This window comes from Acidobacteriota bacterium, from assembly GCA_016716905.1.
Classification (GTDB): domain Bacteria; phylum Acidobacteriota; class Vicinamibacteria; order Vicinamibacterales; family SCN-69-37; genus SYFT01.
Map to the genome: position 1 here is coordinate 403,701 of JADJUS010000003.1, position 115,343 is coordinate 519,043.

General features: G+C 64.9%; 99 protein-coding genes and 1 pseudogene (2 of these 100 cut by a window edge). 63 read left to right on the forward strand and 37 right to left on the reverse strand.

All coding sequences use genetic code 11. The features are described from left to right. The 3 genes from IPL75_02050 to IPL75_02060 all read left to right on the forward strand — a co-directional run. Positions 1–125, forward strand: partial view of a 2-oxo acid dehydrogenase subunit E2 gene (locus IPL75_02050; protein ID MBK9239050.1) — the final stretch only. It extends 1,207 nt beyond the left edge of the window; the window shows 125 of its 1,332 coding nt (coding positions 1,208–1,332); the start codon falls outside the window, past its left edge; the stop codon is at positions 123–125. A gap of 113 nt (positions 126–238) precedes the next feature. Then, a complete protein-coding gene (lpdA, locus tag IPL75_02055; GenBank protein MBK9239051.1) occupies positions 239–1,669 on the forward strand; it encodes a dihydrolipoyl dehydrogenase in 1,431 nt (476 codons plus the stop codon). 340 nt (positions 1,670–2,009) lie between these two features. Then, positions 2,010–5,186, forward strand: coding sequence for a hypothetical protein (locus IPL75_02060; protein MBK9239052.1), 3,177 nt, complete (start codon positions 2,010–2,012; stop codon positions 5,184–5,186). 48 nt (positions 5,187–5,234) lie between these two features. Here the strand turns inward: IPL75_02060 and IPL75_02065 are convergent, their stop codons facing one another. Continuing rightward, positions 5,235–7,016, reverse strand: a complete 1,782-nt coding sequence (locus tag IPL75_02065) for a carboxypeptidase regulatory-like domain-containing protein (GenBank protein ID MBK9239053.1) — start codon at positions 7,014–7,016, stop codon at positions 5,235–5,237. After that, a complete protein-coding gene (locus IPL75_02070; protein ID MBK9239054.1) occupies positions 7,016–9,046 on the reverse strand; it encodes a carboxypeptidase regulatory-like domain-containing protein in 2,031 nt (676 codons plus the stop codon). The genes IPL75_02065 and IPL75_02070 overlap by 1 nt, the downstream gene beginning before the upstream one ends. A gap of 460 nt (positions 9,047–9,506) precedes the next feature. On the opposite strand from IPL75_02070, the gene IPL75_02075 reads away from it, so the two are divergent. From IPL75_02075 to IPL75_02115, 9 genes are all read left to right on the forward strand, one after another. Then, a complete protein-coding gene (locus IPL75_02075) occupies positions 9,507–11,432 on the forward strand; it encodes a carboxypeptidase regulatory-like domain-containing protein (protein ID MBK9239055.1) in 1,926 nt (641 codons plus the stop codon). Further along, complete coding sequence (locus tag IPL75_02080) at positions 11,429–13,402, forward strand: carboxypeptidase regulatory-like domain-containing protein (GenBank protein MBK9239056.1); 1,974 nt, start codon at positions 11,429–11,431, stop codon at positions 13,400–13,402. The genes IPL75_02075 and IPL75_02080 overlap by 4 nt, the downstream gene beginning before the upstream one ends. An 81-nt stretch (positions 13,403–13,483) precedes the next feature. Next, positions 13,484–14,872: a hypothetical protein gene (locus IPL75_02085; GenBank protein MBK9239057.1), complete on the forward strand. Its 1,389-nt coding sequence runs from the start codon at positions 13,484–13,486 to the stop codon at positions 14,870–14,872. A 12-nt stretch (positions 14,873–14,884) separates the two neighbouring features. Beyond that, positions 14,885–15,877: a MoxR family ATPase gene (locus tag IPL75_02090; protein ID MBK9239058.1), complete on the forward strand. Its 993-nt coding sequence runs from the start codon at positions 14,885–14,887 to the stop codon at positions 15,875–15,877. 21 nt (positions 15,878–15,898) lie between these two features. Beyond that, positions 15,899–16,771, forward strand: a complete 873-nt coding sequence (locus IPL75_02095) for a DUF58 domain-containing protein (protein MBK9239059.1) — start codon at positions 15,899–15,901, stop codon at positions 16,769–16,771. Further along, a complete protein-coding gene (locus tag IPL75_02100) occupies positions 16,768–18,558 on the forward strand; it encodes a BatA and WFA domain-containing protein (GenBank protein ID MBK9239060.1) in 1,791 nt (596 codons plus the stop codon). Before IPL75_02095 ends, IPL75_02100 begins: the two co-directional genes overlap by 4 nt. Positions 18,559–18,580: 22 nt before the next feature. After that, positions 18,581–21,139 carry a VWA domain-containing protein gene (locus IPL75_02105; protein ID MBK9239061.1) on the forward strand — a complete coding sequence of 853 codons (2,559 nt, stop codon included), beginning with the start codon at positions 18,581–18,583 and terminating at the stop codon, positions 21,137–21,139. Between the two features lie 70 nt (positions 21,140–21,209). After that, a complete protein-coding gene (locus tag IPL75_02110) occupies positions 21,210–22,769 on the forward strand; it encodes a glycosyltransferase family 39 protein (protein MBK9239062.1) in 1,560 nt (519 codons plus the stop codon). A gap of 5 nt (positions 22,770–22,774) precedes the next feature. Further along, entirely contained in the window at positions 22,775–23,830 is a 1,056-nt protein-coding gene (locus IPL75_02115) for a PHP domain-containing protein (protein MBK9239063.1), read from the forward strand. Between the two features lie 17 nt (positions 23,831–23,847). Here IPL75_02115 and IPL75_02120 read toward each other — a convergent pair whose 3' ends face one another. The 6 genes from IPL75_02120 to lipA all read right to left on the reverse strand — a co-directional run bounded on the left by IPL75_02120 (position 23,848) and on the right by lipA (position 34,123). Next, positions 23,848–25,500 (reverse strand): M1 family metallopeptidase, encoded by a 1,653-nt coding sequence (locus tag IPL75_02120; protein MBK9239064.1) that lies wholly within the window; start codon positions 25,498–25,500, stop codon positions 23,848–23,850. Positions 25,501–25,624: 124 nt separating this feature from the next. Continuing rightward, on the reverse strand, positions 25,625–26,377 hold the full coding sequence (locus tag IPL75_02125; GenBank protein ID MBK9239065.1) for a hypothetical protein: 753 nt from the start codon (positions 26,375–26,377) through the stop codon (positions 25,625–25,627). A gap of 69 nt (positions 26,378–26,446) precedes the next feature. Further along, a complete protein-coding gene (locus IPL75_02130) occupies positions 26,447–29,779 on the reverse strand; it encodes a hypothetical protein (GenBank protein MBK9239066.1) in 3,333 nt (1,110 codons plus the stop codon). A gap of 71 nt (positions 29,780–29,850) precedes the next feature. Further along, positions 29,851–32,217, reverse strand: coding sequence for a glycyl radical protein (locus IPL75_02135; protein MBK9239067.1), 2,367 nt, complete (start codon positions 32,215–32,217; stop codon positions 29,851–29,853). Next, entirely contained in the window at positions 32,214–33,086 is an 873-nt protein-coding gene (locus IPL75_02140; protein MBK9239068.1) for a glycyl-radical enzyme activating protein, read from the reverse strand. Before IPL75_02140 ends, IPL75_02135 begins: the two co-directional genes overlap by 4 nt. Before the next feature lie 113 nt (positions 33,087–33,199). Beyond that, entirely contained in the window at positions 33,200–34,123 is a 924-nt protein-coding gene (lipA, locus tag IPL75_02145) for a lipoyl synthase (GenBank protein MBK9239069.1), read from the reverse strand. A gap of 122 nt (positions 34,124–34,245) precedes the next feature. Between lipA and IPL75_02150 the strand changes: the two genes are divergently transcribed. Next, positions 34,246–34,950 carry a metal-dependent hydrolase gene (locus tag IPL75_02150; protein ID MBK9239070.1) on the forward strand — a complete coding sequence of 235 codons (705 nt, stop codon included), beginning with the start codon at positions 34,246–34,248 and terminating at the stop codon, positions 34,948–34,950. Between the two features lie 166 nt (positions 34,951–35,116). On the opposite strand, the gene IPL75_02155 is transcribed toward IPL75_02150, so the two are convergent. Further along, complete coding sequence (locus IPL75_02155) at positions 35,117–38,131, reverse strand: hypothetical protein (protein ID MBK9239071.1); 3,015 nt, start codon at positions 38,129–38,131, stop codon at positions 35,117–35,119. Between the two features lie 55 nt (positions 38,132–38,186). After that, positions 38,187–38,969: a helix-turn-helix domain-containing protein gene (locus IPL75_02160; GenBank protein MBK9239072.1), complete on the reverse strand. Its 783-nt coding sequence runs from the start codon at positions 38,967–38,969 to the stop codon at positions 38,187–38,189. A 124-nt stretch (positions 38,970–39,093) separates the two neighbouring features. On the opposite strand from IPL75_02160, the gene IPL75_02165 reads away from it, so the two are divergent. The 4 genes from IPL75_02165 (at position 39,094) to IPL75_02180 (ending at position 44,704) form a co-directional block, all read left to right on the forward strand. Beyond that, positions 39,094–40,761, forward strand: coding sequence for a benzoyl-CoA-dihydrodiol lyase (locus IPL75_02165; GenBank protein MBK9239073.1), 1,668 nt, complete (start codon positions 39,094–39,096; stop codon positions 40,759–40,761). Positions 40,762–40,832: 71 nt separating this feature from the next. After that, positions 40,833–42,251 carry a benzoyl-CoA 2,3-epoxidase subunit BoxB gene (gene boxB, locus IPL75_02170; GenBank protein ID MBK9239074.1) on the forward strand — a complete coding sequence of 473 codons (1,419 nt, stop codon included), beginning with the start codon at positions 40,833–40,835 and terminating at the stop codon, positions 42,249–42,251. A gap of 76 nt (positions 42,252–42,327) precedes the next feature. Continuing rightward, positions 42,328–43,125 (forward strand): enoyl-CoA hydratase/isomerase family protein, encoded by a 798-nt coding sequence (locus tag IPL75_02175; GenBank protein MBK9239075.1) that lies wholly within the window; start codon positions 42,328–42,330, stop codon positions 43,123–43,125. Positions 43,126–43,252: 127 nt separating this feature from the next. Further along, complete coding sequence (locus IPL75_02180; GenBank protein MBK9239076.1) at positions 43,253–44,704, forward strand: aldehyde dehydrogenase family protein; 1,452 nt, start codon at positions 43,253–43,255, stop codon at positions 44,702–44,704. A gap of 246 nt (positions 44,705–44,950) precedes the next feature. Here IPL75_02180 and IPL75_02185 read toward each other — a convergent pair whose 3' ends face one another. Both IPL75_02185 and IPL75_02190 read right to left on the reverse strand, forming a co-directional pair. After that, on the reverse strand, positions 44,951–45,664 hold the full coding sequence (locus tag IPL75_02185; GenBank protein MBK9239077.1) for a hypothetical protein: 714 nt from the start codon (positions 45,662–45,664) through the stop codon (positions 44,951–44,953). A gap of 30 nt (positions 45,665–45,694) precedes the next feature. Continuing rightward, positions 45,695–46,588 (reverse strand): dienelactone hydrolase family protein, encoded by an 894-nt coding sequence (locus tag IPL75_02190; GenBank protein MBK9239078.1) that lies wholly within the window; start codon positions 46,586–46,588, stop codon positions 45,695–45,697. A 72-nt stretch (positions 46,589–46,660) separates the two neighbouring features. Here IPL75_02190 and IPL75_02195 point away from each other — a divergent pair, with 72 nt between their 5' ends. From IPL75_02195 to IPL75_02225, 7 genes and pseudogenes are all read left to right on the forward strand, one after another. After that, complete coding sequence (locus IPL75_02195) at positions 46,661–47,800, forward strand: aminotransferase class V-fold PLP-dependent enzyme (protein ID MBK9239079.1); 1,140 nt, start codon at positions 46,661–46,663, stop codon at positions 47,798–47,800. Next, on the forward strand, positions 47,797–48,645 hold the full coding sequence (locus IPL75_02200; GenBank protein MBK9239080.1) for a 3-hydroxyacyl-CoA dehydrogenase: 849 nt from the start codon (positions 47,797–47,799) through the stop codon (positions 48,643–48,645). The genes IPL75_02195 and IPL75_02200 overlap by 4 nt, the downstream gene beginning before the upstream one ends. Beyond that, complete coding sequence (locus IPL75_02205) at positions 48,629–49,402, forward strand: enoyl-CoA hydratase/isomerase family protein (protein ID MBK9239081.1); 774 nt, start codon at positions 48,629–48,631, stop codon at positions 49,400–49,402. The genes IPL75_02200 and IPL75_02205 overlap by 17 nt, the downstream gene beginning before the upstream one ends. A 19-nt stretch (positions 49,403–49,421) precedes the next feature. Then, positions 49,422–50,768, forward strand: coding sequence for a Gfo/Idh/MocA family oxidoreductase (locus IPL75_02210; protein MBK9239082.1), 1,347 nt, complete (start codon positions 49,422–49,424; stop codon positions 50,766–50,768). A 6-nt stretch (positions 50,769–50,774) separates the two neighbouring features. Further along, positions 50,775–52,538 (forward strand): annotated as a pseudogene (locus IPL75_02215) (Na+:solute symporter). A gap of 32 nt (positions 52,539–52,570) precedes the next feature. Then, positions 52,571–53,365: a nucleotidyltransferase family protein gene (locus IPL75_02220; protein MBK9239083.1), complete on the forward strand. Its 795-nt coding sequence runs from the start codon at positions 52,571–52,573 to the stop codon at positions 53,363–53,365. Continuing rightward, on the forward strand, positions 53,362–54,708 hold the full coding sequence (locus IPL75_02225; GenBank protein ID MBK9239084.1) for a galactokinase: 1,347 nt from the start codon (positions 53,362–53,364) through the stop codon (positions 54,706–54,708). The genes IPL75_02220 and IPL75_02225 overlap by 4 nt, the downstream gene beginning before the upstream one ends. Here the strand turns inward: IPL75_02225 and IPL75_02230 are convergent. Beyond that, on the reverse strand, positions 54,698–55,069 hold the full coding sequence (locus IPL75_02230) for a hypothetical protein (protein ID MBK9239085.1): 372 nt from the start codon (positions 55,067–55,069) through the stop codon (positions 54,698–54,700). The two genes, IPL75_02225 and IPL75_02230, sit on opposite strands and share 11 nt — an antisense overlap. 45 nt (positions 55,070–55,114) lie before the next feature. Here IPL75_02230 and IPL75_02235 point away from each other — a divergent pair, with 45 nt between their 5' ends. Together IPL75_02235 and IPL75_02240 are read left to right on the forward strand one after the other, a co-directional pair. Then, positions 55,115–55,375 carry a ferredoxin family protein gene (locus IPL75_02235; protein ID MBK9239086.1) on the forward strand — a complete coding sequence of 87 codons (261 nt, stop codon included), beginning with the start codon at positions 55,115–55,117 and terminating at the stop codon, positions 55,373–55,375. Next, positions 55,376–56,311, forward strand: a complete 936-nt coding sequence (locus IPL75_02240; GenBank protein MBK9239087.1) for a type I pantothenate kinase — start codon at positions 55,376–55,378, stop codon at positions 56,309–56,311. 263 nt (positions 56,312–56,574) lie between these two features. Here IPL75_02240 and IPL75_02245 read toward each other — a convergent pair whose 3' ends face one another. Further along, a complete protein-coding gene (locus IPL75_02245; protein MBK9239088.1) occupies positions 56,575–57,015 on the reverse strand; it encodes an acyl-CoA thioesterase in 441 nt (146 codons plus the stop codon). Between the two features lie 26 nt (positions 57,016–57,041). Further along, on the reverse strand, positions 57,042–60,134 hold the full coding sequence (locus tag IPL75_02250) for a PD40 domain-containing protein (protein ID MBK9239089.1): 3,093 nt from the start codon (positions 60,132–60,134) through the stop codon (positions 57,042–57,044). A gap of 285 nt (positions 60,135–60,419) precedes the next feature. Here IPL75_02250 and IPL75_02255 point away from each other — a divergent pair, with 285 nt between their 5' ends. Then, positions 60,420–60,983: a TlpA family protein disulfide reductase gene (locus IPL75_02255; GenBank protein ID MBK9239090.1), complete on the forward strand. Its 564-nt coding sequence runs from the start codon at positions 60,420–60,422 to the stop codon at positions 60,981–60,983. After that, positions 60,984–61,223 (forward strand): hypothetical protein, encoded by a 240-nt coding sequence (locus tag IPL75_02260; protein ID MBK9239091.1) that lies wholly within the window; start codon positions 60,984–60,986, stop codon positions 61,221–61,223. It abuts the gene before it with no gap. Between the two features lie 26 nt (positions 61,224–61,249). On the opposite strand, the gene IPL75_02265 is transcribed toward IPL75_02260, so the two are convergent. The 3 genes from IPL75_02265 to IPL75_02275 form a co-directional block, all read right to left on the reverse strand. Continuing rightward, on the reverse strand, positions 61,250–61,426 hold the full coding sequence (locus tag IPL75_02265) for a hypothetical protein (GenBank protein MBK9239092.1): 177 nt from the start codon (positions 61,424–61,426) through the stop codon (positions 61,250–61,252). Positions 61,427–61,439: 13 nt separating this feature from the next. Next, entirely contained in the window at positions 61,440–62,306 is an 867-nt protein-coding gene (locus IPL75_02270) for an SPFH domain-containing protein (GenBank protein MBK9239093.1), read from the reverse strand. A gap of 332 nt (positions 62,307–62,638) precedes the next feature. Next, positions 62,639–63,349, reverse strand: coding sequence for an endonuclease/exonuclease/phosphatase family protein (locus IPL75_02275; GenBank protein ID MBK9239094.1), 711 nt, complete (start codon positions 63,347–63,349; stop codon positions 62,639–62,641). Between the two features lie 17 nt (positions 63,350–63,366). On the opposite strand from IPL75_02275, the gene IPL75_02280 reads away from it, so the two are divergent. The 3 genes from IPL75_02280 to IPL75_02290 all read left to right on the forward strand — a co-directional run bounded on the left by IPL75_02280 (position 63,367) and on the right by IPL75_02290 (position 65,445). After that, positions 63,367–63,669, forward strand: coding sequence for a hypothetical protein (locus IPL75_02280; GenBank protein MBK9239095.1), 303 nt, complete (start codon positions 63,367–63,369; stop codon positions 63,667–63,669). Between the two features lie 16 nt (positions 63,670–63,685). Further along, positions 63,686–64,771: an ATP-dependent 6-phosphofructokinase gene (locus IPL75_02285; GenBank protein MBK9239096.1), complete on the forward strand. Its 1,086-nt coding sequence runs from the start codon at positions 63,686–63,688 to the stop codon at positions 64,769–64,771. Positions 64,772–64,920: 149 nt separating this feature from the next. Further along, a complete protein-coding gene (locus tag IPL75_02290) occupies positions 64,921–65,445 on the forward strand; it encodes a PepSY domain-containing protein (GenBank protein ID MBK9239097.1) in 525 nt (174 codons plus the stop codon). 218 nt (positions 65,446–65,663) lie between these two features. Here IPL75_02290 and IPL75_02295 read toward each other — a convergent pair whose 3' ends face one another. The 8 genes from IPL75_02295 to rplM form a co-directional block, all read right to left on the reverse strand. Continuing rightward, the gene (locus tag IPL75_02295; GenBank protein MBK9239098.1) at positions 65,664–66,668 is read right to left on the reverse strand and encodes an asparaginase; all 1,005 of its coding nucleotides are present in this window, start codon (positions 66,666–66,668) and stop codon (positions 65,664–65,666) included. Next, positions 66,668–67,846, reverse strand: a complete 1,179-nt coding sequence (locus IPL75_02300) for a threonine synthase (protein MBK9239099.1) — start codon at positions 67,844–67,846, stop codon at positions 66,668–66,670. The genes IPL75_02295 and IPL75_02300 overlap by 1 nt, the downstream gene beginning before the upstream one ends. Positions 67,847–67,848: 2 nt before the next feature. Continuing rightward, complete coding sequence (gene frr / locus IPL75_02305; GenBank protein MBK9239100.1) at positions 67,849–68,418, reverse strand: ribosome recycling factor; 570 nt, start codon at positions 68,416–68,418, stop codon at positions 67,849–67,851. Between the two features lie 33 nt (positions 68,419–68,451). After that, the gene (locus tag IPL75_02310) at positions 68,452–69,168 is read right to left on the reverse strand and encodes a UMP kinase (GenBank protein ID MBK9239101.1); all 717 of its coding nucleotides are present in this window, start codon (positions 69,166–69,168) and stop codon (positions 68,452–68,454) included. 265 nt (positions 69,169–69,433) lie between these two features. Further along, positions 69,434–70,039 (reverse strand): translation elongation factor Ts, encoded by a 606-nt coding sequence (tsf, locus tag IPL75_02315; protein ID MBK9239102.1) that lies wholly within the window; start codon positions 70,037–70,039, stop codon positions 69,434–69,436. Between the two features lie 89 nt (positions 70,040–70,128). Next, positions 70,129–70,902 (reverse strand): 30S ribosomal protein S2, encoded by a 774-nt coding sequence (gene rpsB, locus IPL75_02320; GenBank protein MBK9239103.1) that lies wholly within the window; start codon positions 70,900–70,902, stop codon positions 70,129–70,131. A 48-nt stretch (positions 70,903–70,950) separates the two neighbouring features. Further along, the gene (gene rpsI / locus IPL75_02325; GenBank protein ID MBK9239104.1) at positions 70,951–71,346 is read right to left on the reverse strand and encodes a 30S ribosomal protein S9; all 396 of its coding nucleotides are present in this window, start codon (positions 71,344–71,346) and stop codon (positions 70,951–70,953) included. Between the two features lie 2 nt (positions 71,347–71,348). After that, complete coding sequence (rplM, locus tag IPL75_02330; protein MBK9239105.1) at positions 71,349–71,780, reverse strand: 50S ribosomal protein L13; 432 nt, start codon at positions 71,778–71,780, stop codon at positions 71,349–71,351. 267 nt (positions 71,781–72,047) lie between these two features. On the opposite strand from rplM, the gene pilM reads away from it, so the two are divergent. Genes pilM through IPL75_02395 form a run of 13 tightly spaced genes read left to right on the forward strand, consistent with a single transcriptional unit; the run spans position 72,048 to position 84,904 of the window. Further along, on the forward strand, positions 72,048–73,088 hold the full coding sequence (gene pilM, locus IPL75_02335; GenBank protein MBK9239106.1) for a type IV pilus assembly protein PilM: 1,041 nt from the start codon (positions 72,048–72,050) through the stop codon (positions 73,086–73,088). Beyond that, positions 73,085–73,678 (forward strand): PilN domain-containing protein, encoded by a 594-nt coding sequence (locus tag IPL75_02340; protein MBK9239107.1) that lies wholly within the window; start codon positions 73,085–73,087, stop codon positions 73,676–73,678. The genes pilM and IPL75_02340 overlap by 4 nt, the downstream gene beginning before the upstream one ends. 2 nt (positions 73,679–73,680) lie before the next feature. Next, positions 73,681–74,268: a type 4a pilus biogenesis protein PilO gene (gene pilO / locus IPL75_02345; protein ID MBK9239108.1), complete on the forward strand. Its 588-nt coding sequence runs from the start codon at positions 73,681–73,683 to the stop codon at positions 74,266–74,268. Then, positions 74,265–74,726 (forward strand): hypothetical protein, encoded by a 462-nt coding sequence (locus IPL75_02350; GenBank protein MBK9239109.1) that lies wholly within the window; start codon positions 74,265–74,267, stop codon positions 74,724–74,726. Before pilO ends, IPL75_02350 begins: the two co-directional genes overlap by 4 nt. Continuing rightward, the gene (gene pilQ, locus IPL75_02355) at positions 74,723–76,045 is read left to right on the forward strand and encodes a type IV pilus secretin PilQ (protein ID MBK9239110.1); all 1,323 of its coding nucleotides are present in this window, start codon (positions 74,723–74,725) and stop codon (positions 76,043–76,045) included. Before IPL75_02350 ends, pilQ begins: the two co-directional genes overlap by 4 nt. After that, on the forward strand, positions 76,042–76,647 hold the full coding sequence (locus tag IPL75_02360) for a hypothetical protein (GenBank protein MBK9239111.1): 606 nt from the start codon (positions 76,042–76,044) through the stop codon (positions 76,645–76,647). The genes pilQ and IPL75_02360 overlap by 4 nt, the downstream gene beginning before the upstream one ends. Next, positions 76,644–78,584, forward strand: a complete 1,941-nt coding sequence (locus IPL75_02365; GenBank protein ID MBK9239112.1) for a PKD domain-containing protein — start codon at positions 76,644–76,646, stop codon at positions 78,582–78,584. The genes IPL75_02360 and IPL75_02365 overlap by 4 nt, the downstream gene beginning before the upstream one ends. 16 nt (positions 78,585–78,600) lie before the next feature. Next, a complete protein-coding gene (locus tag IPL75_02370) occupies positions 78,601–79,704 on the forward strand; it encodes an aminopeptidase P family protein (protein MBK9239113.1) in 1,104 nt (367 codons plus the stop codon). A gap of 4 nt (positions 79,705–79,708) precedes the next feature. Further along, positions 79,709–80,182 carry an acetyl-CoA carboxylase biotin carboxyl carrier protein gene (accB, locus tag IPL75_02375; protein MBK9239114.1) on the forward strand — a complete coding sequence of 158 codons (474 nt, stop codon included), beginning with the start codon at positions 79,709–79,711 and terminating at the stop codon, positions 80,180–80,182. Positions 80,183–80,187: 5 nt separating this feature from the next. After that, the gene (accC, locus tag IPL75_02380; protein ID MBK9239115.1) at positions 80,188–81,564 is read left to right on the forward strand and encodes an acetyl-CoA carboxylase biotin carboxylase subunit; all 1,377 of its coding nucleotides are present in this window, start codon (positions 80,188–80,190) and stop codon (positions 81,562–81,564) included. After that, the gene (locus IPL75_02385) at positions 81,561–82,256 is read left to right on the forward strand and encodes a thiamine phosphate synthase (GenBank protein MBK9239116.1); all 696 of its coding nucleotides are present in this window, start codon (positions 81,561–81,563) and stop codon (positions 82,254–82,256) included. The genes accC and IPL75_02385 overlap by 4 nt, the downstream gene beginning before the upstream one ends. Before the next feature lie 36 nt (positions 82,257–82,292). Beyond that, positions 82,293–83,984 carry an amino acid permease gene (locus IPL75_02390; GenBank protein MBK9239117.1) on the forward strand — a complete coding sequence of 564 codons (1,692 nt, stop codon included), beginning with the start codon at positions 82,293–82,295 and terminating at the stop codon, positions 83,982–83,984. Positions 83,985–83,989: 5 nt separating this feature from the next. Beyond that, a complete protein-coding gene (locus tag IPL75_02395; protein MBK9239118.1) occupies positions 83,990–84,904 on the forward strand; it encodes a bifunctional 5,10-methylenetetrahydrofolate dehydrogenase/5,10-methenyltetrahydrofolate cyclohydrolase in 915 nt (304 codons plus the stop codon). Between the two features lie 241 nt (positions 84,905–85,145). On the opposite strand, the gene IPL75_02400 is transcribed toward IPL75_02395, so the two are convergent. The 7 genes from IPL75_02400 to kdsB are packed head-to-tail and all read right to left on the reverse strand — an operon-like array spanning position 85,146 to position 91,815. Beyond that, positions 85,146–85,763, reverse strand: coding sequence for a dephospho-CoA kinase (locus IPL75_02400; protein MBK9239119.1), 618 nt, complete (start codon positions 85,761–85,763; stop codon positions 85,146–85,148). After that, positions 85,760–87,010, reverse strand: a complete 1,251-nt coding sequence (locus IPL75_02405) for a tetratricopeptide repeat protein (protein ID MBK9239120.1) — start codon at positions 87,008–87,010, stop codon at positions 85,760–85,762. The genes IPL75_02400 and IPL75_02405 overlap by 4 nt, the downstream gene beginning before the upstream one ends. Before the next feature lie 8 nt (positions 87,011–87,018). Beyond that, positions 87,019–87,555 (reverse strand): HAD hydrolase family protein, encoded by a 537-nt coding sequence (locus IPL75_02410; GenBank protein ID MBK9239121.1) that lies wholly within the window; start codon positions 87,553–87,555, stop codon positions 87,019–87,021. Beyond that, the gene (locus IPL75_02415; GenBank protein MBK9239122.1) at positions 87,555–88,556 is read right to left on the reverse strand and encodes a KpsF/GutQ family sugar-phosphate isomerase; all 1,002 of its coding nucleotides are present in this window, start codon (positions 88,554–88,556) and stop codon (positions 87,555–87,557) included. The genes IPL75_02410 and IPL75_02415 overlap by 1 nt, the downstream gene beginning before the upstream one ends. Further along, complete coding sequence (gene kdsA, locus IPL75_02420) at positions 88,549–89,373, reverse strand: 3-deoxy-8-phosphooctulonate synthase (GenBank protein MBK9239123.1); 825 nt, start codon at positions 89,371–89,373, stop codon at positions 88,549–88,551. Before kdsA ends, IPL75_02415 begins: the two co-directional genes overlap by 8 nt. After that, a complete protein-coding gene (locus IPL75_02425) occupies positions 89,370–91,040 on the reverse strand; it encodes a CTP synthase (GenBank protein ID MBK9239124.1) in 1,671 nt (556 codons plus the stop codon). Before IPL75_02425 ends, kdsA begins: the two co-directional genes overlap by 4 nt. Before the next feature lie 7 nt (positions 91,041–91,047). Beyond that, positions 91,048–91,815: a 3-deoxy-manno-octulosonate cytidylyltransferase gene (gene kdsB / locus IPL75_02430; protein MBK9239125.1), complete on the reverse strand. Its 768-nt coding sequence runs from the start codon at positions 91,813–91,815 to the stop codon at positions 91,048–91,050. An 86-nt stretch (positions 91,816–91,901) separates the two neighbouring features. On the opposite strand from kdsB, the gene IPL75_02435 reads away from it, so the two are divergent. The 16 genes from IPL75_02435 (at position 91,902) to IPL75_02510 (ending at position 108,510) form a co-directional block, all read left to right on the forward strand. Then, positions 91,902–92,426, forward strand: a complete 525-nt coding sequence (locus tag IPL75_02435) for a hypothetical protein (GenBank protein MBK9239126.1) — start codon at positions 91,902–91,904, stop codon at positions 92,424–92,426. Between the two features lie 288 nt (positions 92,427–92,714). Continuing rightward, entirely contained in the window at positions 92,715–93,932 is a 1,218-nt protein-coding gene (gene icd / locus IPL75_02440) for an NADP-dependent isocitrate dehydrogenase (GenBank protein ID MBK9239127.1), read from the forward strand. A 133-nt stretch (positions 93,933–94,065) separates the two neighbouring features. Then, entirely contained in the window at positions 94,066–95,007 is a 942-nt protein-coding gene (gene mdh, locus IPL75_02445) for a malate dehydrogenase (protein MBK9239128.1), read from the forward strand. A gap of 409 nt (positions 95,008–95,416) precedes the next feature. Then, a complete protein-coding gene (locus tag IPL75_02450; protein ID MBK9239129.1) occupies positions 95,417–97,249 on the forward strand; it encodes a serine/threonine protein kinase in 1,833 nt (610 codons plus the stop codon). A gap of 17 nt (positions 97,250–97,266) precedes the next feature. Beyond that, the gene (locus IPL75_02455; protein ID MBK9239130.1) at positions 97,267–98,799 is read left to right on the forward strand and encodes a tetratricopeptide repeat protein; all 1,533 of its coding nucleotides are present in this window, start codon (positions 97,267–97,269) and stop codon (positions 98,797–98,799) included. Next, complete coding sequence (locus IPL75_02460) at positions 98,796–100,871, forward strand: PEGA domain-containing protein (protein MBK9239131.1); 2,076 nt, start codon at positions 98,796–98,798, stop codon at positions 100,869–100,871. Before IPL75_02455 ends, IPL75_02460 begins: the two co-directional genes overlap by 4 nt. Positions 100,872–101,226: 355 nt before the next feature. Continuing rightward, positions 101,227–101,433 carry a cold shock domain-containing protein gene (locus IPL75_02465; GenBank protein MBK9239132.1) on the forward strand — a complete coding sequence of 69 codons (207 nt, stop codon included), beginning with the start codon at positions 101,227–101,229 and terminating at the stop codon, positions 101,431–101,433. 105 nt (positions 101,434–101,538) lie between these two features. Then, on the forward strand, positions 101,539–101,928 hold the full coding sequence (locus IPL75_02470) for a hypothetical protein (GenBank protein MBK9239133.1): 390 nt from the start codon (positions 101,539–101,541) through the stop codon (positions 101,926–101,928). 1,395 nt (positions 101,929–103,323) lie between these two features. Next, positions 103,324–103,560, forward strand: coding sequence for a spore coat protein U domain-containing protein (locus IPL75_02475; GenBank protein ID MBK9239134.1), 237 nt, complete (start codon positions 103,324–103,326; stop codon positions 103,558–103,560). A 58-nt stretch (positions 103,561–103,618) separates the two neighbouring features. Further along, a complete protein-coding gene (locus IPL75_02480; GenBank protein MBK9239135.1) occupies positions 103,619–104,044 on the forward strand; it encodes a hypothetical protein in 426 nt (141 codons plus the stop codon). A gap of 171 nt (positions 104,045–104,215) precedes the next feature. Beyond that, the gene (locus tag IPL75_02485) at positions 104,216–105,016 is read left to right on the forward strand and encodes a hypothetical protein (protein ID MBK9239136.1); all 801 of its coding nucleotides are present in this window, start codon (positions 104,216–104,218) and stop codon (positions 105,014–105,016) included. Continuing rightward, positions 104,994–105,362, forward strand: coding sequence for a hypothetical protein (locus IPL75_02490; protein MBK9239137.1), 369 nt, complete (start codon positions 104,994–104,996; stop codon positions 105,360–105,362). Before IPL75_02485 ends, IPL75_02490 begins: the two co-directional genes overlap by 23 nt. Beyond that, positions 105,359–105,784 (forward strand): hypothetical protein, encoded by a 426-nt coding sequence (locus IPL75_02495; protein MBK9239138.1) that lies wholly within the window; start codon positions 105,359–105,361, stop codon positions 105,782–105,784. Before IPL75_02490 ends, IPL75_02495 begins: the two co-directional genes overlap by 4 nt. Further along, positions 105,774–107,126: an STM4012 family radical SAM protein gene (locus tag IPL75_02500; protein ID MBK9239139.1), complete on the forward strand. Its 1,353-nt coding sequence runs from the start codon at positions 105,774–105,776 to the stop codon at positions 107,124–107,126. Before IPL75_02495 ends, IPL75_02500 begins: the two co-directional genes overlap by 11 nt. 146 nt (positions 107,127–107,272) lie before the next feature. Further along, a complete protein-coding gene (locus IPL75_02505) occupies positions 107,273–107,533 on the forward strand; it encodes a HigA family addiction module antidote protein (GenBank protein MBK9239140.1) in 261 nt (86 codons plus the stop codon). Between the two features lie 11 nt (positions 107,534–107,544). Further along, positions 107,545–108,510, forward strand: a complete 966-nt coding sequence (locus IPL75_02510) for a methyltransferase domain-containing protein (protein ID MBK9239141.1) — start codon at positions 107,545–107,547, stop codon at positions 108,508–108,510. Here IPL75_02510 and IPL75_02515 read toward each other — a convergent pair. From IPL75_02515 to hisH, 4 genes are read right to left on the reverse strand one after another with little or no spacing between them, the layout of a single operon-like run. Beyond that, positions 108,462–109,451: a GDP-L-fucose synthase gene (locus IPL75_02515; GenBank protein ID MBK9239142.1), complete on the reverse strand. Its 990-nt coding sequence runs from the start codon at positions 109,449–109,451 to the stop codon at positions 108,462–108,464. The genes IPL75_02510 and IPL75_02515 overlap by 49 nt on opposite strands. After that, positions 109,448–110,437, reverse strand: coding sequence for a hypothetical protein (locus IPL75_02520; protein ID MBK9239143.1), 990 nt, complete (start codon positions 110,435–110,437; stop codon positions 109,448–109,450). Before IPL75_02520 ends, IPL75_02515 begins: the two co-directional genes overlap by 4 nt. After that, a complete protein-coding gene (locus IPL75_02525; protein MBK9239144.1) occupies positions 110,437–111,645 on the reverse strand; it encodes an N-acetyl sugar amidotransferase in 1,209 nt (402 codons plus the stop codon). Before IPL75_02525 ends, IPL75_02520 begins: the two co-directional genes overlap by 1 nt. Beyond that, a complete protein-coding gene (gene hisH / locus IPL75_02530) occupies positions 111,642–112,274 on the reverse strand; it encodes an imidazole glycerol phosphate synthase subunit HisH (GenBank protein ID MBK9239145.1) in 633 nt (210 codons plus the stop codon). The genes IPL75_02525 and hisH overlap by 4 nt, the downstream gene beginning before the upstream one ends. Before the next feature lie 181 nt (positions 112,275–112,455). Here hisH and IPL75_02535 point away from each other — a divergent pair, with 181 nt between their 5' ends. The 3 genes in view from IPL75_02535 to IPL75_02545 are tightly spaced (each overlapping or abutting the next) and all read left to right on the forward strand, a layout consistent with a single transcriptional unit that may run on beyond the window. After that, on the forward strand, positions 112,456–113,448 hold the full coding sequence (locus IPL75_02535; GenBank protein ID MBK9239146.1) for an N-acetylneuraminate synthase family protein: 993 nt from the start codon (positions 112,456–112,458) through the stop codon (positions 113,446–113,448). Continuing rightward, positions 113,438–114,628, forward strand: coding sequence for a UDP-N-acetylglucosamine 2-epimerase (hydrolyzing) (neuC, locus tag IPL75_02540; GenBank protein MBK9239147.1), 1,191 nt, complete (start codon positions 113,438–113,440; stop codon positions 114,626–114,628). Before IPL75_02535 ends, neuC begins: the two co-directional genes overlap by 11 nt. Next, a protein-coding gene (locus tag IPL75_02545) for a hypothetical protein (protein MBK9239148.1) crosses the window boundary here: on the forward strand, positions 114,625–115,343 show its 5' portion. The gene runs 703 nt beyond the window's last position; 719 of the gene's 1,422 nt are visible here — the first part of the coding sequence; it begins with the start codon at positions 114,625–114,627; the stop codon falls past the right edge of the window. The genes neuC and IPL75_02545 overlap by 4 nt, the downstream gene beginning before the upstream one ends.

Consider the following 115,343-nt stretch of genomic DNA (forward strand, 5'->3'; position numbering starts at 1 on the left):
TGCCTCGCCCCATGCTGCCGCTCTCGTTGTCCTACGACCATCGTGTTATCGATGGCGCCGACGCCGCGCGCTTCCTCCGCTTCGTCGTCGAAGCGCTCGAACAGCCGCTGACGATGATCCTCTGAACAGCCATGTCACGAAGGATCACAGGAGACACGGAGTTGGGGAGTCAGGCCTTTCTAAAACCAATTCCTCAGCGTCTCGGCGTCTCCTGTAATCCGTCGTTTTGAGAGTTCACATGCCTTCTACACAGCTCGTAGTTATTGGTGGCGGCCCGGGAGGGTACGCGGCGGCGTTTTATGCGGCGGATCTCGGGATGCAGGTGACCCTGGTAGACATGGAGCCGAATCCCGGCGGCGTGTGTCTCTATCGCGGGTGCATCCCCTCAAAGGCGCTGCTCCATGTGGCGAAGGTCGCGAGTGAAGCCAAGCACGCCACCAATTGGGGGCTGACATACCCTGAGCCGATCATCGATCTCGACAAACTCCGCTCGTACAAGGACGGCGTGGTGTCGAAGCTCACGGGCGGCCTGGGCCAACTGTCGAAGCAGCGGAAGATCACGTTCATCCAGGGCAAGGCGTCGTTTGTGGACGCGAAGAATCTCAGTATCGAGTTGGCCGCAGGCGGCACGCAAGACCTCTCCTTTGAACACGCGATCATCGCCACCGGCTCGTATCCGACAGCGATTCCTGGCCTGTCGATCAAGAGCGACCGGCTCATGGACTCGACTGGCGCGCTGAATCTGCCGGAGATTCCGAAGACACTGCTGGTGGTTGGCGGCGGTTACATCGGCCTTGAGCTCGGCTCGGTTTATGCGGCGCTCGGCACCAGGGTCACCGTCGTTGAGATGACCGATGGGCTCCTGCCTGGAGCCGACCGCGACCTCGTGGTGTTCCTCGCGCGGCGACTGGAAGCGACGCTCGACAAGATTCTGCTCAAGACGCGAGTCGTGGGCATGGAAGAGGGCAAGAACTCGATCAAGGTCTCGATGGTGCCCTCGACAAGCTCGGGCGAGGCGGGCGAGACCATCGTCCAGGAGTTTGATCGCGTGTTGGTCTCGATCGGGCGGCGTCCGAATTCCGCGGTGCCTGGACTCGACAAGACGGGCGTCGTAGTGGGCGAGCGCGGGTTCATCACCGTGGATTCGGCGATGAGGACCGCCACGCCGAACATCTTCGCGATTGGTGACGTGGTGGGCGAGCCCATGCTCGCGCACAAGGCGTCGCACGAAGCGAAGGTGGCAGTGGAGGCCATCCTCGGCCATAAGGTGGCCTTTGAACCCCAGGCCATTCCTGCGGTGGTTTTCACCGACCCCGAGGTCGCCTGGTGCGGCCTCACGGAGAACGACGCGAAGAAGCAGGGCCGTAAGGTGGAAATCGCCAAGTTCCCCTGGGCTGCCCTCGGCCGCGCTCTGGCCATCGACCGGCCCGACGGCATGACAAAGCTCGTGATCGACCCTGAGACCGAACGCATCCTCGGCGTCGGCATCGTGGGCGCCGGCGCCGGTGAACTCATCGCCGAAGGCGTACTCGCCGTCGAGATGGCCGCGCTCGCCAGCGACCTGAAGCTCTCGATCCACCCGCATCCGACGATGTCGGAGACGCTGATGGAAGCCGCCGAGGTCTTCTTCGGACACTCGACGCATGTCTATCGACCTAAGAAGAAATAAAGTCCCCGTCACTTAGGAAATTAGGAACTGGGGAACTGGGGAACTGGGGAACTGCGCCCGCACCCGGTACCTCCGGGTTTCCGTTGGGTGGTGAGTCGTCGTGGCAGCTCGACTGCGAGCGACGCGACAGGCAGTTGGTCCGAAAAACACCTCGGAGGGGGGCGACAGCGGGTGGGGATGGGGGCCCCCACCCGAGATCACGGGCGATGCCCCTGCAGAGGTGTTTTTCCCGCGTTGGAAGCCGGAGAGCTGACGCGACGAGTCAGCACCCAGCGGAAACCCGTGCAGCGTGATCTCAGGGTTCACGCCCAACCCCCTATAATTGCGCCCGAGGTATTTCATGTCCGTGCCCTCCGTGCGTCTCCGCCTTTTTATCCTCCTGTTCCTCCTCGCCATCATCCCCGTCTACGTGGTCGCGCAACAGTCCCGCCCGGCTCCGGTCGCCGCGCCCACCCCGGACCTGGTGAACGCCAAGTTTGAGCGCGATCCGAAGCAGCCCATCGACGAGGAGTACACAAAGAAGATCAAGGAATACACGACCGAGTCGTTTTTCCTGTCGCCCTTCGTGGACTACCTGCCGGCGTCGAAGACCGTGCCGACGCCGTCGGCCGTGCTGGGGAATATCGCCGGCGCGCCCGGCAAGTTGCCGTACTCGAAGGAAGTGCACGACTACATGCGCCTGCTCGCGAAATCGACGCCGCGGGTGCGGGTGATGTCGATCGGGACATCCGAAGAGGGCCGCGAGATGATCGCCGTGGCCGTGGCGTCAGAGGCCGTCCTCGCGCGTTACGACGCCAACAAAGCGAATCTCGAGAAACTGGCCGACCCGCGGCTGATCAAGATGAACGATGCCGAGGCCCTGCGGCTGGCTGCGGAGACGACGCCGGTGTACTACATCACCGGGGCGATTCACTCGCCCGAGTCGGGGTCGCCCACCGCGTTGATGGAACTGGCGTACCGGTTGGCGGTGGACGACAGTGCGTACATCAGGAACATCCGGGATCACCTGATCACGTTGATCACGCCGGTGGTTGAGACCGACGGCCGCGATCGCATGGTGGACCTCTACGAATACGGCAAGAAGTATCCGGATCGCACGGTGCCCAATCTGCTGTACTGGGGCAAGTACGTCGCGCACGACAATAATCGCGATGCCATGGGCATGACGCTGAAGTTGACCGAGAACGTCCTCGGCACCTACATCGATCACAAGGCCCAGGTGCTGCACGACCTGCACGAGTCGGTCGCCTACCTCTACGACAACACCATCGGCGACGGCCCGTACAACGCGTGGATCGATCCCATCCTGACCAACGAGTGGCAGATGGTCGGCTGGCACAACGTGAACGAGATGACGCGCCTGGGCATGCCGGGCGTGTTCGCCTTCGGCACGTTTGACACATGGTCGCCGGGCTACCTGATGTTCATTGCCGCCACGCACAACGGCATCAGCCGGCTCTATGAGACGTTCGGCAACGGGGGCAACGCCGATACGCGCGAGCGCACGCTGCCGCCCACGCAGACCTCGCGCACCTGGTATCGGCAGAACCCGCCGCTGCCAAAGGCGAACTGGTCTCTGCGAAACAACAACAACTACCAGCAGACCGGGTTGCTCGTCTCGCTGGGGTACTTCGCCAATAACCGGCGCCAATTCCTGTGGAACTTCTACGAGAAGAGCAAGCGGTCCATCCTGAAGGCCACCACGGAAGGCCCGGCGGCCTACGTGCTGCCCGCCAACGACCCGCGCCTGGGCACACAGGCAGAGCTGCTGCGCATGCTGCAGAAGCAGCGCGTGGAAGTTTCTCGCGCGGTCGGTCCGTTCTCGGTTGAAGTGCCGATCCGCCCTGCGCCTGGCGGAGGCCGTGGCGGTCGCGGCGGTGAAGAAGCGGGCGCTGCCGCGGAAGGCAGGGAAGGCGGTGGCCGTGGCGCCGCTGCGCGCAGGACCGAGAAGCGCGACTTCCCGGCAGGCTCCTACATCGTCCGCATGGATCAACCGTATTCGCGGATCGCGGACGCGTTGTTCGACTACCAGTACTGGTCGCCCAACGACCCGCAGAGCAATCCGTACGACGACACCGGGTGGACGTTTCCCGAGGCGTTTAATGTGCAGGCCATCCGCGTGATGGACACGCAGGTGTTGGAGGTTGGCGTCGAGAAGGTCAGCGGCGCCGTGACCGCCGCCGGCGGCGTGCACCGGGTTGACGGTGGAGCCGCAGCAGCGGGCGCGCCCGCACCGGTGGCCGGGGCCACGACCTTCGCCATAAATCACAATGCCGACAACGCGATCTTCGCGCTGCGGTATCGCATGCCGGCCGCCGACATTGCGGTAGCGGAAGAGCCGTTCGAAAGTGGCGGCATGAAGTTCAACCGCGGGTCGTTCATCCTGCGCAATGTCAGCCAGGCCGATCTGCATCGTGAGACGACCGCGCTTGGCCTCAAGGCGTTCCCGCTCGCCTCTGCGCCCACGGTGAAGGCCCATCCGGCGCGCGCCGCCCGCGTGGCGTTGATGCACACCTGGACCAGCACGCAGACCGAAGGGTGGTGGCGCATCGCCCTCGACAACGTCGGCATTCCGTACGACTACATCTCCACGCAGGAGGTGGCGCGTGATGCCAACCTGCGCGCGAAGTACGACGTGATCCTGTTTGGCCCCGGGGGCGGCAGCAGCCAGTCGATCATCAACGGCATGCCGATGTGGCGCGGTCCCATTCCGTGGAAGAACTCGCCCGACACTCCGAATATCGGCACCTACGCGCAGACCGACGACATGCGCCCCGGGCTTGGACTGCAGGGCCTGATGAACTTGCAGAACTTCGTCAAGCAGGGTGGTGTGTATGTGGGCGCCGTCGGCAGCGCCACATTTGCGCTCGAGAACGGCATGACGCACGGTGTCTCGATGAACACGCCCGGCACGGCCACGCGGGTGGTCGGCAGCCTCCTGCGCACCCAGCTCGTGGATGATGCGAGTCCAATCGTGTATGGAATCCAGGACCGTCTCGCGGTCTATAGCGACAGCGGGCAGAGCTTCAGTGTGAGCGCCACGGGCGGCGGCGGCCGGGGCGGCGGTGGTGGCGGAGCCGGTCGTGGCGGTGGGGCGGGTCCACGGGCCACGGGCCGAGGCTTACCCGATGAAGTGGATTCGGTGCAGGGCCGCCCGGCACTGGACCCTCGTTTTGAAGCGGCCCCCACGCCCCGCGTGGACGCGTGGGCCTATGCGTTGCCGACTGATGAGCAACTGCGTTCGCCGCTCAACATCATTCCGCCACAGTATCGCCCGCGCGTGCCGCTGCGTTTTGCGGATCAGAATCAGCTGCTGGTGTCTGGTCTTCTGCAGGGCGGCGGCGACATCGCGCAGCGCCCGGTGGTCGTGGATGTCCCGATGGACTTGGGGCACGTGGTGCTCTTCGCCAACAACCCGCTGTATCGCGGAACGACGGTGGGCAGCTACGCGATGGTACTCAACGTGATCGTCAACTTCGACAACCTCAACGCGGGGCGCAAGGTCGACGCTAAGTAAACACTGATCTACACGAGGCATGCTCCTTCACGCCTCGTGTGGATACTCCTATCCCCCAGACGCGATTCGAAGGTCCTGGACCTTTTTCTCGCCATCACCCAGAACAAACGCGATCGACGCGGCGGCGAGTTCTTCGAGCAGCGCTGGGTCGCGGAGTTCTTCGGCGCCGATATCGGTGACCGCGGCGATGCGATACGCGCCGGCCGGCAGGTTGGCAAACGCGAACTTGCCATCGGTACCGGGGCGCGTGGAACGAACACGACGGGTTGATCCCCACAGCGCCCGGTCCGCCGGGAAGAGCACCACGGTGTAGTCGGGCGCGGGGCGCTTGGAGGCGTCCTGCAGTGTGCCCGACAGCGCCTGCGTCCGGTTGGTAAACGTGAAGACGGCGTCGGTGATGGTGTCACCGGCTGCGAGTTCAAACGGCGTGTCTAATGCGTCTTTGCCTTTGATGACCGCCGACTTCAGAATCCAGTTGGCCTCCGGCGTATTGAAGTTGGCGCTGACGCGATAGCGGCCTGGCGGGACACCTTTGATGCTGACGCCGCCCGAGGCGGAGACTTGCGTTGTGTTGGCGCCCATGCCGATCATGGCGTTGCCTTCAGCCGGAATGAGGTTCACGCGGGCGCGGGTGAACAACGTCGGTGGGTCCACACCGTCCGCTTCAAACGCCATGTGCCCGACGATGGTCATGCCTTCCTGCAGGGCGAGTGTGACGCCGCTGACTGGCTGGCCGTCGATGTCCACGTCGGCGCTTGCCCACAGGGGCGGAGCGCCCTCCTGATTCACCCGGGCGCTGATCGTGTACGCACCCGGTGTAATGCCCGTGAAGGAGAACTTGCCGTCGGGGCCCACGCGCCTGTTGGCCGACGAGATGTTGACGATCATGGCCGAGCCGCTGGCCGACAGGCGCGGCATCATCAGGAGTTCTACCGCCTCCAGCCGGACCGATCCTGGTCCGACCACCACTCCGTCGATCGACGCGGTGCGTACGAACTGTACGGACACGTCCACGCCCGATCGCTCTTCTCCGGTTTTCAGCGTGATGACGCCGGCCTGCGCGGCTGTGAGCGCGCCCGGGTAGAACACGGCCGTGTAGCCCATCGTGACGGGAGGTTCCACGGGCGCGTCTGCGGCAGCCGGCTGCTTCATGGCCTGCTGCGCCGCGGAGATGTCGGTCTCGGTCATCCGGCGGATATCGCCCCAGGCGGAGTAGCGTGGTGTGGCTGAGATGACGTAGTCGCCCGCCGGCAGGCCGTAGAGGCGATAGACGCCGCGGTCGTCCGTGCTTTCGCCGAAGAGGGCGCCGGCCATGGGCACGTTCGACAACGTGCGTTCGCCGTTGACCGTGCGCACCAGCTGCGCGCGCACGTTGGTGCCTGATGCAGGCTGGCCATATTCATCCACGATGCGGCCCGTGATGACGCCGCCTCTGGCCATCCGCATCTGGAGGTTCTGCGATCGCTGGACATCCGTGAGGTTCACGGGAGTGCCGGGCCGGTCATGTCGCCGCGCCCCAAACGCCGTGCGCACAAACCCTGGCTTCGAGGCTTCGATGGTGTAGGTGCCCAGCGGCAGGTCCGGAAACACGAATCGTCCCTTGGCGTCGGTATACGCGCTGACGGGGTCACCGTTGGATGCAATCGCCCGCACCAACGCCCGCCGCACAGGCTGCGACGTCTCTTCGTCGGTGACGATGAGGCCGGCAATTTCGCCCACGATCCCGGTGGTCACGCGCGTGTCGCGCGAGGGTTGCTGACGTACCGCCTGCGCCCACAGGGCTGCGCTGGCCACGCAGGCGATCACACAGGTCAACACGACGCGACGCATTACGAAGGTCCTTTCACGGAAGTCAATGTCACGGCGCGCGCGTCGGCGTCACCGATGCGGATCTGCGTGGCGCTGCGCGACACCGTGTCGAGGTACGCGGGATCCTGCCAGGTCCGCGGCGCCGACCCTCCAATGGCGACCACGTGATATTCACCCGGCGGGAGCGGACCAATCTTGAAGGTGCCGTCTTTGCCGGTGCGAGACGTCTTGATCCGTCTCGGCTGCGATCCCGTGTCCACCCAACCCGACGGATCCACCGGGAACACGATGACCGATGCCGTCGCATCGGGGTTGCCCGACGCGTCGCGCACGGTGCCGGTCATCTCGGATGGCCGGTCGGTGAACGAGAGCAGAACGCCCCCGGCGCTTTCGTCCTTCAGTTCAACAGCGGTTTCAGTGATGTCGCGTCCGCCAAACGTAGCCGACCGCAGCGTCCATCCTTGCGGCGCATTGCTGACCCTCAGGATGTACTTCCCGGCCGGGACGCCCATCGTCTTGAACGAGCCCGTTTCGTCCACGCGTCCGCGGGCGTTACCGACCATGCCTGCCGTGCGGCCGTCCGCCGGCTCCAGGGTGATGCTGATGCCGCCACGGGCTTCCGCCGTCGGTTGTGCGGTGCCACCTTGGAACACCACATTGCCGCTGACCGAGAGTCCCTCGCGCAGAGACACCGTCATGCCGGCCAACGCCCGCGTCCCGACACCCACCGGCACTTCGGCCCAGAGCGTCGGCTCGGCCGGCAGGGGGGCGGCGCCGGCCGGTCGTGCGGCCACCACCTCCTGCGTGATCATGCGCACTTGCTCGCCGCCGAGCGACGTAAACGAGATCCGTTCACCGGCGCCACCGACAAAACGTGGTGTGCGCTGCGCGCGAAGCACGTATTGTCCGGCCGGTACGCCGGTGAATTCGAACTGACCGTTGGCGTCCGTGGTGGCAGTGGCTGCCTCGATGGGTGACACGAGATCTTCTGCGTCGGCTGGAATCAATTGCAGCTGCGTGTTGGCGGCCGGGCCGTCGGGGCCCACGACCATACCGGTGATGCTCAGTGCGCGCACCGGTGTCAGCGTGAAATCAACCGCGGTCCGTTCCTCGCCGGGCTGCACGGTGATGGCGACGGCCCGCGATGCCGAGAGTGCGCCGGTGTAGAACTCGGTCTGGTAGGTGAGTGGCTGTCCGTCGGCGTCGGTCCCGGCTGGGGGCACACCCCCGTCCGATGTCGTCATGAACGTCATGTTCCCGCCGCCTCCGCCCCCGCTGAGGGGCGCACCTTCGATGCGCACAGCAGCGACGGAGAAAGTGCCGCTTGCGCCGCTGCTCATCGAGCGTTCGGCTTCCCGCATGCCGCGCATCATGGAGTCGAGTGAGGGACGCTGTGTGAACGGCAACACCACGACATATTCGCCGGGCTCGAGCGATCCCATCCGGAACTGTCCGCGGTCATCGGTGGTGTCGAAGCCACTGTCGGTCAGCCGGCGTCGGCCACCGGTGTAGTCGCGGCGCAGCGCCCGCACGGGTGCGCCCACCAGCGGCTCGTTGTTTTCGTCGAGCACCGTGCCGGCGATGGCCGCATGACGCCACACCATGATGTCGGCGGTGCTGGTGCGCAACGTATCGGTGATCTCCACCGCCATGGGAGTACCACCGGGCCGCAGCCGCCCGTGTGCGCCATCCACAAAGCCCGGCCGCGATGCGGTGAGCGAGAAGCTCCCCTTCGGCAAACCGCGATATGCGAAGCGCCCCTGTCCGTCGGTCAGCACACGTTGGGGCGCGAACCCCGGCAGCGACAACGTGACAATCGTGCCGGCCACCGGGCTTGTGCCGTCAGCCTCGACGACCCGGCCCATGACCACGCCTGTGCCGATCTCCATGGGCTTGGTCCCGCCGCTCACGCCGGGCCCGATCATCTCGGTCACGGTCGTCGTCATGCTGGCGCCGGAGCTCGACACGACCACCTGTGCGCCGGCCATTGCGCCGACCGCGGTGCCGTTCATTGCGCCGACCTGAATGGCGCCGACCGATGTGCCGACCACCAGAGCAACAAGGACCGCCGGATGCGCAATGAGCCTGCAGCTGTTTTCATAGGTAGAATCTCATCTCCCAGACTTTAGACGCTCATGGCGGCGGTCGGCTGTAAAGAGAAGGTTAAGGTGTCGGCTGAAAATGGCGAAATGTCACAAATGACCGAAATGGCGAAATGCGGACAAACCAATGCGAACCATTGCAGGGAAGAATGGCCAAATGTCCTTGATGTCCAATGGTTGAATCTGCCTCTCCAAGGTCATTCACCCATTGCAGGCCTTCGACATTCGAACATTCTTCCCTGCAATGGTCCCATTCGGTTTGTCCGACATTTCGCCATTTCGGACATTTGTGACATTTCGCCATTACGGGCGACGCGCCGAGGGGCCGCATTTCCGTGTACATCAATCGTCCGCCGAACCCGCGCGCGTCGCCTCCACGGCCGTATAGTGCCTGTATGAGGAGGCCCTGATGCGGACCAGAGCGCGCGGAATCACGGCGGCACTGATGGTGGTGACCGGCGGCGCCGGGGCGTGGGCGGCTCAACGGGGCGCAGGCCCCGGTCCAGGCGGCGCCACCCAGGTCGCCCAAGTCACGGGGACCATCGTCGGCCGCGTTGTGGATGCCGGCACCGGTCAGCCCGTCGCCGAAGCGCAGGTCCAACTCGCGATTCGTGCAGCGGCCGCCACGGCGCCGGCCGCGCGTCTGCTCACCGGCCCCGACGGCCGATTCGTCGTCCGTGACGTGCCGATCGGGAACGGACAACTGACGGTCCTTGCGCCGGGATACATGAATGGGTCCTATGGCCAGGTCAGGCCGGGGGGGCCGCCGCTGCCCGTGGTCGTCACGGCGGAAAACCGCGTCCAGCAGGTGACGGTGCGCCTGTGGAAATATTCCGCGGTCTCGGGGACGATCACAGACGAAGCCAATGCGCCGGCAGTGAATATTGCCGTCCGGGCATTTCGACGCACGTTTGCGTCGGGACTGCCGCGCTACGCGCCGAGTGGTCTTGGCCGTACCGACGATCGAGGGGCCTATCGAATCTCTGGACTCGCGCCCGGCGACTATGTTGTGGCGGTGCAGCAGACGCAGACGACCATGCCGGTCGCCTCGATGAACGCGTTGGTGGACAGCATGCTCAACGGCTTGGGCGCGTCGGCCGCCGCCCTCGACCTGGCTGCCGCAGCTGTGATGCCTACGGGCGGCGCCGGTCTGCAGGTCGGTGACCAACTGGTCAGCGCCATGTCTGGTGCGCTGCCTGTCGTGAGTGGCGATGGGCGCATGGCCGCGTATCTCACGCAGTATTTTCCCGCGGCCGCGACCCCGGAAGACGCGACCACGGTGACGCTTGCGTCTGGCGACGACCGCAGTGGCGTGGATATCCGCATGCCCCTCGTGACCACAGCCGGGATCAGTGGCACGGTGATTGGGCCGGACGGGCCGCTGTCAGGCGTTCAGGTCCGTGTTGTGCCTGCCGGTGTGGTCAATGGAAATGACCTTCTGAGCGACGTGGCCCGGGGAGTGACCGGGGCCAATGGCGCCTTTCAGTTGTATGGCGTGCCCGCAGGCCCACACGTCATCAAGGTACTGCGCGTGCCCCGCCCGCCACTGCCGCCGGGCATGGCGAACAATCCGCAGATTCAGGCGCTTCTGGGTGGCAGCGGTGGTCCATCGACGCCGAGTGATGCGCTGACGTTGTTCGCAAACGTACCGGTTGCGGTTGAGCGAGATATCACTGGGTTGGTGCTCACGCTCTCCGTGGGTGCGTCGGTGTCGGGTCGTGTGGCGTTCGTCGGCACGGCGCCGGTACCGGCGCTGACAAATCTTCAGGTGATGCTGACGCCCGTCGGCGAGCAGGCGACTCGGCTGAGCCCCGGGCGGGTCGCTGAGGATGGCCGGTTCACTGTCGGCGGCTCCGCCCCTGGTCGGTACCTTCTCAGTGCCCAGGGTGCCCCGGCAGGCTGGTTCGTACGTTCCGCGATGGCCGATGGGCGTGATGCGCTCGAGAACCCGATCGACCTGGCGGCCGAAGACATTGCCGATGTCGTGATGACGTTCGTTGATCGTCAAACCACGTTGTCGGGGACAGTCACGGGGGCCAATGGCGCGCCGGCGGCCGCCACCGTGATCGTCTTCCCTGCGGCCCATCGGGAGTGGATCGCGCGCGGGATGGCGTCGCGGCTCACGCGAAACGTGCGCGCGCAGGCCAAGGGCACGTTCACTGTTACTGGCTTGCCCGCGCGTGACTATCTGGTCGTGGCCCTGGCCGATGAAGATGTGCCCGACGCGCAGGATCCGCGCGTGTACGAAGCGCTGGCCCGAGCGGCGACCTCGATCACCCTCTCGGAAGATGGGCCACGCACCGTGGTGCTCAAGATTGCGCAGGTGGTGCGATGAGCGCCCTCGGCCGGTGGCTCATCATGTTGTTGCTGATCGCGGTGGCTGGTGATGTGGACGTCCGCGTGGCCGGTCAAGCCCAGCGCGATCAACGCGTACCCGCGCGCGATCGCCCAGCGGATACTCCAGCAGGCACAGCGGTGATCGCGGGCGTGGTGGTCACACAGTCTGAACCGCAGCAGCCTGTGCGCCGCGTGAGCGTCATGCTGGCCTCGGGCCCTATCGTGATCCCGCGTACGGCGGTGACCGATGACGAAGGCCGATTTGAATTCACCGGTCTCGCCGCCGGTAACTACACACTGGTCGGCCAAAAACCGGCCTGGGTCACGTCCGTGTATGGCGCTCGAAGCGCGTCGGACACTCAGGGTATTCCCGTGGCGGTGACCGACGGACAACGAGTGGCCGGACTGCGGCTGCCGATGATGCGCGGTGCCGTGGTCGCCGGTGTGGTGCGCCTGGCAAGTGGACAACCGGCTCGTGATCTCGCCGTGCAGCTGCTGCAGGTCAGGACCCTGGACGGGCGCCGACAGACCACCACGGTGGCCGCGCCGGCGCCCACGAACGACCTCGGCGCGTACCGTGTTTTCGGCCTTCCACCCGGCGACTACGTGGTGCAGGCCCGATCGCAACCCAACATGGGCCAGGGGCCCGTGCTGCGTCAGGTCACGGAGGCCGAAGTGCGGTGGGGCGACCAGCAACTCGCCCAAGCCCAGGCGCTTACTGCGGCTGCTGCGGCAGTGGCCGATCCGCCACCGCCCGGGCCCGCTGTGACGTACACCTCGGTGTATTTTCCGGGCACCACCCTCGCGTCAGACGCGGCCGTGATTACACTGCGCCCGGGAGAAGAACGTCTCGGTGTGGACTTCTCCCTGTCGCTCGTACCCACCGCTCTGGTGACGGGCACGGTCAGGGGTCCGGGCGGCGAGCCGGCCGCCGGCGCCAGCGTCATCCTGGAACCGGACGGCGGGAGTGACGATTTGATCGGCATCCTGATGGGGGGCGGCCGGACAGCCACCCGGCCCGACGGCACATTTACGTTGACCGGCGTGACGCCGGGCCGGTACTCGCTGACCGTTCGGGGCACACCCCAGCGCGCAGGCGCGGCGCCGCAGTCGGCCGCCGACGCGCAGATGTCCCAGGCGATCGCCATGGCCACCGCGATGGCCGGCGCCATGGGTGGCGGCCGAGAGAATCCCGCGACGTTGTGGGCCGCCGAAGCCATCGACGTCAATGGCCAGGATCTCGGGCCATTGGAACTGGAACTGCGCGAAGGCCTGACCGTGACGGGCACTGTGATTGCCGAAGGGGGGGCAGTGCCGCCCGATGCGGCGGCGATCCGAATCACCGTCTCGCGGCCCTCCACCGGCGATAGGGCCACGGCGATGGTCTCGAGCGCGATGAGTGCCTCGGCCGGCGCTCCAAAGGAGGACGGCACATTTACCGTCCGGGGTTTAATGCCCGGCAGGTACCAGTTGGCCGTGTCGGGCAAGCCGATGCGCCTCAACGCCATGATCCCTGGCGTGGCTCCGGCGCAGCGCGGGTGGGTGGTGAAGTCGATTCAGTGGCGCGGTCAGGATCTGGCCGATTCCGGGATTGAACTGCAGGCCGACGTGCCGGTCACGGGTGTGGTTGTGACCCTGACAAATCGGCCGGCTGAACTCGGCGGTCGGGTACTCGACGCCGCCGGTCGCCCCACCGGCGCCTTTCCCATCGTCGTCTTTTCCGTGGACCGCGCGCGTTGGGGCGCTGGATCCAGGCGTGTGGCACAGGCGCAGCCGGCCTCCGACGGGAAGTTTCTGGTCGTGGGCCTGCCCGCCGGTGAGTATTTTCTGGCTGCGGTCACCCGATTGGAGCCCGGAGACCTTGCCGATCGGCAGTTTCTGGAGGACCTCACACCTCAGTCCCTCCGGATCACCATTGGTGATGGCGAGAAGAAGACTCAGGACCTGAAGCTGGCTTCAGGCGGTTGACGCCACAGAAAAGGCAGTTCGTCACTGCGTTTACGTAAATAATGGGATCTCGGATATCGTAAGCACCCTGAGAGATCTCGCATGACGCCACCAGGGCCGTCCGGCTCACCCGATCCGTCGCTGCGCGCAGCAGTTGCCACCATTGATCGCCTCAGGCGGTCGCGGGCCGCAGTGTCGGTGGTCTCACGATTTGCGCCGTATGTTGCCGGCATTGGCCTTGTGCTCGCCCTGGCCTCGCGCTGGTTCGGTTGGTCGTGGATGGTACCGGCCGCGTGGTTGGCCGTGGCCCTTGTCGCCCTCATTGCCGCCCTTGGCTGGGGCCGCCGTGATCTGGAAGTCTCCGACGCCGCCGCCACTGATATTGATACCCGCGCCGGGCTGGGCGGTGAACTGCACAGTGCCCATTGGTTTGCGGCGAATGAAGCGCCTCACGCGACCGGCGACGAAGAGCCGGGGCGGTGGGCCACGTTCCACCGCGGGAAGGCCGCCTCGCGCATTGCATCCACCGATTGGGCGAGTCTTTATCCCCCGGTTCGCGCCGCTCGTGAGTGGATGGCCAGTGCCGCCCTTGTGGCCGTGGCCGTCATTGCACTCGTCATCGGGCCACGCTCGAATGCCGCCATTCTGGCTGAGCAGGGCTTGACGTCAGCCGATGCCGCGTTGGCCGCTCGCGAAATGCTCCCGGAAGACATCCAGAAAAAAATCGACGAACTGCTGGCCGCCATCAAGAGTGGGGAGCTCAGTGCCGATGCCGCCCGCCTGAAGGTGGATGAAATTCGCGCGTTGCTCGACAAGCTCAACACGACCACGGCGGAAGAGGCCAAGCGACAGGCCGAGGCGGCCAAGGACGCCCAGCCCGGCGGCGAAAAGCCGAATGACGATGAGGGTGACAAGCTGACGAAGAAGGCCGAAGAACTGGCCGACAGCTCGGCCGGGCTACCCGAGGATGTGCGCTGGTCGATCGATGACCTGGCATCGCGGCTGGCGAATTCCGACGCGAGCAAGCGCGAAACGAATAAAGAGAACGCGGCCGCGTCCGAGAAGACCGGCGAAAAAGGTGCCGGGTCTGATGAGGCCGCCAAGGCCGAGATGGCCCAGGCCGCCGGCATGCAGATGGTGCGCGAGGCCGCAGCGGATGCCGCCGAGGGCCAGATGATGAACGGTGGCGGTGGTGCGATGGGTGGCGACTCGCGCCCGGGTGCCGGCGGCAACCAGGGCGGCAACGGCCTGGCCGAGATGGCCGCACTCAAGCAGGCGCTGCGCCAGGAAATGATTCAGGCGCAGGCGGATCTGCTGGGCCAGACCGTCGACACTGAAATCCGTCGCAAGACCGAACAGAGCCAGGCCAAGGTGGGGTTCACCCGCGTGGCCACGCCCACGTCATTCGACCGCAGCCGCGCGGCCTTGCCGCCTCCAGTTCCGGAGGCGCATCGGTCGCTCCTTCAGCGCTACTTCCTACGTCGTCAGTAACGAATACCGCCAATGCCTACATCTGTTGAACAACATATCGATCACTTTCAGGAACACTTCGTTAAAATCACGAAAGAAGTCGGGCGGCGCATCGTCGGCAACGAGGAACTGGTGGCCAACACGGTCACGAGCCTTCTGGCCGGCGGTCACGTGTTGCTCGAAGGGATTCCTGGCGTCGGCAAGACCAGCCTCGTGCACACGCTGGCCGACGTCCTGCACCTGAAGTTTTCCCGCATCCAGTTCACGCCCGACCTGATGCCGGCCGACATCGTCGGCACGAACATCGTGCAGGAACACGCGCACGGTGGAACGTTCTTCGACTTCCAGCCGGGGCCGATTTTTGCGAACGTGGTGCTGGCCGACGAAATCAACCGCGCCACGCCGAAGACGCAGTCGGCGTTGCTCGAAGCGATGCAGGAGATGAGCGTGTCGGTGGGCAAGACCACCTACAAACTCGACCAGCCGTTCCTGGTGCTCGCCACGCAGAACCCGCTGGAGATGGAGGGCACGTATCCGCTGCCCGAAGCCCAGCTTGACCGGTTCTTCTTCAAGCTCAAGGTGGTCTATCCCACCGAAGCGCACATGCACTTGATCATGGAGCGCACGACCCAGGCGACGACCGAGACCGTGGAGCGCGTGGTCAACGCCGAGCAGATCCTGCAGATGCGCCATGCGGCGCGCCTGGTGCCTGTGGCCCAGCCGGTGCAGGGATATGCCATCCGGTTGACGCTGGGCTCGCATCCGCACTCCCCGTACGCCACGCCGATGGTCAAGAAGTATGTGCGCTACGGCGCGAGCCCGCGGGCAGCGCAGGCCCTGATCCTCGGCGCCAAGATTCACGCGTTGACCCAGGGCAAGGCGTTTGTGTCGCCCGAGGATATTCGCGCCATCGCGCTGCCGGCCCTGCGGCACCGGTTGTTGCTCAATTTTGAAGGCGAGGCGGAACAGATCGACAGCGACGTGATGGTCAAGGAACTGCTGGCCGGCGTGTCCGTCGACGCCTGACCGGCCTTTTAAGCAAGCCCAGTGGCTCTCAGTTTCGATTCCGACTTCCTCAAGAAGCTCGAGTACCTGCACGTCGTCTCCAAGAAGGCGTTTGCAGGCCAGGCTCGGGCCGATCGTCTCGCGCCCAAACGCGGACGTGGGCTGGAGTTTGCCGACACGCGAGGGTATTCGGCCGGTGATGATTTCCGGCACATCGACTGGAAGGCGTACAAACGGCTGGGACGCCTGCTGCTGCGCCTGTTCGACGAAGAACAGGACCTGCCGATCTATCTGTTCATTGACGCCAGCCGGTCCATGGAAGCGACCGAGAAGTTTGATCAGGCGCGGCGCCTGGCGGCGGCGCTCTGTTACATCGGCCTGGCGCACCTCGACCGCGTCACGATCATGCCGTTTGATGAAACCGTGCGTGAGGAACGTACGGCCGGACAAGGCAAGGGCCGCATCTTCCGTGTGTTCGAACAGCTCGAACAGATGCAGACCGGCGGCAAGACCAACATGGCGGAGTCGTTCAAGTTGTTTGCCGCGCGCGGCCGCCGGCAGGGGCTGGCCGTGATCATCTCGGACTTCCTTGACCCTGGTGGTTACGAGAGCGCGCTGAAGGTGCTGCAAGCGCGCGGCCACGACGTGTATGTGGTGCAGATGGCCTCGAAAGCGGATCGGGATCCCGGTGCGTTGGGTGACGTGAAGTTTGTCGATACGGAGACCGAGGTCGTGCGCGACGTCGAAGTCACTCCGGCGTTGGCGGCCGCCTACACGAAGGCGTGGGAAGAGCACACCGAAGAACTGGCGCGGTTCTGCGGCCGGTACAACATCGGGTATGTGCGGGCCGACGCCGAACGGCCGGTGGAAGAAATCATCCTGCAGACCTTCCGGCAGGGACGGTTCGTCGCATGAGTTTTGGTGCAATGGCGGGATGGCAGGCCTGGGGCCTGCTGGCGCTCACGGCGGGCGTCCTGACGTGGCTCTTTTACATGAAGATTCGCGCGCCGCGGGTGCGCGTGCCGTCGCTGCTCCTGTGGGCCAAGGTTCTGGACGCGGAACGCGAAGTCACGCTGTGGGAGCGCATCCGGAAGACCGTGTCGTGGATCGTGATCATGGTCACCGGTGTGCTGCTGATGCTCGCCCTGACGCGACCGGCACCGAGTGTGGTGGCCGCAGGCGGCGGGCGCCGGCTCATCGTCATTGATTCCTCGTGGTCCATGGGCACCGAGATGCCGAGCGGCGGCACACGGTGGGACCGCGCGATTGCGCAGGCGCGCACACTGATTGCGGCGTCGGCAGGCGACGAAGTGGCATTGGCCACCACCGCCGATGGACTGATTGAAGGGCCGACCACCGACAGCGTGTTGCTGGAGGCGTCGCTCGACCGCATCGCGCCGGCAGGCGGTGAGAGCGGCGACTGGCCGCAACTCGCCGACGTGTCGGTCGTGCACTTCATTACGGACGGCACCATTCCGCGATCGACCGCCGATCTCGTGGCGTCTGGCGCCAGGGTTAACGTGGACCCGGTGTATGAAGCAGCCTCGAACGTGGCGATCACGGCGTTTGAGACACACGCGGGCAGTGGTCCCGATCAACAAGCGGAAGCCTACCTTGAGCTGGCGAATTACAGCGCTGCGGCGCAACCGGTGCGGCTGGTTGTAACGCGCGGGACCGCAAGTGTGGCTGACACATCAATCGAACTGGCGCCGGGTGAGGCTGTTCGGCAAATCGTCCCCCTCGGTCTCTCCGGGGATGCGCGAGTGCGCGCGCGTATTTCTGCGCGCGACAACGCGCTGGCGATTGATGACGAAGCGGTGGCATGGATCAGCGGCGCCGAACCACTGGCCGTGACGGTCGTGAGCGACGCGCCTGGCTTTCTGCAGGTGTTGTTTGAGCGCACTCCCGGTGTGAAGGCCACGTTCGTGGCGACGGGCGATTACGCGAAGCCCCGCACGGGCCCCGAACACGTCGTGATCTTTGACCACTGGGTGCCGGCTGAGGCGCCGGCAAAGCCCGCGCTGTTTGTATCGCCCGCCACCGACGGGTGGGTGGGCAAGGCGGTGACCGAGAAGTCGCCGATGTGGAGCACCGCGCTGGCGCATCCGGTGCTGCGCGGCGTCGATCCATCCACCGTGAGTCTTGAGCGCGCGCGCGCCGTGGAGTCGGATGCCTGGACGCCTGTGGCGCGGTCGGCCACTGGCACGCCGCTCGTGAGCGTGGCTGAAACCGCAGAACACCGCCGGGTCATGCTGGGGTTTGGTTTCTCGGAAAGCGAATCGAACATCGCCTTGCAGCCGGCGTTTCCCGTGCTGCTGGTGAACGCCATCGAGTGGCTCGGTCGGCCCTCGATGGGGGAGCAGGTGCGGCCGGGTGTGGTCAGTCTGGACGCCGTGGTGTCGCGCCTGACGTCACCCGACGGCAAGTTGGTGGAAGTCACGAGGTTTGGCGACGCGCATCTCGCGCGAATCACCGCGCCGGGGTTGTATCTGGCCGAAGGTGGCGGCATGCGGAGCGCGCTCGCTGTGAATGTGGGCGACCCGCAAGTGTCGAATGTTGGACGCACGTCGCTGGCGCCGGCGCAACTGGCGGGTGCGGCCGGCGACGCGTCGAATGCGCCGTGGTGGCCCGTGCTGATCGCCATCGCGTTTGTGTTTGGGTTGGTGGAGTGGTGGACGTGGCATCGCAGGATTACGGTGTGATGGCGGCGAAGGAGACCAGGTCATGTCGGTAATCTGGACCTCGCCAGCCGCGTTGTGGCTGCTCGCGCTCGTGCCCCTCGTGTGGGTTGCGGCCAGGTACTCGCGTACGAACTTCAATCCGCGCCAGCACCTGTTGCAGACGATTGTGCGCACGCTCGTGCTCGCCGCGTTGGCCATCGCGCTGGCCCGCCCGGTGTTTGAGGTGGGCTCATCGCGCCTCTCGGTGGTGTACCTCGTCGACGTCTCGTACAGTATTTCGTCGCGGTCGGTCACTGAAGCGGCGGCGAAGATCGCCGAACTCAACACATCACTTCAGCCGGACCATTCGCGGATTGTGGCGTTCGGACGACATGCGCGGGTGGTGACCGACGGCGCCGCGCTCGGCCAGTTGGTGTCGGCGGAACTGGCGAACGGCCAGGCCGAGTCTGCGGTGGATCGCAGTGCCAGCGACCTGGACGCGGCCCTTGCGGCCGCGCGCGCCGAACTGGCACCGGGGCACGTGCCCCGGCTCGTCCTGTTTTCTGATGGCCACGCCACCACAGGCGACGTGGCCAAAGCCGTGGCGCAACTGGCCGCCGCAGGCATTCCCGTGCACGTGTTTCCGATGGCGCCTCGCGAGCTTGGCGACACATGGGTCGAGGCCCTGCGACTCCCACTGCGCCTCGCTCCGGGTGGCCTGATCGCAGCGACTGTGGACGTCGGGTCGCAGCGCAACACCAGCGCGCTCGTGGAGATTCGCAACGGCGCCAAGGTGCTTGGCAGCAAGGCCGTCGCCCTGACGCCGGGCACCACGCCGGTGCCGGTGGAGATTTCGGTGGATGACGCCGGCGCGGTCTCGCTTGAAGCGCGGGTGACGTCTCCCGGCGATCCACTCGAGACGAACAACACTTTGACGCAGGCCGCATTGGTCGCACCCAGGCCCAAGGTGCTCTATGTGGAGGGGACGCTGGCGAGCTCCCGCTACCTGACCGCGGCCCTGGAGCAGTCGGGCTTCGACGTCGAAGTGCGGCCGGCTGCGGGCCTTCCTGCCAGTGTGGACGGGCTCACGCCTTTCGATGTGGTCGTGCTGAGCGACCTCGCGCGCTCGGTGCTGCCGGACTCGAAAGTTGCAGTGCTCTCGACGTGGGTGGAGGAGTTCGGCGGCGGCCTGCTCGTGGCCGGTGGCGAAGCCGTGTTCGGTGAAGACGGCTATCGCGAATCGCCTCTGGAACGACTGCTGCCGGTGACCTTCGAGCGCAAGGACGAGCCGGAAGTGGCGCTGATCATGGTGCTCGACAAGTCGTGGAGCATGGCCGGCACCAACATCGAGATGCTCCGCGTCTCGGCGCAGGCGGCTGTGGACGTCATGAAAGACGAACACACCCTCGGCATCGTCACATTCAACGACAGTCTGGACTGGACGCTGACGGCACGGCAGGTGGGGCCCAATCGCGAGGTCATTCGCAAGGCCATCGCCGGTATTGAACCGAGTGGCCACACGCTGATCTTCCCTGCGGTGGAACAGGGATATCTGGCGCTGCAGAAGCTCAAGGCGCGTGCGAAGCACGTGTTGCTGCTCTCCGACGGCCGGTCATACCCGGACGACTACGAAACGCTCATCAACAAGATGACGGCCGAGAAGATGACCGTCTCATCTGTCGCCATGGGCGCCGCCGCCGACCGGGAACTGCTGGCGAACATCGCCAAGTGGGGCAAGGGCCGAAACTACGCCGCCGACGACCCCAAGGACGTGCCGCAAATCTTCGTGAAAGAAGCGAAGGACGTCACGTCGCCTGGCTTCGACGAGAAGTTGCTCAAGCCGGTGGTGAAACACGTCGGCTTTCTTGACGGCATTGACTTCAGTCGCGCGCCGCAACTGCGCGGCCGCACCGCCACAGTCATCAAGGACACGGCGCTGGAACTCATCCAGACCGAAGAGGAAGACCCGCTGCTGGCCTACTGGCCGATTGGCGCCGGCCGTGCCGCGGTCTTCGCATCTGACGTGAAGGACCGATGGGCCGCCGACTGGCTCAAGTGGCGTGGCTACGGCCCCTTTTTCTCAGCGGTCGTCAGGGAACTGGCGGGGCAGCGCTTTGCGGCCTGGTCGATGGACCTGGACGTGTCGCCCGCGCGCGGCGTCTCCCGCAGTGTCACCGTCACCGTAGAGGCACGCGAACCCGATGGCCGCCCGCGCAACCTCCTGCGGCCCACCGTGCGCGTCGAAGCCGGCGGCCAACCGCGTGACCTCGTGGCGCGCCAGGTGGCTCCGGGTCGCTATGAAGCGCGCCTGACAACGGATGCGTCGGCTGAGGTATCCGCGACGCTCGTTGATGCAAGCGTGCCCGCGACAGAGGGCCTGTCGCGTCGCTTCGTACCCGATGCCGGCGCCGAGTACCGCTTCGGCGCACCAGACAATACGCTGCTCACCTCGCTGGCCTCGTCTACCGGCGGCACGGTGGCGCCAGATGGCGAGAAGCTCCGAAGCGCGGCCACCGACAGCAGTGCCGCCCGCCGCGCGGGCTGGCCCGGCCTGGTGCTCTTCGCCCTCATCGGTTGGGCCATCGACTTGCTGCTGCGCCGCATCCGCCTCTTCGAACGCTGACGCCTGTCGCCGGGTCTGAAGACCCGGCCTCCTTTCGGATGGACGCCGGAACTCCATCCGTGGTGAGGAGATGCTCTTCGGAGGCCGGGTCTTCAGACCCGGCGAATTCGCGCCCGTTCTGGTATCATCGCGCCCGCCGAATGATGGGCTGGGCCGGTTGACCGACAACGCGTGGTGGAAACTCTGGGTGGGCCTCGGTCTGGTCGCTGTTGTCGCGCACTCGACGACGCTGGTGTTGTCGCCGGTGTACTGGCTGGACGAAGCCCAGATCGTTGACTGGGGTCGCAGCCTCTTCTTCGAGCCCCACACGACGTGGTCGGTGAGTTGGTTGCCCGAGGGGCGACCTGCCGCCAACTACGGCTACCTTGGCCCAGCGCTTCAAGAAGCAGTGTTTCGATTGTCTGGGCTCCAGCCGTGGGCCCCAAGGCTCTCGTCGGTACTCGGCGGTGTCGCAGCGGCGACGATGCTGGTGGCATGGCTTCGGGCGCGTGGTTTGGGTGCGCCAGCCAGTGTCCTTGGCGGCGCACTGCTCCTTGTTGACCCAGCGTTTGTCCAGGCCTGTCGTGGTGGCCGCGTGGATGGGTGGGCCATCGCGTTCGCGCTGGGCGCCGCGTGGGCGCTCTGCCGCGTGCGTGGACCTGGGCGGCACTCAACCGCTTGGGCGGGTCTGGCTGGAGCGCTCGCCGCCACTGCGCCCTTTGTGTGGCCCACGGCGGCCGTCGGCCTCGTGGCCGTCGGCCTCGAATGGCTGCAATTGGTCCGCGCGCCACCGTTGGGTCGCGCCAGACGTATCAGGCTGACGGCAGCGGTCGTTGGCGCCGGCGTGGTGACAGCCACCGTCCTCGGCATGGTGTACGCAGGGCTGCACGGCAGCCCACTCGACCATTGGCGGGTTGCGCTCGGCATGCAGTTCACGTCTGGGGAAGGACTCGCACAGACGCCGGTTCAAATGCTGACACCTATCGGCGAATCGATCGTGCGAAGCCCGGGTCTCTGGCTGGCGGCCGGTCTGGCGGCCATGGTGCCGATGGGGCGCCCGTGGGTGGTGGTGGCCATCCTTTCCCTGGTTTTATTGGTCCCGACGCACTTGTACGTATTCCGCCTCGTCTACGTGCTTCCCATGCTCGCGGCGGCCGGAGCCATGTTCTACGACTGTCGCCAGTCCCTGATTGACCAAGGGCATCGTCGGCTGATCCCGATCGCAGTCGCCATTCTTCTCGCCTCGATCGGGTGGAGTGCGTTTGCCGCGATCGGGGGCCGCCAGGCGGTCGCATGGGCGGAACGGCACGATCGGGATCCGCGGGTGGTGTCTGAGATCGCCCAGCGCATCGGTCCCGGAGACCATGCCGTCCTTCTCTGGGCTCCCGCCTTCTACTATCCAGGCCGCCAGCTTGGATGGCGAATGTTCCGGCCTTTCAGACGTTCCGAGGCGCCCCCGGACCTGCTGGCGCAGATGGACTACGCCATCACCGGCCCCATCGTCGACGACACGGCGATGACCGCAGCGGGTCTGGTGCTCGAGCAGGAGTTCAAACCAGCCACTGCCACAGCCCGCTACGGACCGTTTCGGCTCTACAGGCGTGCGTCACGATCGCGTGATGTGCCTCGGATAGAATCCCCGCAGAGGTAATCCAGATGGCTCGGCGCCAATTCGGAGTATTCGACGGTGTGTGGCTCGCAATCGGCGCACTGGGTATTGCGGCCTTGCCGTACGTCGAGCGCGCGGCCGCAGGCGCCGCGCCGGATCCGGCATTTGAGCAGGCTATCCCTGGCAGCGCTCTCCGCTGGTACAAGGGCAACACGCACACCCATACCCTGAACAGTGATGGCGACAGTACGCCTGATGAAGTGGCGCGATGGTATCGGGAGCATGGCTACCATTTCCTGGTGCTGACCGATCACAACTTCCTGACGACCGTGGACGGGCTGAATGCCGTCCATGGCGCGAACGAGAAGTTCCTTGTCGTCAAAGGCGAGGAAGTCACGTCGTCGTTCCAGTCGAAGTCGGTGCACGTGAACGGCCTCAACGTCTCCTCCCAGGTTGAGCCCACCAGGAACGCGGCGTCGATCGTCGCCACCATCCAGGGCAATGTGGATGCGATCAGGAAGGCGGACGGTGTGCCTCACATCAACCATCCGAACTTCCAGTGGTCCATCACGCCCGAGGACCTTCGGCAGGTGAAGAACAATCGGCTGCTGGAGGTCTACAACGGACATCCGACGGTCCACAACGCAGGCGGCGGCGGAGTGCCCGGGCTTGAGCAGGCCTGGGACCAGTTGCTCTCGCAAGGCATCACCCTCTTTGGCATTGCGGTTGATGATGCGCATACGTTCAAGCAGCCGGGGAATCCTGACGTGGCGGGACCCGGTCGCGGTTGGGTGGCGGTGCGAGCGGCGCGATTGGAGCCGCGCACGCTGCTCGACGCCCTTGAGCGGGGCGACTTCTACGCGTCCACCGGCGTCGAACTCGCCGACGTCAAATCAAGCGCCACGGCCCTGACCGTCGAAGTGCGGCCGCGCGGGGACTTCAAATACCGCGTCCGGTTCATCGGGAAGGGCGGGCAGGTGCTGCACGAGTCGATCGAGCCCACCGCCACCTACACGTTCAAGGGCGGCGAAGGATACGTGCGCGCCACTGTGACGGACAGCGGTGGCCGCACCGCCTGGGTGCAGCCGGTGTTCGTGAAGTAACTGCTCCTCGTAGCGCGTCAGCGCTTGTCCACCAGCACGTAGTAGAGATCGGTCGCGACCTGGAAGTCGTCTTTCGCGACCGTTGTGGCCATCGTCTTCCACTCGGTCGTGGGGGAGACCACCTGCCACGCGTCGGCGCGGCCGACCTTCACCGGCATATTGAAGCCGGCTTCGTCGGCCTTCCATCGATAACGTACTGACCCTGGTGTGGTGGCGAAGTCGAGCTCCAGCGTGGGCAGGGCTGTGCGGCGCAGGTATTGATTGAATACCGGTGTCAGGTCTCGCTTCAGGCGCGCGTTGAAAAACGCCACGACATCTTCGGTCATGATGTTCGTGTACTTGTTCGCCTGGTAAAAATCGCGAATCAGCTTCCACCACACGGCGTCATCATTCACGACGCCACGCAGGGTGTGCAGGAACAGGGCACCCTTGAAGTACATGTCCTGGGGCGGCGAGCGGTGCAGGCCCCGCTCGGTGATGATGGGCGTGCGGTTCTGGATCTTGGTCTTGTAGGCGTTGGTGTACTTGAGTCCATCGGCCGCGCCAAACAGGCGCTCCACGTACAGGCACTCGAGATACGTCGTCCAGCCTTCCTGGATCCACATGTCAGAAACGTCCGCGGCCGAGACGGCGTTGCCGAACCACTCGTGTCCGCTCTCGTGGATGATGATGAAGTCAAACTTCGTGCTGATGCCGACGCCCGTCCAGTCGCGTTCGAGGTAGCCGTTGGCGAATCGGTTGCCATAGGTCACCGCGCTCTGGTGCTCCATGCCGGAGTAGGGGACCTCGATGAGCTTGAAGCCGTCTTTCGGAAACGGGTATTCGCCGAAGTAGTGTTCAAATGCCTCGAGCATCGGTTTCGTTTGCACGAACTGCGCGCGTGCCTTCGCCATGTTCTCGGGCAGCACCCAGTAGTCGAGCGTGAGGTCGCCCATCTTCTCGCCGAAGTGTTCGTAGGTGCCGATGTTGAGCGACACGTTGTAGGAGTTGATGGGGTAGTGGATACGCCAGTCCCAGCGCGTGTAACCGTCGCCAAGATCCTTCTTGCCCATGAACCGTCCGTTCGAAACGTCCACCAGCGGATTCGGGACCTCCACGCTGAGGTCCATCCCTTCCACTTCGTCGCGCCACTGGTCTTTGCTCGGCCACCAGATGCTGGACCCTTCACCTTCGCAGGCGGTGTTGATCCAATGGCGGCCCGCAGGGTCCTTGCGAAACGCAATGCCGCCGAACCTGCCGGTCTCGAGCGGCGTGCCTGAGTAGTGAAAGTCGATTTCGTACGTGCGGCCCTTGCGAAGCGTCTCGGGGAAGTTGATGAACACGGCGTTCAGCTCCCGGTCGACCACGAGCGGCGTGTTGCCCAGCAGCACTTTGTCCACGGCCAGATTGGCATAGAGATCCAGCCGAATCCTGGTGTCGTCGGCCAGCATCTTGAAGCGCACCCGGTTGCGGCCGCTGAGGAACTTCTTGTCCGGGTCCACACGCACCGTGAGCGCGTAGTGGAGCAGGTCGTTATTCGAGCGATACCGGTCGTAGCCGCCGCGCAACTCAGCCGTGCGCGCAGCCTGGAGGGCTTGCCCCGGTGTTTGTGGCGGGCGTTGCGCCTGAAACGCCGAGGCCGAAACGGTCAGTGACGAGATGGTGAGTAAGGTGCCGACGAGAGTGCGCATCGCGGGCAGCGTAACACGACGGGAAAAACGACCTCTGAGGTAGTTTCGTTGGGCAATCCTTGACGAAACTACCTCAGAGGTCGTTTTTGCCGGACTCTGGACTCTGGACTCTGGACCCTGGACTTCAGCGCAGCGTGACCGTCCCGCGCTGAACCTGCGCCTTCACGTTTCCTGACACGGACGGTGAGAGCCACACTTGCTCGTGCACCCGGTAGGCGCTGACACTCTGCGAGTCTGCCGCCCACTGGAGCGACCCGGCCTGATAGGCAAAGATGGCCGTGCCGTCAGTGGTTCTGCGCGTAGCGGTGCCACCGGCGGCGGGCCGTACGACCACGTTGTGGTTCTCGACCAAGGCTTCCCACCGGCCGTCGGGAGACGTGCGGGCGGGCGCGACAGGCGCGGGCGCGCCGGTCGCGCCGGCGGTCACCGCGCGCCGGCTCTGGCACTCGTAGTCCGTGGGCGGCACCAGATTCCAGTTCCACTTGATCTGCAGGTCGCACCGCCAGAGCCAGCCGTTGAGAATGAACTCGATGGCCATGGCGCCTTCCTGGATGTAGGCGTTGGCGCCGTCGTACTTCACCACGAACTCCGCGGCCGGGTCGGCCAGCGGCAACCCGTGCGGCGTGTATTCGTTGCCGGTCCGGATTCCCAGTTCGATGGCCAGCCGCTGATGATCGAACAGCGGCTCCTTCACGCCATGCAGCGCGTCCACGTTGAGCCACAAGTGCCCGGCCGGGATGGTCTTGCGAAACCAGAACTGATCGGGCTTGGTCCACACCAGGCCGCTGACAGGCGGAAGCTCCTGGCGAATGGTGGCGCCATTCCCAGGCGCCACCACCAACCACATCAAAACCCCCGCCAGTGCCATTCTCATCATTGATCTCTGGACCCTGGACTCTGGACCCACCTCCGCCAAGGCTACGGCGGGCAAGCCCTGGACCCTGGACTACTTCACTTTGTCGCTGATTGGCGCAATCTTCCCCGCGTGGGTCTTGTTGAACGCCTCCACGGCACGCATCAACTGGTCGAAGTCTGTCCGGGCCGCTGCCATCTCGCGCAGGCGGTCTTCGTAGACGCTCAACTGCGCGTTGGTCGGCCGATATCCGGCGCCGCCCGCCACGTCGCTCGCGCCGCCGCCCACTTCACCCAGCAGCCACACCAGATTGAGATACAGCTTGTACTTCTCCACATACCACTTGTCGTCGCTGTGCATTTCGGTGCGAGACAAGTAGTGCAACTCCGAGTTGTACATCCGCTCGGCGATGCCCGCGAGCGCGGTGTCGAGTGTCTTGTCCGCGGCATGCACCTTCCGAAGGTCTTCCACCTGCGCCCGCATGATCTCGATGCGGTTGATCTTGTCCGTCACCTCGGTCATCGTCGTCACGATGTCGTTCTGAAGCGCGGCGCTGGCAGCAAGGTCTGCGTCGCTTGACGGCAGCAACACGTCCTTGATGACTTCAAAGGGCTGCGTCTGCTGCTGGCCGTTGTAGGTCATCCGCACGGAGTACTTGCCGGGAGCCGCGCGTGGCTGCCAACGCTGCGAACCGATGCCCCAGTGCGTGACGGGCCGCTCACGTGTGGTCCAGCGGCCGGCTTCCCAGATATACGGGTTGTCCGGCGGGATCGAGCGCAGCACCGGCTGGGTGGCAGAAGGGTAGAGGAGATTCCAGGACGTCCGGTTCAGGCCGGCGCGCCCCACCACTTCGTTTTTGCTGATGACCTTGCCGTCCGCACCCAGTACTTCGACAGTGATGGGAGTGGTCGGTGCAGCTGACATCGAGAACACAAAGTCCGCGGAGCCACCGGCGGCCGTGCGCGTCGCTGGTCTGGGCGCCAATAACTTCAGGGCGCCTTGCGCGGGCGTCGGGTCGTCCTGTTCCAGTTGCCAAACGTCACGCAGAATCCAGAAGCCCCGGCCGTAGGTGGCCACCACCACTTCCGCGGCGTTCTTCGGGACTTCAATCCAGTTCACCGGCACCGCGGGGAGCTTGTCCTTGAACTGCGTCCACGTTTTGCCGTCATCGCGCGAATAGAAGAAGCCGTGCCCGGTGCCCGCGAAGATCATGCCCTTGCGATGCGGGTTCTCCGCAATCGACAGCGCATAGTCCAGTGGATGCCCCTTCGGCATGCCTGCGTCCAGGCGCGTCCACGTCTGGCCGAAGTCCGTGGTCTTGAAGAAATACGGATCGCGGTTATCCACCAGGTGGTAGTCCACCGCCATGTAGGCCGTGCCGGGATCGAAGTGCGAGGAGTCGATGCGGCGCACCAGGCCCCATGGCGGCATGTTCACGTTTTTCGTGAGGTCGTTCCACGACTTGCCCGCATCGCGGGAAATCCAGACCTTGCCGTCGTTCGTGCCCACCCACACCACACCCTGTTGGGTGCGTGACGGCGCAATGGCGGCGATGGTCGCGCCGTAGAACTGTCCGAGGTTGTCGCCGACCACGCCGCCTGAGAAACGAATGCGGCTCGGGTCGCCGGTAGACAGATCCTGACTGATCTGTTCCCACGACTGTCCGCGATCACGCGTGCGGAACAACACCTGGCAGCCGAAGTAGACCGAGTTGTCGAACCAGTCGATGGCCAGTGGCGGCGACCACTGGCAGCGGTACTTCAAACCGACCGGATCCGAATCGAGCGTGTGCATCCACGGGCTCACCGACCGGCGCAGGCCCGACACTTCGTCGAACGTGGCCACGTGAGCGGCGTAGCAAGTGCCCCACACGAAGCGGTGATTGCCGGGCTCGGGGTACGTGTAGCCGGATTCACACGACGGCATCGATTCCTGCTCGGGGCCTGCCGGTGCGCCACCACCGCGTCCGCCACCTCCGCCGCCACCACCACGACCCGCACCGCGGCCGCCCGCAGGAGCCGCGCCCGCCGGTGGCGGGGGAGGCGCATACGACGGCACATTCGCCGGCACGATCGGACGGTTGCTCGCCACTCGCATGCTGCCGTCGTCCTGCCGTGACGAATAGATCCAGTAGGGGTAGCGCTGGTCGATGGTCGCGCGATACATCTGGCCGATGGGCAGAGACACGCTCGTGTTGCCCGTCGGATTCACCGGCGATCCGTAGATGCCCATGCCGCCGTCACCCGTCACGATGTAGTGGCCCGGCATCGAAGCCGTGGTGTCCCACCAGATGTCGTGGCAGTCGCCGCACCCGCCACCGCCGCCCACCCAGATCTTGCCGCCGTCGCGCGAACGCCACAGGGTGCTGTTGGCGATGAGCACGTGGTCGGGGTCATCAGGCGACACGCGAATGCGGATGTAATAGCCGGCGCGCCCGATGAGGCGGCGATCCCAGCTGACATTGGCCCACGTGCGGCCCGCGTCTTCCGATCGCCAGAGCGAACCCTGCGCTTCGGACTTGAGGCCCTTCACGCCGTCGGCGCCGGTCTGGATCAGCGCATACATCCGGTTGCCGTTTGAAGGGGCGATCGCCACGTCCGTCTTGCCATACGGCGACTTCGGCAGGCCGGGGTGCGTCACTTTCGCGAACGTCTTGCCGCCATCACGCGATGTGTAGATGCCGCTGCCCATGCCGCCGCTCTCAAGAATGTGCGTCTGCAGGTAAATCTCCCACGTGCCCGCGATGACCACGTTCGGGTCCTGCTGCGAGAGCTGCAGTCCCGAGCAGCCCGTGTCTTCGTTCACGAACAGCGTGTGCTGCCACGTCTTGCCGCCATCTTCCGTCCGGAACACGCCGCGTTCCTTCTGCGGGCCCGTAGCCCGTCCAAGCGCACACACCATCACGATGTTCTCGTTGGTGGGATGCACGATGAGGGTGCCGATGCGGCCGGTGTTGACCAGGCCCATGTTCGTCCAGGTCTCGCCGGCGTCGGTGGACTTGTAGACGCCGTCGCCCATCATGTCCATATCGCGCACGGTCCAACCCTCGCCGGTGCCTGCCCAGACGATGTTGGGGTTGCTTGGTGCGACGGCCAGTGCGCCGATGGCCTGCGAGGTCTGGCCGTCGAAGGTTGGCTTCCAGGTGGCGCCGCCATCCGAGCTCTTCCAAACGCCGCCCGACGCCGCTCCGGCGTAGTAGACGCCCGGCTTGCCCGCAACGGCCGCGGCCGCCGAGATGCGGCCGGCGCTTGACGGGCCGGCGTACTCAAAGCGGGGAGGCCCGACGGGCTGAGTGGGCTGCGGACCCGTGGGGGGAGCCGCGCCTCCACCGCGCTGGGCGACTGCAATACCGGGAATGAGCACAAGAGCAGCGAGCAATAAAGTGCTGGCGCCGCGACGGATGTGGCGAAGAGTGTCTGCTGGCATGGCGAAAACTACCACGTGGTGCGCCGGGTCGCAATACTGACGCAGGGTAAGTGGCCCATTGGCCCACTACCTCATTGGCCCATTGAAGTGTGCTCCGTGCGCCGAATGATCTCGTCCTGCAGCGCGTCCGAGAGATCGCAGAAGTAGTCGCTGTAGCCAGCCACGCGCACAATCAGGTCCCGGTGCGCGGCCGGGTGTGCCCGGGCTTCGCGGAGCGTGTCGGCGGAGACCACGTTGAACTGCACGTGGTGTCCATCCATCTTGAAGTAGGACCGTACCAGGCTGTGCAGGCTGTTGATGCCGGGGTCGCCCGCCAGCAGCTCTGGCGTGAATTTCATATTGAGCAGCGTGCCGCCCGTTTTGATGTGGTCCATCTTCGCAGCCGACCGCAGCACGGCTGTGGGGCCGTTGCGGTCCGCGCCCTGGACAGGGCTGATGCCTTCTGACACCGGCTGTCCGGCGCCGCGGCCGTCGGGCGACGCCAGGCAGACCTCCCCGAAGTACACGTGGCAGGTGGTGGGCAGCATCTCCAGGCGGTAGGCCCCGCCCTTGGTGTTCGGCCGCCCGTCAATGGCCTCAAAGAGCAAATTAAACGCCCGTCGCATCAGCGCGTCCGCATACTCGTCGTCGTTCCCGTACTTGTGGGTCTTGTGGATCAGGCGCTGCTGGAGCGGCGCATGGCCGGTGAAGTTCGCGTCGAGCACTTTCACCAGGCGGGGCAGTGGCCACTCACCGTTGTCGTAGACGAGCTCCTTCATGGCAGACAAGCTGTCTGTGAGGCTGCCGATACCAACGGCCTGGATGAACGTGTTGTTGTAGCGGGCGCCGCCGTCGTTGTAGTCGCGGCCGCGTGTGATGCAGTCGTCGGTGATCACTGACAGGAAGGTGTGCGGCATCCGGGTGGCGAAGAGACGCTCGATGAGTTGGTTGCCGCGGATCTTGATCTCGAGGACGTGACGGACCTGGGCCTCGAACGCGTCGAAGAGATCATCGATCGACATGAAGCCGGCGGGGTCGCCGGTCCGCGCGCCGACAAACGTGCCGGTTCGCGCATCGAAGCCGTCGTGCAGCGCGAACTCAAGCATCTTCATCAGGTTGAAGTAGCCCGTCAGGATGTAGGCTTCCTTGCCGAACGCGCCCACTTCCACGCACCCCGAGCAGCCACCCTCTCGTGCGTCTTCAGGCGTTTTGCCCTGGCGGAGCTGTTCTTCCACCACCGCGTCGGCATTAAACAGCGAGGGGAAGCCGTACCCATGCCGAATGACCTTGAGGGCGTGCTTGACGATGATGTCGGGTGTTTTGCGGGAGACCTGGACGTTGCTGCTGGGCTGCAGGAGGTGCATTTCTTCAATGACCTCAAGCAGCAGGTGGGTCACGTCATTCGAGCCGTCGCTGCCGTCAGGGAGGAGGCCGGCCAGATTGATGTTGGCAAAGTCGGTGTACGTGCCGCTTTCAGCGGCTGTGACGCCCACTTTGGGCGGCGCAGTGTGGTTGTTGAACTTGATGAAGAAGCACTCCAGCAGTTCCTTGGCCAGGTCGCGGGTCAACGTGCCGTCGGCCAGACCCTGCTGGTAAAACGGCCAGAGGTGCTGGTCGAGATGGCCGGGGCTGAATGCGTCCCATCCGTTGAGCTCGGTAATGACGGCGAGATGGTGAAACCAGTAGGCCTGGAGCGCCTCGTGAAACGTGCGGGGCGGGTGAGCCGGCACATGACGGCAGATGGCCGCGATGCTCTCGAGTTCGCGGCGGCGTTGCGGATCGGCGGCACGGCCGGCTTCGGCCTCCGCGAGTTCGGCGTGCCGCTCGGCGAAGCGCATGACCGCATCACACGCCACGCTCATGGCGCGCAGCTGCTCGCGCTTGTCGAAGGCCTCGTTGTCGCGCTCGAAGTCCAGAAGCGCGACGGCGCAATCGATGTCGGCCTTGAAGTCGAGCAACCCCTTCCGGTACAGCTTGCCGTCGCCCACGGTGTGGCCGGGCGCGCGTTGCTCCATGAACTCCGTGAAGCAGCCGGCCGCGTACGCGTCGTGCCACTCGGGTGGGAGTGCCTCGAACATCTGCTCGCGCAGTGAGCGCCCCTGCCAGTACGGGATCACATCGCGTTCGTATTCACTGATGACGGCCGGGTCAACCTTGTAACTCGTTTTGGGCCGCGTATCCAAAATGCGAAGGTCCTCGGCGCTGTGGCAGGTGAGCTCCGGGAACGTGGGCACCGCTTTGGGCGCCGGCCCCCGCTCGCCGACGATCAGTTCGCCGTCACCCATCCAGAGGGTTTTCTGGTCGCAGATGGCGTGGAAGTTCAGGGCGCGCATCACCGGCGTGCTGTGCCGTCCCAGATGCTCGCGGTAAAACGCGGTCGTGATGCGCGCGCGCTCGCTGCTGATGGACGGGACCGCATCAAGGCTGTCACGGCGCAGGCGTTCGGTGCGGGCTGTCATGTGTAACCTCCAATGGTGGTGGCGAGTCCGCGTTCCCGGAAGAACGCCGCAGACAGTTCGAGTTGTTGCGGACTGGGAGCCGTGGTGTCGGGCAGCGGACAGGTCAGCCCCACGCGCGCGAACTTGGCGGCGCCCGTCGCATGGTACGGCAGCAGGTCGACGCGTGTGACGCCGGCCAGGCCGGCCACGAATCGCGCCGTCTCCTCAAGATTGCCGGCATCGTCGTTGACGCCCGGAACGATTGGGATTCGGACCCAGATGTTGGGGTGCACGGCGGCGAGTGACCGCAGATTGTCGAGGATGCGATCGTTTGGCACGCCGGTGGCGGCCTTGTGCCGCGCGCTGTCCATCAACTTCAGGTCGAAGAGCACCAGGCTGGCGAATTCCGCGGCGTCAGCGAGGTCGTGCCAGTGTGTGAATCCGCAGGTGTCGAGCGCCGTGTGCACACCTTCAGCGCGAAGCTGGCTCAGGCACTCGATGACAAAGGCCGCCTGGGCCAGGGGTTCGCCGCCTGAAAACGTGACGCCCCCGCCCGACTCGTCGAAGAACATCCGGTCGTGAAGGAGTTCCTCCACCAGGGCCTCCGGAGTGACGAGACGGCCGACCGCCTGCAGGGCGCCCGTGGGGCACAACGCCACGTCCCGCTCATCCCGCCCGGTGACGATGGGCGAGGCGAGTTCCTCTTCGCTGCACCGCTCGCACCGCATGCACCGCCCGGTCAGGCGGATGAACTCGAGATGGGTCGATTGGCTCTCGGGGTTGTGGCACCACGCGCAATGGAGGGGGCACCCCTTCATGAACACCGTGCTGCGCAGTCCCGGCCCGTCGTGGAGGGAGAAGCGCTGCACGTTGAAGATGAGACCCGGCATGGTCCCTGATACAGGATGCAAGCCTGCGGCCATTCGCGGAGAGCCACGGGAACTGGCCTCGAGCCTCAGTTCGGCCCTCAGAAATGCGGGCTACTGCGGGAAAAGCCGCAGGGTCACTGGCTTAACTCGAAGGCTTTGGTCTGCTCGTGTGCGTGGTACGAGGAGCGCACCAATGGTCCCGACTCCACGTGCCCGAAGCCGAGTTCGAGGGCGATGCGCTTGAAGTCCCGGAACTCGTCGGGCGTGTAGTAGCGATCCATCGGGATGTGGGCGAGTGAGGGGCGCAGGTACTGGCCGATGGTCAGGATCTGACAGTCCACCTCGCGAAGGTCGCGCAGGACCTCGACCACTTCCTCGGGTGTTTCGCCCAGGCCCACCATCAAGCCCGTCTTGGTTGGGATGTCCGGCGCCCAGGCGCGGGCGCGTTGCAGCAGCTCCAGCGCACGTGGGTATTTGCCACCGGGTCGTGCCGTCCGGTAAAGGCGGGGCACGGTCTCGATGTTGTGGTTGAGGATGTTGGGGCGAGCGGCCAGCACTGTACGAAGCGGGGCTTCTTCGCCTTGGAAATCTGGAATCAGGACTTCGACCTGGCAGTCGGGTCGCACCGCGTGAATCGAGCGAATGGTGTCGGCGAAGTGACCCGCGCCGAAGTCAGCAAGGTCGTCGCGGTCCACCGAGGTCACGACCACATAGGCCAGCGACATCGTGTCCACTGCATGCGCGAGTTTGCCGGGCTCGTTGGGGTCCAGCGCCAACGGTGTGCCGTGGTTCACGTTGCAGTACGTGCATGCGCGCGTGCAGGTGTCGCCCATGATCATGAACGTCGCCGTGCCGTGATGCCAGCACTCACCGATGTTGGGGCAGTGCGCTTCTTCGCAGACGGTGTGCAGCCCCAGGTCGCGCATGAGGCCCTTGATACGCACGTAGTTTTCGGAACCTGGCGCGCGTACTTTCAGCCACTCGGGCTTCTGGTCCTTCGACAACGGTGTGGTCCGCACATGACGGCCACGGATGAATTGGAGGGGCGCGATGCTCATTTAACTACTGTGCTTTGTGCTTTGTGCTTTGTGCTGCTGTGCTCTCGTGCTGCTGTGCTACCGAGCACCCAGCACCCAGCACGTAGCACGCCAGCACCAGCACGTATAAGTATACTTTCCCGATGTCTTTGCAGATCACCTGGCTCGGCCACTCGGCATTCCTGATTGTCACACCCTCAGGGACCAGGATTCTGACCGATCCCTGGCTGGAAAATCCCTCATGCCCGGCGCCACTTGGGAGGGCTGAGGCGCTGCTGCCGATTGACCTCATTCTTCTCTCGCATGGGCACGGCGATCACCTCGGGGATACCGTGCATGTCGCGCGCGCTGCGGACGCGCCGGTCGTCTGTCTCTTCGAGGTCGGGCAATACCTCACGGCCAAAGGCCTGAAGCGCGTGCACGACATGGGGAAGGGCGGTACGCAGGAAGTGTCCGGCGTGCGCATCACCATGACGGACGCCGTGCACTCGGGCAGCATGATGGACGAGGGAACGATCGTGTACCTGGGCGGGGCCGCCGGCTTCGTGCTGCGTCAGGCCGGCATGCCGACCATTTACTTCGCTGGCGACACGGCGCTGTTCGGCGACATGAAAACCATCGCGGAAGTCTATCGCCCCGAAATCGCGTTCCTGCCGATCGGCGATCACTACACGATGGGCCCCGACACGGCGGCCATCGCCGCCAAGTGGCTCGGCGTCAGGCAAGTCGTGCCCATGCACTGGGGAACGTTCCCGATTCTCACCGGCACGCCCGCCATGCTGAAGGAGCATCTGGTGGGCTCGGGGATCGAAGTGCTGGAACTCGCAGCCGGACAAACCGCGAGCTGAAAAGGCCGCGGCCTTGAGACCCAGGCCGCGCTACGAGGAAAAAGAAAAAGGGCCGGCTGGTGTTGTGCACACCAACCGGCCCCACATGTCTTTCAGTTCCCCAGGACCCCAGGACCCCAGGACCCCAGGACCCCGAACTCTGGACCCTGGACTCTGGACTCTGGACTTATTTGTTCATCCAGATATCTTCGAGCACGTTGAACGTCTGCGTGCCCACTTCCTTGCCGGCCACGGAGAGCGTGACCCGGTAGACGCCGGGGCCGATGCCGCCACCGCCGCCTCCACCGAAGCCACCACCGCCGCCGCGGCCGCCGCCGCCCGCGGGTGTGGCGCAGGGGCCAGGGCCCGCCGGTGCGGCCGGTGCCGCAGGCGCCGCCGCCTCAGGCGGGCCGCCGCGGCCGCCGCGACCGCCAGGGCCGCCACCCGCTGCGGGATTCCCAGTCAGCGCCCACTGGAATCGGTTGAGGCCCACGTTGCCCGTGCCCACGCACGTGCGGACGTCGGTGCCGGTCGCCGTGTTGGTGATCTTCACCAGCACGTCGGAGGCCGCCGACGGCAGGAAGTACGAGATGGCCGTGCCGCGCGGCATGTTGTCGCCGGTCCAGTACTTCGACCCTGGCACTTCCGTCTGGTTGCGACGGTCGGTCTTCCACTGCACCGCTTCACGGGGCTTGTAGAGCGTGGGCGCCGTGGGAGTGGCCGCCGCCATCTGCTGCAGCGCCGTCACGTCGTCCATGATCCAGATGCTGTAGCCGTGCGTCGCCAGCACGAGATCGTTATCGCGCGGATGCACCACCACCTCGTCCACACGGACGTTGGGGATGTTCGGCATGAACTTCACCCAGTTCGTGCCCTCGTTAAACGAGATGTAGAAGCCGTATTCGGTCGGCGCATACAGCAGGTTCTTCGCCACCGGATCCTGGCGGATCGAGTTGACGTTGCCGCGCGGCAGGTCGCCCGAGATCGACGTCCACGTCTTGCCGTAGTCGGTGGTCTTGAAGATGTACGGCGCGTGGTCGTTGTCGCGGTGACCGTCCACCGCCACATACGCCGTGGCCGCGTCATACTTCGACGCTTCGATGCCGGAGATGTAGGACTCCTTGTTGCGGATGGGCAGGTTCGCGCCCACTTCGGTCCACGACACACCGGCGTCGCGGCTCACCTGCACGTTCCCGTCGTCCGTGCCGACCCAGTAGATTCCGGGCACCAGCGGTGACTCCTCGAGTTCGGTGACCGTGCCGAATTCGTTCTGCACGTAGCCGTCGTGGCGCGACAGGATGCATCGGGTGCCGGGACCCGCACCGCGGCCGCAGGAGGGCAGGCCATACGACTGCTCCAGGATGTTGCGCTGCGAGATGTCGATGCCTTTGCCCATGCGGGGGCTGATGGTCCACGAGTCGCCCCGATTGCGCGAGACGAAGAAGTGGCGGCCGCCGAACAGGATGGTGCTCGGGTTGTGCGGCGAGATCCGCATCGGCGAGTTCCAGTTGTACTGCATGACCTGATCGGCCGGCAGTTCATTGAGGATGTTGGCGCCCTGCGGGCCGCCACCGCCTCCGCCGCCGCCACGACCGGCGCCGCCGATACGGGGCCGGATGTTGGTGGTGGTGCCGGTGGTCATGTCGTAGCGGTTGATGTTGCCGTTCTGCGACTCGGTGTAGAAGATGTTCGGGTCGGTCGGGTCCACCATGGTCTGGAACCCGTCACCGCCGCCGACGCTGATCCAGTTCCACATGTAGATGCTGCCCGACCGTTGGCCGCTGGGGCCGCACCACGAGCCGTTGTCCTGCAGGCCGGTGCACACGTTGTAGGGGCGCCGCATGTCGACGGACACGTGGTAGGGCAGACCGACGGCCCAGAGGCGCACGGAATCCCAGGTGGCGCCCTGGTCGTAGCTCACGTCCAGGCCGCCGTCATTGCCGTACATGACGTGGTTGCCGTTGGAGGGGTTGATCCAGATCGCGTGGTTGTCCACGTGGCCCATGTTCGGGAGGCTGATCCAGGTCTTGCCGCCGTCGAGCGACTTGCGCGGACCGACGCCGCCGACGAAGACATAGTTCTCGTTGCTCGGGTCCACACGAATCTGGCTGTAGTACATCGGGCGCTGGTTCTCATTGGACTGGAACGTCCAGGTCTTGCCCTTGTCGGCCGAACGCCAGACGCCATCGCGCGTCGGATCGGGCGGACCGGCCTGGCCACCACGGCCACCACCTGGGACAGGGGCTTGCCCCGCCGCAGCGGCGGCAGGCGCAGCACCCGCTGCGGCCGCGGGCTCCTTGTCGGACGCCACTTCAATCTGTGCGTAGATGACGTTGGGATTCGACCGCGAGAAGTCCATGCCGATGCGTCCCATCGTGCCGCGCGGCAGACCGCCGCCCGTGACCTTGCGCCATGTCTTGCCGCCGTCGGTGCTCTGGTGAATGCCGCTGCCCGGGCCACCACCGACAAAGCCCCACGCCGTCCGGCGCCGTTCGTAGGTCGCCGCAAACAGCAGGTTCGGGTTCGCCGGATCGATCACCAGTTCGGTCGCGCCCGTGTCCTGGTTCACGTAGAGCGTCTTGGTCCAGCTCTTGCCGCCATCAATGGTCATGAAGACGCCGCGGTCTTCATTAGGGCCGTAGAGGTGCCCAACCGCGGCAACCCACGCGATGTCGGGGTTGCGGGGATGGACCAGCACGCGGCCAATCGACTGCGTCTCACGCAGGCCGATATGTGTCCACGTCTTGCCGGCGTCGATGCTCTTGTACATCCCGTCGCCAAACGACGAACTCTGCCGGTTGTTCGGTTCCCCGGTGCCGACATAGATGATGCTGGGGTTCGACGGCGCCAGCGCGATGTCACCGATCGAGTGGTTGTACTGGCCGAAGATGTTTTCGAACGTGGTGCCGTTGTTGATCGTCTTCCACAGGCCACTGACGGCAAAGCCGACGTAGTACGTGGAAGGGTTCCGTTCATCGGCGGCAATGTCGTCGATGCGGCCGCCCTGACCCGTTGGGCCGATGGACCGCCAGCGGAACCCCTGGAGTTTCGGATCCGTGGGCTGATGAATCATCGGCGCCGGTGCGGCGGCCGGAGGCGGCGCTTGCTGGGCGACGAGGTCGCCCATGAACGGCGCAACCATCGCGGCGAGACCGGCGGCAAACAGCACCCGGCGTCGCGTGTTCTTGCTGACGTGGAACATACAGATTCTCCTTGGGCCGCCCGGGGAAGACGGGAAGCTCTGAGATTTTAATCGACTATCGATACTCGTAGGCCGAAATCTGATGACGGCTCTCGATCCCGTCAGCGACCCGCTTCACCGTTCGGGCGACCGTCTCCCCCGCAGTATCGACGGTCAGATCCGCCTGTCGATAGAGCGGATCTCGACGGGCCACCAGGTCCTTGAGTGCCTCGCGTGCCTGCGGGTGTTCCTTCATCGGTCTCTGGTCGCCCTGCTTCATGACGCGATTCCAGTAGTCCACAGGGCGCGCCCGCAGCCAGACAGTGACGGCATGTCGTCGAAGCAACGCGAAGGTGTCGGGTGAGGTGACAAGCCCGCCGCCAACGGCGATGACGCCAGGTGTGGCGGCGCCGAGCAGGTCAGTCAGCGCCTCACGCTCAAGCCGCCGATAGTACTCCTCGCCGTACAGCGAAAATACCTCCCCCAGTGCCATGCCGGCACGCTCAGCGATGACGGTGTCGAGTTCAAGAAACGGGACCTTCAGCCGCCGCGCCAGCCGCCGCCCCACAGAGGTTTTGCCGGCGCCGCGCAGGCCCAGAAGCGCCACCATCGGGCGCGAATGGTCGCCGACGGCGGGGGCCAGCAGGTCCGTCAACTCCGCGCCAAGGGCGCTGGCAACGGCGGCCAGCTTACGGACGGAGATGTTGCCCCGCCCGGCCTCCACATCCATCAGGAATCTCGATGACAACCCCGCCCGGCGCGACAATTCGCGCAGCGTGAGCGAGTCGCGGAGGCGGCGCTGACGCACCCGGCGTCCCAGCGACTCAAGCAGGTGATCAGGTTCAAGGGGCGGCGCCATGAGAGAGGAAATATAATGCACTACATGCGGCTTAGGCAACGCCGCTCATCCATCGAAGTGAGCAATATAGTTCATCTCCGACCTTGACGGTCGGCCGCGGAGACCGATATCCTGCCTGAGATTCATGGCCACACCAGACTCCGTTGTTTCCACTCCGGCACCGCTTTCGTTTGAACGGCATCCTTCCAGTTATCAGCACTGGAAGCTGACCTTTGATGGCCCCGTGGCCACCCTGGGCATGGACGTGCAGGAAGATGCGGGCCTTGCGCCCGGCTACAAACTCAAACTCAACTCGTATGACCTTGGGGTCGACATCGAACTTGCCGACGCGATCACCCGCATCCGGTTTGAACATCCCGAAGTCCACACTGTGGTGGTCACGAGCCTGCGCGAGCGCATCTTCTGCGCCGGCGCCAACATCTTCATGTTGCGCGGCTCCACGCACTCCTGGAAAGTGAACTTCTGCAAGTTCACCAACGAAACGCGACTGGGCATGGAAGACGCGAGCGAACACTCCGGTCTCAAGTTCCTGGCCGCGCTCAACGGTATCTGTGCCGGTGGCGGATATGAACTGGCCCTGGCCTGCGACGAGATCATCCTCATCGACGACGCGAACTCGGCGGTCAGTCTGCCCGAGACGCCGCTGCTGGCTGTGCTGCCGGGCACCGGCGGCCTGACCCGCGTGGTGGACAAGCGCAAGGTGCGGCGCGACCTGGCCGACTTCTTCGGCACCATCGCCGAGGGCATCAAGGGCAAACGCGCCGTGGAGTGGCGACTGGTGGACGCGGTCGTCCCCACGAGTCGCTTCAAGGAAGCGGTCGCGAAACGCGCGCTCGAACTGGCTGCCACGTCCGACCGCCCGTCGTCGGGCCCGGGCGTCACGCTGAATCCCCTCAACGCTGTGATCACCGATACGGGCTACACGTATTCATCGGTGTCGGTTGCGTTCGACCGCGCGAAACGGTCGGCTACGATGACCGTGCGTGCCCCGGAGACGCCGGTGGAGCAGACGCCCGACGCGATTCTTGCCGCCGGCGACCAGTTCTGGCCCCTGCGGTGCTTCCGTGAAATTGACGACGCCATCTTGCGCTTGCGCGTCAACGAACGGGAAGTGGGCACCATCGTTCTCAAGACCGAAGGCGATCCCGCGCTCGTCCTCGGCGCCGATCAGGTGCTGCTGGACCACGCGGACCACTGGCTGGTGCGCGAAGTGATTCACTTCATCAAGCGCACGCTCAAGCGCGTGGACCTGTCCGCGCGCAGTTTCTTCGCCGTGATTGAACCGGGCAGCGCGTTTGCCGGCACACTCTTCGAGCTTGCCCTGGCTGCTGACCGTTCCTACATGCTCGATGACCCCGACCAGTCCAATGCCGTGCACCTCTCGCCGATGAACGCCGGGGTTCTGCCCATGAGCAATGGCATCTCCCGCCTGCAGGCGCGTTTCTACGGCACGCCCGACCAGGTCGCGACAGTCCTTGCACACACCGGACCGTTCGATCCGGCCGACGCCCTCGAGGCCGGTCTCGTCACGTTCGCCCCCGATGAAATTGACTGGGACGATGAGGTGCGGCTGGCGGTGGAGGGCCGCGCGTCGATGTCGCCCGATGCGCTCACCGGCATGGAAGCGAACCTGCGCTTTGTGGGCCCCGAGACGATGGAGACCAAGATCTTCGGCCGGCTGACCGCCTGGCAGAACTGGATCTTCCAGCGCCCGAACGCCGTCGGCCCGAAGGGCGCACTCACAAGTTACGGCACCTCCGACCGCGCCGAATTTGATTACGGCCGTACGTAAAGGAAGCCCCGGCGCGAAAGCGCCGGCACCACGAACCCTGGACTCTGGACCCTGGACCCCGGACGGCACCGATGATTTCTTCAGACAAAATCCCCAATAACGTCGACCTCCACCTGAACAAGCGGCTGCAGCGCGCCCTCGAGCACTGGCAGCCCGCCTACATCCAGTGGTGGCGCGACATGGGCCCGCAGGGGTTTCAGCACTTCCACGAGATCTACGTCCGTACGGCGATCAGCGTGGACGCGGCCGGCTGGGCGCACTTCGAGTACGTGAAGCTGCCCGAGTACCGCTGGGGCATCTTCCTGGCGGACCCGGTGGTGAATCGCACCATCGGCTTCGGCGATTTTTTCGGTCAGCCCGTCTGGCAGGAAGTGCCCGGCGAGTTCCGGAATCAGCTCCGCCGGCTGATCGTGACACAGGGCGACACCGAACCGGCGTCTGTCGAACAGCAGCGCTGGCTCGGGCATCGGTGCCCAAGCCTGTACGACATGCGCAACCTGTTCCAGGTGAACGTCGAAGAGGGACGCCACCTCTGGGCGATGGTCTACCTGTTGCACTCGTACTTTGGTCGCGACGGCCGTGACGAAGCCGAGGACCTGCTCGCCCGTCAGAGCGGCAATCAGGACAAGCCGCGCATCCTTGAAGCGTTCAACGAGCCCATCGACACATGGCTCGACTTCTTCATGTTCACGATGTTCACCGACCGTGACGGCAAGTCGCAGTTGCTGTCGCTCTCCGAGAGTTCGCTTGACCCGCTGGCGCGCACCACCCGCTTCATGCTCACCGAGGAAGCGCACCACATGTTCGTTGGCGACACCGGCATCCACCGCATCGTCGAACGCACCTGCCAGTTGATGAAAGAGTCGGGCTTCTCGGAGGACGTACGGAGACTCGGCGGCATCGACCTGCCGACCATCCAGAAACACATCAACCTCTGGTTCTCGCTGAGCCTGGACCTGCACGGGAATGAAGTCTCGACCAATGCCGCGTCGTACTTCGCAAACGGCCTGAAAGGCCGCGCTGAGGAAGGCAAGTGGACCGAACACCGCGTGGTGGAAACCACCTACGATCTGGACATCGTGGAAAACGGTGCAGTGAAGCGGCAGGCTGTGCCGATGCGCAACGCCATGAACGAAGTGCTGCGCGACTGGTATGTGGACGACTGCCAGTCCGGCGTGGGCCGCTGGAACAAGACGCTGGAGAAATACGGCTTCTCAGACCGCTTGCGCCTGCCGGACCGCAAGTTCAACCGGGGGATTGGGCAGTTTGCCTCGATCCACACCGATCCCGACGGCCACATCCTGTCTGACGATGAGTGGGCGCGGCGCAAGTATGAGTGGCTGCCCAGCCCCGCCGACAAGAAGTACCTGCTGTCGATCATGAACCAGCCCATCTACGAGACGGGCAAGTTCGCCAACTACATCGCGCCTCCGGCGCGCGGAGTGAATCGGACGCCGATTAACTTCGAATACGTCCGCACGGAAATGTAGGAATGGCGGAATCCACGCCGGTCTCACAGGGAGGCCGGGAGGCGCGGAGGACTTCTTCGAAGGGCTTCAGATCACGATGAATAGAATTCTTCTTGCGGATCACGCTGGGGTTCGAGTGCTCACGTTGTGTGAGCCGCCGGCGAATACGTATTCCTACGAATTGATGCAGGAGCTTGACCGGGCCGTGCTTGAGGCGCGGATGGATCCGGCTGTGCATGTGATTGTGCTCACCGGAGCCGGAGAGAAGTTCTTCTGTGCCGGCGCCACGATTGCGATGCTGAAAGATGCCACGCCCGAGTACAAGTACTACTTCTGCCTGCACGCCAATGAGACGTTGAACCGCCTGGAGCAGACCCCGAAGCTGGTGATTGCCGCGCTCAACGGTCACACGGTGGGTGGCGGGCTCGAAGTGGCGCTGGCGGCTGACCTTCGCATCGCGAAGCAGGATGCCGGAAAGATCGGGTTGCCTGAGGTGGCGCTGGGCGTGTTGCCTGGCACCGGCGGCACCCAGCGTTTGGCGCGTTTGCTCGGCAAGGCGAAGGCGATGGAACTGATGATCAGCGGCCGGCTGATGACCATGACCGAGGCGCAGGCCGCGGGCCTGGTTACCGAGGTGTGGGACGCCGATCGCCTGAACGGGCAGTCGTTCCTGGACGCCGTCATCGAGTACGCGAAGACGTTCACGCCGCCCCACAAGGCGAGCCTGGCTGTGGGGCGCATCAAGCGCGCTGTCCAGTCTGGTGCGGAGGCCGGCTTCGGGGAAGGCCTGGCGATGGAGCGCGAGATGCAGCAGCTGCTGTTCCAGAGCGGCGACGCGAAAGAGGGCATCGCCGCGAGTCTCGAGAAACGCAAGCCGGTGTTTGAAGGCAAGTAAACGCAGGATTACAGGGAGGCACAGAGGCACGGAGGATTCTTTTTTTCAGAACCCGCCGTGACGCAAGGCTCTTTGAGTAATTCCTCTGAGTCTCGGCGTCTCCTTGTATCCTTCGTGGAAGGTGAAAATGGAACTCGGACGGAAACAACTGCTGATTAACGGTGAGTGGCGCGATGCGTCGGATGGCAAGACGCAGCCGGTCATCAACCCCGCCACCGAAGAGGTGATCGCCGAAGTGGCCTCGGCCACCAGCGAAGACGTCGATGCAGCCGTGCGCGCGGCGCGTGCTGCCTTTGAAGGGCCCTGGGGCAAGATGTCGGCGCGTGAGCGCGGCCGGCTGGTCTACAAACTGGGCGAGCAGTTGATGGTGCAGGCCGACGAAGTGGCCCGCCTCGAGACGCTGCACAACGGCAAGCCCATCACCGAATCCCGTCATGTCGAAATTCCTGCGGCTGCGGAGTGCCTGCAGTATTTCGCGGGCTGGGCCGACAAGATTCACGGCGAAACCGTACCGGTCAAGGGCGGGCAGCTCGTCTACACGTTGCGCGAACCCGTGGGGGTTGTCGCCGCGATCGTCCCGTGGAATTTCCCCTTGCTCATCGCCGTGTGGAAAGTGGCGCCGGCGCTGGCGATGGGGAACACCGTGATTTTGAAGCCCGCGAGCCAGACGCCACTGACGGCATTGGCGCTGGGCGAGATGGCCACGGCCCTGGGGTTCCCCCCGGGCGTGCTCAATGTGATCACGGGGTCGGGCAGCACGGCCGGTCAGGCGATTGTGGACCATCCCGGCATCGACAAGATTGCGTTTACCGGCGACACGTCCACCGGCAAGGGCATCATGAAAAGCGCAGCCGATACGCTCAAGCACATCACGCTTGAGCTCGGCGGCAAATCCCCCAACATCGTGTTTGCTGATGCGGATCTCGACGCTGCGGTCCGCGGCGCGACGATGGGGATTTTTTATGGCAAGGGTGAAGTGTGTGCGGCCGGTTCGCGCTTGCTGGTGGAGGCGTCGATCAAGGACGAGTTCCTGGCAAAGATCGCTGACCGCACGAAGAAGATGGTGGCCGGGGACCCGCTGAACCCCAAGACGCGACTCGGCGCCATTTCATCGAAGGCGCAGCTCGAACGCGTGTTGCGGTATGTCGACATCGCGAAGCAGGAAGGCGCAACATTGCTCGCCGGAGGCGAGCGCACCGACATCGGCACGGGCAAGGGCTTCTTCATGCAGCCCACCGTGTTTGGCAATGTCACGGTGGACATGACAATCGCGCGTGAAGAGGTCTTCGGGCCGGTGCTTGCGGCCATTGAGTTTGCCGATGTCGAAGACGCCATCAGCAAGGCCAACTCGTCGATTTACGGTCTGGCGTCAGGTGTGTGGACACGCGATGTGCGCAAGGCGCACTACGTGGCGTCGAAGCTCAAGGCGGGCACCGTCTGGATCAACACCTACAATACCTACGACACCGCCGCGGCGTTCGGTGGGTACAAACAGAGCGGCTTCGGACGCGAGATGTCCGTGCACGCGCTGGAGTACTACACCCAGCTCAAGACCGTCTGGGTGGATATGGCACCCTAGGGACGCCCTGCGGGCGCGCGTAATTGGGAAATGTCACAAATGTCCGAAATGGCGAAGTGTCGGACAAACCTAATGCCGAGAAGAATGTCCGAATGTCGAAGGCCTGCAATGGATGAATGCCCCTGGAGAGGCAGATTCAACCACTGGATACCAAGGACATTCGACCATTCTCCCCTGCAATGTTCGCATTCGGTTTGTCCGGCATTTCGCCATTTCGGGCATTTGTGACATTTCGCCACTACACGGTTACTTAATCAAAGAATAGGCCCTGTCAAGCGCGTGCTCGGTGACGACATTGGTCGGGCTGTACTGGATCGACCGCGCGTTGTTTTGCACGCCATTTCGCCAGCCCCAGAAAATGAAATCGTTGTTGTTGGCCTGCAGGTACGGCACTCGCGCCTGAATGCTGATCCAGTAGCGCACGTTCGCCGCCGCCTGGAAGGGTGTGTCGAGCGTCAGCGAGTAGTCGTAGAACGACCAGCCTGTCGAGATGGCGCCACAGTTCAGCACCCGATCGGTTCCCCGGGTCTCAGCCACGCGGGCCACCGGGTAGACCGTGAGTTGGATCGGCGAATTCCGATTCGGGTTGTTGCCGCTGTCTGGATAGAACCCGACCTCGAAGTCCGTGGCCGTCGCCGCCGGTGCGGCCCGGTTCAGCACTTCGGCGCAATAGATCCCCTGCCACGTGATCTTTGTGATCGTGGCGGCTTCAGTGGACACGAAGTCGTCGAACATGAACGTCCCAGAGTTGGCCGGCGTCTTCATCGACGTCCGCGCATCCAGATTGGCCGTGCTGCCGGTGGGGTTCGCTGTGGTGAACACCGGGGCGGGCGGGGGAGGCGTGGGTGTAGTCGGTGAACTGCTCTTCTTGCACGCGGAGGCCATAAGGCCGGTCGCCGCAATGGAGAGGATCGTGAATGCCAGCGGGCGGACAAAGCTGCCGTACGACGAATTTCGCATGTGAACAAACTCCCGGTTGACGTGACCTGTCTATTTCCGCAAATGGGTGTTGAAGAATTCCACGGTGCGCGTCCAGGCCAGCGTGGCGGCCTTTTCGTCGTAGCGCGGAGTGGTGTCGTTGTTGAAGCCGTGTGAAGCGCCGTCGTACATGTGCATCGTGTACCGCACGTTGGCCGCCTTGAGCGCCGTCTCAAACGCCGGCCACGCGGCGTTGATGCGTGTGTCGGTACCGGCGTAGTGAATGAGGAGGGGCGCCTTGATCTTCGGCACGTCGGCCTCGGCAGCGGCGCTGCCGTAGAACGGTACGGCGGCGCCCAGGTCCGGAATGCGGGTCGCCAGAAGATTCGAGATGCCTCCGCCCCAGCAGAAGCCGACGGCGCCGACGCGCCCGGTGCACTCGGCGTGTTTCTGAAGGAAGCCGGCGGCCGCCACCATGTCTTCGCGGGTCTTCGTCTGGTCGAGTTTGCCGAACAGGGTACGGGCTTCGTCCTCGCCACCCGCCGGGTAGCCGCCGAGCGGGGTCAGCGCGTCGGGCGCGAAGGCAATGAAGTTGTCGAGCGCCAGGCGCCGCGTGATGTCTTCAATGTGCGGATTGAGCCCGCGATTTTCATGCACCACCACCACGCCCGGCAACTTGCCGGCCGCTTTCGCCGGCCGCACGAGGTAGCCCTTCATCGTGCCGCTGCCGGCCGGTGACGCGTATTCCACGCGTTCCGCTTTGATGCGCGGGTCGTCGGTGGGCACCTTCTGCGCTTCGGCAAATTTTGGACTCAGCGAGTCGAGCAGCATGCCGGCGGTGACGCCGCCCACCGCAAACTTGGTGGCACGGTCAAGGAAGCCGCGGCGATCCACGTGCCCATGCACGTAGGCGTCAAACAAAATGAGCAGATCGGGATCGTAGTCGGCGATGGTCTTGCGCTCCATGCAGCCCTCCAATTGGCGTGTGGGGCAAGGATACCGATCCCCGGCCCCCCCGGCAAGGTAAACTGCACGGGCATGGACGCGCTCCTCGGCTGGCGAGCCGAATTTCCCATCCTCGACACCTGCACCTATCTCGTGAGTCATTCGCTCGGCGCCATGCCCAGGCGCACGGAAACCTACCTCTCGCAGTTCGCCCGTGAGTGGGGCACGCGCGGTGTGCGCGCCTGGCACGAAGGGTGGTGGGAGATCGGTCGCGTCACCGGCGACATCCTGGCGCCAACGATTGGCGCAGCGCCCGGTACGATTTCGATGCACCAGAACGCCACTGTGGCCCAGGCCATCGTCGCGTCCTGCTTTTCGTATGGCGGACCGCGCCGGAAAATCGTGGTGCAGGACCTGGACTTCCCCTCGAACCACTACCTCTTCCATGGCTTCGAACGGTACGGCGCCGAGGTGGTGACCGTCCCGTCAGACGATGCGGTGCGGGGAAGGATGGACCGGGTGGTGGACGCGATTGACGAACGCACCACGCTGGTCAATCTCTCGCTCGTGTTGTTCCGGAGCGCCCATCTGCAGGATGTGGCGCCGGCCATCGAGAAAGCGCATCGCGTGGGCGCACGGGTCGTGCTCGATCTGTATCAGGCCGCAGGAGCCGTGCCGGTTGACGTCACCGCACTCGGCGCCGACTTTGCCGTGGGCGGCAGCGTGAAGTGGTTGTGCGGTGGCCCCGGCGCCGGCTACCTCTACGTGCGGCCAGACCTGATGTCCACGCTCCAGCCGGCGGCGGTCGGCTGGGCGGGGCATGCCGAGCCGTTCCAGTTCACGCCCGGCCCGGTGGCGTATGCGGAAGGGCTCGAACGTTTCCAGAGCGGCACGCCAAACGTGCCGGCGTTGTACTCGGCGCGGGCCGGCTACGAAATCGTGGCCGAGATAGGTGTGCCGGCCATCCGAGAGAAATCCTTGCGACTGACGCGCCGGCTCATGGATGCGGCAGAGCAGCGCGGCTGGCGTCTGGCCATGCCGGCCGGCGACCATGAACGCGGTGCGTCGGTGATCATCGACGTGCCGAATGGCGCCGCCGTGACCCAGGCCCTGATCGCGCGAGAGGTCATCGTGGATTATCGGCCCGGCGCTGGTATTCGCATCGCTCCGCACTTCTATAATACGGAAGCCGAGATCGATCACGCGGTGGAGACGCTGGAAGAGGTCAAATGACGGTTCGTTCGATAGCGGTGCTGGGCGCCGGCACCATGGGACACGGCGTGGCACACGCGGCGGCCGCGTCTGGTTTTGACACCCGCCTGTATGACGTCTCTGACGCACAGGCCACGAAGGCGCGCGCTACCATCGACGGCATCCTGCGCAAGGCTGTGGAACTGGGCAAGGCGACCGCGGCCGAGGCGGACGCCGCCATGGCGCGCCTGGTCACCACCTCCGATGTGGCCGCAGCGCTCGAGGGCGCGGACCTCGTCATCGAGACCGCGCCAGAGCGGATGGACATCAAGATGCAGTTGTTCGCGGCGATCGACGCGCACGCGCCGGCAGGCGCGGTGGTGGCGAGCAACACCTCGGCCTTGTCCATCACCGAGATGGCCGGCACCTTGAAGGACCCGTCGCGTGTGGCCGGCATGCATTTCTTCAATCCCGTCCACAAGATGAAGCTCATCGAAATCGTGCGCGCACTCGAGTCGAGCGACCGCGCGCTCGAAACGATTGAAGCCGTTGCGCGGCAGATGGGCAAAGAGACCGTACTCGTCCGCGAGGCGCCCGGCTTCATCACCACCCGTGTCAACGCGAGCATCGGCAATGAAGCGTTTTACATGCTGATGGAAGGTGTGGCATCGGCGCGCGACATCGACAAGGCGCTCAAGCTGGGGCTCAATCACCCGATGGGCCCGTTTGAGCTTGTTGATCTGGTGGGGCTCGATACCCGGCTCAGCATCCTCGAATACCTGCACAAGAGCATGGGCGAAAAGTACCGCCCGTGCCCGCTCCTGTCCCAGTACGTCAAGGCAGGACGGCTCGGCAAGAAAGTGGGCAAAGGTGTCTACGACTACTGACATCACCCGTCACGGACGCGTCGCCGTGCTTCGCGTCAACCGGCCCGAAGTCCGCAACGCGCTCGATCTGGCCACGGTGCGCGAGATGTCGGCCGCGCTCGAAGCCCTGTCCACCGACGACTCGGTCGGCGCCATTGTCATCACAGGCGCCGGGGACACGGTCTTCGTCTCGGGTGCCGACATCAACGCCATCAAGGCGCGTACGCGCGACGATGGGCTGGCGGCGATTAATTCGTCGCTGTTCGCGGCCATCGACAAGTGCCCCAAAGTCACCATTGCCGCGGTGAACGGTCTCGCCCTCGGCGGTGGCTGCGAACTCGCGCTGTCGTGCGACTTGCGCATCGCCGCCGCTCACGCGAAGTTCGGCCAGCCCGAAGTGGGCCTCGGCATCATTCCTGGTGCGGGCGCCACGCAACGGTTGCCGCGAATCGTGGGCCTCGGTCGCGCCAAACACCTCATCCTGACGGGCGATGCGATCGATGCCCAGCGCGCGCTCGACTGGGGGCTGGTGTCGGCCGTGGTACCGGCCGCCGAATTGATGACCCAGGCGCTGGCCTTGGCCGAGAAGGTCCTGACGCGGGGCCCGTTGGCCATCCGCCTGGCCAAGCTTGCGCTCAACGCATCGGCACGAGTGGACCTTGATTCGGGCCTGCTCTTCGAGACGCTCGCGCAGGCGATTTGTTTTGATTCGCGTGACAAGCAGGAAGGCACGAGCGCGTTCCTGGAGAAACGCACACCGAAGTTCACGGGCGATTGAGAAGTGTGGAGGGTGTCAGATGAGTGATGCACAAACGCGATTGGATCGCCGGGACTTTCTGAAGATCGGCGGTGCGGCCGTCGTCGCCGGCGCCGTTGCCGTGCGCGGCAGCGAGACAGCGGCCCAGGGCACCTCGGGACTGCTGGCGGCGCCGCCCATCGACATGGTCCGCATCGGATTTGTCGGCATCGGATTGCAGGGCGGGGGGCACGTCGGGAACCTGCTCAAGATTCCCGGCTGCCGGATCACGGCCGTGTGTGACATCCGCCAGGTGCGCACCGACTGGGCGACCAAGGCCATTGTTGCGGCGGGGCACCCCGCGCCAAAGGCCTACACGAACGGGCCGCGGGACTTCGAGCGGATGTGCGCCGAAGAGGATCTCGATTTGGTCTACACAGCAACGCCCTGGGAATGGCATGTGCCGGTGATGCTGGCCGCGATGAAGAACGGCAAACACGTGGCCACCGAAGTGCCTGCCGCGATGACCCTTGAAGATTGCTGGGCCATGGTGGAGTCGGCCGAGAAGTTCAAGAAACACGCCGTGATGATGGAGAACTGCAACTACGGCCGTTCCGAGATGATGGCCTTCAACATCATCCGCCAGGGCCTGTTGGGGGAAATCGTGCACGCCGAGGGCGGTTACCTGCACGACCTGCGCGGCATCAAGTTCGAGAATCGGGATGAAGGCCTGTGGCGGCGCGCGTGGGCCATGAAAGTGGATGGCAACTTGTATCCCACGCACGGCCTGGGGCCCGTGGCCAACTGCATGGACATCAATCGCGGCGATCGGTTGTCGTACCTGGTCTCAGTGAGCGGCCCGTCGCGCGGGTTGCAGGATTGGGCGCGCGAACATTTTCCGGCCGACGCGCCGCAACGCAAGGAGAAGTACGTCCTGGGCGACGTCAACACGTGCCTGGTCAAAACCGTCAACGGCAAGACCCTCATGGTGCAGCACAACACCAACCTGCCGCGGCCCTATAGCCGCATCCATCAACTCCAGGGGACCAAGGGCATCATCCAGGGCTATCCGGACCGCGTCTACATCGAAGGACGGGGTCGCAATGATCAGTGGGTGGATCAGGCGACGCTCCGCGACGAATTTGACCATCCGCTCTGGAAGGAAATGAACGAACGCGCGGCCGGCGCCGGGCACGGCGGCATGGACTACATGGAGGACTACCGTCTCATCAAGTGCCTGCGTGAAGGCCTGCCGACCGACATGAACGTCTACGACGCCGCGATGCTCAGTTCGTTGGTCGATCTGACCGCGCAGTCCAACGCGCGCAAGAGCCGCGCGGTGGATGTGCCGGATTTCACGAAGGGCGCCTGGCGCACGAACCCGAAGCTCGACATCGTCCACGCCTGAGGGCGCATGCAACTTACCTCGCTCGACTGGGTCATCGTTCTCGTCTCGCTGCTGGTGTCGTTTGCACCGGCGGTGTACCTCGCCCGGCGCGCGGGCCAAAGCACCACCGAGTTCTTCACGTCGGGCCGGGCCGCGCCCTGGTGGCTCATCGGCGTGTCCATGGTGGCGACGACATTCAGTACCGACACACCGAATCTGGTCACGAACCTCGTGCGCGAAGGCGGCGTGGCGGCGAACTGGGTCTGGTGGGCGTTTCTGCTCACGGGCATGACGACCGTGTTTTTTTAAGCCAAGTTGTGGCGTCGGCTCGGCGTGGTCACGGACCTCGAGTTCTACGAACTGAGATATTCGGGTCCGGCGGCGCGTTGGGTGCGTGGCTTTCGCGCGGTCTATCTCGGGGCCTTGTTCAACATCCTGATCATGGCGGCGGTGAATCTGGCCGCCGCAAAAATTGCCAACGTCCTGCTCGGCTGGCCGATCTGGGAGACGCTGCTCGTCTGCAGCGTCATCAACGTAGCGTTTGCCGCCACGTCGGGGCTATGGGGCGTACTCGTGACCGATCTGCTCCAGTTCGGCATCGCCATGACGGGCTCGGTGGCCGCCGCAGTGTACGCGCTGCGCCGGCCGGAAGTGGGCGGCCTCGAAGGGCTCTTCGCGAAAATCCCGATCGAGACGGTGGCGATGTTGCCGGACTTCGGCAACTGGAGTGTGGCGCTCCCGATCTTCATCGTGCCGCTGGCCGTGCAGTGGTGGTCCACCTGGTATCCGGGGTCGGAACCCGGCGGCGGGAGCTACATCGCGCAGCGGATGCTGGCGGCCCGGTCTGAGCGCGACGCCCTCTCGGGCACGCTGCTGTTCAACGTCGCGCACTATGCGCTGCGCCCGTGGCCGTGGATCATCGTGGCGCTGTGTTCGATGCTCGTGTTTCCGGAAGTCGCCGACATTGGTCGTGCGCTTCCTCATGTCGACCAGTCGCTCCTCGGTCACGACATGGCGTACCCGGCCATGCTCACGTTCCTGCCGGCCGGCATCCTGGGGTTGATGGTGGCCGGCCTGCTGGCCGCGTACGTCTCCACCATTTCCACGCACCTGAACTGGGGCACGTCGTATCTCGTGCACGACTTCTATCGCCGCTTCCTCAAGCCCGGTGAGACGGAAGCGCACTACGTCATGACGGGCCGCATCGTCACGGTGCTGCTCATGATCGTGGCTGCGGCCGTCACGCTGGTGCTCGAGTCGGCGCGGGGCAGTTTCAACCTGCTGCTCTCGATTGGCGCCGGCACCGGACTGCTGTACCTCTTGCGCTGGTTCTGGTGGCGAGTGAACGCGTGGAGTGAGATTGCCGCGATGGCCAGCTCGTTTGTGCTCGCGCTGATCGTGTTTATCGCGGAGCGGCAGGGGATGAACTGGCCCAGTCACATCACGCTCATCGCGACCGTGGCGATCACCACCGTAGTCTGGATGACCGTGGCGTTCTGGGCGAAACCCACGGACCCCGAGACCCTGCGCGGGTTCTACCGATTGGCGCGGCCCGCCGGCCCGGGGTGGGCGCAGGTGCGCGCCCAGTGTGGTGACCTCGCGCCTATGGACGGATTGAACAACGCCTTCCTCGGCTGGGCAGCCGGCTGCGTATTTGTCTACAGTGCGCTCTTCGGCACCGGTCACTTCCTGCTGGGCCACACGACGGCGACCACCATCTCGATGGTGCTGTTTGTGGCCAGCGGAGCCACGCTGTGGCGTCTCCTGCCTCGATTGTGGAAGACGTCGTAGCTCTCGTCCTGGCCCGCGGGCTGGGCCGCCGTATGCGTGCCGAGAGCGGCGATGGCACGCCCCTCAACGCGGCTCAGCAGGCCGCAGCTGCTGCCGGCCTCAAGGGCATGATGCCGATGCCGGGCCCTGGCCGGCGGGCCCGCCCGTTCCTCGACTACGTGCTGAGCGATCTGGCGGACGCCGGCTTCACGCGCGTCGCGCTCATCGTCGCGCCCGAAGGCGACGCCGGCGACCCTCTGCGGGAGTATTACCAGGGCGAAGGGCGCCCGGCGCGAATCTCTCTGGCGTTTGTCGTGCAGCCAGAGCCGCTTGGCACGGCAGACGCCGTGTGGGCGGCGTCGGAGTGGGTGGGTGCACATCCATTCGTCGTGTTGAATGCCGACAATTTGTATGGCGTCGCCACGCTTCGCGCGTTGCGGCACGCCGGCGGCCCTGCGCTGCCCGTGTACGAAAAAGACGAACTCGTGGCGTCGAGCGCGATTCCGCCTGAGCGTGTGGCCGCGTTCGCCCTGTTGACGATGGGAGCCGACGGGACGTTGCAGGACATTGTGGAGAAGCCGGGCCAGGCGATGATCGACGCGGCCGGGCCGCGCGCACTCATCAGCATGAATTGCTGGCGCGGCGATCGCCAGTTGATGGAGGCGTGTCGCGACGTGGAGGCGTCGCCGCGTGGTGAGTTCGAACTGCCCATGGCGGTACGTCTCGCGATGCGCCGCGGCGTGGTGTTCCGCGGCCTGCCGGCGAACGGACCCGTACTCGATCTCTCCAGTCGCGCCGACGTCAGCACCGTCGTGAATCGGCTTGCAGCCGTGGAGCCACGGCCGTGACCCTGGATTTTACCGGTCGTCTACACGCCGCCGGCTACGATCGAGTCGCGGCGCAGAGCCGGGCAGTGTGGCTTGAACGCGCGTCGGCTGAGTTTGCACGCGTCACCGGCGCGCCTCCGTTGTGGCATTGGTCAGTGCCCGGTCGCATCGAAATTTTCGGCAAACACACCGACTACGCAGGTGGGCGGTCGCTCCTCTCGGCCGTGCCTCGCGGCTTTGCCGTGGTTGGCCGGCCCCGGGCGGATGCGTGTGTGCGCGTGATTGACGCACGCCACGGTGATGTGGCGATCATCGATATCCACGATACCGAGCGCGGGTGGAAGGGCTGGGCGAACTACGTGGCGGTGACGGTGCGGCGTCTGGCCGACAATTTTCCTGGTGCGTCGCTCGGGATGGACATTGCGATCGCCAGCGATTTGCCTCGCGCGGCAGGACTCAGTAGTTCAAGCGCGCTTGTGGTGGGCATCGCCCTGGCGCTGATTCGCCGCGGTGAGCTCGACCTACGCGATGACTGGCAGCAGGTGATTGGTTCAGTCGAGGACCTGGCCTGGTACCTGGGCTGCGTGGAAAACGGTCTGTCCTACAAGTCGCTTGAAGGGACCCGGGGTGTGGGCACCCACGGCGGCAGCCAGGACCACACGGCCATCCTCGCCTGCCGCCCCGGCGTGGTGAGCCATTACAGCTTCATGCCGGTGGTGGCTCATGGCGTGTCGCCCATGCCCGAGGCCTGGCGTTTTGTGGTGGCCTCGAGCGGTGTCCACGCGGACAAGGCGGGCAGCGTCCGTGACCGGTATAACCGCGCCTCGCTGGCGGTGCGGGCCCTGGTCGCGATCTGGAACGCCGAGCATCCCGCCACACCGGCGATGTCGCTGGCGGCCGCTCTGGACAGCCACGCGGACGCAGAAGGGCAACTGCGCGCCGCCGTCCTGCGGTCGGACCCTGAGGGCTTTACCCGGGAAGACCTCGACCGGCGTTTGACGCAGTTTGTGCACGAAACTGCACGCGTGCCCCTGGCCGCGGCGGCGTTTGCCAACGCAGACTTCGCGGAATTGCACAGATTGGCAGCGGCCTCCCAGGACGGTGCCGAGCGCCTGCTGGGCAACCAGATCCCAGAAACGGTGGCACTGGTGGCGATGGCCTGCGAAGAGGGCGCGTTCGCCGCCTCGGCGTTTGGCGCCGGCTTTGGCGGCAGCGTCTGGGCCGTGGTGCCTGCCTCAGGCGCCGATGCGTTCGGCGCGGCCTGGCTGGCGAAGTACCGCAGCGCATACCGGCATCGGGATACCGCCGACTGGTTTTCGGCGGTCCGGGGACCCGGCGCCGTCGAAGTGGCCGCTACTGAATGACGATGCGGCCCTGGAGCCGGGTGTCGTTCGGCAGGTCATGGTCGTGAAACCTGCAGGTGCGCGGGGTATTGAGATTGCCGGTTTCCCGGCTCTGGCCGGGCGCGAGCAGGCCAATCAGATTCAGCTCCGGGCAGTCGGTGTGTTCCGGGTGCGGGTCGCTCGACATGTTGTGCGCCCGGGAGTCGCTGTTGACGAAGAGGACCCGTGTCCCCACCGCAATCTGAATGTTCTGCGGCGTCGCGCCGGACGCCAGGAGCGTGATTGTATTAGTCACCGACGGTGGTCCGGCGGGTGGCGTGGGTTCGGACGGCGTGGAGGAACCCCCGCCGCAGGACCCGCTGGCCACGACGATCAGTGTCACGAGGGCTGCCAGGGCGCCCGCTGGTACATGTAAAATAGGCCGCATATGGCGTACATCATTACCGAGCCCTGCATCGGCACCAAAGACACGGCGTGTGTCGACGTGTGCCCGGTCGACTGCATTCATCCCCGTAAAGACGAACCGGACTACGAAACGACCAAGATTCTCTATATCCACCCGGATGAGTGCATCGATTGCGGCGCGTGTGTGCCGGCGTGCCCGGTTGAAGCGATCTTCGCGCTCGACGAAACCCCGGACAAGTGGAAGAGCTTCATCGAAGAGAACGCGGCGTACTACCGCAAATAGGTGGGGTCGCCGTACCTCGACTTTGACCGCGGGTCGTGGGCGGCCCTCAGGGTCGCCACGCCGCTGACGCTGGGTGAGGCTGACCTCGCCGAACTGCGGGGCCTCAACGAGCGTGTGTCGCTCGCCGAAGTCGAGACCATCTATCTGGCCTTGTCGCGGCTGCTGAACCTGCACGTCAGTGCCACGCAGCGGCTGCACACGGCCACCGACACGTTTCTTGGCACCACCGGGCACGCGCCGCCACCCTATGTGATTGGAGTGGCCGGCAGCGTGGCGGTGGGCAAGAGTACGTTTGCCCGCATCCTCCGCGCGCTGCTCGCGCGATGGACCAATCACCCGCGCGTCGATCTGGTCACCACCGACGGCTTCCTCCGGTCCAACCGCGACCTCGAGGCGCGGGGGCTCTTGCACCGCAAGGGGTTTCCCGAAAGTTACGACGTCCGGAAACTCGTGCAGTTCATGGCCGACGTCAAGGAGGCGGCCGGTGCCGTCCACGCGCCCGTCTACTCGCACCAGGCGTATGACATCGTGCCCGGCGAATTCCAGGTCGTCGATCGTCCCGACATCGTGATTGTGGAAGGGTTGAACGTGCTGCAGACCGGCGACGGACTGCCCGACCGCCCCGCGCGGGTCTTCGTCTCGGACTTCTTCGATTTTTCGATCTACATCGACGCCGCCGAGGCGGATATCGAAGCCTGGTACGTGGCGCGCTTCCTGGCGTTGCGCGAGACGGTCTTCAAGGATCCGCGTTCGTACTTCCATCGGTATGCCAGCCTCACCAACGACCAGGCCATCGAGACCGCGCAGGATATCTGGCGGACGATCAACGGCGTCAATCTGCGCGAGAACATCCGTCCCACACGCGACCGCGCCCGCCTCGTCTTCGAAAAAGGCCCCGCGCACGCGGTCACGCGTATTCGCCTCCGAAACGTCTGAATCCTTCGTCTCAAAAACGGCTTCACCATGAAGCTCCATGAAGTTCCATGAAGATTTCATGGCGGCTGTCAGAAAGGCGCGGCGTTGGGAGCCCGGCTACGCCGGGGCCGCGCGATCGGAGGGAAGTCAGGAACGAACGCAGGTCGTTTTGCGCTCTGCCTGCGTTCGTTTCTGACTTCCCTCCGATCGTGCGTGCCGCCGAAGGCGGCACCCAACGCCGCGCCCTTCATGGATCTTCATGCCCTTCATGGTGGAACCTGGCGTCAAGGCGTCAGGCGTTGCTTGGCCTTGAGTCTCGCCGCGCGGCGTTCGTCGGCTTCCGCCGCTTTCTGGCGTTCCAGATCACTCGACAGCTCCAGCGGCGGAATCGGCACACGCGTGCCGCCGCGATCGATGGCGACAAACGTGAGGTAGGCGCGGCTGGTCATGCGGCGTGTCCCGGTCAGCGTCTCTTCTGAAAACACCTCGACCTCCACTTCGAGCGAGGTCGTCCACGTCGCGGTGACGCGCGCCTGCAGGATGATCATGTCGCCGACCTTGATGGAATGCAGAAACTGCAGTCCGTCAACGGCTGCCGTCACCAGCAAACTGCGCGTGTGGCGATGGCAGGCAATCGCGCCGGCGATGTCGATCAGGTGCATGACCGTGCCACCCAGGATGAACCCCAGCGGGTTGGCATCGTTGGGCAGGACGACCTGCACCATCTCGGTGTAGGAATCGGATGGCGTTCTCAGAAGTCGTATCCGATCCAGAACGAGAACTTGCGCTTGCGGAACGTCTGGCTGCCGCCTTCGGCCGCGAAGATCAGATCCTCGTAGTCCTTGTTGAACATCGTCTTCCACGACCAGTCGAAGTGCATGGGGAAGCCGAGCAGGAAGCTCTGCAGGCCGATGCCATACGACGCGCGCGCGTCCTTGAGGCGGAAGCCCGAGACCACGTAGGTGTTGGTGTCGAAGACCGGGTTGTAGACGCCGGTGGTGGGGTCAAACTCGAAGCCGAGCAGCGGCGTGACCAGTTCGTCGTTGCTGGTCCAGGGGCTGAATGACTGGCCGTTGATGCCGGCGCCGCCCACATTGAAGAACAATGTCCCGCGGATGCCACCGAGCACACCCAGCGGCGTGAGCATCGCCTCGATCAGGGGAATGCGGAGTTCCACGTTGCCGAAGAACGCCTTGTGACCGAGGAACTCGAGGTATTCGTACCCGCGCATCTCGGAGTTGCCGCCGAAGGGCAGGAACTCGGGGTTGTCGCCCCAGCTCTGCAGGCCGCGTGCGCGGAAGGCGAGCGTGCCGTTGACGCCAAGCCGCTTGTAGTACCGCGCATCCACGTCCACCGTGCGCCGCGAGAGCGACTTGCTGAACTTGGGTGACCAGGACACGCCAATGCTGGCGGTCTTGCCGGCCACAGGACCGTAATCGCGGAACACCGTGGTTTCGTGCACAAACGTCAGGCCCAGCGGAATCATGTGTCCCGACTGGAACAGCTGCGTTCCGAACTGCTGCTCCTGGTACTCCTGAGAGAGCTGCTGCAGGGCGGGGTCCTCGTACCGCTCCTGCAGGTACACGTACCCGCCCGACAGCTCCACGCGTGAGTACCGGTTGAACGGGTAGATGCCGAAGCCCGTCATGCCGCGTTGTGTGCGCACGGCCTGCGCCAGGTCGCGATCGATGAACGGCGTGAGGCCCAGCTGGTAGAGATACCCGTCGAGCTGACCGTAGAAGAACGTGTCCTGCGAAAACGCCTGCAACGCGTACTGCAGCCGGCTCTCGATGTTGATGTAGGACAACGACAACGTGCGGTACTGCGAGACGGAGGCCGCAAAGAAGTTGACCTGCTTGCCGCCCAGCACATCACTGAAGCTGATTTGCGTGCCGCCGAACAGGTCGCCGCCGCTGGTGACGCCAAGGTTCACAGGGGGCCGGCCGTCGAGCGTCATCTTCTCGAACATGCCCTTGCGGTGCATGTTCTGCTTGAGCAGCGTGTGGCTCATCGGCGGCTGGAAGTCCACGATGGGCGCCGGCGCTCCGAAGTCCGACGACGGGACGGTGAGCAGGGGCTTTTCGCGATTGATGATGTGAATGCCGTTCTGGCCCTTGTTGTAGGACACAAACGCCACCTTCATCGCGCTGCCTTCGGGCAGCGCCACGGGCGAGACGTTGCCGGTGGCCGCGTCCGTCCACTGCTTCAGTTCGCCGTTGGTCACATCAAGCGACCACACGTTCGGGATGTTGCCGTTGCGCGCCACTTCGGGCGTCAGCATCACTGCCGGGTCGGTGGCGGTGGACGTGAAGACCACCGTCTTGGGGTCCAGGAACTTCGCGCCTGTGTCGTCATGCGTGCCGAACGTCAGCTGCGTCTTGGCGCCGCCATCGAGTGCCACGCGGAAGAGTTTGTCGTTGCCGCTGATGCGCGCCGAATACACCAGCGAGCGCCCGTCGGGGGCAAACGAAGGCGCGTAATCGGCGAACGCATCGTTGGTGACGTTGGTGACCTGGCCGGTACCAAGGTCCACAACGAAGATGTCGCCGGTGGCGCCCTGGAGGCCCGAGAACGTCACCCGCATTCCGTCGGGACTGAAGGCCGGTGACTCGGGGCCGTCAATGGTGTTGAGCGCCAGCTTCTGCACCGTGCGCCCACTCACCACGTCCTGGATCACGAGCGTCTTGGACTTTTCGGTGCGCGCGAAATATGCCAGGCGATCGCCCTTGGGCGACCACGTGATCCAGGGCACCAGGTTGCCGCGCAGGCCGCCGGCCGTGGCGATGTACTCGAAGCCGCGGTCCTTGTCGAAGCCTTTCGTCAGGTTCTTCACGAACTGGCCGTCCTTGGCCGAGATGAGGATGATGTCCAGTTCCTGGTCCCGCGTGTTGCCCACGACCGCCGCGATGACGTCGCCGATGGGGGAGGGCTCAATCGACAGCACCGACACGTACGGCGTGCGGTCGCGGCGCGGCGCGAGGTCGCGGCCGTAGTCGGCCGGCCGCTCCTTGTCGCGGAACGGCTTGAACCGGTCCTTGATGTACCGATCGAACTGCTCGTCAAATTCCTCGGGCTTGAGCCGCAGCGCTTCTTCAAAGGCGCTTTCACCGCCGCCGATGACGTTCTTGCGCAGCGAAAAGAGGAACTGGCGAAGCCCGTCCTGGCCCCAACGGCTCGAGATGAATTCAAACGCCGCGTGGCCCATCGAGTAGGGCAGCCGGCCCGACAGCGGCTGGCTCTCGAATTCGCTCATGCGCGGCACGTTGTCCGAGAGCGCCGCGTCGCGCACCTGCATCAGGTCCAGCACGTTCCAGTACCCGGCCATGTAGTTGGCCAGGCCTTCATCCACCCAGAGCGGGATGGCCGATCCCAGAAGGCCGCGCGGGATCACGTCGAATTCGAAGATGTGCGTCAGCTCATGAGTGATGAGCCGGTAGAGCTGGTCGGGCGGTTCGTCGATTGGCAGCACCAGGCGATCGCGATACGGCTCGGCAAACGCGAGCACGCCTTCCGGCAGTTCGCTGCCCGAAATGTCCTGCTGCTGGAATTCACTCTGCGTCTTGAACAGCACCACCTTGGCCCGGGCCGCCAGGTCGTGTTTGAGTTCGGAACTGATGCGCACGTAGGCGCTTTCGAGATACCCCGTGATCCGTTCGAGATGGGGCTCGATCTCCGGGTAGTAGTAAATCTCGAAGTGCTCGGTTTCGTAGATGTGCCAGTCGAACTTGTCGTACTTGACGCGGTTTTTGCCGAAGTAGGGCACGTACGGCGTCTGCGCCGATGCGATTGCGGGCGCCAGTCCGATCGTCAGGACGGCCAGGGCCAGGAACAGGACAGTCGTCATGCGCGAGCGGCGCATCACCATAGGGTTACCTCGGGAATCAGGTCGTCGAACACGTTCGATTCTTACACAACTCTCACGTAGCTTACGGCGCCGGTCCCCGGCCGGATGCTTCTGCAGGTTATCTTCCGGAATCGGCCGGTTCATGTGGCTGACCAGAGACGCCAGCAAAGGTCATGCCTTGAAAGATCCCTGCAAAACTCACCTTCCGCGTGACGTTCCGTCGTCATTCGGGGACAGCACGAGGTCACTTGTGGCCACCGCTCCGGACGCGATAAGGTGGAGGTGATGAAACTCAGTACGAAGTGGATCGTCCGATGGGCCGTGGCGCTCGGCCTGGCCGGCGCGCTGGCCTTTGTGCCGCTCCGCTGGGCGATGGAGGACCATGACGAGGGAGCGGTCCCGCCTGAAGGCGTGGAGATGGCCAAGCTCGACTACATCTTGAAGGACATGAACGGGCTGGATGTGCGCCTGTCCGACTTCAAGGGCCGCCCGATGATCATCAACTTCTGGGCCACGTGGTGCGGGCCCTGCAAACACGAGATTCCGGCGTTCAACCAGTTGGTGGAAAAGTACAAAGCGCAGAACTTCATCGTGCTGGGGATCTCGGTGGATGACAAGCCCGAGGACCTGCGCCCGTTTGCCGCCGAGTTCAAGATGAACTACCCCGTGCTCGTGGGCCTGGGGCACGACGAATTGCAGGAGCATTACGGCGCGAACCCGCTGCCGATCTCATGGTTCATCCGGGCCGACGGCTCGGTGGACTATAAATTGACCGGTACCCAGTCACTCGACTGGTTCGAGGGACGCGTGAAGCGATTGTTCGAGCCCCGAACGGCGGAAGGCCAGTAGGTGGCTGTGGCCCCAGAGTCCGTCCCCCTGGCCGCCGCGCGGCTGGCCTGTGGCTGTGTCGCAGGTTTCCGCGATGGTACCGAAGGCAGTCCCATCACGGTGGTGATTACGCACAAGGCCGAAACCTGCCAGGTGCCGATTCACGTCGCCGGCCTGCCGGTGTTTGATCACCGCGAAGCCCTGCGCCCGTCCACCCGCCACACGCCCGTCGTCCAGCCCGACTTCGAAGAAGAAGGCTAGCGCGGCCTCGTAGCGCGCGCTGGGTCTCAAGCGCGCGGCTCTTTGGCTTGGCGCTCCGGAAGGCGCTTGGCCTCCGCCAGCGTCTTCCGGAGCACAAACTCAATCTGTCCGTTCAGGCTGCGCAGGTCGTCATTGGCCCAGCGCTGGAGTGCGTCGAGCAATTGACGATCGATGCGCAGCAGGAACGGCTTGCGGTCGGCCATGGGTCGTCCACCGTTACTGATAGATCGTCCCGGTGTTGACCACGGGCTGGGTGTTGCGATCACCGCAGAGCACGACCAGCAGATTGCTGACCATCGCGGCCTTGCGGTCGTTGTCGAGTTCGACCACGTCGCGCTTGGAGAGCAGGTCCAACGCCATTTCCACCATGCCCACGGCGCCTTCAACGATGCGCGAACGCGCGGCGATAATGGCGCCCGCTTGCTGACGCTGCAGCATCGCTGATGCGATTTCCGGCGCGTACGCCAGATGGTTGATGCGCGCCTCGAGCACTTCCACCCCGGCCTTCGCCAGCCGCTCCTGGACCTCCACCTTCATCTGCTCGGCAATTTCAACGGTATTGCCGCGCAGGGACTTGTGGTGTTCCTCATACGCGTCGTACGGGTAATGCGTCGCCAGGTTGCGCACGGCCGCCTCGGTCTGCACTTTGACGTAGTGTTCGTAGCTGTCCACTTCAAAACACGCTTCTGCGGTCTCAGTCACTTTCCACACCACGACCGCCGCGATTTCGATGGGGTTGCCCTCGAGGTCGTTCACCTTGATCTGCGAACTCTCGAAGTTGCGCACACGAAGCGAGATGTGTCGCTTCGTCAGGAGGGGATTCGCCCAGTGGAAGCCATCGACCTTCACACTGCCCGAGTACTTGCCGAACAGCGTCAGGACCTTGGCCTCGTTCGGATTGACGATGAAGAATCCGAAGGCGAGCACCCCGGTCACCACGAGGGCCGCCGCGCTGAGGACAAGGCCGACCGGATTCTCGACCGTCGCCGCGCTGATGATCCCCCATATAGAACCCGCTGCCGCCGCCAGCAGCACGGGAACCATTAACCAGCCTGCCAGTGTTGAACGAAGCTTCTCTCGTATCATGACCCCTCCGATTGCACAGTGATATCACATAGATACCGCCTCGTCAAGAGACAGGCTGAAAAAACTGAAGACAGGCTTTTCACCATGTAGGGCCATGAAGGTCCATGAGGGGCGCTGGGTTGGGGGCCCGGCTACGCCCGGGCCGCGCGGTCGGAGGGAAGTCAGGAACGAATACCGGTCGTTTTGCACTCCGCCTGCATTCGTTCCTGACTTCCCTCCGACCGCGCGTGCCGCCGAAGGCGGCACCCAACCCAGCGCTTCAGATAGCGTGATCCATCGACATGAAACTTCATGGAGCTTCATGCTCTTCATGGTGAAAAAGTGTGTTGCTACAGCTTGACGCGAAGGTCGGCCACCAGCGGCAGATGGTCCGACGCCATCTTGGCCAGGCGCGTGCGCGGCAGGGAGATCTGGCGCACCTCGATCTCACCCTGGTAGTAGATGTGGTCCAGGTGGAGCAGGGGGAAGAACCCCGGGTAGGTGCGGCGGCGCTTCAGGTACGGAAACAGGTCGATACTTTGCAACCGCTTGGCCAGAATGTCGGTCGCCAGGGGGCGCGACCATTCGTTGAAGTCCCCGAACAGCAACTTGGGGCCCTGCACCTTCTTGTCGTCCACCCAGGCCGCCAGGCGCATCGCCTGATACCGCCGCTCAAGCAAGGCCGTCCCCAGATGGGCGTTGTAGACCTGCAGCGTGCCCTGTCCCACGTCCACCGCCACGCGCTGGGCGCCCCGCGCTTCGCACGTCTTCCACGACAGATCGTGCTGAGAGTGGTCCCACATCGGAAACCGGCTGAGAATCACGTTGCCGAACTGGTGGTTCCTGAGCTCGCGGACGGGCGCCATGATCCAGCCCATCCCCAGAGCCGCCCCGATGATTTCGGCGTGGCCTTGGCCCGTCCCGCTCGGTCCAATGACCTCCTGTAACGCGATGACGTCGGCCTCGAGCGCGGCCAGCACATCCGCTATCCGCTCCGGCCGCGTCCGGCGGTCCATGCCGCGTGACCGATGGATGTTGTACGTGACGACTCTGAGGTCCACGGCCGTATGATAGACCCATGAGTCTGCTCGGCACCGAATTCCACGTGACCTGCCCCTGCTGCCAAAGCACGCTCGTGGTCGATCAGGGGCTGCAGCGCGTGGTGCGCCACGTGGAGGTCGAGCGTGCCGACAAGCCGAAGCTTGACGAGGCGCACGACATCCTGGCGCAGGAGAAGGCCCGTCGCGAGGCCCTGTTCGAGAAGTCGGTGGTGTCCGAGCGGGGCCGAGGCGACGCGCTCGCCAAACGCTTCGAAGACGCGCTCAAGCAGGCGCGCGAAGAACCCATCACCAAACCCACCCGCGATTTCGATCTCGACTGAGTTCCGCACCGTCCCCATGACTTCATCAGTACGCCGTATAGGTATCCTCACGGGCGGCGGCGACGCCCCCGGGCTCAACGCCGTGATTCGGGCGGTCGTCAAGTCTGCCGCCAACGCCGATATCGAGTGCATCGGCCTCGAGGACAGCTTTGACGGATTGATCTTCCCCGAGCGCTCCCGCCCTCTGACCCCACGTGACGTCACGGGCATTTTGCGTCTCGGAGGCACGATTCTCGGCACCACCAACCGGGGCAACCCGTTTGTCTATCCGGTCACGACCGGCGCCGGCTCCGCCGACTATTCCGCGCGCTGCGTCGAGAACTTTCACAAGCTCGGCCTTGATGCGCTGGTGGTCATCGGAGGTGATGGCACGCTCGCCATTGCCTACGAGCTGCAGAAACTCGGGGTGCCGATGGTGGGTGTCCCCAAAACCATCGACAACGACATCGTCGAAACCACGATGACGTTCGGGTTCGATACGGCGGTGGCGTTTGCCACCGATGCCATCGACCGGCTGCACTCAACGGCCGAAGCGCATCACCGCGTGATGGTGGTTGAGGTCATGGGCCGCTACGCCGGCTGGATTGCCTTGCACTCGGGCATCGGCGGTGGCGCCGACGTCGTACTCATTCCGGAACTGCCGTACACCCTCGAGCGGGTCGCCGAACATATCCGCGCCCGTGAACGGTGGGGCGCCAGGTTCAGCATCGTTGTGGCCGCCGAGGGGGCGTTCCCCGCTGGAGGGGCCACGTTCATCAAAGCCGCCGCGACCGCCGATCGTGTGGAACGCCTGGGCGGCGTGGGTGAGCAGGTGGCGCGCGCCCTTGAGCCGCTCACCGATAAAGAGTGCCGCCATGTGGTGCTCGGGCACCTGCAGCGTGGCGGATGGCCCACGAGTTACGATCGGGTGCTGGCCACACGCTTCGGAAGCTTCGCGGTGGAGTTGTTGCAGCAGGGCCGCTTTGGTGTGATGACCGCGCTGCACCCGCCCGATGTGGTGGCCGTGCCGATCGCGGATGTCGTCGGCCGCACACGCAAGGTGCCGTCCGACTCCGACATTGTGCGGACGGCCAAACACGTCGGCATCTGCTTCGGCGACTAGAGCGGATTCGACATCGGTGTAGCCGGACCTGAAGGTCCGGCCTCCGAAGACAGGGCAGTCCTTCCTCGGAGGCCGGGTCTTTAGACCCGGCTCGGCTCTACGGCCGCTGGTAGTAGGTGAGGGCGGCTGCCTAGGATCACGGCACACGCATGCACGGCAATGTACTGAATCGAAAACTGCACTACTGGGGAGCGGCCATCATCGCGATCCCCCTCCTGGCGCTGATCGTCACCGGCCTCCTCCTGCAGATGAAGAAGCACTGGGCCTGGGTGCAGCCTGTCGAACAGCGCGGCTCCACCAAGGCGCCGGTCATCGAGCTGAGCGGCATCCTGAAAGCGATTCGCGAGCACAGCGATCCTCACGTGGCCGTGCAGACCTGGGATGACATCAAGCGCCTCGATGTGCGGCCCGACCGGGGCGTGGCCAAGGCCACCCTGCACAACGACTACGAGGTGCAGGTGGACCTGGGCACCGGCCGCGTCATGCAGGTGGCGTATCGGCGCAGCGACTGGATCGAGACCATCCACGACGGATCGATCTTCGGCGACTGGGTGAAGTTGGGGGTGGTGCTGCCGTCGGCCTGTGTGCTGCTGTTTCTGTGGGGCAGCGGCATGTGGATGTGGATCTATCCGCTGATCAATCGCCGCAAAGTCCGCCGCCGCCGCGCGGCGTAGATCGCGGCCTTGAGACCCAGGCCGCGCTACGAGAACCGACCCAAGCTGTCCTCGTTGCGCAGCGTGGGACTCAGTCCTCGTAGCGCGGCGTGGGACTCTGTCCTCGTAGCGCGGCCTGGGGCTCTGTCCTCGTAGCGCGGCGTGGGGCTCTGTCCTCGTAGCGCGGCCTGGGGCTCTGTCCTCGTAGCGCGGCCTGGGTCTCAAGGCCGCGGCTCTTGCTATCGCGTGAGCGCCTGCACCAACTCCGCGGCGGCCGCGCGCGTCGTGGTGCCGCCGAGCGCCACCATCTGCAGGAGGCGCGCCTTGGCGCCTGAGAGTTCCCCCACGAGCAACGCGCCCGCCCGGGCCAGCCCGAGTCCGCCCCCGTCGTAGCCATAGCGGGCCGAGACCCGTCCCGAGAGGCACCGCGATGACACCGTGACCATCACGCCGCGTGTGATGGCGTCGGCCAGCGGCGGCACCACGGCCGGTGGAATGTTGCCGCGGCCGAACGCGATGATGGCCAGGCCCTGGGTGTCGCCAGTCACGTGCGCGTCCACCACGTCAGCCGCCATGCCCGTGTACACCTGCAGCAGGCCCACTCGCGTTTCCAGTCGCTCAACGCGCAAGCCCTGATCGGCCCTGGTGTCGCGCCAGGCGTGTCGTGCCGGCGGGCTTCGCCGGAAGATGACGGTCCCGGCATCAATCACACCCAGAGGACCGAACTCGGGCGAGGCGAATGCGTTCGAGCTTTCCGTGTGCACCTTCCGCACTTCGCGCGCCGGCAGGATCAAATCGTCCATCACGACGAGTACACCGAGTCCGCGGGCGGCGGGGGAGGCGGCCACACGCGCAGCGCCGAGCAGGTTGGCCGGGCCATCCCAACTCGGGTCCGACACCGTGCGCATCGCGCCTACGAGCACCACGGGTTTGTCGGAGGTGAGCACCAGGTCGAGCAGGAACGCGGTTTCCTCGATGGTGTCGGTGCCGTGGGTGATGACCAGGCCGTCGATGTCGGGCCGTTCAAGCCATGCCGCGGCGCGCCGCGCGAGCCGCCACATCTGTTCGGGCGTCACGTGCGGACCGGGCATGCGCGAAAAGTCTTCGGTCTCGAATTCAGCCACGTCGCGCAGCTGCGGCACCTGCGCCAGAATTTCAGTGGCGCCCAGCGCGGGCACGGCGGCGCCGGTGGCCGGGTCGATGCGCATTGAAATTGTGCCGCCCGTGAACAGCACGCCGATCATCAGTGGCTTTCGAGGACGTCGAGGTATTTCAGCGCGCCGCCGGTATTAAACAGCACCACGCGGTCGTCGGGTTTTACACGTCCCGACGCGATGAGCACGCGCAACGCGTGCAGCGCCGCGCCGCCTTCGGGCGCCGCGCTCACGCCTTCAAGCCGGCCGATGTCGCGCATGCCGGTGACCATATCTTCGTCAGAGACTGCGACGGCGGCGCCACCGCTCTCGCGCACGGCGCGCAGCACAAGAAAGTCGCCGATAGCGCGCGGCACGCGCAAGCCGTCGGCTACGGTATGGGCGTCTTCCCACGGCGCGGCTTTCTCCGTGCCTTCATCAAATGCGCGGATGATGGGGGCGCACCCGGCCGCCTGCACCGTCACCATCTTCGGCCGCTTCACGGGATCGATCCAGCCGAGCGCCGACATTTCGGCAAAGGCCTTCCACATGCCGACCATGCCCGTGCCGCCACCGGTGGGATAGATGATCCAGTCGGGCAGCTCCCAGCCCAACTGTTCCGCCACCTCGTACCCCATCGTCTTTTTGCCTTCGATGCGATACGGCTCTTTCAGGGTGGAGACGTCGTACCACCCCAGCGGTTTCCCGGTTTCGGCGGCGATGCGTCCGGCGTCGGTGATCAGACCGTCCACCAGCGTGACATGCGCGCCGTACAGCTCGCATTCAAGAATGAAGGGCCGCTTCACGTCGCGGGGCATGAAGACCTGCGCTTCGATCCCCGCGCGCGCCGCATACGCCGCCATGGCGTTGCCGGCGTTGCCGGCCGTGGGAATCGACAGCACCTTGGCGCCCAGATAGTGCGCGCGCGTCACCGCAGCCGACAGCCCCCGGGCTTTGAATGAGTTGGTGGGGTTGAGCGACTCGTCCTTGATGAGCAGCCGCGACAGGCCCAACGACTCGCCCAGGCGTGTCGCCTCGATCATCGGCGTCCAGCCCTCACCCAGCGTCACGGGCGTCTCGTCGTCGAGCAGCGGCATGAGCTCGTGGTACCGCCACATGGACGCCTCGCGGCCCGTCAGCGACTCCCGCGACCAGGCCCGTGCACGCGCGAGGTCGTACCGGGCCAGCAGCGGCATGCCGCAGACACAGAGGTGCTGCACCGTGCGTGGGTCGGCGGGTGGCGCCCCGCAGGGCACCGAACACTCAAGATGGGTGAAGTAGGAGGCCACGGCTACTTGCCGAGCAGGTCGATGTCTTTTTTCTTCTGCAGCTCGTCGATCTGGCCAATCTTCTGATCGGTAATGCGCTGCACATCTTCAAGCCCGCGTCGCTCGTCGTCTTCCGAGATGGCGGAGTCCTTGAGGAACTTCTTCAGTTTGTCGTTCGCGTCGCGACGAATCTGGCGCACGGCGTTGCGGCCTTCTTCGGTGTACTTGTGCATGAGCCGCGACATTTCCTTGCGGCGTTCTTCGGTGAGCGACGGAATCGGGATCCGGATCACTTTGCCGTCCGACGCGGGATTGAGCCCGAGGTTGCTTTTCTGCACCGCGCGCTCAATCGCTGCGATGAGCGACGGGTCGAAGGGCTGCGCCACAATCAGCGACGGTTCGGGCACCGAGAGCTGCGCCACCTGGTTGAGGGGCATCAGCGATCCGTACGCCTCCACGTGCACCGGGTCGAGGATGGAGATCGACGCGCGACCGGTGCGCAGGCCCGCCAGTTCCTTGCGCACGTGTTCTATCGCGCCATCCATCCGCGTGGTGACTTCGGCATACAGTCCTTTGAGGTCGGTGACGTCCATACGAGGCTCCAGGAAAAGGAAACGATCAGATCGTCAGGCGCGCACCGTGGTGCCCACGGGTTCTCCCATGATGACCCGGCGCAGGTTGCCCGCGTCGCGCAATCGAAAGACGATGATCGGCAGTTTGTTGTCCATGCAGAGAGAGATGGCGGTGGCGTCCATGACCTTGAGGCCACGTTCAAGCACTTCGAGGTAGGAGAGCGAGTCGTAGCGCGTCGCCGTGGGCGTGGTCATCGGGTCGGCGGTATAAATGCCGTCCACCTTGGTGCCCTTGAGGATGACCTCCGAGCGCATTTCCATGGCGCGCAGCGCCGCGGCCGTGTCGGTGGTGAAGTAGGGGTTGCCCGTGCCGGCCGCAAACACCACGACCCGGCCCTTTTCAAGGTGTCGCAGGGCCCGGCGCCGGATGAACGGTTCGGCGACGGCCCGCATTTCGATGGCCGCGGCCACGCGTGTGGTGACGCCGATCTTCTCAAGCGCGTCCTGCAGCGCCAGGGCGTTGATCACCGTGGCCAGCATGCCCATGTAGTCGGCCGTGGCGCGGTCCATCCCCTTGGCGCTGGCGGCCAGGCCGCGGAAAAGGTTGCCGCCGCCAATGACGACGCCAATCTGCACGCCCATCGCCTGGACTTCACCAATCTCCCGCGCGATTTGTGTGGCGACCGCAGGGTCGATGCCGAACGGCTGTTCGCCCATGAGGGCCTCGCCGGAAAGCTTTAAGAGAACGCGCGTATAGGCAGGTGTGGACACAAACTTGAATTATAAGGCATTCACCATGAAGTGCATGAAGTTCCATGAAGGCGCGGGGTTGGAGGCCCGGCTCCGCCGGGGCCGCGCGATCGAAGGGACGTCACCCACGAACACACCAAGACGTGCAGACGTGCAACGGTGCGTTCGTGAGTGACGTCCCTTCGATCGCGCGTGCCGCCGAAGGCGGCCGCCAACCCCGCGCTTCTGATCACTTGCCCTTGATGAATCTCCATGGAACTTCATGGATCTTCATGGTGAAGAAGATCTAGTTTGTCTCGCCGAGCTTGAAGCGGGCGAAGCGCGGAATGGCGACGTTTTCGCCAAGTTTGGCAATCGCGGCCGTGACCACCTGACCGATCGTGACTTTCGGGTCGCGAATCGACGGCTGGTCGAGCAGCACGAACTGCTCGTAGTAGGCGCCCACCTTGCCTTCGATGATCTTCTCGATCACGTTCGCCGGCTTGCCGGAGTTTTCCATCTGCGCGCGGTAGATCGCGCGCTCGCGCTCAAGCACATCGGCCGGCACGTCCTCGCGGCGCGCGTACAGGGGGCTGGCGGCGGCGATGTGCATCGCCACTTCCTTCACCAGGGCCTGGAAGTCGTCGGTGCGGGCCACGAAGTCGGACTCGCAGTTGACCTCCACGAGCACGCCAATCTTGCCGCCCATGTGAATGTACGAGCTGACGACCCCTTCAGACGTGGACCGGCCCATCTTCTTGGCCGCCTGGGCCAGGCCGCGCTTGCGCAGCACCGTGAGCGCCGCTTCGAGGTCGCCGCCCGACTCCACCAGAGCCGCCTTGCATTCCATCATTCCCGCGCCGGTCTGGTCGCGGAGGGTCTTTACCAACTTTGCGCTGATTTCAACGGACATGATTCATCCTCATCTGGTAGTACACAAAAGAAACGCCGGCCTTGGCAGGCCGGCGCTTCCGGACTTGAAAAAGTTCGAGGCGCGCCGGCTTACGCCGACGGAGTCGGGGCGACGACGGGTGTTTCGACCGCCGCCGGCTTGACCGGCGCGGCGGGCATTTCTTCCGCTGACGCCGACTCCGCAATGCCGCGACCCGCGAGGATCGCATCGGCGATGCCGGCCGCGAACAGTCGAATCGACCGCAGCGCGTCGTCATTGCCCGGAATCACGTAGTCCACCTGATCGGGGTCGCAGTTGGTGTCCACGACGCCAATCACCGGAATCTTGAGCTTGCGCGCTTCGTCGACCGCGATCTGTTCGTTGCGCGTGTCCACGATGAACAGCGCGTCGGGCAGCCGGCTCATGCCGCGAATGCCGTCGAGGTTCTTCGAGAGCTTGCGGCGCTCCTTGTCGAGCCGCGCAATTTCCTTCTTCGAGAGCGTGTCGTAGCGCCCGTCCGTGGTCATCGCTTCCAGCTCCCGCAGCCGTCCCAGCGAACGCTGGATGGTGGAGAAGTTGGTCAGCAGGCCGCCGAGCCACCGCTGGTTGACGAAAAACATCCCGCAGCGCTGCGCCTCTTCCGCAATGGCATCCTGCGCCTGGCGCTTGGTGCCCACGAACAGGAAGGTGCCTCCCTGTGCGGCGGTGTTGGTGGTGAACTGCGCGGCTTCCTTGTAGAGCCGCGCGGTGCGCCCCAAATCGATGATGTAGATGCCGTTACGTTCGCCAAAGATGAAGGGCTTCATCTTCGGATTCCAGCGCTTGGTTTGGTGGCCGAAGTGGACGCCCGCTTCGAGCAAATCCTTCATTGCAATCGAACTCAAGAGTGCTGCCTCGTGTCCTTGATAGTCATCGGAAAACTCAACGGAAAATTAACGCTTGCTGAACTGGAAGCGCTTGCGAGCGCCCTTCTGACCGTACTTCTTGCGTTCCTTGGCGCGCGGGTCGCGCGTCAAGAGACCTTCTTTGCGGAGCGACGAACGCAGCTCCGCGTTGAACTCCAGCAACGCGCGGGCGATGCCCAGGCGCAGTGCGCCGGCCTGGCCGGCCACGCCGCCACCGGCGGTGGTGGCCATGACGTCAAATTTTTCGGTGGTTTCGGTCGCGACGAGCGGGTGCCGAATCACCAGGCGCAACGTTTCGGTGGGGAAGGCCACTTCCACGGGCTTGGCGTTGACCGTGATGGCCCCGGCGCCGGGACGAAGGAAGACACGTGCGGTTGAGGTCTTGCGGCGCCCCGTGCCGTAGAACTGAGTTGCTGCTGCCACGTTTACGCTACCTCAAGCTTGCGCGGCTGCTGTGCCGCATGCGGGTGCTCGCCCTTGGCGTACACCTTCAATTTGCCGTACATCGCCGTGCCCAACTTTGTCTTCGGAAGCATGCCGCGCACCGCTTCCTCCACAATGCGCCGCGAATCCTTCTGGCGCACGATCTTGGCGCGCTCCTCGCGAAGCCCACCCTCGTAGCCGCTGTGGTAGCGGTACAATTTCTGTTCGTCCTTATTGCCGGTCAGCTTGACCTTCGACGCGTTCACCACGATCACGTGATCGCCCCGATCAAGAAACGGCGTCCACTCCGCCTTGTGCTTGCCCTGCAGCAACCGTGCCGCCTGGGTCGCGATGCGCCCCAGAACCAGACCGTCTGCGTCGATAACATGCCACTGCCGAGTTACGACCTTGGCGGATGGCGTAAACGTACCCATGCTTCCCTTTCAGCCGGATCCAAAGGACGGCAAACCAAAAGAATAGCGACGCTGTGCAGAAATGTCAATCAATCCGGCCCCGAACCGAACAAAGCCCCCGAACAAAACCGGGGACCCCGGGCCAATCCCGGCCCACTTACGAAAGTGCAAGTCGCGCACAAGAATGGGCGGGTCACCGGGGGGCCTGATTACGGGACAGGGCCTTGCTCTCTGGGAGAGTGGCATGTCTGGGCACTTGGCATCAGCCTTGCCAGTCCCCAGAGCGTAATGGGACTTGTCTCCGCCTTCCGGCCACCCGTCGTCGGACTCGATCTTGGGTCGCATGCCGTCAAAGCCGTGGCTTTGCGCAAGAGCCGCCGTGGCTGGAGCCTGCTGGCCGCCGGCGAGGCCCCCCTCCCGCCTGGGGACCGGGTGACCCAGGAACAGGTGAGTGAGACCGCCGCTGCGCTCCTTGATACCCTTGGCCTCCGCCGGGCCCACATTGCTGCCGCCGTCTCCGGACAGGCCGTCATCGTCAAGCGGCTGGCCCTGCCGCCCATGGGCCAGAAGGAACTGGCCGAAGCGATTCCCTGGGAAGCCGAACAGTACATTCCGTTTGCCCTGGCCGATGTGCAGCTCGATTACCAGGTGCTCAACGGCCAAGCCACGGCCCTGCCGGCTGACGCCCTCGACATCCTGTTGGTAGCGGCCAGAAAAGACCGGGCTGACGAACGGGTAGCCGTGGTCACGGCCACCGGACGCCGGCCGGCCGTGCTCGACGTCGAGGCGTTCGCCCTGGCCAATGCCTACGAGGTGAACTACCCCCACCGGACCGACGCCGTGTCAGCCCTGGTTCATATCGGGCGGAACGCCACCATCGTGTGTGTGCTCGAGCACGGGCAACTCGTGTTCACTCGCGACCTGGGTCTTGGCGGCGCGGCGTACACCACCGCGCTTGAGCGCGAAATTGGCCTGGACCCGGTGGCCGCGCGCCGCATCCTGCACGGCCAAAAGGGCAACGGAGACATGGCGGTCGCCGGCGTGCTGCGCGATGTCCACCTGCAACTCATCACCGAAATTCGCAAGACGCTGGACTTCTACTGGAGCACGGCCAGTCCGATGGCCCTCAGCCGCATCGTGTTGTCGGGCGGCGCGTGCCGCGTGGAAGGCCTGGGTCCGGCGCTCGACAACGAGTTTCAGACCACCGTGGAGTGGTGCGACCCGTTCCGGCAGATCGCCCGGCCGCCGCGCGCCATCGGCGCCGACCTTGACGGCCCGTCGTTTGCCGTGGCCGTGGGGCTCGCCCTTCGCCGGGAGAACGACCGATGATTCGCGTCAACCTGCTGGCCTCGGGCACCGAACCTGCGCACAAGCCGTGGCACAAGCTGTTTGTGATACCGCAGGAGCAACGCGCGGCGCTGATTGGCCTCACGATGCTTGTGGCCACCGCCATCGGCGTGGGCACCTGGTGGTGGTCCATCGATCGCGAACGCAAACGGGTGGACGCCGAAATTTCCGTCGCCGAAGCGGCCCTGACCCAGTTGAAGGAAGCCTCGCGGCTTGTGGAATTGGCCACGGCGCGCGAGGCCGACCTCAAGCAGCGCCTCGCCCTGATCGATCGCCTGCGCGCCACGCAGCGCGCCCCCGTGGTGCTGCTCGACACGATCAGCAAGTCGCTGTCGGAAGGCCTGTGGCTCCTGGACCTCAAACAAAACGGCGCCATGGTGCAGCTTGAAGGACGCGCCATGTCGTTGTCGGCGCTGACCGATTTCATCGACCGCCTCCAGGTGTCGGGGCGGTTCGCGCACACGATCGACATCGTCACCACCAGCATGGAAACGGTGGCCTCACAGTCGGTGGTGCGTTTCGCGATTCGCGGCGAAGTGACAGCCCTGGCTGGTCCTGAGGGAGACCAGTAGTCATGGCAAAAAGTTTTCATCAGTATTCGCCGAAGGCGCAGGCCGTGATGTGCGGCATCGTGTCGATCTTCGGACTGGCCGCCGCATGGCAGGTGCTCATTTCACCCGACCGCGCCGAACTCGCGGTGCGGCGCACACGGCTGGCCACGGTGCTCGCCGACGTCGACAAGGCGACACTCACCGCGCAGCGCCTGCCGGCGGTCAAAAAACAGGTAGCGGCGCTCGAAGCCAAACTCCACGAAACCACCGCCGTGCTGCCCGACGAAAAGGATGCGCAAGTAGTACTGCGGGGCTTGCACGTGCTCGCGAGCGAAACCAATCTCAGCCTCAGCAACTTCACCCCCAAGCCGGTCGCCGACCGCGAGCAGTATTCGGAATGGCCCATCGAAGTGGGCCTGCAGGGCGGCTATCACGACCTGAGCCGCTTCTTCGATCGCGTGGCGTCGGATTCACGCCTGATTTCAGTCTCCAATCTGCACTTGCGGGTCAACACCACCGCCGACGGCAAAGGCGCCCTGGTGCTCGCGTCGTGTACCGCCACCACATTTGTCTTCAGCACCGCGACATCTGAATCGGGAGGTCGACCGTGACCGCAGCAAGACTCCTCGTGCTTGGTGTGGGGCTGTCGCTCTGCGCCGGCGTGGTCTCCCACGCGCAGGAAATCAAGATCGGCACCCGCGTCGGCGTGCCGGCGTCCGGGTACGACTCGGGCGGGCGTCGCGACCCGTTCGCCAGCCTGATCAAGGAACAACCCACGAACGTCCCCGAGGCCGACGTCACGCGCGCCAAGGGCCTGGCCGGTGTGGCGGTCGTGGATGCGGTCGTCACCGGCATCATCACCAGCGGCCAGAAGTGGATCGCCATTGTGGCGGGCCCCGACGGCAACACCTATCTCGCTCGGACCAACGACAAGTTGCATGACGCTGTGGTGCGTCGCATCGATCGCGACGCGGTGACCTTCCTCGCGCGTGTGCCCGATGGGACCGGCACCATCGTGTCGCGCGAAGTGAAAAAAGGCCTCCGGCCAATAACAGGAGCAGGACGATGATGGGCGCTCGGTTGCTGCGGTGCGCCGTCATTGGCGCGTGGTGCGTCTCGAGCGTCATGCTTGTGGCGCAGGTGCCGTCCACTTTTACGACGCCTCAGGAAACGGTCAAGCGTTACACCGGCGCGGTGGGCGATTTCGATTTCCAGGGCGCGGATTTGCGAGCGGTCCTCCGGTCGTTTGCGGAAGTGAGCGGCCTCAACATCGTCATCGATTCCGCCGTGGACGGCACCGTGGACATCAAGCTGATGCGGGTGCCGTGGGATCAGGCGCTCGACGTCATCCTCAAGAGCAACAAACTCTCCTACATCGTGGAGGGCAACGTGGTGCGCATCGTGCCGCTGACGGTGCTTGACGCTGAAAATCTGGCGCGCCAGAAGCTGGCGGATTCCCAGGCGCCCACGTCGATCGAAACACGCGCCTACACCTTGAACTACGCGCGGGCCGAGGAACTTGAACCACTGCTGAAAGTGGCCGTGCTCTCCAAGTTCGGCAACGTGCAGCATGACAAGCGCACCAACACGTTGATCGTGCGCGACCTGCCCGACCGGCTGGTGGCGACAGCGGATCTGATCGCGACGCTGGACAAGGCCGAACCGCAGGTGGAAATCGAAGCCCGCATCGTGCAGACCAATCGTGATTCCGCGCGCGCGCTCGGTGTGCAGTGGGGCGGGGGCGGCCGGCTCGATCCGCAGATCGGCAACACCACCGGCCTGAACTTCCCCAACAGCGGATCCGTCGTGGCCGGCACGGACCTGTCTGCCGCCTCACCGAGCACGACGGTCGGTCTGGCGATGCGTTCGATCACCGGCGCCCTCAATCTCGACGTCGCGCTCTCGGCGCTTGAGCGCACCGGCAACGGCCGCGTGATCTCGTCGCCCAAGGTGACCACGCAGAACAACAAACAGGCCGAGATGACGCAGGGTGTGCAGATTCCCATCCAGAAGGATCAGAACAACACCGTCACCATCGAATTCAAGGACGCCGCCCTCAAGCTGATGGTCACGCCGCGGATTACCGCCGCTGACACCGTGATCATGGACGTGGAACTCGAAAACGCCACGCCGGACTTCAGCAAGGCGGTGAATGGCATCCCGCCGATCGACACCCAGCGGGCGAAGACATCGGTGCAGGTGACCGACGGTGCGACCACGGTCATCGGCGGCATCAACGTCAGCCGGGAACAGTCCTCACAAGATCGCACACCTGTGCTGCATCGGATTCCGCTGCTCGGGTGGCTGTTCAAGAACGACACCAGTCAGGACGAAAACCGGGAGCTTCTCATTTTCATCACCCCTCGCATTGTGCGGAGTCCGTCATGATGTTCACGTCCACCCCCAGAACTGTCCGGGCACTCGGCCTGCTTGCCGTGCTGACCCTGACCAACGCCTGCGCCGCGAATGGGCGTACGGGAGAGGCCAGCTCGTACCTCATCGTGACCTCGATGACCGCCGCGTCAGGCGCGAAGCCTTCAGAATTTGGCGGCGTGCTTTCGTCCGATGTGGTGACGGTGGTCAACAATTCACCAACCATCCTTGAAGACATGGCCCAGGTGCAGTTCCGGCTGGCCATGAAAGACCCGACCATCACCGAGCCGTCGGCGGTCAACAGCATCACCGTGAAGGGATATCGCGTCACGTTCTCGCGGTCTGACGGCCGCAACACGCCTGGTGTGGATGTGCCGTATCCATTTGACGGCGCCATGACCGCCACGGTCAGCGGCACGGCCACGGCATCGCTCGTGCTCGTCCGGGTGCAGGCCAAACTCGAGCGGCCACTCAGCCTGTTGGCGTTTGGTGGCGGCGCCGTCGTGATCTCCACGTTTGCCGACGTGGTGTTTTATGGAACCGACCAGGCGGGACGGGACGTCACCGTGACCGCAAGAATCAGTGTGAACTTTGCCGATTGGGGTGATCCGGAATGAGCGCGATCCATCGTCGTGCCGTGGTTGTGGCCCTGGCCGTTGTCGCCAGTGTGTCCTGTAGCGTGGAACCGGCATCAGTGCCGGTCCCGAGCGGTCCCTCCGAACTGGCGTTGTCGCTGGGCGTGTCCGCCTCGCCCGACATGATCAGCCAGGACGGCGTGTCCACATCGCGCCTCAACATCACGGCGCGTGATTCAAACGGCCTGCCGAAATCCGGCGTGGCCCTGCGCCTCGACATCCTGGTGCAGGACATCAGCGGCGCCCTGGTGCCGGCCGACTACGGGACGCTGAGCAACCGTTGGCCGTCCACCGGCAGCGATGGCACCGTGGGCGTCACCTACATCGCGCCACCCACACCAAACGGTGGCGTGGTCACGAACCGCGTGGTCACGTTCCGCGTGATTCCGATCGGCACCGATTATTCAGACGCGCTGTCGCGTACGGTGGACCTGCTCCTCGTGCCGCCCGGCACGATTCGGCCCCCGACGCGCATGGTGCCCAAATTCACCTATTCGCCGTCGGGCCCCCGCACGTACGACACGGTCTTTTTTGACGCGTCCAGCACGTCCGATCCCGACGCGGCGATCGTCTCCTACCAGTGGCAGTTTGGCGATGGCAGCACCAGCACGGGCCGCCAGGCCACCCATAGTTACGAGCTGGCGGGGAGTTATGGCGTGGTGCTGACCGTCAGCGACGCATTCGGCACCAGCGTGTCAACCCCGGTCACCCAGATTTCGGTCTCGACCTCGCCCGGCCCGAACGCGCAGTTCACCTACTCGCCGACCGCGCCCGGCCTCGGCACCAACGTCATCTTCAACGCGGCGGCCTCCACGGCGCCTCCCGGACGTCGCATCACGGGCTACAACTGGGATCTTGGCGACGGCACGTTCGTCGAAGGCATCGCCGTGCAGCACAGAATGCACGGTCACGGGCACCTTCACGGTGGTGCTGCAGGTGACCGACGACGCCGGCCGCACCAGCGTGGCCACGCAGACGCTGACGGTGGGCGACCTCAGCTCGCCAAACGCGCAGTTCACCATGTCACCAACGGCGCCGGGTATCGGCACGACGGTGGTGTTCAACGCGACGGCGTCCACCGTGCCGGCAGGGCGGACGATTGTCTCCTACGAGTGGGACTTCGGCGTGCCTGGAGGCACCGGGTCTGGTGTCACATCGACATTCCAGTACGCAAGCGCGGGTACGTTCACCGTGGTGCTGACGGTCACCGACAACACCGGCCGCAAGGGTGTGCGGTCCGCCACCATTACCGTGGTGCCGCCTCCCGAGGAGGAGCAGTGACAGCCGAACAAATTCGTCGAGGTGGGGACCCGGCGGCCGCAATCGATCTCTGTCGCGACGCGCTGGCGCGATTTCCGGGCCATCTCTCAGCCCGGGTGACACTGGGGTGGGCGCTGCTGGACCTGGGGCGGCTCCAGGAAGCTCGTGAAGAGTTCCAGATCGTCCGGCAATCCGCGCCCGACAATTTCGCCGCCATTCGCGGGCTGGCGCAGTTGCACGTCCTTGAAGAGAACGACAACAGCTACACCCCGGACATGGATGCGGCGCAGGAACCGTCTGCGCCGGCAGCCATAACGCCATCGGCGGCGCCGAAACTGGCCGCGGCTCCCGTCGCCCCGGTCGAACCGGTCGCGGCCCTGGTCCCGCCGGCGCCGCAACCGGCGGCGCCCGAGCCGTCGGCACCCGAGCCGTCGGTTCCGGAACCAGCCGCCCCTGAACCGATCGCCGCTGTGCCAGTGGCCCCTGCGCCGCCGCCAGCGCCCGTGGTGGCTCCTGTCGCAGCGGTCCCTCCGATGGCTGCGGTGGCCCCGCCGGCACCGCAACCGGTGGCCGCGGCACACGTCCCGTCCCCATCGCCGCTGGTGATGCGTCTTGAATCGTGGCTGTCGCGGGTCGAGCAACTTCGGGCCGCGGTCTGACACAATCTCTCGTTGAGTGGTTGATTCCCGTCCCGACTGGCCGGCCCGACTGGCCGCGCTTCGACGCCAATGGCAGGCCGACGGCACCGTGTGCGTCGTGTCGTCGCCCACCAACATCGCCTATCTGACCGGATTCCATGGGTCGGCCGGGCTGTTCGTCCAAAGCGGGGGCGGGGACTGGCTGGTCCTTGATGGCCGGTACACCACCGTCGCGACGGAGGCAGGCGCGAGGGGCGACCTGGCGCCGGTCTCGGTGGTCACCACCGAGACTACCTATGAAGCCGCGCTTGCCAGGGTGATTGCCGGCACCGGCGCCACGCGCATCATTTTTGAGGCCGATCACGTTACGGTGTCGCTGCTGAAGCGATGGCAGGTCGCGGTTCCCGGGGAGTTTCAAGATCACGCCGGTCTGGTGGAACCCCTCCGGCTCATCAAGGACGCCCACGAGATTGCGGTGTTCCGGCGAGCGGGCGCCGCGTTGGCCGGAGTGGCCGCGAGGTTGGGGGAGTGGGTCAGGGAGGGCCGGTCCGAGCGGCAGGTGGCGGCCGAGATCGACCTCGGCCTGCACCGGGCCGGTTTCACCAAGCCGGCCTTCGACACGATTGTCGCGTCGGGCCCGAATTCGGCCCATCCGCACGCCCATCCAGGCGATCGCTGCCTGAGTCCCGGCGACCTGGTGGTGCTGGACTTCGGCGGGGTCTTGGACGGATACTGCGTGGACTTGACCCGGATGGCGGCGGTGGGCCGGCCCGGGGACGAAGCTGCCGGCATCTTTCGCGCGGTGCGGAGGGCGCAGCAGGCAGCGTTGGACGTAATGTGCGCTGGTGTCGCCACCGGCGCGGTTGATTGGGCCGCTCGCCAGGTTCTTGACGCAGAAGGACTTGGAGCGGCATTTGTTCATGGGACCGGCCATGGGCTCGGACTTGAGGTACATGAGGCGCCGCGACTATCGCGCCTCTCGCCTCCCGACGAGCTCCTCCGGGCCGGAATGGTCTGCACCGTCGAACCCGGCGCCTATGTGCCCGGAGTTGGTGGGGCACGGCTGGAGGACGATGTGCTCGTGACCGATACGGGCATTGAAGTCCTCACGGCGGGACCACGCGACTTGCTGACTGTTTGATGTTATGAACCTCGACGCCCTCAAAGACATTCTGAACCTGGTTCGCGAGCATGAGCTTGCGGAATTCGAAATGGAGCACGACGGCCTCAAGGTCCGCATTCGCAAGGCGGGCCGTGAGTACGTGGTGACCCAGGCGGCGCCCGCTGCGGCACCCGCACCCCTCGCGCCTGTCGCGCCGATCGCCACGGCCGCGCCGGCGGCCGTCGCTCCACCCCCAGCGGTGGACGCCGGTGTGCCGCTGGCCGTCATCAAGGCGCCCATCGTGGGCACCTTGTACCGGTCGGCCGAGCCCGGCGCCAAGCCGTTTGTCGAAGTCGGGTCGATCGTCAAGAAGGGCCAGGTGCTCTGCATCATCGAAGCGATGAAGCTGATGAACGAAATCGAATGTGAATGTGACGGCGAAATTGCCGCGGCTTACGTGGACAACGGCCAGCCGGTGCAGTTCGGCGACCGGATCTTTGCCGTGAAGGTGAGCTGAACCGCGTGTTCAACAAGATCCTGATCGCGAATCGTGGGGAGATTGCGCTCCGCATCATCTGCGCGTGTCGCGAGATGGGCATCAAGACCGTCGCCGTCTATTCCCAGGCCGACGAACATTCCCTGCACGTGCGGTTTGCCGACGAAGACGTCTGCATCGGGCCGGCCCGCAGCGCCGATTCCTATCTGAGTGTGCCGGCGATCATCAGCGCGGCGGAAATCACCGGCGCTGACGCCATTCATCCCGGCTACGGGTTCCTCTCCGAGAGCGCGTATCTCGCCGAAGTGTGCGAAGCGTGCCACATCAAGTTCATCGGGCCCGACCCGAACGTCATCCGGTTGCTTGGCGACAAGGCGCGCGCCCGGCGTGCGATGAAAAAAGCCGGCGTGCCGATTCTGCCGGGCAGCGACGGCCCGGTGCAGGGCGAGGAAGAAGCGATCAAGATCGCCAAGGACCTCGGCTTTCCACTCATCATCAAGGCCGTGGCCGGCGGGGGCGGTCGAGGCATGCGCATCGTGCGCAACGCCGAGGAACTGCCCAAAAACGTCAAGACCGCCATGCGTGAAGCCGAGGCCGCGTTTGGCCTGGGTGATGTCTACCTCGAACGGTACGTGGAGGCGCCGCGCCACATCGAAATCCAGGTCATGGGCGACCATCACGGCAACGTGGTGCATCTGGGCGAACGTGAGTGTTCGGTGCAGCGCCGGCACCAGAAGCTGATCGAAGAAGCACCCTCGGCCGCGCTCACCGACAAGCAGCGCAAGAAGCTGGGCGCCACGGTTGTGGAGGCCGCCCGCGCGGTGCAGTACAGCAATGCGGGCACGTTTGAGTTCCTGCTCGACGCCACCGGCAACTTCTATTTCCTCGAAGTCAACACCCGCCTGCAGGTGGAACATCCGGTGACCGAGTTCGTGACCGGGATCGACATCGTGAAGGAACAGATTCGGGTGGCGGCAGGGCAGCGCCTCTCGGTGCGGCAGAGCGACATCGAGTTTCGCGGACACGCGATCGAGTGCCGCGTGAACGCCGAAGATCCGGTGACGTTTACGCCCAGCCCCGGACTCATCACGGCCTACAGCGTGCCCGGCGGCCCCGGTGTGCGCGTGGATTCGTTCGTGCACTCCGATTGCACCGTGTCGCCGTACTACGACTCGCTCATCGCAAAAATCATCACGTATGGCCGCGATCGCAATGAGGCCATCGCGCGCATGAAGCGCACGCTTGAGATGACGGTGATCGAGGGCATCAAGACATCGATCCCGCTCCATCTCAAGATCCTCAACGACCCCGACTTCGTGGCCGCGCGGATCAACACGAGCTTCATGGAGCGCTTCATGCCGGACAAAACGGCGGGAAAAGGCAAGCTCGCCGAAAGCGCGTGAGGGGGCTCTACGCCATCCTCGACTGTGACGCAGTTGCCGCTCGCGGCTGGGCGCCGGCCGACGTCTGTCGTGCCTGGCTCACCGCCGGCGTGCGCCTGATTCAGCTGCGCGCCAAGTCTGCGCGGTTCGGCGCGTTCCTTGACGTGGCCGACGATATCGCGCCGCTGTGCCGTGAGGCCGGCGCCACACTCTTCATCAATGACCGCGCTGATGTCGCCGTCCTCTGCGGTGCCGACGGCGTCCACGTCGGGCAGGACGACCTCGCGCCGGCTGATGCCCACCGTGTCTTCGAAAACGGGGCACTGGGACTCCCTTTCTCCGGAAACGTAGCGCGGCCTGTTCCTCAAGGCCGAGGCCTTGTGGGTCTCTCCACCCACACTGATGCCCAGATTGCGGCGGCGGTGAGTCAGCCGATCTCTTACCTGGCGATCGGTCCGGTGTTCGGCACCGGGTCGAAAGACACGGGGTATGGCGCGGTGGGATTGGCTCAGGTTGAGCGCGCCGCCGTGGCCGCGCGAGCCGCCGGCCTGCCACTGGTGGCCATCGGCGGCATCACCCTCGACCGCGCCCCGGCCGTGTGGGCCGCGGGTGCCGATGCGGTGGCTGTCATCGCCGATTTGCTCCCCGCAGAGCGAGCCGGGCTCGAAGCTCGGGCGCGGGATTGGTTGCGCGCCGGGCCGGGTCGCCTATAATGACCGGGCCACGAGCCTGTTTGCGGACCTTACAACATGGATTCAAACCTCCTCAGAACCAAGTCGATTGAACAACTTGTCGGAGACGTCGAGCACGGGTCAAAGGCGCTCAAGCGCAGCCTGAGCGCGTGGGACCTGACGTTGCTGGGTATCGGCGCCATCATCGGCACCGGCATCTTCGTCCTCACCGGCACGGCAGCGGCCAATCAGGCGGGACCCTCCATCATGGTCTCGTATCTGGCCGCGGGTCTCGCCTGCGGCTTCGCCGCCCTGTGTTACGCCGAGTTCGCATCGATGATCCCCATTGCCGGCAGCGCGTATACCTACGCTTATGCCACATTGGGCGAGCTGGTGGCCTGGATGATCGGCTGGGACCTCATCCTCGAATACGCCGTGGGCTCGATGACCGTCGCCATCGGCTGGAGCGGCTACATGCAGAAGCTGCTCTCGGGCGCCGGCATTCACCTGCCGGTCTGGATGAGCGCGGCGCCGGGCACGCTTGACGCCAACGGCGTCTCGATTGGCGCACTCATCAACCTGCCGGCCGTGCTCATCGTGCTGGCGATCACCGCGCTCCTGGTGGTCGGTGTGCAGGCCACGGCCCGCGCCAACGCCATCATGGTGAGCATCAAGCTCGTCGCGATTGTCTTTTTCATCGCGGTCGGCGCCACCTACGTCAAGCCCGAGAACTGGGAGCCGTTTTTCGCCTACGGCTGGCAGGGCACCATGGCGGCCGCGGCGGTCGTGTTTTTCGCCTACATCGGCTTTGACGCCGTTTCGACCACGGCTGAAGAAGCCAAGAACCCCCAGCGTGACCTGCCCATCGGCATCCTGTCGTCACTGGTGGTCTGCACGGTGTTGTACCTGGCAGTGGCGGCCGTGTTGACCGGCATCGTGCCGGTGGTGGAGAGCAAGACCGACGCCGCGTTCCTGAACGCGCCTGTCGCGTTTGCCCTGAGCCTCATCGGCCAGGACTGGGCGGCCTATCTCGTCTCGGCCGGCGCCGTCGCCGGCATCACGTCGGTGCTGCTCGTCATGCTGCTGAGCCAGCCGCGCATCTTCTTCGCGATGAGCCGCGATCGCCTGCTGCCGCCGGGCGTCAGCGTCGTGCATCCGAAGTACGGCACGCCGTACATCACGACGATCATCACCGGTGTCGTCGTGGCTATCGTTGCCGGGTTCACGCAGATTCAGACCGTGGGCGAGATGACCAGCATCGGTACGCTGTTCGCCTTTGTCGTCGTGTGCGCGGCGGTCCTGATCCTGCGTCGCACGCGGCCTGAGGCCAAGCGGCCGTTCCGCGTGCCCGGTGGCGGCGTGTTGCCGGTGCTGGGCATCGTCTCGTGTTTCTATCTGATGTTGAGCCTGCCCGTGGTCACCTGGGTGCGGTTCCTGGTGTGGCTGGACCTCGGCCTGATCATCTATTGGGTGTACGGCCGGACCCACAGCACACTCGCCAATGCGGCCGAGCAGGCGAAGCGCACGGGGATGCAGGCGCTGGCAAACTTCATCACCGCGTTCGGCGCCCTCGCGCTGTTCAACGGTTTTGCCATGGCCATCCTCGGGTTCTTCACCGAGTGGGGCATCACCAATGAGACCACCGCCAAGTGGCATGAGATTGGTGTGACCCACGAACAGGCCGACATCTTCGGCCTCCAGGTCCTCGGTGTGTCGCTCGTGGTCTTCATCATCGGCCGCGTGTTGTCGAAGACCTCCGGCGAGAAGTAACCGCGGTGTTGCTCGACGGTACGCGCGTCGCCGGGGCGATCCGGGCGGAACTCGCGCCGCGCGTCGCTCAGTTCCTGACGGCGCGCGGTCGTCGTCCGGCGTTGCACATCCTGCTCGTCGGCGACGACCCCGCGTCGCAAATTTACGTGCGCAACAAGGAACGGGCCGGCACCGACGCCGGCCTGCTCGTGGCCGTGCACCGGTTGCCCGCCACGGCGCCGGTGGATGAGGTGCTGGCGACCGTCCTCCGGCTGAACGCGGACCCCGAGTGCGACGGCATCCTGGTGCAGGCGCCCTTACCCGAGGCCATCGGCAAACACGGCACCGAGCAGGTGTTTGATGCGATCGACCCGGCCAAGGATGTGGACGGGTTTCATCCGCACAATGTGGGATTGCTCGTGCAGGGCCGCGCGGCACTCAAGCCGTGCACACCGTCCGGGGTGATCGAGTTGCTCGACCGCGAAGGGCAGAGCATTGCCGGAAAACACGCGGTGGTGATCGGCCGATCGGAGATCGTGGGCAAGCCGATGGCGCTGCTGCTGCTGCAGCGCGACGCCACGGTCACCATCTGTCATTCCAAGACACCTGACCTGGCGGCCACCTGCGCGCGTGCCGACATCCTCGTGGCGGCGATCGGCCGCCCCGGCTTCGTCACGCCGGAGTTCGTGAAGCCGGGCGCGGTGGTGATTGATGTGGGGATCAACCGAGTGGACTCGCGTGACCAGGCCGTGGCGCTCTTCGGCGCCAATCACCCCAGGCTCGGCGGCTTCGACGCCCGCGGCTCGATGGTCGTCGGCGACGTGCACCCCGCGGTCGCCGACATCGCGTCGGCCATGACCCCGGTGCCCGGCGGCGTCGGGCCGCTCACGATCGCGATGCTGCTCAAGAACACCCTGACCGCCGCTGAAGGCCGCGGCTGATCGCGGCCTTGAGACCCAGGCCGCGCTACGAGGAGCGTTAGGTGTCTTTGAGCGTGACGGCGGACGCGCATTTCGTAGGGCGCGCTGAACCCCAAGCGCGCCGGACACTCGCGGCCTTGAGACCCAGGCCGCGCTACGAGAACCAGGCGTCTTCGAAAACGTAGCGCTGGCTGCTCCGAAAACGTAGCGCGGCCTGAACCTCAAGGCCGCGGAACGCCGAGCGCGTGGGACCCCGCGCTCGTTACGACTGCAGCTTCGCCCAAACCGCCTCGGTGTTCTCGGCGGTTTGCTCGAGCGTCCCGCTCGTATCGATCACATGGTGCGCCTTTGCGACCTTGTCGGCGAGCGGCCCTTGCGCGGCGATGCGGGCGCGGGCGTTGGCTTCGCTCAGGCCGCCGCGCGCCATGAGGCGGGCGAGCTGTTGTTCAGGTTTGCACGCCGCGACCACGACCACATCGAAGTCGGCCTGGTGGCCGGTCTCGAAGAGCAGCGGAATGTCGGCGACGCCGATGGGCGCCTTGAGCGCCGTGAACCATCGCGCGAGGGCCGCATACACGTGCGGGTGGATGATTTTCTCGATGTCCTTGCGCGCCGTCGGGTCCGCGAAGATGACCGCGCCGAGCGCGGCGCGATTCAGCTGGCCGTTGCGTAGCAGCACGGCTGGGCCGAACCGGCGGACCACGGCGGCGAGTCCGGGTGAGCCAACCGCCACCGCATCGCGCGCCAGCTGATCGGCGTCAATGATGGGGGCTCCGAGCCTGGCAAACGTCGCCAGGCACAACGACTTGCCTGTGGCGATGCCGCCGGTGAGCGCAATGCGACGAGCGTGCGAAGACTTCGAGCGCGTTGGTGTTTTCATGGCAAAGGGGCTGGCACGTTGGGACCTGAGGGCATTTCCGACTCGACGTCGCTTGCCGGCGTGATGCGTTCTTCCACAAACGCATCCCACTCATGGCACTGCGGACACTGCCACAACAACTCCGTGCTGCGGTACCGGCAGCGCGTGCAGACGTGGGGGTCGAGGTAAAACACAGACTGACGGGTGATCTCGATGTAGCGGGCCACGAGCGGGCGGGGCAGGTCCAGCGAGGACAGCAGCGCCCAGATCGATTGATGAATGGCCAGCGCGTGGGGGTTGTGCTCGAGCGCGCCAAACAGCGACTCGAGCGCGCGTGTCGGCTGGCCCTGCGATACCAGGTGGCGCGCGAGCGCCGCGCGCGCGCGCCACTCTCGCGGCGCCGCGTCGGTGAGCCGCTCACACAGCGCGATAAACCGATCGGCGCGCCCCTGGCTCACATAGAGCGCCTCCAGGCGCTCGAGCGGCAGGTACGCGCGATCGGGCGAGACGTTGACCGCCGCTTCCCAGATGGCTGCGGCCGCCGCCGCGTCGCCCTGTTTCAGCCGCGCGTCGCCCAGGCTGAGATAGGCCGGCAGCACGGCCGTGTGCAACTCAATGGCTGCTGTGAATCGCCGGATGGCTTCGGGAATGTCGCTCTTGGCGAGCGCCTGCAGGCCCAACTCGTGTTCCAGGAACGCGAGGATGGTCTTTGAACGCGTCTGCACGGCGGGATTCGCGATCGCCGCCAGTCGCTGGCGTGTCGAGTACGCCTCCTGCCACTGGTGCTGTTCTTCCTGCAGCTTCTCAAGGTTGTTGAGCGCCGATTCATTGTCGGGCGCCAGTTTCAGCACCTCGGTGAACGCTTCGGTGGCGCGATCGACAAACCCGCCGCGCCGATAGTCGAGCCCGAGGCAGAGCAGCACGTTCGCATGCTCCATCTGGCTCAGCCGCGGCCGCTGCAACAGGGCCTGATGTTCCTGAATCGCACGCCCCACCTGTCCGCGTTCCCGGTACAGGTTGCCCAGCATCAGCCGCAACTCAAGCGCGCCCGGGTCCAGCTTCGACGCTTCTTCCAGTTCCTCAATCGCCAGGTCCACGCGCCCGGCCACCAGGTAGTTGAGCCCGACGATGAAGTGGGGCGATTGGCGGACGCGCCGCCGATCCACCCACTGGCCCTCCTGAAGTTTGTAGCGCTCCCACGCCTTGCCCACCGCCAGGCCGACCAGCAGCGCGGTAATCACGAGGATGAGCACAAGTCCACTGTCCATGGCAGCGCTCACGTGAGGTGGGAGCGCACGAGGGCGTCCCAGCGGTCCTGGCCGCGCAAAATCAACTCGATGAACTCGCGCACTGCGCCACGGCCACCCGAGGCCCGCATCACCACGTGCACACGTTCGCGTACTTCCTCGCACGCATCCTGGGGCGCCGCCGACAGACCTGCCAGTTTCAAGACGGGCAGGTCCACGAGGTCGTCACCCATGTACGCGATCTGTTCCGCCTGCAGCCCTTCCGTGGCCGCCAGCTTCAGGAACGCCGTGCGCTTGTCGGTTTCGCCCTGGATGACAATCGGAATCTTCAGTTCCTCCGCGCGTTGTGTCGTCGCGTCCGACCCGCGGCCGCTCAGCAACCCAATCCTGAGCCCGGTTCGCTGCGCCCACACGATGGCCGCGCCATCCCGGATGGAAAAGGACTTGTGTTCGTGGCCGGCTCCGGTCACGCCGATCGTGCCGTCGGTCAACACACCGTCCACATCGAACAACAGGAGGCGCAGTTGTTGCGATCGGGCTTTGAGCTGGTCATCGGTCAGGGGCATCACATCATCTGCGTGCGCCAGAGATCGTGCAGGTGCACAACGCCCTCGACGCGAAGCGAATCATCCACGACTACAAGCGCCGTGATCTTCCGCTGTTCCATCAGCCTGATGGCTTCCACAGCAAGCATACCCTTTGTGATGGTGACGGGTTGCCGGGTCATCACGTCGTGCGCCTGCTGGTCGAGCAGGGCCGACCCGGGCGTCATGTGGCGCCGGAGGTCGCCGTCTGTGACGATCCCGAGCAGGTGGCGCTCGGAATCGACCACACAGGTCATCCCCAGGCGCTTGCTGCTCATTTCATGGATGACGAGCGGCATGGGCGCGTCGCCAGGCACCATCGGCACCGCGTCGGCCACGTGCATCAGTGCGTCGACCCGCATCAGTTTCTTGCCCAGCTTGCCGCCCGGATGCCGGTCCGCGAATTCTTCTGCGCGGAAGCCCTTGCGCTGCGACAGCGCCAGCGCCAGCGCATCGCCCAGCGCCAGCGCGGCGGTCGTGCTCGCGGTGGGCGCCAGATTCATGGGGCACGCCTCAGCCGCCACGTGGCAGCTGAGCGCGATGTCGGCGGCTTGTCCCAGCGTGGACTCGAGGTTGCCTGTCAGCGCAATGAGCCGCGCGCCGATGCGCCGGATGGCTTCCACCAGGCGGATGAGTTCCTCGGTCTCGCCACTGTGCGACAGTGCCACCACCACGTCTTCGGCCCGCACCGCGCCCAGATCGCCATGGATGGCTTCTGCCGGATGCAGGAAAAACGACGACGTGCCGGTGCTGGACAGCGTGGCCGCAATCTTGTGCGAAATGATGCCCGACTTGCCCATGCCGGTGACAATGACCCGGCCGGTGCAGGAGAGGAGCAGCGTCACCGCGCTGGGAAACGTGTCGCTGAGCTGGGGGATGAGACCCAGAATGGCGCGGGCCTCGGTGTCGAGCACCTGCACGGCAATCTCGAGCGCGTCTTTCGCGTCTTTCCCGCCTGGCGCGTCTTTCCCGTCGTCACGCATGGGGTTTCACAATCTCGTTGATCTGCACGAGTTTGCGGAGCAACGGCTCGAGCAGGTCGAGCCTCAACGCATTCTGCGCATCACTCTTCGCGCGCGTCGGATCTTCATGGACCTCGAGGAACACGCCATCCACTCCGGCGCCAACGCCGGCGCACGCCATGGGCTCGATGTATTCGGCAAGGCCCGCCGTGACGCCGTCGCCGCCGCCCGGCAACTGCAGGCTGTGGGTGACGTCAAAGATTACCGGTGCGCCCAGGGCGCGCATCATCGGGAACGCGCGCATATCCACCACGAGGTTGTTGTAGCCAAACGTGTAGCCGCGCTCGGTGAGGCAGACACGGCTGTTGCCCGTGGCCGTGACCTTCGCAATGGCGTGGCGCATGTCCAGCGGCGCCATAAACTGGCCCTTCTTGATATTGACCACGCGCCCGGTGTTGGCCGCGGCCGTGATCAGATCGGTCTGTCGCGCCAGGAACGCGGGAATCTGCAGGACGTCGGCCACTTCGGCCACTGGCGCCGCCTGCGCGGCCTCATGGATGTCTGTGAGAATCGGCACGCCGACGGCGGCCTTGACGGCCCGCAGCGCCTCGAGGCCCGCGGTCATGCCTGGCCCGCGGAAAGACGACGCGGATGTGCGGTTGGCTTTGTCGAACGACGCCTTGAACACGTAGGGCATGCCCACGCGCGCGGCGATCGCGGCCACTTCACGCGCGATGTCGATGACGTGTGACGGACTCTCGATCACACACGGCCCGGCGATTAGCACCAGGGCGCGGTGCCCCAGCACCACGTCGGACGTGACGGGCACCAGGTTCATCGGCGGCGGTCACCGATGGCTGTGACGTTGGTGGCGAGTCCCGCCTGTGCCTGCGCGTACCGATACGCGGCTTCCACAAACCCGGCAAACAGCGGATGCGGGCGCAGGGGCTTCGACTTGAATTCGGGGTGGAACTGCACGGCCACGTACCACGGGTGGTTGGGCAGTTCGACAATTTCCACGAACTTGCCGTCGAGCGACCGGCCCACGATGCGCAGGCCCTTGTCGGTCAGCACCTTTTCGTATGCACAGTTGAACTCGTAGCGATGCCGGTGCCGCTCATGGATGATTTCGTCGCCGTAGAGCTTGAACGAAAGAGAGTCGGGCGCGAGCCGGCACGCGTAACTGCCGAGCCGCATCGTGCCGCCCATGTCGTCCACACCCAGCAGGTCGCGGAGTTTGTAGATGACCTTGTGCGCGGTGTCTTCCACCACTTCGGTGGAATCGGCTTCGGCCAGGCCCGCCACGTGCCGGGCAAATTCCACCACGGCCCACTGGAAGCCGTAACAGATGCCGAAGTAGGGCACCTTGCGCGTGCGCGCGAACTCGGCGGCGGCCATCATGCCGCGGCTGCCGCGGTCGCCAAAGCCCGGCGCGACTAAAATCCCCACCGCATCGTCGAGCAGGCGAGCGCCGTCGGGTTGTTCGAGCGCTTCGGCTTCCACGAACTTGAGGGTGACCTTGAGGCGGTGCCGGAAGCCACCGTGGTACAGCGCCTCGTTGATGCTCTTGTACGAGTCTTCGTAGTCGGTGTATTTGCCGACGAAGTGCAGCGTGACCTCGCCTTGCGGCTCGCGGATGCGGTCCACCAACTCCTGCCAGCGGTCCATGCGCGCTTCGGTCTTGGGCAGGTGCAGCCGCTCCAGCACGATGCGGTCCAGTCCTTCGCCTGCCAGGCTCAGGGGCACTTCGTAGATGCTGGACACGTCGCGCGCCGTGATGACGGCTTCCTCGTCCACGTCGCAGAAGAGCGCGATCTTGCCCTTCATGTCGTCTTCAAGGGGCCGGTCTGTGCGGCAGAGCAACACGTCGGGCTGAATACCAATCGAGCGCAGGTCGCGCACGCTGTGCTGCGTGGGCTTGGTCTTCAGCTCGTGCGCCGACGCGATGTACGGGACGAGTGTCAGGTGCACGAACAATGCGTTTTCGCGTCCCACGTCCTGGCGAAACTGGCGGATGGCTTCAAGAAACGGCAGGCTCTCGATGTCGCCGACTGTGCCGCCGATTTCCACGAGCAGGACATCGACGCCGGCTGCAGCCGAGCGGATGGCGTCCTTGATTTCGTTCGTGATGTGCGGGATGACCTGCACGGTGCGGCCCAGATAGTCGCCGCGCCGTTCCTTCTGGATGACCGATGCGTAGATTTTGCCCGTGGTCCAGTTGTTGTTGCGCGTGGCCACCATGTTGGTGAACCGCTCGTAGTGGCCCAAATCCAGGTCCGTCTCCGCACCGTCGTCGGTCACGTAGACCTCGCCGTGCTGGAACGGGCTCATGGTGCCGGGATCCACATTGATGTAGGGGTCGAACTTCTGGAGGGCGACTTTGTAGCCGTGGCCCTCGAGCAGGCACCCGATGGAGGCGGCCGCGAGTCCTTTGCCAAGCGACGAGACGACGCCGCCGGTGACGAAGATGTACTTGACCGGGCGATCGGGATGAGAGTGAGACATGACAAGTTCACGCATGGGAGGGCTCCATCAACTGCCGTACGCGGGCGAGATCGTCCGGGGTATCGACCGACGGTGACGTAGTAAGGGTTTCAACGGTGCGGATGTGGATGCCGTGTTCGAGGGCACGCAGCTGTTCCAGGCCTTCCGCCATTTCGAGCGGCGTGGGCTGCAACTGCGCGAGCCGTCGCAGCGTCTCGCGCCGGTAGACGTACAGGCCGAGATGACGCCAGGCCTGCGGCGCCGGGTGGCCCGTACGTACGTAGGGGACGCCGGCGCGTGTGAAGTACAACGCGTCGCCGTACAGGTCCACGACCACCTTCACGACGCTGGGGTTTTCGAAGTCGGCGTCGGCCAGGGGGGTGCGCAGTGTGCTCATCTCGACCGACGGGTCGTCGAGGCACGCGGCCACGGCCGCGTCGATGGACGCTGGGGCGAGCATCGGTTCGTCGCCTTGCACGTTCACCACCAGGTCACACGTCAGATGTTCGGCCACTTCAGCGAGGCGATCGGTGCCCGACGGATGATCGGCGCGTGTCATCACGGCGGTGCCGCCAAACGCGTGTACGGCGTCGGCGATGCGCGAATCATCGGTGGCCACGAGCACGTCCGACACGTGTCGTGCCGATGCGGCGCGCCGGTACACGTGCTCGATCATCGGGTGACCGGCAATCAGGGCGAGAGGTTTTCCAGGGAGACGGGTGGCGTGATATCTGGCCGGGATAATGGCAACGACCCGGCCCCGCGCAGCAAGCCCAGCGGGGAAGACTACTGGCACGAGGAATCTTAGCACACGTCTTTTTCAGCCGGTACGTAGCTCGGGCTGGTTCTCAAGCCCGAGTCTCGCGTGTTACGATCATCGGCGTGATGCATCGCCTCACGTCGGCGTTCGTTCTTGGCGGCGCCGTGTTGCTGACGTCGTATATCAACGCGCCGGCTGCGCCCACGCCGGCGCCTGTGCCGGTGTCGTCTGCCGAGATGGCGACGATCGAGGCAATGAAGCCGCTTGTTGAAGAGCTCGAGCAGCAAACCGAGCGACTCAGGTCGCGGCTGACGCCGACGCCGGCCGAACCGGTGGCGCGCCGCAATCCATTTGGTTTTGGGAATCGCCCGCGTCCCGCGTCGACAACACCAAACGCCCCGGCCGATTCCGAGCCTGCGCTGGAGATCGCATCAGCGCCGGCGATCGCCTGGCCCACACTGGTCGCTCTCCTGACCGCTCAAGGTGAAGCCTCGACGCTGTCAGCCGTGTTGGCTCTGGGCGACGCCGTGGAAATCCTCACCACCGGCGCCATCGTCGGCGGCTTCCAGGTCCGCGAAATCACGGCCACTTCCGTCGAACTCGTGCACGTCGCCTCGTCCTCGACCACGCGTCTCACACTGCGCTAAGCAAAACGACCTCTGAGGTAATTACCGTCGGCCACTCATCGGTAATTACCTCAGAGGTCGTTTTGATCCGCAGAGGTCGTTTTGATCGCCCGATCATTTATAATGATGTGTTGTCTGCGCACGTGAGGCGCACCACCGTGGTGCAAATCGCTGCGACGGCAGCAAACACAAAGGGATTCACACATCAGGGGAGACTTTTCCACAAAGTTTTCAACAGATCCTGTGAAGATCCCGTAACGTTTCCTCCACCGTGGGAGGGACGTGACCTAAAACACCGGAAAGGTCCGCATGAGCCCCGCCGCAATTACCCGCACGAACGACACGCTCCACGTTCCCGACAATCCCATCATTCCTTTTATTGAAGGTGACGGCACCGGCCCCGACATCTGGCGCGCCAGTGTGCGCGTATTTGATGCCGCAGTCGCCAAAGCGTACGGCGGCACGCGTGCCATCTCGTGGCAGGAAGTGTTGGCCGGCGAAAAAGCATTTCAGCAAACGGGTAGCTGGTTGCCCGAAGCCACCCTCGCGGCCTTCCGTCAATATCTTGTGGGCATCAAGGGACCGCTCACGACGCCCGTCGGCGGCGGCATCCGTTCGTTGAACGTCGCGCTCCGGCAGGAACTCGATCTTTATGTGTGCCTGCGGCCCGTGCGCTACTTCCGCGGCATGGAAACGCCCGTGAAACGTCCCGACCTGGTGGACATGGTGATCTTCCGCGAAAACACCGAAGACATTTACGCCGGCATCGAGTTTGAACAGGGGAGCGACGACGCGAAGAAGTTCGGGACGATGCTGGCGGATACTTTCCCCAAGCTCGCGAAGAAAGTCAGGTTCCCCGAGAGTTCGGCGTATGGCATCAAGCCCGTGTCGCGCGAAGGCAGCGAGCGGCTCATCCGCGCCGCGCTCAAGTACGCCATCGCCAACAAGCGCAAGAGCCTCACGCTGGTGCACAAGGGCAACATCATGAAGTTCACCGAAGGGGGTTTTCGCGACTGGGGCTACGACCTCGCGAAGCGCGAATTTGGCGGCGTCGAGATCGACGGCGGGCCCTGGTGCAAACTCCCAGATGGCCTGATCGTCAAGGATGTGATTGCGGATGCGTTCCTGCAGCAGATCCTGACGCGGCCGGCCGAGTACGACGTGATTGCCACGCTGAACCTGAACGGCGACTACATTTCCGATGCGCTCGCGGCGCAGGTGGGCGGCATCGGCATCGCGCCGGGCGGCAACATCAACTACATGACCGGGCACGCCGTGTTTGAAGCCACGCACGGCACGGCGCCCAAGTATGCCAACCTCGACAAGGTCAACCCCGGGTCCGTCATCCTCTCGGGCGACTTGATGTTCCGGTACATGGGCTGGACCGAGGCGGCCGACCTGATGGTCAACGCGCTCGAAAAGACCATCGACGACAAACAGGTCACGTACGACCTGGCGCGCATGATTCCGGGGGCGACCGAACTCAAGACGTCGGAATTCGCCACCGCGATGATCGAACGGCTGTAGACGGAAGTTCCGCGGCCTTGAGACCCAGGCCGCGCTACGAGGAGCGTGACGGTATTTCGTAGCGCGGCCTGGGTCTCAAGGCCGCGGGTTTTAGCGCCTCGTGTAAGTTTTCTTTTTTTGTGGAGCAGTAATCATGAATCGCAAAGTCACGGTAGTTGGTGGAGCAGGGAACGTGGGCGCGACGGTGGCGCGGGCTATTGCCGTCAAGGAACTGGCCGATGTGGTCATCGTGGACATTGCGGCCGAAAAGGCGGCGGGCATTGCGCTCGACATCTACGAGGCCTGCCCGATTGACGGGTCAGACACCCGGCTCGTCGGGACGTCGGACTATGCCGCCAGCGCCGGGTCGGACGTGGTGGTGATCACGTCGGGCGTGCCGCGTAAGCCGGGCATGAGCCGCGACGACCTCCTGAACGTGAACTACAAGATCATGCAGTCGGTGGTGGAGCAGGTGGTGAAGTACTCGCCCAACTGCATCATCGTGCCGGTGGCCAACCCGCTGGATGCCATGTGCCAGGCCGTGTACCGGCTGAGCGGTTTCCCGCGCGAACGCGTGGTGGGCATGGCCGGCGTGCTCGACTCGGCGCGGATGCGCACGTTCATCGCCATGGAACTCAACGTGTCGGTGGAAAACATCCACGCGTTTGTGCTGGGTGGCCACGGCGACACCATGGTGCCCCTGCCGAGGTTCTCGACGGTGGCCGGCATTCCGCTGACGGAACTTGTGGCGATGGGCCGCCTCTCGCAGGCCAAACTCGACGAGATCTGCACGCGCACGGCGAACGGCGGCGCAGAAATCACGAAACTCGTGGGCACGAGCGCCTGGTACGCGCCCGGCGCCGCGGCCGCCGAAATGGTGGAGGCGATTCTCAAGGACAAGAAGTCCATCCTCCCGTGTTCGGTCTACCTGCAGGGTGAGTACGGCGTGACGGACCTCTTTGTGGGCGTGCCGGTGAAACTGGGCCGCGGCGGCGCGGAAGAGATCATCGAAATCCGCCTGACGCCCGACGAACAGGCCGCGTTCAACAAGTCCGCCGCGTCGGTCAAAGAACTGACGACTGTAATCGGCGTGTAACGCCTCGGCCCCACAAGGGCAGGGCATTCACCATGAAGCTCCATGAAGATCCATGAAGCTCGGTGAAACACGTCACGCTGTCAGCAGGTGACCGGGGATGGGCGCCGCCTCCGGCGGCGGCGAGAGTGGAGGAAGTCCCAGAACGAAAGGCAGATATAAGGACCTCTGAGGTCGATTCGCGGGCTGGAGTTCGAAACGACCTCAGAGGTCTTTAGGCTGCTTTTCGTTCTGTGACTTCCTCCACTCCCGCTGGCCCGGCGTCAGCCGGGCACCCATCCCCGGTCACCCTTCATGGAACTTCATGCCCTTCATGGTGAATCGCATTAAGATTCCCGCGGAACTTTGTTTCCCTCGGCTCGTATCGGACTCACTTTTTGGCTACAATTAGCCGGTTCGCACGAGCAGCACTGTGACAGCCATACCGGAAAAGATCGGCCGCTACACCATCCTGGGCATGGTCGGCAAAGGCGGCATGGGCGTGCTTTACCGCGCCCATGACGACGTGCTGGAGCGCGATGTTGCGCTCAAGATGATGCTCGTCGACTTCTCGCACGACACCGCCGCCCGCGAGCGGTTCCTGCGCGAGGCCCGCGCCGTCGCGCGTCTGGCCCACCGCAACGTCGTCACCATCCACGAGCTGGGCGAGGTGGACGGCACCCCCTACATCGTCATGGAATTCCTGGGCGGGCGCGACCTCGACGCCTTGATGAAGGCCGACGTGCAGCTGAGCCTGGTGCAGAAGCTCGAGATCGCCTCGCAGGTGTGCGAAGGCCTGGCGTATGCGCACGAGCAGGGCATCGTGCATCGCGACATCAAGCCCGGCAACGTGCGCGTGCTCGATGACGGCACCGTCAAGATCCTGGACTTCGGCATCGCGAAATTTGCCATGTCGTCGGTGACGCAGACCGGCACCGTGATGGGCACGCCCAGTTACATGGCGCCCGAACAAATCATGGGGCAGCCGATCGACGGCCGGTCGGATCTGTTTTCCGCCGGTGTGCTGCTCTATGAATTGCTGAGCGGCACCAAGCCGTTCCAGGGCGACAGTCCCACGGCCGTGGTCTACCAGATCATGAACGGCGAGCCGGTGCCCCTGCAGAACGCCATTCCGGACCTGCCCGAACCCATCAACGACATCGTCACGCACGCGCTGCGCAAGAATCCCGAGGAGCGCTACGGCAAAGCCAAGCAGATGGCCGCCGACCTCCAGACCGTGCGCGCCATGCTCGATCCACAGTTGCACACCGGCAAGACGCCTGTGCTGGGGATGCCGCCGGCTGACGGCACGGGGATGATGACCGTTCCCCTGTACGCGAAGACCCAAAGCATGCGCGCCGGGGGCCCGGCCACTGGCACCGCGAAAGTTGCCGAGCCGCCGGTGGCGGTGGTGGTGCCGCCGCGCGAAGAGGCGGGCAAGGGCCCGGTGGTCTGGATCGCGGGTGGCTTGGTCGCGATTGCACTGGCCGTGGGTGGGTATTTCTTCTTTGTCAGGCCTGATCCCGGCGCCACTCCGGGCGGAGCCGCCACCTCCGCCGATGGCGCTGCCGGAACAACTGGTGCGGGGGCGGGAGCCGCAGGTGCAGGTGCCGGCGCCGCGCTCGGCAAAGACGAACTGCTCGTGGTGTCCACGCCCAATGGCGCAAGCATCACCATCAACGGCGCGGATACGGGCAAAGTCACGCCGGCCGCCATCCCCTTGGCGAGCGTGCCCGCGGGCAGCACCGTCGAGCTGTCGCTCAAGGGGTTCAAGCCGATCTCCACGAAGATCACGGACGCCGATTTGAAGGCGGGCAACAAGGACGTCAAGTTCGCGGCCGAAGCCCGGCCGGTGCGGCTCATCGTCACCGGGGCGTATCCCTTCGAGTTGGTGCAGGGGTCGCGGGTGATTTCGCCCTCAGCCGCGCGTCATGAAGTGACGGTGCAGCCCGGCGCGGGCGTCACGGCGCGCAGCAGGGAAATGTTGCTGAGCCAGGCGCTCTCGATCAGCTTCGATCGCGCGCAGGCTGAAGTGACGCTGCCGGCCCCCGGCGTGCTCGCGGTGTTTTCCGCGGTGGAAACCTGCACGGTCAGCGTGGATGGCAACGATCTCGGCTTCCCGCCCATCCCGAGCAAATCGGTGGCCTCTGGCGGCCACACCGTGACGCTGACGTGCCCGGATGGTAAAGGTGAGTCGCGTAAAGTCACCGTCGTGCCGGGCGAGCGGCTTGCGGTGACGTTCGCCCCACCCAAGGAGAGCTATTGAGGATGCGTCGAGGGGTGATGATTCTCGCGTGGGCCACTGCGCTGAGCACAATAACCCTGGCCCAGTCGGCTGGAGAGGAAGTAGCGCGGCGGCAGCTTGAGAGTGGGCGCGCGTTTGCCAAGCAAGGTAACTACACCGAAGCGCTCAAGGACTTCCGCGCGGTCGCCGACACACATCCCAACAGTTCCGTCGCCGACAACGCGCTGCTCGAGATCGCGCGGTACTACATCGACGTCGCGGGCGACACCAAAGAGGCCGCAGCAGCGGTGGACGCCATCGTCAAGAAATACGCGACGTCCGACTCCGCGCCGGACGCCTACCTGCTGGCAGGGCGCCTTGCGCTTGCGCGCAGCCATCAGTCCGCCGACCTTGATTCCGCCCTCGCGAATTTTGAACGTGTCTTCCGGTTATTCCCCTCGTCGGGCGCTGTTCCGCGTTCACTCACACTCGTCGGCGAGACGATGTGGTACGCGCGCCGGTATGACGATGCGCGCGCGAACCTCAGCAGGACCATTGCGGAGTTCCCGACCGACGCCACCGCGGCTGAAGCCTACCTGACACTGGGCAAGGTGCTGCTCGCACTGGGAGAACCCGTGCTGGCCATGGAAGAGATGCAGCAGGTGCGCAATCGCTGGCCCAACACGCCGGCGGCCGCCACTGCGCTTGCGCGCACCTCAACGCTGCATCGTCTCTACATTCGCGCGAAGGGTGGGCCGGCCTGGGCGCTGAGCGCCGACACCATTGGTCCCGTGAAGTTGCAGAACGTGGTCGGGTTGGCCTGGTCGGGCAAGGACGCGTTATTTTCAGCCGCGGAAACCGGCCTGTCCGTGCTCACGTCCGGTGCCACCGAACGGCCGCAGGCCGTGGTGAGGCCGCGGGGCATCACGGTGGATCTGGCGGGGCAGGTGGTGGCGTTCGACGCAGGCGCACTCCGCCCGCCCACGGGCGCGCCACTGACGCTTGCCGTGCCCCAGTCGGGTGGTACGCCGAAGGCCCTGTCCAATCTCCAGGCGGCCACACAGGTGAGCAACGGCGATTGGCTCGTGGCTGACAGCAACGATCGCGTGTTGCAGCGCTTCTCAAGCACCGGCACCCACGTAGGGACGTTTGGCGCGGGCCGCATCACGCGGCTGGCGTCCACGGAAACCGACCTCGTGGCAGGGCTCGACAAAGACGCCAAGTCGGTGGTGGTCTTCGATGGGGCGGGGACGCTGACCGCGCGCATTCCCCTGAAGACCCCGGGCTACGATCTTGAGGAAGCCGAAGACCTGACGTTTGATGCGTTCGGGCATCTGTATGTGCTGAGCCGCACGTCCATTGCCGTGTTCTCGCCGTATCCCGCCGCGCCCGCTGCGACCGCAGCGGCGGCCCCAGCTGCGGCTGCGGCTCCGGCCGCGGCCCGCGCGGGCGCCTATCGCTTGCTCACCGTGTTTGCGCCGCCGCAGAACGACCCCGCGGGATTCCGCCGCGCCACATCATTCGTCGTGGACCCGTCGGGCACGATCTACCTGTATGACGACCGCGCTGAACGCGTGATGGTGTATCGATGAAACGCGTCCGAGCCATCGCCATCCTTCTGGTCTGCCTCGTGGCCGCTACGAGTGCCGCCATCCAGGAAGCCACGCCCGAACAGTTGTTCGAGCAGGGCAAGAAGCAGTTCGACGCCTTCCAGTATGACCAGGCGGTGCCGCTGTTCGACAAGCTCATCGCGGCGTTGACGGCGGGTGGGCCCGGTGTGCCGGTGCAGAAGCCGGAGTTGCTCATCCAGGCCTACGAACACCGCGCGCGGGCGCGGTTCGCGCTGGGCGACTCTGCGGGCGCCGATCAGGACTTCGCTGAACTACTCGGGCTCAAGCCAGACTTTGCGCTCGCCGCCGGCGTGTCGCCGCGCTTGATCAAGGTGCTCGACAACGTGCGCCGCGTCACCATCGGCCGCCTGAGCGTGCAGGTGACGCCGCCCGGCCCGGTCACCATCGACGGCAAGGTGTATCAGGTCACCGCCGAGCCACTGGTGTTTGACATCAAGGCGGGCGAGCACACCGTAAACGCCACGCGTCCCAACTACACACCGTTTGAGCAGAAGGTCACCGTGATCGCCACGGAAGTGGCGACCATGGCCATTACGCTCGAGCGCGTGGCGGCCACCATCACCGTGGTCACGATGCCCGACGACGTCGAGGTGTTTATCGATGATGTGTCGAAGGGCCGCACCACAAAGGGCGCCGCAGAAGGTGTATCGGCGCCGTTGCCCATCACCGGCATCTCGCTGGGCGACCATCGTCTGAAGCTGAAGCGCGCGTGTTTTGTCGATTTCGACATGCCGTTCACCCTGGTATCCGACGACATCCAGCCCGAGCCCGTGCAGTTGACGCCGGCGGTGGCCAAGGTGGTGATCGAAAGCACCGACCGTGAAGCCACTGTGGTGGTGGACGGCGAGCCCCGCGGGCCTGTGGGCAGCGATGTCACGGTGTGCGCCGGCACCCATCTGATTGAGGTGCGCGGCGCGCGCGGACGTTTTGTGGACCGCCGTGAATGGAAGACTGGCGACACGGCCACGCTGACCGCCACGTTGCGGAGCGCGGTGCCATTCATCTCCATGCAGGCTGGCGCCGGTTCTACGCCCGAGCAGTTGCGCGGCACGCTGGAACGGATGCTGGCGCCGGCCAATCGCGTCATGTTCTTCACGCCCGACGCCGCGGAGCTTGACGCCGCGATGAAGCAGGAAAACATTCCGGCCGACTGGCTCGGTCCGATGCTCGGCCAGCCTGGCGCACGCCTCCCGCGCGAAGCCGTGCGCGACATGGCCCGGCGCCTTTCGACGCGTCTGGGCGTGCAGGGCCTGTCGGCGGCTGTGGTGGGGGCTGACGCCTACACCGTGTCGCTTCTGTTCCTGGCGGCCGGCAGCGGTGAGCCCGATCTGCTCACGCTGAGCCTCACCGACTCGGCGTCGCAGGGCCGTGTGCTCGAGCGCCTCAACGCCGCGCTGCCCACGCTCGTGCGTCTTTCCGTGAATGCCGCGTTCATCGACGTGGCCGGCACACCCGGCGCCGTTGTCGCGCGCGCCGGCGAGGGAGCGGGCCTGGCGCCCGGCGACATCATCACCTCCGCGGTGGGCAAGCCCGTCGCCTCTGTGGCCGACTTCCAGGCCGCGCTTGCCGCGCAGCCGCTGACCGCCCAGTCCATCGCGCTCGAGGTGAAGGGCGCCGGGGGCGTGGTCAGGAAAGTGCCCGCGCCCGTGACGCTGGGCGTGGATACGCTGGGCGTGCGCGACCCCGCGCTCCTGGCCAATCGCGCGCTGCTGGACCTGCAGGACGCCGTGCGTTCGCCGGTGGTGGGCGTGCAAAGCATGGCCGCGTCAATCAACCTCGCCCTGGTGCACATGCGCCTGGGCAACTGGGACGACGCGTTGGCGGCCATCAAGGATGTGCAGTTGCTGGACGGCCCGGGCGTCTCGGCCGGCACGGTGGCCTATCTCAATGGCCTGGCGTACGAGGCGCTGGGCCGCGCGCCCGACGCCACGGCGGCCTTCACGAAAGCGGCCGCCTCTCCCCAGGCACGCCTCTGGTATGAAGGCCCCCTCGTGGCCCCCCTCGCGCGCACGAAACTCCAGAATCGCCGGTAAATCCGTCGAATACCGCGAGATCAGGTTCCCCCATGAAGTTCCATGAAGCTCCATGAAGGCGTGGGGTTGGGGGGCCCGGCTACGCCGGGGCCGCGCGATCGGAGGGACGGCACAAACGAACACACCGCGCACACCCGTTCGGTGTGTTCATTTGTGCCGTCCCTCCGATCGCGCGTGCCGCCGAAGGCGGCCCCCCAACCCCACGCTTTCTGACAGCGGTCACCAAACCTTCATGGATTTTCATGTCCTTCATGGTGAAAAGAGATAAGAAGGACCTGTGCGATTAGAGACAACGAATCCCGGAATATGCGGCTATGCTGGAAGTCTACGTACGACGAGTAACGGGAGTGATGACATGGCGACAGTAGTTACAGGCACGATCAAGCGGTTGGTAAGCGACAAGGGTTTCGGATTTGTAGTGGGTCCGGACGGCAACGAGTACTTCTTCCACCAGTCCGCGTGCGACGGTCAGTTTGACCAGCTGCGCGAAGGACAGTCGGTGACGTTCTCGATGGGACAGGGCCCCAAGGGACCGCGCGCGGAAAACGTTCGCGTCTCCTAACACACGCGCTTGATCGAGGATCGCCCGGGCATGGGCCCGGGCGGACTCGACCCCCCCAACAGCCGGAGGGTGTAGTATCGAGAGCGGGAGAGGTGAAGGAGCCTCATGCGCACTCGGGTCGTTTCGGCGGTGTTGGTTCTGGTTTTTGTCAGCGTTCACATCGCGTCTGCGCAGACCTTCGCGCTGGACCGCCCCCCTTCCAACGAGTCTCCGTTTACAAAACTCAGGTTCGACCTTCCGGTGGAACCGGTGCCCGTCGTGCAGACGCAGACGCCGGCTCCCCGCCAGATGGCGTTTGAGTACAGCGACGCGTACCGGACGCGCGCAAAGATTCACAAGTATGCGAGTGTGGCAACGCTCCCGCTCTTCGCCCTCGAGGGCGTGGTGGGGCAGTCGTTGTACAACAACCCGACTGACGGAAAGAAGAGCGCGCACCTTGCCATTGCCACCACGATGGGGGCGCTGTTTGCCGTCAACAGTGTCACGGGCAGCTGACACGCGACTACTACCGGAGTCCGGGGCTGCTGCGGCCCGGACTGCATCAGTTCAGGTATAGCGCGGGCGCGCCGCTGCTGGCGGTGGACGGACTGCGCTGGAAGTATGGCGGGTTTGTCGCTCTGGCCGAACATCGCGTGGGCGTGTCGGAAGGCGTGACGCTTGGCGTGAGCGGCGGTTATTCACGGGAGTCGGGATTTGGCGGCGCAGCGGTGGCAGCCCGCCTGCCGATTGGCGAGCTCGAGATCGACGTGCGCGGCAGCAAGGCGCGAGGGGAGTCGGGCGCAGCGGCGTCGGCGCTGTATCTGGTGCGCGGCCGCTGGTTGTCTCTGCAGGGCGCCGCCCGGGTGTTTTCGCCGCAGTACGAAGAGGCGCGTCCCAGGGACCCGCTGGTGGACCCGCGGGCGGATGCCGCCGCGTCACTCAATGTGCTGCTGTTCCGCGGCCTCAGCGTGGGCGCCCAGTACCGCTGGTGGCAGAACATCGAGGAGACGCGGGCCGAGGTGGGATCGAGCATCAACCTCAGCCTGCCGAAGAACGTGAGCCTGAGCGTGATGGCCACCCAGGTGATGTCCGGCACGCGCCCCGTCACGGCCGTGGCCACACTGACGGTGCCGCTGGGCCAGCGGTCGTCGGCCAGCGCCACCCAGCAATCCTCGGCAGGCAGACCCGATAGCCGCGTGGCGCTGCAGCGAAGCCTGCCCCTGGGGCCGGGGCTGGGGTACCAGATGGACTGGCAGCACGGGAACGAGCAGAAGGGCACCGCCGTGATCCAGTACCAGAATCGCTGGGCCAGAGTTGAGACACGCGCAGAAGGCTGGCGCGAACACACGACCAGTTCGATCAACGTCAGTGGAGCCGTGGCCGCGTTGCGGCAGGGCCTGTTCCTGACGCGTCCGATCACGGACGCGTTTGCGCTGGTGCAGGTGCCCGGCGCACGCGGCGTCAGCACGTATCTCAGCAACCAGTTTGTCGGAAAGACCAATCGCCGCGGTGAAATTGTGGTGCCCAGTCTGGGCAGCTATCAGGCCAATCGCGTCAGTATCAACGACGGAGACCTTCCGCTGTTTGTGGAAGCCGATCGCGTGGACTTCCTGATCGCGCCAGGCCTCCGCGGTGGTGGCGTGGTGTCGGTCGGCGTGCGCCAGGCCAACGAGTCGTTGTCGGATGTCCTCAAACAGCTCGACCGCTACGAGATGGGTGATCCCGGTGTGGCGCCACCTGATGCACCGCCTGCCGGCCGTACGGCTGCCCCCTGGTCAGGGCTCGTGGCCACCATGTCGTGGCCAACCCAGGGGGCCTTCTCAGTTGGATTGCGAGCGGCGTGCAGTTGGCTCACCGGTATCTGCAGTGGCAGGTTGAGACCTGCCTGGGGCAATCAGTGGAGGTGGTGTCATGCAACGCAATCGGGCGCTGACCACTACTCTCGTCCTGGCGATTTGGGTCCTGATGTGGCCTTCTGCGCCGGTGGAGGCTCAGGCTGTCAGCTGCTCAATTGGCACCTCTCGGTACTCGGCCACCTCGGTGGCGAACACGAATGTGAATGTCACCATCTACGGCCGCATTCCGGCACGACAAGATGCAGCCGTGGGCGCCTATACGGACACGATCACGGTGACCATCACGTTCTGACACGCAGGCCGCCCGCGCCGTGCGATAATGGCCGCCGACCCATCCAAAGGAGCGTGCCATGAACGTCGCCGAACTGTCGGATCTCTATCAGAAGGCGTTGAAGGTCAAAGACGCGGCCATCCGCGGCACGTTGTCGCAGGCGCTTGCCGAGGCCACCGTGGTGAAGTCGTCGCTCGCATCGGCCAGTGCCGGGGCGCAGGGGAAGCAGTCGGCGCTGGGCGCCGCGCTCGCCACACGCGCCATCGCCGAAGTGGATGCGGCGCAGAAGGCCGCCGGTACGCTGCTCGCCGGCACTGTGAAGGGCGCGGCGGCGTCCAACGCGGCCACCGCGATTGCGGCCGAGACCATTGCGGCCGAAGCCATCGCGGCTGAAGCGATGGCCAGCGAGCCGATGGTGGCCGAGCCCATGGCCGCCGAACCCATCGCAGCCGAGCCCTTTGTGGCCGAACCCATTTCGATTGGCGTGAAACCGGGCCGGGGGTGAACGCCGCGCCCGACGCTGCGGCCCAGCTGCGGGACGCGCTTCTGAAAGACACCGTCGCCTGGGTGCGCGGCGAACAGCCCGTACTACCGCCAGACGTTTGGCGACGTCGCGCAGGGCTTTCGCGGCCTCGAAGATCTGGCGCGCCTGCCCGTGTTGACGCGGGCGCAAATCGTGGAGAACCATCGCGACCTGCAGTGTGACCCCTCGCTGCCTGCCGCACTGCAACACACCACCGGCACCACAGGCGCGTTCTTGCAGATCCATCGCGGCGTCGCCGAGCAGGCCTTCGTCTGGGATTTCTTCGCAAAGCAGCTCGAAGACAATCCGCCTCAGGGGCTGCGGCCGCTGTACCTCAATCTGATCAACGCCTATCACGGCGCCCTCACGGGCATGCCGAGCCACGCGTACGTGCTTTCGGCCGGCGTGTTCGACAGGGCCCAGGCGCAGCAGGCACGGGGGCTGCTGGAACGCACCTACGACCTTCCAGGAGTGGAGCCGCGCGTGTCCATGGTCATGGGCACCGAGCGCATGATCAAAGCCCTCACAGCGTATCTGCTGGCCGACGGCTTCGACCTCGCCGGGTCGTCGGTGCAGGTCATCACCCTGTTTGGCGGCCACGTCACGCCGGCCCGCAAGCGCCTGCTCGGCGATCTCTGGGGCGCCACAGTGAGGGACCGCTACAGCCTCACCGAGATGTTTGGCGGCGCTGCCGAAGTCGGCCTTGGCGGGCCGTGGGTGTTCGACCTCCACGTGGTACCGGAAGTCGTCCATCCCAGGACGTTGCAGCCCATCGATCACGGTATTGGCGTGCTGCTGCTCACGGCGCTGTATCCGTTCACGCAGCAGATGCCCTTCGTGCGCATTTCACCGGCGACCTGGTCGAAGTGGTGGAGCCCGCGTCAGGCCCGGCGGCCTGCAGGTGCAGTACGTGGGGCGTCTCACACGTTCGGTGATCGACGCGACCGGCGATGAGGTCAAGCCGCTGCTCCTGTCGGGGCCGCTCTACGAAGTGCTGGAAGCCGTGCCCGACCTGGCCATCACGCCGCGATTCACGGATCTCGCCGTCGGCCGCGGTCTGGAACTCACGGGCGACCTGCACTATGGCGTGGACGCCGACGCCACCGGCATTCGGCTTCGCCTCGGCCTGCGCTACGCGCCGTGGATGTTCGCCGATCGCGTGGCTGAACTGACGACGCAACTTTCAACCGAGCTGATGGCGCGGCATCCGGAACTCGCCGCGCGCTGCGCGGATGGCCGCATGACCTTTCACATCGATCCTCGCGACGGCAGCGAGGTCACACCCTACGATTCCAAATGATGACCGTGTTCCTCTCGGGGAGAATTGACGGCCTGCCCATTGCCGAATCTTCCGGCTGGCGGCAGCAGGCGGCTGCCGTACTCACGAGCGCGGGGTTTGACTACTACGACCCCACCCGCGTGATTCGCGACCAGGGCGACGCCTACCGCGCGACGCCCAACGAAGTGTTCACCAACGATCGCTGGCACCTCTCGCGCGCGGATGTGATGCTGGTCAACCTCGATCTGCCGCAGGTGCTGGACACGCGCAGCGCGCCCTTCTTCACCATCGGCGAGATGTTCCTGGCCCACGAAGCCGGCCTTCCCATCATCACCTTCGGCCCCGCCTTTCGCGGCCGCCCCGGCTACGAAGCCATCGTCACCCGAAATTTCGACGACCTGGATTCGGCCCTGCAATACATCCTTGGGCATTATGGGGAATGAGGCGCGCGACCGGCTTCGACAGGCGATAGCCGCGTCGGAGTTGCCGTGTTACGTCTACAGCTACCCGTCCAAGCGCGCGTATCGGCCGTTTGATCCGCCGGTCACGATTGAAGACGCCTGGCGCGGCGCCGAGGGCCCGCTCAACCTCTATATCCATATTCCGTTCTGCGCCTATCGCTGTTCGTTCTGCACGCTCTTCCTGACCACGTCACATGGGCCGGATCTGGTGCAGGCGTATGTGGACGCGCTCTGCCGTCAGATGGCGATGTACGGCCCCGTGGTGGGCCACATGGAAGTGATCTCGCTCTACATCGGTGGCGGGACGCCGACGACCCTGTCACCGGCGCAGTTCAGTCAACTGTTCGACGCGTTGCGGAAACACTTCCCGCGATGGGCGGCGGGCGCCGAGATCTCGGTGGAAGGGTCTCCCGACTCGATGACCGTGGAGCGTCTGGCGTGCCTCAAGCGCGAGGGTGTGACCCGCGTGAGCATGGGGCTGCAGACGCTGGACGCGGAGGAACAGAAACGCGTCGGCCGCCCGTACGCGCCCGAGGCGGTGTTTCACGCCGTGGAAGCGATCAACACGATCGGGTTCGACAACGTGAACTACGACCTCATCTACGGCCTTGAGGGGCAGCAGCGCGAGAGCTGGTTTGCCAGCCTTGGTGCGACCGTGGCGTTTGTCCCCAAGACCATCACGCTGTATCCGGTGGTGTTTCGGCCGCTCACGGTCATCCAGAAACGCGCCGAGCGCGATACCAGCGGGTTCCTGCCCGACGAGTCCAAGTACGCGCTCTACGACGAGAGCGTGGCGTACCTTGCCGGCCGCGGATTCCGGCAAGACAGCTTTGTGCGCTTCACCACACTGCCGCGCGGCGGCCTGCGGCAGGAGACTGCCGACTTCGCGGGCGTGCCGCTCCTGGGCCTGGGCGCCGGCGCGCGCAGCTACAGCGACCGTGTGCACTACAGCACCGACTACGCCGTGCGTCGCACCGCCACGCTCGACATCATTGGCGGCTTCATCGATCACGCTCACTCTCCCGACCATCCCGCCGACCGCGGGTTCCTGCTGGATGACGATGAGCGGAGGCGGAGGTTTTGTGTGCTCAATCTCTCGCTGGGCCGATTGGACCCGGCCGAGTACGCGCGCCGATTCGGCGGCGATGGCCTGCAGCATCTTGCCCCCGAGTTGGACGCGCTCGCGGCGGAGGGGTGCGTGGAGGTCATGGCCGACGGCACCTATCAACTCACGCCGCGCGGCTTCAAATACAGCAACGTCATGGGCGAGTTATTCAAGTCACCACGCGTGGACGCACTTGAGGCCACGTACGTGCCTGAGTAGGTCCCCGTCTCCCCGGCATTCAGGTATAACTGAAAGGTCCGCTGGCCGGATTACATTTCGTTTCGAGGCCGGTCAGGCCTGGGAGGTGCGCTGTGAAGACTACCACTCGTGATTCCGTTGTCAGACGCGCCGTGGACCTTCGCCGGATGCGTCAGCCACCGACGCACCCGGGCGAAATGCTCATGGAGGAGTTCCTCAGGCCTTTGGAGCTCAGTCAAGCGGAAGCGGCGGCGCGTATGCAGATGACCGCCAACCGCCTCAACGAGATCATCAAGGGCAAGCGCGGGGTAACCGCCGACACGGCGTGGCGTCTTTCGGCGCTTCTCGGCACGTCGCCGGAGCTCTGGATGAATCTCCAGATGCAGTGGGACCTCTGGCACGCGGCTTCCGCGCGCCGGACGGCATAAGCGACAGACACATGTCTTCACTCTCGCCGGAAGAACTCGCCAAGCTCCCGTTCCGCAGTTTCTGGGAGAAGGGGTATCAGGATGGTGGTGTGTCCACCATGGGTGGCCCCAACCACGACATCGTCGAACTCGCGGCGGCGTTGCCGGTGGGTGCGCGCGTGTTGGACCTGGGATGCGGCGAAGGCCGGAATGCGTTTTACCTGGCGCGGCGCGGGTGCCGCGTGACGGCCGTGGATCGATCGGCCGCAGGTATCGCGAAGCTGAAGGCGCTGGCCGAACACACGGGCGTGCCGCTTGAAGGCGTCGTGGGCGACATCAGCGAGTTTCCGATCGAGGGTGAGTGGGATCTGGTGATGGCGCATGGGGTGATTGATTACCTCGACAACCCGGTGTGGCGCCGCCTGCTGGCCGACGTGAAGGCGCACACGGTGCCGGGCGGCCTGAACGCCTACACGTGCATGTTGTTTACCGATGAATATCCCGCAGGCCCGGAGTTCACCACGGCCGGGTTCAAACACTCGCTGGCGCAAGGCGAACTGGCGGCGTTTTATGGTGACTGGTCATTGGTGCGCCACGATCGCTATGTGAAATGGGACCAGCATCCCGGCATTCCGTTGCATTGTCATCCGGTGGACAAGGTCACCGCGCGCAAACCTGGTGGCGCGTCTGCCGAGCCGCAGGTCGAACTCGTCCCGATAGGCGAGAAGACGATGCCACGCGCGCAGTTTGACGCGGTGGACATGGGGTGGACGGTGGAGCAGTTAATCGCGCTCTGCGGCCAGCCCGCGGTGGTGGACAGCTTCACGATGGACGGCCCGCAGCTGGGTGTGGGGCCGGGCTTCTCCGTGGACGGTTATCACCTGGGTCTGTGGTACTACGGCCGCGCGGTGATGCACGTGGTGAACGGCCGCGTCTGGGGGCGTTCGCTTTACGCGAGTGCGCCGGCGCGCGTGCGGTGGTCGACGCGCGCGAGGTAGTCCGCGTACGCGCGGCGCAGGCCGTCTTCAAACTGCATGCGCGGGCGCCAGCCCGTGGCGTTAAGCCGGCTGAGATCCAGCAGTTTGCGCGGCGTGCCGTCGGGCTTGGTGGAATCCCACTCGATGTCGATGTGATCGGCGCCTACGGCCGAGCGCACCATGTACGCGAGGTCGCGGATGCTGACCTCCTCGCCGCAGCCGATGTTGATCAATGGCGGCGTGGTGCCGTTCAACATCGCCGTTTCCTGATCGGCCGGAAGGTGCATCAGGTGCAGGCAGGCGTCGGCCAGGTCGTCGCTGTCGAGAAATTCGCGAAGGGGCGCGCCCGTGCCCCACATCACGACCTTCTTGTCGCCTCTCTGTTTGGCTTCGTGGAAGCGTCGCATCATGGCGGGCAGCACATGGCCGCCCTCGAGGTCGTAGGTGTCGTTCAGGCCGTAGAGGTTGGTGGACATCGCGCAGAAGTAGCGCGTGCCGTACTGGCGGTTGTAGGCCCAGCACATTTCAATGCCGGCGATCTTGGCCACGGCGAAGGCGCGGTTCGTAGCCTCCAGTGGTCCGGTCAGCAGGTAGTCTTCGCGGATGGGCTGCGCGCAGTCGCGCGGATAGATGCACGACGAGCTGAGGAAGACGAGTCGCCGGACGCCCGCGCGCCAGGCCTCGTGAATGACGTTGGCCTGGATGGCAAGGTTGTGACTGATGAACTCGGCCGGATGGTTGTGGTTGGCGAGGATGCCTCCCACCTTCGCGGCCGCCAGAAACACGATCTCGGGCTTCTCGCGCTGGAAGAAGAAAGCCGTGGCGTGTGAGTTCGTCAGGTCCAGTTCAGCGCTCGTGCGCGTGATGACATTCGAGTACCCGCGCGCGCGCAGGGCGCGTTCGAGTGCCGACCCGGCAAGCCCGGTATGCCCGGCAACGTAGACTCGTGAATCAGGCGTCATGTCACAGCGACCAGCGGCCAAGGGTCACATAAAAGTATAGCCGTTGCCGCAAGGCCCTCAAGGGGTGCCGGGCGAAGCGTTGGGCCCGATAGCCCAGGCCGCGGAACCGTTCCAGCCCAGACGCCGGCCGCCCTCGCAGGTGGTTTCGGATGGCCTCGGCATCCTGCACACGATCCTGTCGCGACACCGCCGCGCCCGTAATGGACTCGGAGTGCAGCCGAAAGGCCGCCAGGTGTTCGTCCAGAGTGTGAAACGTCGCGCCTGCCGTGGCCATGTCGGCCCACAATTCCATGTCCCAGGTAGACCGGCTGGTCTTGAAGCCGCGGGCTTTGTCGAACCACGATCGTCGAAAGAAGGTGGCCGGCTGGAACAGGACGCACGTGCCGTGAAGGAATCGATCCAGGTGCCAGCGGTCGCTGTAGACCCGCACGCCCAACTCGCCGGACGTATTCGCGAAATAGCCGTGACCCGAGATTACGTCGGCCGCCGGCTGTGCGGTCCACGACCTCACGCGTCCATTCGAGGACGTCGCGGCCGGTGGCCTCGCGCGCGTTGTCAATCAACACGTCCCATCCGCCGCCTAGTCGCCGCTTGGCGTCGATCGCCGCCACCACACACTGAGAGCCGAAACTGCGGGCAATGTCGGTGACCAGTGCCGGGTTGCGAACGGCGGCTGAGTTGACCGCCACCCTGTCAGCGCCGGCCCGAAGGAGCTCATCCACATCCTGAAGGGTGCGAACGCCGCCGCCCACGGTCAACGGGATGAAGGCGGCCTGTGCCGTCCGCTCGACCACGGATCGTGTGTTGTTCCGCCCATACAACGACGCGACCGTGTCGATGAACAGGAGTTCGTCGATCCCAGCAGCCGCGTAGCGCGACACGAGGTCGTCAGGAGTGCCAACCACCCGGAGGCCCTCCAGGTGCACGCCTCGCACGACGTGGGGGCCCTTGATATCGAGGCGCGCGATGAGACGCTTGGCGGTCATCAGCGCACGCGATGTTTCAGCACCCAGTCACCATTCGGTGCCAAGTCCCACAGGTGCGGCGAGCGGTTCCTGTCCACGGCCTCGAAGAACTGCGGCTCGGTGATGTTGATGTACGCCAGAAACTCCGCGAAGTGTCTGGCAGGAAACTCGCCGTCGTATTTGTGGACCAGCGCGACGGCTTCTTCACGGCTGATATGGCCATCACGAATCTCATGCGCGGCATCGTTCATCGCGCGCCCCTGACCGAACTTCACGAACATCGTGTAGTAGTGAAAGCCGTCCACACGGTCATCGAGGCTCGCGTATTTCGAATAGGTGCCTTCGGACCGCACGGGGTTGGGTTCGAATCCGGTGTGCTCGACCGCATAGTAGTAGTTCTCCTGCGGTTTCCACTCGTGGTAATAGGACATGTAGTGGATCTCGATTCCGGCGTCGATCGCCGCCCCTTCGGCAATCGGGAGGTACGGTGCGAGATCCTTACGCCCCACGCCGAATTCCTGAAGCCCGGTCTCGGAGACCCCGCCGAAGAAGTGCTCCTGGCCGGGCTTCGCGGTGTAATGCGCCAGATTCATCAGCGGTGACGCGTTTTCGGCAAGCGTATTGTGGTACTCGGCCTGGTTCTCCCCATACATGATCAACGGAATGCCCTCCTGGAGGGCCACACGCGCCGCGAGGTTCTTCTGGCCAATGATGAACGGCTGGAACGGGTTCAACAGATTCAGGAATGCGAGGCGGGTGAGTACTGCGTGAATTCTGGGATTTGGTGTCAGCGTGATGTTGTCGAAACCGCCCTTGCGCAGCCACTGCTGGAAGTTTTTCCAGCCAATGTCGGTGTAGGCATGCGGCGGCCAGGTAACCGTCAGGGGATTCATGCCGTAGCGCCGCTTGAGCACGTCAGAGACGTAGGCGCTATCCTTCCCGCCGCTGCCGGGAACCACTACATCCCAGCGGTCGTGGCGGCGGTGCCTGTCAAGAAGGGCGACCAACTGTTCCTCGCGCGCCCGCCAGTCGATCTGTTTCTTGATCTCGAGAAAGCGGCAGGCGTGGCATACCCCGTCCTCGTCGAAACCGACGGTAGCGATGGTCGAGTTCTTCTTTCGGAGCTCAGGCGATGTGGACGGTCGCTGGTTCGACATCACACATCGCGTGCAGAAGATCACCTTCTCGGGCAGGCCATGCAGGACAAACGGCTTGTCACGATGGGTCATGAAGGGCTCCAGCGACAGAAATTTGCGAGGAACGCGAGCCCAGCCGCGCTTGATCGTTCCGGGTGAAACTGGGTGCCCACCACATTGGCGCGCCGGACGGCAGCCGTGAACGCCACGCCATAGTGTGCCGTGGCTTCAACGTCTTCGAGAGCCGAACAGGAAAGGGCGAATGAGTGGACAAAGTAGAAGTAGGGCGAGGCCGGTAGAGACTCAAAGAGCGGCGATTGGGCGCGGGGTGTGACCGCACTCCACCCGATGTGAGGCAGCTTCAGCTCGGCGTCCAGTGGCTCCAGCGGCGTGACTGCGCCGGGAACCCACCCCAGTCCGTGAGCGTGCCCGAACTCGCTGCCCTCGTCGGCCATGATCTGCATTCCGACGCAGATACCAAGTAACGGGCGCCCGCTGTTCTTGAACGCGTTGAGTGAAGGAATCAGTCCCGACGTCGTGAGTTTCCGCCTGACTTCGGCAAACGCGCCAACGCCCGGCAACACGATCCGTTCCGCAGCCGCGATGACACCGGGGTCTCCGCTGAGCACCACACGCTGGCCCTGTGCGGCGACGACCGTGAGCGCGTTGACGATAGAGCGAAGGTTGCCGGATCCGTAGTCAACTACGACCAATTCGGACATCGCGCCACCTTGCCCGGCGGCCACGCCAGGCCCGCCGTATGTAAGAGCCCGTCCGAAAGCCTCTGCACCGTCAGATGATTCTAGTATGGCCGGCCGCGATCTGAAGCGGCGTATCATGGGCTGGTTCAGGATGATGGAAGTCAGTCAGCGGGAGCGATCGGGTTTTTTCAAGGCGGGCTGCATGGTCGTCGCCGAGGTGGCCCAGGCACACGACGGCAGCCTGGGTGCGGCGCATGCGTATGTGGACGCCGTGGCGCGGGCCGGCGTGGATGCCGTGAAGTTTCAGACCCACATCGCGGCCGCGGAGAGCACCCCGGCAGAGCCCTGGCGCGTCAAGTTCAGCCCCCAGGACGAGACGCGATTCGACTACTGGCGACGAATGGAGTTCACCGAGCCGCAATGGCGTGGACTGGCGAATCACGCCCGTGATCTCGGTATCGAGTTCCTGTCGACGCCTTTTTCGTTTGAGGCGGTGGACCTGCTCCATCGCCTTGATGTGCCAGCCTGGAAAGTGGGGTCTGGCGAAGTGCAGAATCTGGCTCTGATTGCTCACATCGCCAGTACCGGCAAACCCGTACTGCTTTCCAGTGGAATGTCGTCGTGGGAGCATCTCACCGACGCGGTTCAGGTCGTCCGGGAGCACGGCGCACCCGTGGCCGTGTTTCAGTGCACAGCCGCGTATCCCTGCCCGCCCGAAAACGTGGGATTGAACCTGCTCGACGAAATCCGTCGGCGATACGGCTGCCCGGTTGGGCTCTCCGACCACTCCGGCACCATCTACCCCGGAATCGCGGCCGCTGCCCTTGGCGCCGATCTCCTGGAGGTGCATGTCGTGTTCTCGCGCGACTGCCACGGGCCTGACACGTCGGCGTCAGTGACGACCGACGAGTTGCGTCAGCTCGTGCAAGGCGTGCGCGCGGTGGGCGCCATGCGAGCGCACCCGGTGGACAAGGACAAGACCGCTGCGGAACTCGCGGACCTGCGTCTCATCTTCGGCCACAGTCTTGTCGCCGATCGAGACCTTCCCGCCGGTCACACGCTTCGCCGCGAAGATATAGCTCTGAAGAAGCCCGGGACTGGCGTGCCGGCTGCGAGGGTGCACACGTTTGTCGGCCGTGTACTCAAGCGCGCGATCGCCGCAGACCATTTCATTCTGGAGAACGATGTCGATTAACCGAGGTGGGGCGCCGAGAAAGATTTGCGTCATCCTGGTTGACCGGGCCAACTATGGGCGCCTGAAGCCTGTGATGCGGGCGATTGCGGAGCACCCAGCGCTTGAACTGCAGGTCGTCGCGGCGGGAACGATGGTGCTCGAACGGTTCCAGCAGCCGGTGCAAATGGTGCGCCAGGATGGATTCTCCGTTGATGCCGAGATCTATCTGGAGCTCGAGGGATCGAAACCGGTCACGATGGCAAAGTCGCTCGGCTTCGGGATCGTCGAATTTGCCGGCGAATTGCAGAGGCTCGGACCCGACTTTGTGTTGCTGATTGGGGATCGGTATGAGGCCCTCGCTGGAGCTCTGGCGGCGGCGTACCTGAACGTCCCGATTGTCCATTTGCAGGGCGGCGAGGTCAGCGGCTCGATCGACGAGAGCGCACGCCATGCCATCACCAAGTTTGCTCAGTACCATGTGCCCGCCACCAGCCGCGCCGCCCGCTACCTGCTGAAGATGGGGGAGGTGGCAGAGACGATTCTCACGGTGGGATGTCCAAGCAGTGACCTTGCGCGCACTCTCGATCGCACGCTGTCAGGCGAGATGGTCAACGAACGAGGCAACGGCGCGCGGATCGATGTCGCGAAGCCCTACATCCTTGCGACCTTCCATCCGACCACCACTGAATTTGGCAGCGAACTCGATCAGATGGATGCCCTGCTCAAGGCACTCGATCGGGTGCGCATCCAGACACTCCTGCTTTGGCCGAACATCGATGCCGGCAGCGATCACATCAGCAAACTCATTCGGGTGTTCCGGCAGGAGAACAAGGCAGACGCGTGGTTGAGGACCCGAGTCAACTTTGCGCCTGAAGACTACCTCAGGGTGTTGGCCCGTGCGGGATGTGCTGTCGGCAACTCCAGCAGCTTCGTCAGAGACGCCAGCTTTTTCGGAACGCCCGTGGTGCTCGTCGGAAACCGGCAACGCGGGCGTGAGCTTGAAGCGCACGTCAGGCGTGTGCCCTGCGAGGCGGAGGCCATAGGGGCGGCGATTCGACACCAGTTGACCCATGGGACCTACAGTCCCAGCACGCTGTATGGTGACGGTCGCGTCGCCGAGCGGCTCGTGGAATCGCTCGTGGGCCTCCGCTCATACGTGCAGAAGCAACTGGCCTACGTCAGGGACGACATCGCGGAATGAGCATCGACGTCTGCTATGTGTTTTCGAATGGGTTCGGCACCCGGATGATTCTGCAGTCGGGTGTGGTGCCACACCTGAGATCCCTGGGCATCTCGATCGCTGTCGTGTCCCCCAATGCCGAAGAACCGTCGCTGCAGGAACTGGCGAGGCGGCAGGGCATTCTGCTTGAACCCGTGCCGAAGATCGGAGGCCGCCGCATGACGCGGTACCACCGGATGCGTCGGTACATGTTCGAGGATATTCGCCAGAATCCGTCGATTTGGGCCCGGCACATGCAGGCCCGGGCGAACCCGCCGAAACATCCGCTCAAGCGGCTGCGACAGGCGCTCTACTACCCGATGAACCGGGCCTCGGTCCGTTTTCCCTGGTTTCGGCAATTCCTGAAGCGGATGGAAGCGCGGGCGCTTCAGAGCACAGAAATGTCCGAAATGTTGAACCGCCTCCGGCCGAGAGTTGCCGTGGCCACCTATCCGATTGACGCACTCGACTCGTGTTTTTTGCACGAGGCGAGGCAACTCGGGATTCACACCGTCGGACACCTGATGAGTTGGGACAATGTCACGACCAAGGGGCGTTTCCCGATCGTGACCGATTCCTACATTTCGTGGGGGCCGATCATGACCGATGAGCTTCGCCAGTACTACGACATCCCGGCTGAACGCATCCACGAGTGTGGCGTCGCACACTTTGACCTTCATGTGCAGGCACCAGCGCG

Bases quoted from the DNA above. Each gene is read 5' to 3' on its own strand.
- lpdA (MBK9239051.1), top strand. From the start codon at position 239: ATGCCTTCTACACAGCTCGTAGTTATTGGTGGCGGCCCGGGAGGGTAC.
- IPL75_02060 (MBK9239052.1), top strand. From the start codon at position 2,010: ATGTCCGTGCCCTCCGTGCGTCTCCGCCTTTTTATCCTCCTGTTCCTC.
- IPL75_02065 (MBK9239053.1), bottom strand. From the start codon at position 7,016: ATGCGTCGCGTCGTGTTGACCTGTGTGATCGCCTGCGTGGCCAGCGCA.
- IPL75_02075 (MBK9239055.1), top strand. From the start codon at position 9,507: ATGCGGACCAGAGCGCGCGGAATCACGGCGGCACTGATGGTGGTGACC.
- IPL75_02080 (MBK9239056.1), top strand. From the start codon at position 11,429: ATGAGCGCCCTCGGCCGGTGGCTCATCATGTTGTTGCTGATCGCGGTG.
- IPL75_02085 (MBK9239057.1), top strand. From the start codon at position 13,484: ATGACGCCACCAGGGCCGTCCGGCTCACCCGATCCGTCGCTGCGCGCA.
- IPL75_02090 (MBK9239058.1), top strand. From the start codon at position 14,885: ATGCCTACATCTGTTGAACAACATATCGATCACTTTCAGGAACACTTC.
- IPL75_02100 (MBK9239060.1), top strand. From the start codon at position 16,768: ATGAGTTTTGGTGCAATGGCGGGATGGCAGGCCTGGGGCCTGCTGGCG.
- IPL75_02105 (MBK9239061.1), top strand. From the start codon at position 18,581: ATGTCGGTAATCTGGACCTCGCCAGCCGCGTTGTGGCTGCTCGCGCTC.
- IPL75_02110 (MBK9239062.1), top strand. From the start codon at position 21,210: ATGCTCTTCGGAGGCCGGGTCTTCAGACCCGGCGAATTCGCGCCCGTT.
- IPL75_02115 (MBK9239063.1), top strand. From the start codon at position 22,775: ATGGCTCGGCGCCAATTCGGAGTATTCGACGGTGTGTGGCTCGCAATC.
- IPL75_02120 (MBK9239064.1), bottom strand. From the start codon at position 25,500: ATGCGCACTCTCGTCGGCACCTTACTCACCATCTCGTCACTGACCGTT.
- IPL75_02125 (MBK9239065.1), bottom strand. From the start codon at position 26,377: ATGATGAGAATGGCACTGGCGGGGGTTTTGATGTGGTTGGTGGTGGCG.
- IPL75_02130 (MBK9239066.1), bottom strand. From the start codon at position 29,779: ATGCCAGCAGACACTCTTCGCCACATCCGTCGCGGCGCCAGCACTTTA.
- IPL75_02135 (MBK9239067.1), bottom strand. From the start codon at position 32,217: ATGACAGCCCGCACCGAACGCCTGCGCCGTGACAGCCTTGATGCGGTC.
- IPL75_02140 (MBK9239068.1), bottom strand. From the start codon at position 33,086: ATGCCGGGTCTCATCTTCAACGTGCAGCGCTTCTCCCTCCACGACGGG.
- lipA (MBK9239069.1), bottom strand. From the start codon at position 34,123: ATGAGCATCGCGCCCCTCCAATTCATCCGTGGCCGTCATGTGCGGACC.
- IPL75_02150 (MBK9239070.1), top strand. From the start codon at position 34,246: ATGTCTTTGCAGATCACCTGGCTCGGCCACTCGGCATTCCTGATTGTC.
- IPL75_02155 (MBK9239071.1), bottom strand. From the start codon at position 38,131: ATGTTCCACGTCAGCAAGAACACGCGACGCCGGGTGCTGTTTGCCGCC.
- IPL75_02160 (MBK9239072.1), bottom strand. From the start codon at position 38,969: ATGGCGCCGCCCCTTGAACCTGATCACCTGCTTGAGTCGCTGGGACGC.
- IPL75_02165 (MBK9239073.1), top strand. From the start codon at position 39,094: ATGGCCACACCAGACTCCGTTGTTTCCACTCCGGCACCGCTTTCGTTT.
- boxB (MBK9239074.1), top strand. From the start codon at position 40,833: ATGATTTCTTCAGACAAAATCCCCAATAACGTCGACCTCCACCTGAAC.
- IPL75_02175 (MBK9239075.1), top strand. From the start codon at position 42,328: ATGAATAGAATTCTTCTTGCGGATCACGCTGGGGTTCGAGTGCTCACG.
- IPL75_02180 (MBK9239076.1), top strand. From the start codon at position 43,253: ATGGAACTCGGACGGAAACAACTGCTGATTAACGGTGAGTGGCGCGAT.
- IPL75_02185 (MBK9239077.1), bottom strand. From the start codon at position 45,664: ATGCGAAATTCGTCGTACGGCAGCTTTGTCCGCCCGCTGGCATTCACG.
- IPL75_02190 (MBK9239078.1), bottom strand. From the start codon at position 46,588: ATGGAGCGCAAGACCATCGCCGACTACGATCCCGATCTGCTCATTTTG.
- IPL75_02195 (MBK9239079.1), top strand. From the start codon at position 46,661: ATGGACGCGCTCCTCGGCTGGCGAGCCGAATTTCCCATCCTCGACACC.
- IPL75_02200 (MBK9239080.1), top strand. From the start codon at position 47,797: ATGACGGTTCGTTCGATAGCGGTGCTGGGCGCCGGCACCATGGGACAC.
- IPL75_02210 (MBK9239082.1), top strand. From the start codon at position 49,422: ATGAGTGATGCACAAACGCGATTGGATCGCCGGGACTTTCTGAAGATC.
- IPL75_02220 (MBK9239083.1), top strand. From the start codon at position 52,571: ATGCGTGCCGAGAGCGGCGATGGCACGCCCCTCAACGCGGCTCAGCAG.
- IPL75_02235 (MBK9239086.1), top strand. From the start codon at position 55,115: ATGGCGTACATCATTACCGAGCCCTGCATCGGCACCAAAGACACGGCG.
- IPL75_02245 (MBK9239088.1), bottom strand. From the start codon at position 57,015: ATGGTGCAGGTCGTCCTGCCCAACGATGCCAACCCGCTGGGGTTCATC.
- IPL75_02250 (MBK9239089.1), bottom strand. From the start codon at position 60,134: ATGACGACTGTCCTGTTCCTGGCCCTGGCCGTCCTGACGATCGGACTG.
- IPL75_02255 (MBK9239090.1), top strand. From the start codon at position 60,420: ATGAAACTCAGTACGAAGTGGATCGTCCGATGGGCCGTGGCGCTCGGC.
- IPL75_02265 (MBK9239092.1), bottom strand. From the start codon at position 61,426: ATGGCCGACCGCAAGCCGTTCCTGCTGCGCATCGATCGTCAATTGCTC.
- IPL75_02280 (MBK9239095.1), top strand. From the start codon at position 63,367: ATGAGTCTGCTCGGCACCGAATTCCACGTGACCTGCCCCTGCTGCCAA.
- IPL75_02285 (MBK9239096.1), top strand. From the start codon at position 63,686: ATGACTTCATCAGTACGCCGTATAGGTATCCTCACGGGCGGCGGCGAC.
- IPL75_02290 (MBK9239097.1), top strand. From the start codon at position 64,921: ATGCACGGCAATGTACTGAATCGAAAACTGCACTACTGGGGAGCGGCC.
- IPL75_02295 (MBK9239098.1), bottom strand. From the start codon at position 66,668: ATGATCGGCGTGCTGTTCACGGGCGGCACAATTTCAATGCGCATCGAC.
- frr (MBK9239100.1), bottom strand. From the start codon at position 68,418: ATGGACGTCACCGACCTCAAAGGACTGTATGCCGAAGTCACCACGCGG.
- tsf (MBK9239102.1), bottom strand. From the start codon at position 70,039: ATGTCCGTTGAAATCAGCGCAAAGTTGGTAAAGACCCTCCGCGACCAG.
- rplM (MBK9239105.1), bottom strand. From the start codon at position 71,780: ATGGGTACGTTTACGCCATCCGCCAAGGTCGTAACTCGGCAGTGGCAT.
- pilM (MBK9239106.1), top strand. From the start codon at position 72,048: ATGGGACTTGTCTCCGCCTTCCGGCCACCCGTCGTCGGACTCGATCTT.
- IPL75_02340 (MBK9239107.1), top strand. From the start codon at position 73,085: ATGATTCGCGTCAACCTGCTGGCCTCGGGCACCGAACCTGCGCACAAG.
- pilO (MBK9239108.1), top strand. From the start codon at position 73,681: ATGGCAAAAAGTTTTCATCAGTATTCGCCGAAGGCGCAGGCCGTGATG.
- pilQ (MBK9239110.1), top strand. From the start codon at position 74,723: ATGATGGGCGCTCGGTTGCTGCGGTGCGCCGTCATTGGCGCGTGGTGC.
- IPL75_02360 (MBK9239111.1), top strand. From the start codon at position 76,042: ATGATGTTCACGTCCACCCCCAGAACTGTCCGGGCACTCGGCCTGCTT.
- IPL75_02365 (MBK9239112.1), top strand. From the start codon at position 76,644: ATGAGCGCGATCCATCGTCGTGCCGTGGTTGTGGCCCTGGCCGTTGTC.
- accB (MBK9239114.1), top strand. From the start codon at position 79,709: ATGAACCTCGACGCCCTCAAAGACATTCTGAACCTGGTTCGCGAGCAT.
- IPL75_02390 (MBK9239117.1), top strand. From the start codon at position 82,293: ATGGATTCAAACCTCCTCAGAACCAAGTCGATTGAACAACTTGTCGGA.
- IPL75_02400 (MBK9239119.1), bottom strand. From the start codon at position 85,763: ATGAAAACACCAACGCGCTCGAAGTCTTCGCACGCTCGTCGCATTGCG.
- IPL75_02405 (MBK9239120.1), bottom strand. From the start codon at position 87,010: ATGGACAGTGGACTTGTGCTCATCCTCGTGATTACCGCGCTGCTGGTC.
- IPL75_02410 (MBK9239121.1), bottom strand. From the start codon at position 87,555: ATGCCCCTGACCGATGACCAGCTCAAAGCCCGATCGCAACAACTGCGC.
- IPL75_02415 (MBK9239122.1), bottom strand. From the start codon at position 88,556: ATGCGTGACGACGGGAAAGACGCGCCAGGCGGGAAAGACGCGAAAGAC.
- kdsA (MBK9239123.1), bottom strand. From the start codon at position 89,373: ATGAACCTGGTGCCCGTCACGTCCGACGTGGTGCTGGGGCACCGCGCC.
- IPL75_02425 (MBK9239124.1), bottom strand. From the start codon at position 91,040: ATGTCTCACTCTCATCCCGATCGCCCGGTCAAGTACATCTTCGTCACC.
- icd (MBK9239127.1), top strand. From the start codon at position 92,715: ATGAGCCCCGCCGCAATTACCCGCACGAACGACACGCTCCACGTTCCC.
- mdh (MBK9239128.1), top strand. From the start codon at position 94,066: ATGAATCGCAAAGTCACGGTAGTTGGTGGAGCAGGGAACGTGGGCGCG.
- IPL75_02455 (MBK9239130.1), top strand. From the start codon at position 97,267: ATGATTCTCGCGTGGGCCACTGCGCTGAGCACAATAACCCTGGCCCAG.
- IPL75_02460 (MBK9239131.1), top strand. From the start codon at position 98,796: ATGAAACGCGTCCGAGCCATCGCCATCCTTCTGGTCTGCCTCGTGGCC.
- IPL75_02465 (MBK9239132.1), top strand. From the start codon at position 101,227: ATGGCGACAGTAGTTACAGGCACGATCAAGCGGTTGGTAAGCGACAAG.
- IPL75_02470 (MBK9239133.1), top strand. From the start codon at position 101,539: ATGCGCACTCGGGTCGTTTCGGCGGTGTTGGTTCTGGTTTTTGTCAGC.
- IPL75_02475 (MBK9239134.1), top strand. From the start codon at position 103,324: ATGCAACGCAATCGGGCGCTGACCACTACTCTCGTCCTGGCGATTTGG.
- IPL75_02480 (MBK9239135.1), top strand. From the start codon at position 103,619: ATGAACGTCGCCGAACTGTCGGATCTCTATCAGAAGGCGTTGAAGGTC.
- IPL75_02495 (MBK9239138.1), top strand. From the start codon at position 105,359: ATGATGACCGTGTTCCTCTCGGGGAGAATTGACGGCCTGCCCATTGCC.
- IPL75_02500 (MBK9239139.1), top strand. From the start codon at position 105,774: ATGGGGAATGAGGCGCGCGACCGGCTTCGACAGGCGATAGCCGCGTCG.
- IPL75_02505 (MBK9239140.1), top strand. From the start codon at position 107,273: ATGCGTCAGCCACCGACGCACCCGGGCGAAATGCTCATGGAGGAGTTC.
- IPL75_02510 (MBK9239141.1), top strand. From the start codon at position 107,545: ATGTCTTCACTCTCGCCGGAAGAACTCGCCAAGCTCCCGTTCCGCAGT.
- IPL75_02515 (MBK9239142.1), bottom strand. From the start codon at position 109,451: ATGACGCCTGATTCACGAGTCTACGTTGCCGGGCATACCGGGCTTGCC.
- IPL75_02520 (MBK9239143.1), bottom strand. From the start codon at position 110,437: ATGACCGCCAAGCGTCTCATCGCGCGCCTCGATATCAAGGGCCCCCAC.
- IPL75_02525 (MBK9239144.1), bottom strand. From the start codon at position 111,645: ATGACCCATCGTGACAAGCCGTTTGTCCTGCATGGCCTGCCCGAGAAG.
- hisH (MBK9239145.1), bottom strand. From the start codon at position 112,274: ATGTCCGAATTGGTCGTAGTTGACTACGGATCCGGCAACCTTCGCTCT.
- IPL75_02535 (MBK9239146.1), top strand. From the start codon at position 112,456: ATGGTCGTCGCCGAGGTGGCCCAGGCACACGACGGCAGCCTGGGTGCG.
- neuC (MBK9239147.1), top strand. From the start codon at position 113,438: ATGTCGATTAACCGAGGTGGGGCGCCGAGAAAGATTTGCGTCATCCTG.